Annotated in this window: 101 protein-coding genes, 1 tRNA gene and 1 riboswitch (1 of these 103 only partly in view); of the genes, 57 read left to right on the plus strand and 45 right to left on the minus strand. The window is 68.9% G+C overall.

Going from position 1 to position 115,343, the window contains the following annotated elements; all coding sequences use genetic code 11:
* Positions 1-669 carry the 5' portion of a helical backbone metal receptor gene (locus E7T09_RS05095; protein ID WP_136388015.1) on the minus strand. It extends 81 nt beyond the left edge of the window, so 669 of the gene's 750 nt are visible here — the first part of the coding sequence; it begins with the start codon at positions 667-669; its stop codon lies beyond the left edge, outside the window.
* Positions 670-751: 82 nt separating this feature from the next.
* Here E7T09_RS05095 and E7T09_RS05100 point away from each other — a divergent pair, with 82 nt between their 5' ends.
* The gene (locus tag E7T09_RS05100; RefSeq protein ID WP_240741619.1) at positions 752-1,354 is read left to right on the plus strand and encodes a c-type cytochrome; all 603 of its coding nucleotides are present in this window, start codon (positions 752-754) and stop codon (positions 1,352-1,354) included.
* 109 nt (positions 1,355-1,463) lie between these two features.
* On the plus strand, positions 1,464-3,077 hold the full coding sequence (locus E7T09_RS05105) for a S49 family peptidase (RefSeq protein ID WP_136388016.1): 1,614 nt from the start codon (positions 1,464-1,466) through the stop codon (positions 3,075-3,077).
* A gap of 13 nt (positions 3,078-3,090) precedes the next feature.
* Here E7T09_RS05105 and E7T09_RS05110 read toward each other — a convergent pair whose 3' ends face one another.
* Positions 3,091-4,881: a M3 family oligoendopeptidase gene (locus E7T09_RS05110; protein ID WP_136388017.1), complete on the minus strand. Its 1,791-nt coding sequence runs from the start codon at positions 4,879-4,881 to the stop codon at positions 3,091-3,093.
* Positions 4,882-4,947: 66 nt separating this feature from the next.
* Positions 4,948-5,523, minus strand: a complete 576-nt coding sequence (locus E7T09_RS05115; protein WP_136388018.1) for a PhoU domain-containing protein — start codon at positions 5,521-5,523, stop codon at positions 4,948-4,950.
* 125 nt (positions 5,524-5,648) lie between these two features.
* On the opposite strand from E7T09_RS05115, the gene E7T09_RS05120 reads away from it, so the two are divergent.
* From E7T09_RS05120 to E7T09_RS05130, 3 genes are read left to right on the plus strand one after another with little or no spacing between them, the layout of a single operon-like run.
* A complete protein-coding gene (locus E7T09_RS05120; RefSeq protein WP_205746941.1) occupies positions 5,649-7,205 on the plus strand; it encodes an ABC transporter ATP-binding protein in 1,557 nt (518 codons plus the stop codon).
* Entirely contained in the window at positions 7,205-8,260 is a 1,056-nt protein-coding gene (locus tag E7T09_RS05125) for an ABC transporter permease (protein ID WP_136388488.1), read from the plus strand. The genes E7T09_RS05120 and E7T09_RS05125 overlap by 1 nt, the downstream gene beginning before the upstream one ends.
* A 22-nt stretch (positions 8,261-8,282) precedes the next feature.
* A complete protein-coding gene (locus E7T09_RS05130) occupies positions 8,283-9,176 on the plus strand; it encodes an ABC transporter permease (protein ID WP_136388020.1) in 894 nt (297 codons plus the stop codon).
* 119 nt (positions 9,177-9,295) lie between these two features.
* On the opposite strand, the gene msrQ is transcribed toward E7T09_RS05130, so the two are convergent.
* A complete protein-coding gene (msrQ, locus tag E7T09_RS05135; protein WP_136388021.1) occupies positions 9,296-9,961 on the minus strand; it encodes a protein-methionine-sulfoxide reductase heme-binding subunit MsrQ in 666 nt (221 codons plus the stop codon).
* On the minus strand, positions 9,961-10,917 hold the full coding sequence (gene msrP, locus E7T09_RS05140) for a protein-methionine-sulfoxide reductase catalytic subunit MsrP (RefSeq protein WP_136388022.1): 957 nt from the start codon (positions 10,915-10,917) through the stop codon (positions 9,961-9,963). Before msrP ends, msrQ begins: the two co-directional genes overlap by 1 nt.
* A 243-nt stretch (positions 10,918-11,160) precedes the next feature.
* Between msrP and E7T09_RS05145 the strand changes: the two genes are divergently transcribed.
* Positions 11,161-11,724, plus strand: a complete 564-nt coding sequence (locus E7T09_RS05145) for a peroxidase-related enzyme (RefSeq protein WP_136388023.1) — start codon at positions 11,161-11,163, stop codon at positions 11,722-11,724.
* A gap of 19 nt (positions 11,725-11,743) precedes the next feature.
* On the opposite strand, the gene E7T09_RS05150 is transcribed toward E7T09_RS05145, so the two are convergent.
* The 3 genes from E7T09_RS05150 to dxr all read right to left on the minus strand — a co-directional run bounded on the left by E7T09_RS05150 (position 11,744) and on the right by dxr (position 14,933).
* Positions 11,744-12,589, minus strand: a complete 846-nt coding sequence (locus E7T09_RS05150; RefSeq protein WP_136388024.1) for a hypothetical protein — start codon at positions 12,587-12,589, stop codon at positions 11,744-11,746.
* Between the two features lie 68 nt (positions 12,590-12,657).
* Positions 12,658-13,776: an RIP metalloprotease gene (locus E7T09_RS05155; RefSeq protein WP_136388025.1), complete on the minus strand. Its 1,119-nt coding sequence runs from the start codon at positions 13,774-13,776 to the stop codon at positions 12,658-12,660.
* On the minus strand, positions 13,773-14,933 hold the full coding sequence (gene dxr, locus E7T09_RS05160) for a 1-deoxy-D-xylulose-5-phosphate reductoisomerase (protein ID WP_136388026.1): 1,161 nt from the start codon (positions 14,931-14,933) through the stop codon (positions 13,773-13,775). Before dxr ends, E7T09_RS05155 begins: the two co-directional genes overlap by 4 nt.
* Before the next feature lie 220 nt (positions 14,934-15,153).
* Here dxr and E7T09_RS05165 point away from each other — a divergent pair, with 220 nt between their 5' ends.
* Positions 15,154-15,921 carry a hypothetical protein gene (locus tag E7T09_RS05165; protein ID WP_136388027.1) on the plus strand — a complete coding sequence of 256 codons (768 nt, stop codon included), beginning with the start codon at positions 15,154-15,156 and terminating at the stop codon, positions 15,919-15,921.
* 58 nt (positions 15,922-15,979) lie between these two features.
* On the opposite strand, the gene E7T09_RS05170 is transcribed toward E7T09_RS05165, so the two are convergent.
* The 6 genes from E7T09_RS05170 to E7T09_RS05195 form a co-directional block, all read right to left on the minus strand.
* Positions 15,980-16,813 carry a phosphatidate cytidylyltransferase gene (locus E7T09_RS05170; RefSeq protein ID WP_136388028.1) on the minus strand — a complete coding sequence of 278 codons (834 nt, stop codon included), beginning with the start codon at positions 16,811-16,813 and terminating at the stop codon, positions 15,980-15,982.
* Positions 16,814-16,904: 91 nt separating this feature from the next.
* Entirely contained in the window at positions 16,905-17,456 is a 552-nt protein-coding gene (gene frr / locus E7T09_RS05175; protein WP_136388029.1) for a ribosome recycling factor, read from the minus strand.
* Between the two features lie 72 nt (positions 17,457-17,528).
* Entirely contained in the window at positions 17,529-18,236 is a 708-nt protein-coding gene (gene pyrH / locus E7T09_RS05180; protein ID WP_136388030.1) for a UMP kinase, read from the minus strand.
* 131 nt (positions 18,237-18,367) lie between these two features.
* Positions 18,368-19,162: a translation elongation factor Ts gene (tsf, locus tag E7T09_RS05185; protein WP_136388031.1), complete on the minus strand. Its 795-nt coding sequence runs from the start codon at positions 19,160-19,162 to the stop codon at positions 18,368-18,370.
* Between the two features lie 133 nt (positions 19,163-19,295).
* Complete coding sequence (rpsB, locus tag E7T09_RS05190; protein WP_136388032.1) at positions 19,296-20,048, minus strand: 30S ribosomal protein S2; 753 nt, start codon at positions 20,046-20,048, stop codon at positions 19,296-19,298.
* Positions 20,049-20,187: 139 nt separating this feature from the next.
* Positions 20,188-20,997 (minus strand): aminoglycoside phosphotransferase family protein, encoded by an 810-nt coding sequence (locus E7T09_RS05195; protein WP_240741620.1) that lies wholly within the window; start codon positions 20,995-20,997, stop codon positions 20,188-20,190.
* 65 nt (positions 20,998-21,062) lie between these two features.
* Here E7T09_RS05195 and E7T09_RS05200 point away from each other — a divergent pair, with 65 nt between their 5' ends.
* The 5 genes from E7T09_RS05200 (at position 21,063) to E7T09_RS05220 (ending at position 25,061) form a co-directional block, all read left to right on the plus strand.
* Positions 21,063-21,899, plus strand: a complete 837-nt coding sequence (locus tag E7T09_RS05200; protein WP_136388033.1) for an undecaprenyl-diphosphate phosphatase — start codon at positions 21,063-21,065, stop codon at positions 21,897-21,899.
* Between the two features lie 70 nt (positions 21,900-21,969).
* Positions 21,970-22,962, plus strand: a complete 993-nt coding sequence (locus E7T09_RS05205) for a heme-dependent oxidative N-demethylase subunit alpha family protein (protein WP_136388034.1) — start codon at positions 21,970-21,972, stop codon at positions 22,960-22,962.
* Positions 22,963-22,967: 5 nt separating this feature from the next.
* Positions 22,968-23,426 (plus strand): ribonuclease domain-containing protein, encoded by a 459-nt coding sequence (locus E7T09_RS05210; RefSeq protein WP_370293719.1) that lies wholly within the window; start codon positions 22,968-22,970, stop codon positions 23,424-23,426.
* Positions 23,423-23,821 (plus strand): barstar family protein, encoded by a 399-nt coding sequence (locus E7T09_RS05215; protein WP_136388035.1) that lies wholly within the window; start codon positions 23,423-23,425, stop codon positions 23,819-23,821. The genes E7T09_RS05210 and E7T09_RS05215 overlap by 4 nt, the downstream gene beginning before the upstream one ends.
* A gap of 235 nt (positions 23,822-24,056) precedes the next feature.
* Positions 24,057-25,061, plus strand: coding sequence for a hypothetical protein (locus E7T09_RS05220; RefSeq protein WP_136388036.1), 1,005 nt, complete (start codon positions 24,057-24,059; stop codon positions 25,059-25,061).
* A 72-nt stretch (positions 25,062-25,133) separates the two neighbouring features.
* Here E7T09_RS05220 and E7T09_RS05225 read toward each other — a convergent pair.
* The 3 genes from E7T09_RS05225 to E7T09_RS05235 all read right to left on the minus strand — a co-directional run bounded on the left by E7T09_RS05225 (position 25,134) and on the right by E7T09_RS05235 (position 27,165).
* Positions 25,134-25,209, minus strand: a tRNA-Lys gene (locus E7T09_RS05225).
* A 69-nt stretch (positions 25,210-25,278) separates the two neighbouring features.
* Positions 25,279-26,616, minus strand: a complete 1,338-nt coding sequence (ffh, locus tag E7T09_RS05230) for a signal recognition particle protein (RefSeq protein WP_136388037.1) — start codon at positions 26,614-26,616, stop codon at positions 25,279-25,281.
* Between the two features lie 165 nt (positions 26,617-26,781).
* Complete coding sequence (locus E7T09_RS05235) at positions 26,782-27,165, minus strand: hypothetical protein (RefSeq protein WP_136388038.1); 384 nt, start codon at positions 27,163-27,165, stop codon at positions 26,782-26,784.
* Between the two features lie 125 nt (positions 27,166-27,290).
* Between E7T09_RS05235 and E7T09_RS05240 the strand changes: the two genes are divergently transcribed.
* The 6 genes from E7T09_RS05240 to E7T09_RS05265 all read left to right on the plus strand — a co-directional run bounded on the left by E7T09_RS05240 (position 27,291) and on the right by E7T09_RS05265 (position 31,616).
* Positions 27,291-28,472, plus strand: coding sequence for an acetyl-CoA C-acetyltransferase (locus E7T09_RS05240; protein WP_136388039.1), 1,182 nt, complete (start codon positions 27,291-27,293; stop codon positions 28,470-28,472).
* A gap of 4 nt (positions 28,473-28,476) precedes the next feature.
* Entirely contained in the window at positions 28,477-28,791 is a 315-nt protein-coding gene (locus E7T09_RS05245; RefSeq protein ID WP_136388040.1) for a YciI family protein, read from the plus strand.
* Position 28,792: 1 nt separating this feature from the next.
* The gene (locus E7T09_RS05250; RefSeq protein WP_136388041.1) at positions 28,793-29,233 is read left to right on the plus strand and encodes a hypothetical protein; all 441 of its coding nucleotides are present in this window, start codon (positions 28,793-28,795) and stop codon (positions 29,231-29,233) included.
* A gap of 19 nt (positions 29,234-29,252) precedes the next feature.
* Positions 29,253-30,089: a 3-hydroxyacyl-CoA dehydrogenase family protein gene (locus E7T09_RS05255; protein ID WP_136388042.1), complete on the plus strand. Its 837-nt coding sequence runs from the start codon at positions 29,253-29,255 to the stop codon at positions 30,087-30,089.
* Between the two features lie 117 nt (positions 30,090-30,206).
* Positions 30,207-30,458: a hypothetical protein gene (locus tag E7T09_RS05260; protein WP_136388043.1), complete on the plus strand. Its 252-nt coding sequence runs from the start codon at positions 30,207-30,209 to the stop codon at positions 30,456-30,458.
* Between the two features lie 102 nt (positions 30,459-30,560).
* On the plus strand, positions 30,561-31,616 hold the full coding sequence (locus E7T09_RS05265) for a hypothetical protein (protein WP_136388044.1): 1,056 nt from the start codon (positions 30,561-30,563) through the stop codon (positions 31,614-31,616).
* 3 nt (positions 31,617-31,619) lie between these two features.
* Here the strand turns inward: E7T09_RS05265 and E7T09_RS05270 are convergent, their stop codons facing one another.
* Positions 31,620-32,507, minus strand: a complete 888-nt coding sequence (locus E7T09_RS05270; protein WP_136388045.1) for a rhodanese-related sulfurtransferase — start codon at positions 32,505-32,507, stop codon at positions 31,620-31,622.
* A gap of 100 nt (positions 32,508-32,607) precedes the next feature.
* On the opposite strand from E7T09_RS05270, the gene E7T09_RS05275 reads away from it, so the two are divergent.
* Together E7T09_RS05275 and E7T09_RS05280 are read left to right on the plus strand one after the other, a co-directional pair.
* Positions 32,608-34,674, plus strand: a complete 2,067-nt coding sequence (locus E7T09_RS05275; protein WP_136388046.1) for an ABC-F family ATP-binding cassette domain-containing protein — start codon at positions 32,608-32,610, stop codon at positions 34,672-34,674.
* Positions 34,675-34,739: 65 nt separating this feature from the next.
* The gene (locus E7T09_RS05280) at positions 34,740-35,195 is read left to right on the plus strand and encodes a hypothetical protein (protein ID WP_168734704.1); all 456 of its coding nucleotides are present in this window, start codon (positions 34,740-34,742) and stop codon (positions 35,193-35,195) included.
* A gap of 56 nt (positions 35,196-35,251) precedes the next feature.
* On the opposite strand, the gene E7T09_RS05285 is transcribed toward E7T09_RS05280, so the two are convergent.
* A complete protein-coding gene (locus E7T09_RS05285) occupies positions 35,252-45,064 on the minus strand; it encodes a translocation/assembly module TamB domain-containing protein (RefSeq protein WP_240741621.1) in 9,813 nt (3,270 codons plus the stop codon).
* 148 nt (positions 45,065-45,212) lie between these two features.
* On the opposite strand from E7T09_RS05285, the gene E7T09_RS05290 reads away from it, so the two are divergent.
* Complete coding sequence (locus E7T09_RS05290) at positions 45,213-45,476, plus strand: acylphosphatase (RefSeq protein WP_136388048.1); 264 nt, start codon at positions 45,213-45,215, stop codon at positions 45,474-45,476.
* A gap of 13 nt (positions 45,477-45,489) precedes the next feature.
* Here the strand turns inward: E7T09_RS05290 and E7T09_RS05295 are convergent, their stop codons facing one another.
* Positions 45,490-46,044 (minus strand): hypothetical protein, encoded by a 555-nt coding sequence (locus E7T09_RS05295; protein WP_240741622.1) that lies wholly within the window; start codon positions 46,042-46,044, stop codon positions 45,490-45,492.
* 90 nt (positions 46,045-46,134) lie between these two features.
* Positions 46,135-46,572, minus strand: coding sequence for an OsmC family protein (locus E7T09_RS05300; RefSeq protein ID WP_136388049.1), 438 nt, complete (start codon positions 46,570-46,572; stop codon positions 46,135-46,137).
* Positions 46,573-46,664: 92 nt separating this feature from the next.
* Between E7T09_RS05300 and E7T09_RS05305 the strand changes: the two genes are divergently transcribed.
* On the plus strand, positions 46,665-47,495 hold the full coding sequence (locus E7T09_RS05305; RefSeq protein ID WP_136388050.1) for an alpha/beta hydrolase: 831 nt from the start codon (positions 46,665-46,667) through the stop codon (positions 47,493-47,495).
* 1 nt (position 47,496) lies between these two features.
* Here the strand turns inward: E7T09_RS05305 and crtI are convergent, their stop codons facing one another.
* From crtI to E7T09_RS05320, 3 genes are all read right to left on the minus strand, one after another.
* Entirely contained in the window at positions 47,497-49,164 is a 1,668-nt protein-coding gene (crtI, locus tag E7T09_RS05310; RefSeq protein ID WP_136388051.1) for a phytoene desaturase family protein, read from the minus strand.
* 70 nt (positions 49,165-49,234) lie between these two features.
* A complete protein-coding gene (locus E7T09_RS05315; protein WP_240741666.1) occupies positions 49,235-50,122 on the minus strand; it encodes a phytoene/squalene synthase family protein in 888 nt (295 codons plus the stop codon).
* A gap of 66 nt (positions 50,123-50,188) precedes the next feature.
* The gene (locus E7T09_RS05320; RefSeq protein ID WP_370293721.1) at positions 50,189-50,869 is read right to left on the minus strand and encodes a class I SAM-dependent methyltransferase; all 681 of its coding nucleotides are present in this window, start codon (positions 50,867-50,869) and stop codon (positions 50,189-50,191) included.
* A 79-nt stretch (positions 50,870-50,948) separates the two neighbouring features.
* Between E7T09_RS05320 and E7T09_RS05325 the strand changes: the two genes are divergently transcribed.
* The 8 genes from E7T09_RS05325 to E7T09_RS05360 all read left to right on the plus strand — a co-directional run bounded on the left by E7T09_RS05325 (position 50,949) and on the right by E7T09_RS05360 (position 61,547).
* Positions 50,949-51,692, plus strand: a complete 744-nt coding sequence (locus tag E7T09_RS05325; protein WP_136388052.1) for a phage holin family protein — start codon at positions 50,949-50,951, stop codon at positions 51,690-51,692.
* The gene (locus E7T09_RS05330) at positions 51,689-52,348 is read left to right on the plus strand and encodes a hypothetical protein (RefSeq protein ID WP_240741623.1); all 660 of its coding nucleotides are present in this window, start codon (positions 51,689-51,691) and stop codon (positions 52,346-52,348) included. Before E7T09_RS05325 ends, E7T09_RS05330 begins: the two co-directional genes overlap by 4 nt.
* A gap of 79 nt (positions 52,349-52,427) precedes the next feature.
* Positions 52,428-52,814 (plus strand): Fur family transcriptional regulator, encoded by a 387-nt coding sequence (locus E7T09_RS05335; protein ID WP_136388053.1) that lies wholly within the window; start codon positions 52,428-52,430, stop codon positions 52,812-52,814.
* Between the two features lie 130 nt (positions 52,815-52,944).
* Positions 52,945-53,053, plus strand: a riboswitch (SAM riboswitch).
* 128 nt (positions 53,054-53,181) lie between these two features.
* Positions 53,182-54,522 (plus strand): O-acetylhomoserine aminocarboxypropyltransferase/cysteine synthase family protein, encoded by a 1,341-nt coding sequence (locus E7T09_RS05340; protein ID WP_136388054.1) that lies wholly within the window; start codon positions 53,182-53,184, stop codon positions 54,520-54,522.
* A complete protein-coding gene (locus E7T09_RS05345; RefSeq protein ID WP_136388055.1) occupies positions 54,519-55,517 on the plus strand; it encodes an alpha/beta fold hydrolase family protein in 999 nt (332 codons plus the stop codon). The genes E7T09_RS05340 and E7T09_RS05345 overlap by 4 nt, the downstream gene beginning before the upstream one ends.
* A 218-nt stretch (positions 55,518-55,735) precedes the next feature.
* Entirely contained in the window at positions 55,736-56,491 is a 756-nt protein-coding gene (locus E7T09_RS05350) for a DUF1175 family protein (protein ID WP_168734705.1), read from the plus strand.
* A 56-nt stretch (positions 56,492-56,547) separates the two neighbouring features.
* A complete protein-coding gene (locus E7T09_RS05355; protein ID WP_136388057.1) occupies positions 56,548-60,933 on the plus strand; it encodes an alpha-2-macroglobulin in 4,386 nt (1,461 codons plus the stop codon).
* Positions 60,934-60,947: 14 nt separating this feature from the next.
* Positions 60,948-61,547, plus strand: coding sequence for a hypothetical protein (locus E7T09_RS05360; RefSeq protein ID WP_136388058.1), 600 nt, complete (start codon positions 60,948-60,950; stop codon positions 61,545-61,547).
* Between the two features lie 29 nt (positions 61,548-61,576).
* Here the strand turns inward: E7T09_RS05360 and E7T09_RS05365 are convergent, their stop codons facing one another.
* The 3 genes from E7T09_RS05365 to E7T09_RS05375 form a co-directional block, all read right to left on the minus strand.
* A complete protein-coding gene (locus E7T09_RS05365) occupies positions 61,577-63,400 on the minus strand; it encodes a glycoside hydrolase family 13 protein (RefSeq protein ID WP_136388059.1) in 1,824 nt (607 codons plus the stop codon).
* 135 nt (positions 63,401-63,535) lie between these two features.
* Positions 63,536-64,054: a hypothetical protein gene (locus E7T09_RS05370; protein ID WP_136388060.1), complete on the minus strand. Its 519-nt coding sequence runs from the start codon at positions 64,052-64,054 to the stop codon at positions 63,536-63,538.
* A gap of 316 nt (positions 64,055-64,370) precedes the next feature.
* A complete protein-coding gene (locus E7T09_RS05375; protein WP_136388061.1) occupies positions 64,371-67,499 on the minus strand; it encodes a DEAD/DEAH box helicase in 3,129 nt (1,042 codons plus the stop codon).
* A 260-nt stretch (positions 67,500-67,759) separates the two neighbouring features.
* On the opposite strand from E7T09_RS05375, the gene E7T09_RS05380 reads away from it, so the two are divergent.
* Positions 67,760-68,416 carry a DUF1345 domain-containing protein gene (locus E7T09_RS05380; RefSeq protein ID WP_136388062.1) on the plus strand — a complete coding sequence of 219 codons (657 nt, stop codon included), beginning with the start codon at positions 67,760-67,762 and terminating at the stop codon, positions 68,414-68,416.
* 73 nt (positions 68,417-68,489) lie between these two features.
* Here the strand turns inward: E7T09_RS05380 and E7T09_RS05385 are convergent, their stop codons facing one another.
* The 11 genes from E7T09_RS05385 to E7T09_RS05435 form a co-directional block, all read right to left on the minus strand.
* Complete coding sequence (locus tag E7T09_RS05385; protein WP_136388063.1) at positions 68,490-69,284, minus strand: xanthine dehydrogenase family protein subunit M; 795 nt, start codon at positions 69,282-69,284, stop codon at positions 68,490-68,492.
* A gap of 82 nt (positions 69,285-69,366) precedes the next feature.
* Positions 69,367-71,757: a xanthine dehydrogenase family protein molybdopterin-binding subunit gene (locus tag E7T09_RS05390; protein WP_136388064.1), complete on the minus strand. Its 2,391-nt coding sequence runs from the start codon at positions 71,755-71,757 to the stop codon at positions 69,367-69,369.
* 60 nt (positions 71,758-71,817) lie between these two features.
* Positions 71,818-72,306, minus strand: coding sequence for a (2Fe-2S)-binding protein (locus E7T09_RS05395; protein ID WP_136388065.1), 489 nt, complete (start codon positions 72,304-72,306; stop codon positions 71,818-71,820).
* Positions 72,307-72,418: 112 nt separating this feature from the next.
* On the minus strand, positions 72,419-76,369 hold the full coding sequence (locus tag E7T09_RS05400; protein WP_136388066.1) for a VWA domain-containing protein: 3,951 nt from the start codon (positions 76,367-76,369) through the stop codon (positions 72,419-72,421).
* 10 nt (positions 76,370-76,379) lie between these two features.
* The gene (locus E7T09_RS05405) at positions 76,380-77,255 is read right to left on the minus strand and encodes a DUF58 domain-containing protein (protein ID WP_136388067.1); all 876 of its coding nucleotides are present in this window, start codon (positions 77,253-77,255) and stop codon (positions 76,380-76,382) included.
* 137 nt (positions 77,256-77,392) lie between these two features.
* On the minus strand, positions 77,393-78,409 hold the full coding sequence (locus tag E7T09_RS05410) for a MoxR family ATPase (RefSeq protein ID WP_136388068.1): 1,017 nt from the start codon (positions 78,407-78,409) through the stop codon (positions 77,393-77,395).
* Entirely contained in the window at positions 78,406-79,875 is a 1,470-nt protein-coding gene (locus tag E7T09_RS05415) for a hypothetical protein (RefSeq protein WP_136388069.1), read from the minus strand. Before E7T09_RS05415 ends, E7T09_RS05410 begins: the two co-directional genes overlap by 4 nt.
* Complete coding sequence (locus E7T09_RS05420) at positions 79,872-80,447, minus strand: hypothetical protein (protein ID WP_136388070.1); 576 nt, start codon at positions 80,445-80,447, stop codon at positions 79,872-79,874. The genes E7T09_RS05415 and E7T09_RS05420 overlap by 4 nt, the downstream gene beginning before the upstream one ends.
* Positions 80,444-81,214: an ABC transporter ATP-binding protein gene (locus E7T09_RS05425; RefSeq protein WP_136388071.1), complete on the minus strand. Its 771-nt coding sequence runs from the start codon at positions 81,212-81,214 to the stop codon at positions 80,444-80,446. The genes E7T09_RS05420 and E7T09_RS05425 overlap by 4 nt, the downstream gene beginning before the upstream one ends.
* Positions 81,211-82,035 (minus strand): ABC transporter permease, encoded by an 825-nt coding sequence (locus E7T09_RS05430; protein ID WP_136388072.1) that lies wholly within the window; start codon positions 82,033-82,035, stop codon positions 81,211-81,213. Before E7T09_RS05430 ends, E7T09_RS05425 begins: the two co-directional genes overlap by 4 nt.
* A gap of 27 nt (positions 82,036-82,062) precedes the next feature.
* Positions 82,063-83,037, minus strand: coding sequence for an ABC transporter substrate-binding protein (locus E7T09_RS05435; protein WP_136388073.1), 975 nt, complete (start codon positions 83,035-83,037; stop codon positions 82,063-82,065).
* A 299-nt stretch (positions 83,038-83,336) separates the two neighbouring features.
* Between E7T09_RS05435 and E7T09_RS05440 the strand changes: the two genes are divergently transcribed.
* The 11 genes from E7T09_RS05440 (at position 83,337) to E7T09_RS05485 (ending at position 95,007) form a co-directional block, all read left to right on the plus strand.
* Positions 83,337-84,587: a helix-turn-helix domain-containing protein gene (locus tag E7T09_RS05440; RefSeq protein WP_136388074.1), complete on the plus strand. Its 1,251-nt coding sequence runs from the start codon at positions 83,337-83,339 to the stop codon at positions 84,585-84,587.
* A gap of 26 nt (positions 84,588-84,613) precedes the next feature.
* Positions 84,614-85,810 carry an MFS transporter gene (locus E7T09_RS05445; protein WP_136388075.1) on the plus strand — a complete coding sequence of 399 codons (1,197 nt, stop codon included), beginning with the start codon at positions 84,614-84,616 and terminating at the stop codon, positions 85,808-85,810.
* Between the two features lie 296 nt (positions 85,811-86,106).
* A complete protein-coding gene (locus E7T09_RS05450) occupies positions 86,107-86,676 on the plus strand; it encodes a ubiquinol-cytochrome c reductase iron-sulfur subunit (RefSeq protein ID WP_136388496.1) in 570 nt (189 codons plus the stop codon).
* Between the two features lie 108 nt (positions 86,677-86,784).
* A complete protein-coding gene (locus E7T09_RS05455; protein WP_168734706.1) occupies positions 86,785-88,455 on the plus strand; it encodes a PQQ-dependent dehydrogenase, methanol/ethanol family in 1,671 nt (556 codons plus the stop codon).
* A 95-nt stretch (positions 88,456-88,550) separates the two neighbouring features.
* Positions 88,551-89,426 carry an ABC transporter substrate-binding protein gene (locus E7T09_RS21835; protein ID WP_168734707.1) on the plus strand — a complete coding sequence of 292 codons (876 nt, stop codon included), beginning with the start codon at positions 88,551-88,553 and terminating at the stop codon, positions 89,424-89,426.
* A 2-nt stretch (positions 89,427-89,428) separates the two neighbouring features.
* A complete protein-coding gene (locus tag E7T09_RS22050) occupies positions 89,429-90,415 on the plus strand; it encodes an ABC transporter ATP-binding protein (protein ID WP_205746942.1) in 987 nt (328 codons plus the stop codon).
* Positions 90,412-91,245 (plus strand): ABC transporter permease, encoded by an 834-nt coding sequence (locus E7T09_RS22055; RefSeq protein WP_205746943.1) that lies wholly within the window; start codon positions 90,412-90,414, stop codon positions 91,243-91,245. Before E7T09_RS22050 ends, E7T09_RS22055 begins: the two co-directional genes overlap by 4 nt.
* Positions 91,242-92,003, plus strand: a complete 762-nt coding sequence (locus E7T09_RS05470) for a transporter substrate-binding domain-containing protein (protein WP_168734708.1) — start codon at positions 91,242-91,244, stop codon at positions 92,001-92,003. The genes E7T09_RS22055 and E7T09_RS05470 overlap by 4 nt, the downstream gene beginning before the upstream one ends.
* 173 nt (positions 92,004-92,176) lie before the next feature.
* Positions 92,177-93,316 carry an NAD(P)/FAD-dependent oxidoreductase gene (locus E7T09_RS05475; protein WP_136388080.1) on the plus strand — a complete coding sequence of 380 codons (1,140 nt, stop codon included), beginning with the start codon at positions 92,177-92,179 and terminating at the stop codon, positions 93,314-93,316.
* A gap of 201 nt (positions 93,317-93,517) precedes the next feature.
* The gene (locus tag E7T09_RS05480) at positions 93,518-93,847 is read left to right on the plus strand and encodes a PadR family transcriptional regulator (RefSeq protein WP_136388081.1); all 330 of its coding nucleotides are present in this window, start codon (positions 93,518-93,520) and stop codon (positions 93,845-93,847) included.
* Entirely contained in the window at positions 93,844-95,007 is a 1,164-nt protein-coding gene (locus E7T09_RS05485) for a permease prefix domain 1-containing protein (RefSeq protein ID WP_136388082.1), read from the plus strand. Before E7T09_RS05480 ends, E7T09_RS05485 begins: the two co-directional genes overlap by 4 nt.
* Here E7T09_RS05485 and E7T09_RS05490 read toward each other — a convergent pair.
* Positions 95,004-95,339, minus strand: a complete 336-nt coding sequence (locus E7T09_RS05490; protein ID WP_370293724.1) for a TlpA family protein disulfide reductase — start codon at positions 95,337-95,339, stop codon at positions 95,004-95,006. The two genes, E7T09_RS05485 and E7T09_RS05490, sit on opposite strands and share 4 nt — an antisense overlap.
* Before the next feature lie 153 nt (positions 95,340-95,492).
* On the opposite strand from E7T09_RS05490, the gene E7T09_RS05495 reads away from it, so the two are divergent.
* The 3 genes from E7T09_RS05495 to E7T09_RS05505 are packed head-to-tail and all read left to right on the plus strand — an operon-like array spanning position 95,493 to position 97,261.
* Complete coding sequence (locus E7T09_RS05495) at positions 95,493-96,254, plus strand: ABC transporter substrate-binding protein (RefSeq protein ID WP_136388083.1); 762 nt, start codon at positions 95,493-95,495, stop codon at positions 96,252-96,254.
* A gap of 10 nt (positions 96,255-96,264) precedes the next feature.
* Complete coding sequence (locus tag E7T09_RS05500; RefSeq protein ID WP_136388084.1) at positions 96,265-96,534, plus strand: hypothetical protein; 270 nt, start codon at positions 96,265-96,267, stop codon at positions 96,532-96,534.
* Positions 96,535-96,565: 31 nt separating this feature from the next.
* Positions 96,566-97,261, plus strand: coding sequence for an amino acid ABC transporter permease (locus E7T09_RS05505; RefSeq protein WP_136388085.1), 696 nt, complete (start codon positions 96,566-96,568; stop codon positions 97,259-97,261).
* 5 nt (positions 97,262-97,266) lie between these two features.
* On the opposite strand, the gene E7T09_RS05510 is transcribed toward E7T09_RS05505, so the two are convergent.
* The gene (locus tag E7T09_RS05510; protein ID WP_136388086.1) at positions 97,267-98,067 is read right to left on the minus strand and encodes a MerR family transcriptional regulator; all 801 of its coding nucleotides are present in this window, start codon (positions 98,065-98,067) and stop codon (positions 97,267-97,269) included.
* 60 nt (positions 98,068-98,127) lie between these two features.
* Between E7T09_RS05510 and E7T09_RS05515 the strand changes: the two genes are divergently transcribed.
* The 5 genes from E7T09_RS05515 to E7T09_RS05535 are packed head-to-tail and all read left to right on the plus strand — an operon-like array spanning position 98,128 to position 102,987.
* Positions 98,128-98,964 (plus strand): AraC family transcriptional regulator, encoded by an 837-nt coding sequence (locus E7T09_RS05515; RefSeq protein WP_168734709.1) that lies wholly within the window; start codon positions 98,128-98,130, stop codon positions 98,962-98,964.
* Between the two features lie 51 nt (positions 98,965-99,015).
* Positions 99,016-99,720 carry an AzlC family ABC transporter permease gene (locus E7T09_RS05520; RefSeq protein WP_136388088.1) on the plus strand — a complete coding sequence of 235 codons (705 nt, stop codon included), beginning with the start codon at positions 99,016-99,018 and terminating at the stop codon, positions 99,718-99,720.
* Positions 99,717-100,013 (plus strand): AzlD domain-containing protein, encoded by a 297-nt coding sequence (locus E7T09_RS05525; RefSeq protein ID WP_136388089.1) that lies wholly within the window; start codon positions 99,717-99,719, stop codon positions 100,011-100,013. Before E7T09_RS05520 ends, E7T09_RS05525 begins: the two co-directional genes overlap by 4 nt.
* A 51-nt stretch (positions 100,014-100,064) precedes the next feature.
* Complete coding sequence (locus E7T09_RS05530; protein WP_136388090.1) at positions 100,065-101,831, plus strand: PASTA domain-containing protein; 1,767 nt, start codon at positions 100,065-100,067, stop codon at positions 101,829-101,831.
* Between the two features lie 22 nt (positions 101,832-101,853).
* Positions 101,854-102,987, plus strand: coding sequence for a cysteine desulfurase family protein (locus tag E7T09_RS05535; protein WP_136388091.1), 1,134 nt, complete (start codon positions 101,854-101,856; stop codon positions 102,985-102,987).
* An 18-nt stretch (positions 102,988-103,005) separates the two neighbouring features.
* Here the strand turns inward: E7T09_RS05535 and E7T09_RS05540 are convergent, their stop codons facing one another.
* The 5 genes from E7T09_RS05540 to E7T09_RS05560 all read right to left on the minus strand — a co-directional run bounded on the left by E7T09_RS05540 (position 103,006) and on the right by E7T09_RS05560 (position 108,406).
* Complete coding sequence (locus tag E7T09_RS05540) at positions 103,006-103,506, minus strand: AAA family ATPase (protein WP_136388092.1); 501 nt, start codon at positions 103,504-103,506, stop codon at positions 103,006-103,008.
* A 59-nt stretch (positions 103,507-103,565) separates the two neighbouring features.
* A complete protein-coding gene (locus tag E7T09_RS05545) occupies positions 103,566-106,343 on the minus strand; it encodes a valine--tRNA ligase (RefSeq protein WP_136388093.1) in 2,778 nt (925 codons plus the stop codon).
* Entirely contained in the window at positions 106,340-106,612 is a 273-nt protein-coding gene (locus E7T09_RS05550) for a hypothetical protein (protein ID WP_136388094.1), read from the minus strand. Before E7T09_RS05550 ends, E7T09_RS05545 begins: the two co-directional genes overlap by 4 nt.
* A gap of 362 nt (positions 106,613-106,974) precedes the next feature.
* Positions 106,975-107,709: a hypothetical protein gene (locus E7T09_RS05555; protein WP_240741624.1), complete on the minus strand. Its 735-nt coding sequence runs from the start codon at positions 107,707-107,709 to the stop codon at positions 106,975-106,977.
* A gap of 175 nt (positions 107,710-107,884) precedes the next feature.
* Positions 107,885-108,406 carry a DUF4388 domain-containing protein gene (locus E7T09_RS05560; protein WP_136388095.1) on the minus strand — a complete coding sequence of 174 codons (522 nt, stop codon included), beginning with the start codon at positions 108,404-108,406 and terminating at the stop codon, positions 107,885-107,887.
* 231 nt (positions 108,407-108,637) lie between these two features.
* Between E7T09_RS05560 and E7T09_RS05565 the strand changes: the two genes are divergently transcribed.
* The 7 genes from E7T09_RS05565 (at position 108,638) to E7T09_RS05595 (ending at position 115,299) form a co-directional block, all read left to right on the plus strand.
* Positions 108,638-109,642 (plus strand): ADP-ribosylglycohydrolase family protein, encoded by a 1,005-nt coding sequence (locus E7T09_RS05565; protein ID WP_136388096.1) that lies wholly within the window; start codon positions 108,638-108,640, stop codon positions 109,640-109,642.
* Entirely contained in the window at positions 109,639-110,205 is a 567-nt protein-coding gene (locus E7T09_RS05570; RefSeq protein ID WP_136388097.1) for a nucleotidyltransferase family protein, read from the plus strand. Before E7T09_RS05565 ends, E7T09_RS05570 begins: the two co-directional genes overlap by 4 nt.
* A gap of 82 nt (positions 110,206-110,287) precedes the next feature.
* The gene (gene rpmE / locus E7T09_RS05575; protein WP_136388098.1) at positions 110,288-110,506 is read left to right on the plus strand and encodes a 50S ribosomal protein L31; all 219 of its coding nucleotides are present in this window, start codon (positions 110,288-110,290) and stop codon (positions 110,504-110,506) included.
* A 91-nt stretch (positions 110,507-110,597) separates the two neighbouring features.
* The gene (locus tag E7T09_RS05580; RefSeq protein ID WP_136388099.1) at positions 110,598-111,215 is read left to right on the plus strand and encodes a thymidine kinase; all 618 of its coding nucleotides are present in this window, start codon (positions 110,598-110,600) and stop codon (positions 111,213-111,215) included.
* 210 nt (positions 111,216-111,425) lie between these two features.
* Positions 111,426-112,451, plus strand: a complete 1,026-nt coding sequence (locus E7T09_RS05585) for a diguanylate cyclase (protein ID WP_136388100.1) — start codon at positions 111,426-111,428, stop codon at positions 112,449-112,451.
* 66 nt (positions 112,452-112,517) lie between these two features.
* Positions 112,518-112,895 carry a PleD family two-component system response regulator gene (locus tag E7T09_RS05590; RefSeq protein WP_136388101.1) on the plus strand — a complete coding sequence of 126 codons (378 nt, stop codon included), beginning with the start codon at positions 112,518-112,520 and terminating at the stop codon, positions 112,893-112,895.
* A gap of 31 nt (positions 112,896-112,926) precedes the next feature.
* Positions 112,927-115,299, plus strand: a complete 2,373-nt coding sequence (locus E7T09_RS05595) for a transglycosylase domain-containing protein (RefSeq protein ID WP_168734710.1) — start codon at positions 112,927-112,929, stop codon at positions 115,297-115,299.
* The last annotated feature ends 44 nt before the right edge of the window (positions 115,300-115,343 follow it).

Consider the following 115,343-nt stretch of genomic DNA (forward strand, 5'->3'; position numbering starts at 1 on the left):
GCTCTCGTGAATGGCGACGACCGGCACACCCAGGCCCCGAGCCTCGATCAATTCCGGCCGCAGGCGCTTCGCGCCGCACCACGAGCACACGATCAGGTCGGGTCGCGCGGCCCGCACCTCCTCGAGGGTCAGCGGCGAGCTGCGGCCAGCCCGCTCCGCGAGGGCATTCACCGCGCCTAGGCGGGAGAGCAGATCCGTGACCCACGAATCGCGCGTCGCCGCGATGATCGGCCGGGGCCACCATTCGACCAGCACGCGCGGCGGCACCGGAAAGATCCGATGCAGGGCGTCCAGCGCGGTCGTCAATTCCACGATGACGTCCGCCGCCTGGGCTGACCGGCCGATGGCATGACCGATCGAGTCGATGTCGGCCAGCGTGTCGGTCACGCTGAGCGGGTCAAGAACCATCACGTTCAACCCAGCTGCCTGCACACGCTGCACCACGCGTTCCTGGCCGGGGACGCTCAGGCTGGCGAGCACCAGATCGGGCCGGGTGGCGGCCAGGGCGGCCACGTCGATGTCCAGATCGAGCCCGACCCGGACGGCGGCCTCCAGTCCGGGCGCATCGCTGTGGTGGTCGACCGCGACGACCCAGGACGCGGCCCCCAGGGCGGCCAGGATGTCGGAATTGCTGGCGACCAGCGAGGCCAGGCGGAGCGGGTGGGACATGGCCGCAGTCTACGGCCACGTGCAGGCGCGGAGCGCGTGCAGGCCGGTCATTTGCCCCCAGACGCTATGGTAGGCTCGGCCCATGAAGAACACGTTCGCCGTCACCATGACGCTGCTGCTGGCCCTGACCCTGGGCGGCTCTCTCGCCGGGTACCGGATGGCCACCGCGGAGCGGGAGGAACCGGCGAAATCCGGTGAGGCGGCCACGGCGGGCGAATCGTCGCCCAGTCCGTCGGCCTCCACGACGGGCTCCGCCGGGCCGTCGACCGCGCAGGGAGACACGGCGGCCAGCCAGGGCGGCACGCAGGCCGGAGAGAACGGGGCCGTGATCGCCGCCGGGGGCGAGCAGGGTTCGACCGGCAGCACGGCTGAACCCCAAGCGGACGGTGCGGCCATGCCCGCCGACTCCAGTGCCACGGCCGCCGGTGATGCGAAGGCGGGGGCGACGGTGTTCGCCAGCAACTGCGCGGGCTGTCACGGCGCCGCAGCCAAGGGTGGCGTCGGTGCCAACCTCACCACTGCCGACGGCCCCAAGGCCTGGACCGACGCCCAGATGATCACCGCCCTGCGCGAGGGCAAGACTCCCCAGAAGACCCTGAATACCATCATGCCGCGCTTCACGGCCGCGCAGGTCAGCGACACCGACATCGCCAACATTCACGCCTGGATCAAGTCCCTCAACTGAGGGGCGCGTCCAGCAGGGCCTGCCCACGCGGGGCAGGCCCTCTGTGTTTCCGTAGTCGAAACGTGACGTTCGGGGAACGCTTCTCAGGTGCGGCGCGTACCGTACGCATATGCCCCTGTTTACCCTGCCTTTCCTGAACAAGTCCTCGGGCGGCCTGCCGGGCGGCGTGTCGCGGCCCACCTGGGTCGTGCTGGACATCACCGGCCCGTACCCGGAACGTCAGCCGTCCAGCCCCCTCCAGGCCCTGCTGAACCGTACGGACACACTCGAGGCCCTGGAGGCCCGCATCGAGAAGCTGCGCGGCGCAGACTGGCTGCACGGCGTGCTGGTGAAGATCAGCGAGTTCACAGCCGCGCCGGCGACCGCCCACGCCATCCGCAGCCTGCTGGCGTACCTGGGCGAGCACAAGCGCGTGGTGGCGTACGTGCCACAGCTGACCATGACGAGCCTGATCGCGGCCAGCGGCGCGAAGGAGATCGCCGCGCCGGAATCGGCCGACGTGATGCTGGGCGGCTTTGCGGTCGAACCTACCTTCCTGGGCGCATTCCTGAAGAAGCACGGCATCGAGTTCGAGAACCTGCGTATCCGCGAGTACAAGGCCGCCCTGACCCGCTTCTCGCAGGAACACATGGACGACGCGAACCGCGAGCAGCTCCAGGCGTACCTGGACGGCCTGGAGGGCGCGTGGGTTCAGGACATGGCCCAGGCACGCGGCGTGGACGCCGGGGTGGTGGCCGGCTGGCTGTCCGGCACGATCACCAGCGCACAGGGCGCTCTGGACGCCGGTCTCATTACCCGAGTGGCGTACGAGGACGAGCTGGTCGGCCCAGCCACCCTGCCGCTGCTGGGCATCGTGGACTGGCTCACGCCGGGGAAACCCAGCAACGCGAAGGCGGGTCGGGTGGCGGTCGTGCCCGTGGTCGGCACCATCGTGACCGGGAAGAGCAAGAACAATCCGCTGCCCCTGCCGCTGCTGGGCGGCCCGCAGGCCGGATCGGACACCGTGGTGGCCGCCCTGAAGCGCGCCGAGCAGGACAAGGCGACCAAGGCCATCGTGCTGTATGTGAATTCCGGTGGGGGCAGCGCCCTGGCCTCCGACCTGATGTGGCGCGAGGTGCAGCGCAGCGAGAAGCCCGTCGTGGTCGTGATGGGCGAGTATGCCGCGAGCGGCGGGTACTATGTCGCCACCCACGCGAAGCACATCGTGGCCAGTCCGTACACCCTGACCGGGAGCATCGGCGTGGTGACCGGCAAACCGGTCATGACGGACTTCAACGACCGCCATGGCCTGCACCCCGAACGCGTCGGCCGGGACAGCGCTCTGCTCTACTCCAGCAGCCGCAGGTACACCGACGAGGAGCGTGGACATGTCGAGCGGAGCATCGAGGAGGTCTACGACCGCTTCACCTCGCGCGTCGCGGACGGCCGGAAGCTGAGCAAAGAGCGCGTGAATGAACTGGGACGCGGCCGCATCTGGAGCGGCGCGGACGCCCTGGAGCGCGGTCTGGTCGATGAACTCGGCGACCTGCGCCTGGGCCTGCAGCGCGCGCGTGAACTGGCGGGCCTGCCCCACGACGCCCCCAGCTGGAACGCCACGCCGAAATCCCGTGGCCCCCTCCCGGAATTCGTGCAGGAGGCCGCCCACGCCGCCAGCGTGCAGGTCTGGCCGTTCGGCCGCGAGCGCGTGTTGACGTGGTTCGATCAGGACATCAGGGTGCGCTGACCAGCCGGGGCGGTCAGGCGGTCAGTTCCACGTAGGCCGCGATCTGGCGGCGGATGACGTCCAGGCTGCCCTCCCAGAAGTCCGGGGCCCGCAGGTCGATTCCGAACCCCTGGGCAAGGTCTAGCGGCGTGGCCTGCCCCGTCCGGGAAAGCAGGGTGTCGTAGCGGCGCTGGAAGTCCCGTACCGCCTCGTCGCCCTGTGTGCGGGCCGTCTGGTACTGGGCATACAGGCCCAGGCCGAACAGCAGGCCGAAGGTGTACGGGTAGTTGTAGAACGGCAGGCCATAGTAGTGGCCCTTCACGGCCCACATGTAGGGGTGCAGGGTGCCCAGCGCATCACCGTGGGTTTCCCGTTGCGCCCACGTCATCAGGTCGCACAGTTCCTGAGGAACCAGGTCGCGCTCGGCCCGGCGCTCGTACACGGCCTGCTCGAACAGGAAACGGCTGTGGATGTCCACGACCACCTGGGCGTGCCCGAGGAGCTGCGTTTCGAGGGCGTACAGGCGTTCCTCGCCGGTGGCCTGCTCCAGCGCCGCGTTCTGGATGATCGTTTCGCAGAAGATGCTGGCCGTCTCCGCGAGGGTCATGGGCGTCTCGCGTTGCAGGGGCGGCAGGTGCGCGAGCTGGAGGTTGTGGTACGCGTGTCCGAGTTCGTGCGCGAGGGTACTCACGCTGTCGAGGCTGGGATCGTGGTTCATCAGGACCCGGCTCTGGTCGCCCTCCCAGCGCATACAGAAGGCCCCGCTGCGTTTGCCGTCGCGCGGGCCGGCATCGACCCAGTCTTCCCGGAAGGCGCGGGCGGCGAAGTCGCCCAGGGCCGGGCTGTAGGCGCGGAACTGCCGCTCCACGAAGCGGGTTCCGGCGTCGTACGTCCAGGGGGTGGCGCTGTGCCCCACGGGCGCGAACAGGTCCCACCAGTCCAGGCTGGACTTGCCCAGCGCGTGGGCCTTGGCCCGGAAATACCGGTGGAACTCGGGCAGGGAGCGCGCCACGGCTCCCTGCATGGCGTCCAGCGTCTGCGCGTCGATGCCGTGTGTCAGCAGGCTCGGCCCGACGGGACTCGTGAAGCCGCGCCGGGTGGCCAGCGTTCCTTCCTCCCCTTTCACGCCGTTCAGGCATGCGGCCATGACCACGTCCACCGTCTTCCACGCGGCGATCTCGGCATCGAAGGCTTCCTTGCGGACTGCCTCGTCGGGATCGGTCGCCAGGGCACGCAGGGCCGTCACGGGCAGGGTCTGCTCCCGGAAGGTGCCGGTCAGGACGGAGCTGACGTTCCCGTGCAGTTTGGCCCAGCCGCCCGCTCCGCTGGGACGCAGGCGCGCGGCGAGGTCTTCTTCAGCGGGGCCCATCTGGTGGCGCGCGAGGGCCACGGCGCGGCGGATCAGGTGCGCATGGGCCTCCAGCTCCGGAGTTCCGGCCGTCAGCGCCTCAATGGCGACCTCGTCCAGTTCGCCGAACCACGCGGTCAGGCGGGAGCGCAGAGGGCCCAGCGGAAGCGTCGTGGTCGTGAACCTCGACATCAACTGCTGCGCCACCGCGTCGCGGCTGTCGGTGGAGGTGAAGGCGTTGAGGTACGAGCGCAGGGTCGCGGCCCGGCTGGTCACGCGGTTGGTGGCGTCCAGCACCCGCTCCAGCGCTGGCACGGTGACGACGTTGCCGTGCTCGTGGATGTTCAGCTCGTCGTACAGGGCACCGAGCGTGCCCACATCGTCGGCCAGCGCGCTCAGGGCAGAGGCGAGGGCCGGGTCGTCCAGACCGGCATACAGGTCAGTCGTCCGCCAGCGCGGCAGGTCTGTGATGGTCATACCTGCACTGTATCGCCACTCGCACCAGCGGCACATCGCACCCAGGTGTGGGCTCGCCGGACATCCTCAGTGGAGGGCCCGTTCCGGGCACAGCACCAATGTCTCCAGCCGCTCGGCCACATTCACGAGGTGATCGCCCAGGCGTTCGAGGTGGCGGGCCATCCGCCCGGCCGTCAGCGCGACCTCGGTGTCTTCGGGGCGTTCCAGCAGGCGGGTCAGGCTGGCGCGCTGCATCTGCTCGTACAGCGCGTCGACCTGCTCGAAATCCAGGCGCATGACCGCGTGTGCGGCGTTCAAGTCGCGCTCCGCGAAAGCGTACGAGAGGTGCTCGACCATCTGCGACAACAGCCGGACGATGGGCATGGCGTCCTGCAGGGTGGCGGAGCGCACGCGGGGCGCGAAGGTCTCCAGGTCACGGGCGACCGTGAAGGCGTGCAGGCAGGCGTCCTCGATCTCGCGTTCCAGGGCGTCCGTCTCGCGTTCCAAAATCTTGGCATGGGCGGTCAGGCCGGCGAATTCGGCGCGGGTGTCGGCGTCACGCACGGCGCCCAACTGCTCGAGCACGATGCTGAGCATCCTCAGGAAGCGGGCAGTGACCAGCGCGGTACTGGCCTGGCCTGCCGGGGTGATGCCGGACGTCATGCGGGCAGTATGGGGCGCGCCTGTGATGATCCGGTCAAGGCCCGTTCACCATGTCTTGACGGGCTGGGGTTCGCGCCGGACGGCTGGCCTGTGCGCGGAGGGAAAGTGCTGTCAGGATGAAGGGCATGACTGTGGCCCCCCCAGCAGTGTTGCAACTGAGAGGTATCACCAAACGCTTTCCGGGGGTCGTGGCGAACGACGGCGTCGATCTGACCCTCCAGCGTGGCGAGGTGCTCGCCCTGCTCGGAGAGAACGGTGCGGGCAAGAGCACGCTGATCTCCATTCTGTACGGCCTGTACCAGCCGGACGAGGGCCACGTGGAACTGGCCGGGAAGGCGGTGCGGATCGGCAGTCCGGCGCAGGCGCGGGCTCTCGGGATCGGGCTCGTGCCCCAACACCCGCTGCTGGTCGCGCGGCACTCAGTCGCGGAAAACCTGGCACTGGGGGGCGGCAGCGTCCTGTTCCCGGCGCGGGGGATCGCGGGCCGCATCCGGGAGCTGTCCGGGAAGTACGGTCTGGAGGTCGATCCGTCGGCGCGCGTGGCCGACCTGTCGCCCGGCGAGAAACAGCGCGTAGAGATCATCCGGGCGCTGCTGGGCGGCGCACAGGTTCTGATCCTCGACGAGCCTACGTCGGTGCTCACGCCGCAGGAGGCGCAGGGCCTGTTCCGCGTGATGCGCGAACTGCGTGCCGATGGCCGCTCCCTGATCTTCATCTCGCACAAGCTGGACGAGGTGCTGGATATCGCAGACCGCGTGACCGTGCTGCGGCGCGGCCGGGTGGTGGGCGGCGTGCCCACGGCCGGCGCGACCCGAGAATCTCTGGCGGAACTGATGGTCGGGCGCTCGGTAGACTTCACCCGCAAACGTGGCGCGGGGCCGACCACACCCGACACGTTACTCACGGTGCGTGACCTCAGCGCGACCGGATCGCGCGGATTACCCGCGTTACGCGGCGTGTCCTTCGACCTTGCGCGCGGCGAGGTGATGGGTGTGGCGGGCATTGCCGGGAATGGCCAGAGCGAACTGGTCGAGGTTCTCGCGGGCCTGCACGCGGCCACCGGGGCGGTGACGCTGGACGGACAGCCCCTGAGCGGTGGAGCGCAGGCGCGGTTCCGAACCGGCGTGGCGCACATTCCCGAGGACCGTATCCACTCGGGCACCGTTCCCAGCATGACGGTGGCCGAGAACGTCGCCCTGCGCGCCTACGACCAGCCGCCGCTGGCGCGCGGCCTGGCCCGCGACCTGAATCAGGTGGACGACCTGGCGCGGCGCGAGGTTCAGGCCTACGATGTGGCCACGCCGGGGATTCACACGCCCAGCCGCCTGCTGAGCGGCGGCAACATCCAGAAGCTGATCCTGGCGCGAGAACTGGCGGGCTCACCGAAACTGATCCTAGCGGTGCATCCCACCTACGGCCTGGATATCGGCGCGACGGATCAGGTGCACCGGGTGCTGCTGGAGCGCACGCAGGGCGGCGCGGGCGTGCTGCTGGTCAGCGAAGACCTGGACGAGCTGCTGAGCCTGTCGGACCGGATCGGGGTGATGGTCGGTGGGGCTCTGCTGGGGCCTTTCCCGGCGGCCGAGGTCACGCGCGAGTCGCTGGGGCTGCTGATGGGCGGCGCCCACCCCCACTCCGTGCCGGGCGCGGAACAGGGCGTGGTCGGCGGAGGCGCGGCGTGATGCGCTTCGTGGCCCTGCCCGCCCCGAGCACAGCCCGGTCGGCACTGGTGACGCTGGCCGCCGTCGTGGTGGCGCTGCTCATCTGCGCGCTGATCTTCGTGGTGTACGGCGTGTCGCCGCTCGCCGTGTACAGCTCGATGCTCAGCGGCACCCTCGGGGCAAGCACCGGGCTGGCCGAGGTGGGTCGCCGGACCATTCCGCTGCTGCTGATCGGCTCGGGCCTGGCACTGGCGTTCCGGGCGCAGTTCTTCAACATCGGTGCGGAGGGGCAACTGCTGCTGGGCGCGGTGTTTGCGGCGGGCGTGGCGCTGTTCGTGCCACTGCCCGGCCCACTGGTCGCGCCGGCCATGTACGTCATGGGCGCGCTGGGCGGGGGCCTGTGGGCTGGGCTGGCCGCGTGGCTGCGCCGCCTGAACGTGAACGAGATCCTGTCCACGCTGATGCTCAACTACGTGGCCGTGGCCGTCGTGACCTACCTGATCGCGGGGCCGTGGAAGGGGAAAGACGTGCGTGGGTACATCTACACCGACAACATCCCCGCCAGCGGTTACCTGCCGGTCGTTCCGGGAACGCAGGTGCACTGGCCCACGCTGCTGCTGGGCATCGCGGTCGCGCTGGGCCTGCAATGGCTGCTGACGCGCTCGACCTTCGGCTACGCGCTGCGGGTGGTGGGCGAGAATCCCGGCGCGGCCCGTTACGCAGGGTTGAATGCGGTCGGCATTGCCACAGCTGTCGCCCTGATCACCGGCGGGGCGGCCGGTCTGGCCGGAGCAGGCGAGGTCGCGGGCATCCACCACCGCCTGCTGGAGGCCGGGCAGATCTCTCTCGGTTACGGCTTCACGGCCGTGATCGTGGCGTGGCTGGCGCGCGGCAATCCGGCGTTGTGCCTGGTGACGGCCCCGCTGATGGGCGTGATCCTGGCGGGCGGAGACCTGCTGAAGATCGACCTGAACATGCCGTTCCGGGTGGTGGACGTGTTCTCTGGCGTGATCCTGCTGTGCCTGATCGCCTCGGAGGTCTTCGTTCGCCACCGGGTCGTGTGGGGCCGCGCGTGAGGGTGGCAAATCGGAGGGACGTATGACGGACATCATCATCCAGGCGCTGGTGCGGGCGCTGGCGGTGGGCACACCGCTGCTGCTCGCCAGTCTGGGCGCCATCGTGAACGAGCGGGCGGGCGTCGTGAACCTGGGCATGGAGGGCGTCATGGCGGTCGGGGCCCTCGCGGCCTTCGCCGTGGCGGCCAGCGCGCCCGACGCGAACCTGTGGGTGGCCGTGATCGCGTCCATGCTGGCGGGCGCGGCCCTGTGCGCCCTGCACGCCCTGGCCACGGTCATGCTGCGCGCCAACCAGTTCGTGAGCGGGCTGGCCCTGGCCCTGCTCGGCACCGGCGCGGCGGGCCTGCTCGGCAAGCGGTTCGAGGGGGCTCCCCTGTTCAACAAGGTGCCGGACTGGACGCTGGGCAGCCTGACCATCAGCCCCTTCACGGTGGTGGCCCTGCTTCTGGCCGGGGTGCTGGCCTTCGTGCTGAGCGCCACCCGGTTCGGCCTGACGCTGCGGTCGGTGGGCGAGAACCCGGCCGCGGCCGACGTGCTGGGTGTCAACGTCGGGCTGGTGAGGGTGCTGGCCGTCATGGGCGGGGGCGCCCTCGGCGGCCTGGCGGGCGCGTTCCTGTCGCTCTCGTACCGCTCCGCATGGTCCGACAACATGGCCGGCGGCCTGGGCTGGATCGCGGTGGCCCTAGTGATCTTCGTGGCGTGGCAACCACTACGGGCGGTGGCGGGCGCCCTGTTCTTCGGGTTCCTGTACTACTTGCAGTTCCGCTTGCAGGGCAACAGCCCCATTCCCACCGAGGTCTTCAGCGCCATGCCCTTCGTGCTGGTGCTCGTGGTGCTGGCCCTCGCGGGACGACGTGGGCAGGCCGGGTCTGCTCCGGCCGGACTGGGCCGCGCCTACGTGCGCGGTGAGCGCTAGGAGAGCACAGCACCATCTCTGTTCACACTGCCGTCGAACCCAGTATTGGGCTGGTCAGTCTGGCTGCATACCACACATGGCAGAGATCGTGGACGGCGTCGCGTGGGCCGTCCCCAGGGTCAGGCCACCCTCGCTCCCCTGGTGACCGGACGCAGGCGGGGCCACAGCCAGCGAATCAGGAACAACGCGGCGATCACGCCCGCGTAGATCAGCGGCGGGGTGTGATCCTTCTTGACCCCCCAGTAGTAGTGCAGCGCGCCCAGGCTGACCGCCACATACACAAGCTGATGAATTCGCGTCCAGCGCTGGAATCCCAGGCGTTTCACGGAATCCTTGCGGCTGGTCAGGGCCAGCGGCACCAGCAGCAGCAGGGCCGTGAAGCCCGCGGTCACGAAGGGCCGCTTCACGACATCGTCGGTCATCACGCCCAGCGAGAACCCGTGGTCGAACAGGTAGATCAGGAAGTGCAGGGTGGCGTACCCGAAGGCCAGGAGTCCCAGGCTCTTGCGGATCCGGGCGGGCCACGTCCAGCGGGTCAGCAGGCGCAGGGGCGTGCAGGCCAGTGACAGTACCAGCAGCAGCAGCGTCAGCTGGCCGGTCTGGAGGGTGGCCCGCTGGATCGGATTCGCACCCAGCAGGCCGGTCAGGGCGTCCTGGATCAGGATGGCGACCGGAATCAGGCCGCCCACCGTGACCGCCGGCACCAGCCAGCCCAGCGGGCGCGCACCCGCGCGGGGCCGGGCCGGGCTCGCGGTGGTCCGTGTGGCAGAAACCGGCCGTTCCATCAGAAGTTCTTCCGCAGATCCATACCCTTGTACAGCCCCGCGACCTGATCCACATACCCGTTGAAGGGCAGCGTCGGACGGCGGCTCAGTTCACCGATGCGCCGCTCGGTCGCCTGACTCCAGCGGGGGTGCGGCACGGCCGGGTTCACGTTCGCGTAGAAGCCGTATTCGTCTGGCGCGGCGAGCGCCCAGGTGGTCTTGGGCTGCTGTGCGGTCAGGGTGATCTTCACGATGCTCTTGATGTTCTTGAAGCCGTACTTCCACGGCACGACCAGCCGCAGCGGCGCCCCGTTCTGGCCCGGCAGCACCTTGCCGTCCAGGCCGACCGCCATGAAGGCCAGCGGGTGCATCGCCTCGTCCAGCCGCAGGCCCTCCACATACGGCCAGTCGAGGACATTGCCGCGCTGACCGGGGAACTGCTTCGGATCGTAGAGGGCCGTGAACTGCACATACTTGGCCTTACTCGTGGGTTCGATGCGCCGGATCAGGGAGGCCAGCGAGAAGCCCAGCCAGGGCATGACCATGCTCCAGCCCTCCACGCAGCGCATGCGGTAGATGCGGTCTTCCAGCGGGAACCAGCCCTGCAGGGTGTCGATGTCCACTGTCTGGGGTTTCTTCACCTCGCCGTCGATCTTCACAGTCCACGGGCGGGGCTTCAGACTGGCCGCCAGGCGGGCCGGGTCGCCCTTGTCGGTGCCGAACTCATAGAAGTTGTTGTAGGTCGTCGCCTGATCCCAAGGCGTGACGGCCTCGTTCGTGTCGTAAGGCCCGAGGGGTCGGGCAGGGCGCACGAAGGCTGTGCCCTGCGCCTCGGCGCTGCCTGCACCGGGGCGGCGGGTCAGGGCCTCCAGCCCACCGGCCAGTCCGGCAGCGGTCACGGTGAACAGGCCGGCGTTCTTGAGAAAGTCCCGGCGGCCCGTGCGGCTGGTGTCCTGCGGATCCTTGGAATCTGGCATGTGAAGCCTCCTTACCACTGATACGGAGTCTGACGGGAAATGGATCAATCAACCGTCGCTAGACGCACCGAACGCCCACGCCCAACAGCGCGCCATATCCGCCCATGACGGCTGTACACGGCCTGTGACCGATGGCAGTTGGCTCACTCCTTCGACCGGATGGGCCACCCTTGACTGACGGTGCTGGTGCGAGCACCCTCGGCGGTCAGTGCTCACCCGCTCCTGGCGTAAGCTGCGGGGATCATGACGACTATTTCCTGGCTGGCCGTGCCGGACGATGCGTCCGCGCCCGAGGGCGTCCGCAAACTGTGGCAGAAGTCCGGGGCGAACCTGGGCTTCGTGCCGAACGTCTTCCGGGCGCAGGCCCTGAACGGTGACCAGTTCCTGGCATGGTGGGCGTACTTCAACCTGCTCGTGAACAAGGACGGGTTCCTGAGTCCGGCCGACCGGGAGATGCTGGCCGTGGTTGTCAGCGGCGCCAACCGCTGCGTGTACTGCGAGGTATCGCATGGAGCGGCTCTGCGCGGCCTGCTGGCCGATCCGGTGCTGGCAGACGTGGTCGCCGTGAACTGGCGGCATGCCCGCCTGGGAGCGCGCGAGGCGGCGATGTGCGCGTACGCGGAAAAACTGACCCTGTCCCCGGCCGAGATGACCGAGGCTGACCTGACGCCCCTCAGGGACGCCGGGCTCAGCGATAACGCCATTCTGGAACTGGTGCAGGTGGTGGGCATGTTCAACCTCACCAACCGCGTGAGCAGTGCGCTGGGCTTCGTGCCGAACGCGGAGTACCACGCCCAGCACCGCTGACCAGGCCGGGCGTGGGGGTTCAGCTGCGGGTATAGCCGGTGGCCTTCCAGCCGCACCCGTCGCGCACGAGGCTGATCGTGCCGCCGTAGGTGCCGCTCACCCGCTGCCCGCTGGAGCGCTGGGTGGCACTCACCTTGACCCGCCCGCCGACCCTGGCGCTGTTCCCGTCGATGGCCACGCCGGTGATCTGGATGGAATAGGAAACGTCGCTGTAGGCCGCCCGCACGGAATTCGCGGCGGCCGACAGGCCGTCGTTGGCCGCTGCCGTCGCCGCCCCGCGTGCCGCGCCGATGTCTTGTTCCTGGGTCAGCTTGCACTCGGCCGGGGCGGAGCCAGAGTACGTGGTGGTCGGGGTGCCGTCGTCGAGTGTCAGGGGGGCGGGAATGCTGCCCTGCGCATCGCCCACGTTCATGCGGTACGTGATCCCCACGGCCAGCCTCGGCCCGATCACCGGCCCGAGTGCCGTGCTGGTGCGCTGAACGCCGCCCTCCAGGTACGCCTCGACAGGCACCAGCGCAATGCCGTAGCGCAGACCGAGGTCGCCGTGCAGCACGGTATTGCCACCCTGAACGTCCCCACCGACCAGGGCGTAGGTCGTCACGTTCGACGTCGTGAAGAGGTCGACGCTCAGCCCACCCCCGAAGGAGACGCTGCCGCCCTGTCCCTGCACGTTGCTGGAGCAGTACCCGACCTGGGCATAGGCCCCGATGCGGTCGACCTGGAGGCCGAACCGCCCGGCCACGATGGGGCACCCCAGGCCGACCGAGGAGTTCAGGCCCAGTTTGACGTCGGTGGCCCCGGCGCCGCTGGTGGCCACGAGGGCCAGAGGAACGAGGGTGGTCAGCAGTCGGCGCAGGATGGACATCAGGGCCATTTGTAACACACCCTTGCGGGAACTTGCGATGCGCTCTCATGAGCGACGGGGGCACCGTCTCAGAAAAAGCGGCTCACGTCGCGCACCACGACGAACACCATCAGCAGCATGACGAAGGCGAAACCCGCCAGATTGATGGCCTGCTCCTGGTTGAAGCTCAGGGGCCGACCCCGCACCGCGCCGACCAGCACCAGCAGGATGCGCCCCCCGTCGAGTCCCGGAATGGGGATCAGGTTGAAGAAGGCCAGGGACAGGTTCAGCAACGTGGCCACCTGCACGAGCGCCCACGGACTTACGCGGGCCGCCTGACTGACGATCTCGGCCGTGCCGATGGGGCCGCTAACATTCTGATCCTGCGAGATGTCCAGCGTCAGGAAACGCTTGAACAGGCCCGCGAAGGACTGCATGACCTGCGGCACCGCCTGCGCCGTGACCCGCCAGGACGTGGCGAAGGCCACCGGCAGGCTGGCCGGGTCGACGTCCGGGCCGTAGCGGATGCCGAGCAGGTGCCGCCGACCGTTCACGGTGGGTGTCCAGTCGAAGCTCAGATTGAGGGTCTGCGTGCCGCGCTGCACGGTGAAGACGTGGGTTCCGGCGCGGGTGAGGGTGTCCCGGACGCTCTCCCACCCAGCGGCCTCCCGGCCCTGGAGGCTCACGCTGTCGGGGATGTCCGTGCCGTCAATGGAGGTGATCACGTCACCCGCCATCAGGCCGAGCTTCTGCGCGGGCGAGTCGGCCACGACCGACTCGATACGCGCCCGATCCGGAGCGGGAACGCCCTGGGCGGTGAAGGTCATGGTCATCAGGCCGATGGCCAGCAGCAGGTTCATGAGCGGCCCTGCCAGCAGGATGGCAATCTTGCCCCACGCGGGCAAGAGGGCGAAGCCGTGCTGCGGTGGACGGGCGCCACCGTCCAGGCCGGGTTCCGGGGCCATGCCGTCAATCTCGACGTACCCGCCGATGGGCAGCAGGCTCAGGCGCCACTGTGTGCCCCGCCACTCCCGCCGGAGGATGACCGGCCCCATCCCGACGCTGAAGGAGTTCACGGCTACCCCCTGCCAGCGGGCCAGAGCGTAATGCGCCAGTTCGTGCAGGAACGTGGCGATCCCGATGATGATGATCGTCCACAGCAGTCCCGCAGGGGTGAGGACGGCCGCGAGACTCTGGAAGAAGGTCACGCGGTCACCCCGGTCAGTTCACGGGTGCGCGCCCGAGCCCAGCGATCCGTGTCACGCAGCGTGTCCCAGGTGAGGTCGCCGCCCGGCGTCTCATCCAGCACCTGTTCAATCACGCGGGGAATATCCAGATACCCGATCTGCCCGGCCAGGAAGGCGTCCACGGCGACCTCGTCGGCCGCATTGAGCGCCACCGGCAGCAGGCCCGCCGCCTCGCCCGCCCGGTAGGCGAGCGCCAGGCAGGGAAAACGCTCCAGATCGGGCTCCCGGAACTCCCACTCGCCACGCAGCGGCCAGCCCAGATGACCGGCGACCTCCGGGCCGCGCCGCGCGCCCCGCACGTCGCCGGGACGGGTCATGCCGGTCGGGGCCGCGTCGATGGCGTAGGCGATGGGCAGGCGCATGTCGGTCGGCCCGAACTGCGCCTTCAGGCTGCCGTCCCGGAAGCGCACGGCGGCATGCACGAGGCTCTGCGGGTGAATGACGACGCCCACCTGGGCCATCGGCAGGCCGTACAGACTGGCGCACTCCATGACCTCCAGGCCCTTGTTCATCAGGGTGGAGGAATCGATAGTGATCTTCGGCCCCATCGCCCATGAGGGATGCTTCAGGGCCTGCTCCGGGGTCACGCCACGCAGGTCGGGCGGGCCGTCCCGGAACGGTCCGCCAGACGCGGTGAGGATCACCTCGGCCACGTCCTCCATGTGCTCGCCGGTCAGGCACTGGTACACGCCCGTGTGCTCGGAATCCACAGGCACGACCCGGCCCCCGCCCTGCGCGGCCGCGTCCCAGATCAGGTGGGCGGCGGTGACCATGGCTTCCTTGGTGGCCAGCGCCACCGCCCGCCCGGCCAGCAGGGCCGCGCGGGTGGGTTCCAGCCCGATCAGACCGCTCATGGCGTTCACGACGACGTCCGCTGGCCGAGACGCCGCCTCGGCCACGTCTGCAATCACGGTGTGATGCGGAAACAGAGCGCGGGCCGCAACGTATACGCTGGCGTCCACACTCACGACTTCCGGCGTAAAGGTGCGGATCTGTTCGGCGAGCAGGTCGAGATTCCGCCCGGCGGCGAGCGTGCCCACGCTCCAGCCACGTTCATGCGCCACGGCCAACGTCTGCGTGCCAATACTGCCGGTCGAACCGAGAACCGTGAGCCTCATCGCCAGAAGTGTAGAGCAGTCGCGCACCCACACGCAGGCCGAACACGACACTTCGGGCCTCCGGACGGTTGGGTGTCGAGCTGGGCGGTTCCCAGACTCCACCTGTCGGGGGCAGATACCGGCGGACGGCCCCGTTCTAGAGTGGGGAATGCCAGTCCTCGCCCTCCGACGCGCCCGTTGGAGCTCCAGTCGACCCAGGTTCCTTCCGCTCCTGACGCTCATGGGCCTGGGGCTAGCGTGGGGCTGGGCAGCGGCCACCCCCTTCCAGATCGAGGTGCGGATGCTCGGCAGACCGCTCACGTCTTCGCAGCGCAAGACGGTGGACGAGGCGATGACGCGGGTGTCGTCGCTGATCACGTCCTCGTTCGTGCCGGTTCAGGTGGACGAGGACGCCAGGGCCTGCGACCGGGCGCTCCCGGCCGTGCACGAGCTTGCGCGGCATCTGATCATTTATGTGAATGTCACCAGACTGGGGCGGGATCTGTATGCCGATTCCACCCCCTGCGATCTGCACGACGGCACCTACCTGCCGATCTACGCCCTGATCGACCTGAACAGCACCGGCCTGAACGACCTGAGCCACGCCGACCTGCTGGACACCATGATCCATGAGACGCTGCACGCGCTGGGCGTGGGGACCCTATGGACGAGCGACACGCGGGTCTCGATCAGCGGCGATCAGGACGACACCAGGTTCATCCGCAAGGTCGGAAGGACGTATTACTACACCGCGCCGCGTGGCCTGGCCGCATACCGCGCGCTGGGCGGCCAGGCCACGCCCGGCATTCCCCTCGACCCGGACGCCGGACACTGGGCCGGGAACGCGGTCTGCTCGGAGATTCTGTCGGGCACGGCGGGCGACTACACTGGGCGGGTCAATCCGATCAGCGTACTGACCCTGGCCGCCCTGCAGGATCTGGGGTACGGCGTGAACCTCGCGGCGGCCAGCGCCTTCAGGCTCCCCCGGCATGCGTGTCCGGTGGACTGAGGCCATCGGTCTGGACGGGCCATACCCGGACAGCCCCGACGCCACGGCCCACAACGGGTCAGCGCGAGAAGACGCTGATGTGCAGGAACAGGTAGGTGGCGGGCACCGCGAACAGCAGCGAGTCCAGCCGGTCGAGGAAACCCCCGTGGCCCGGCAGGCTGTTCCCGGAGTCCTTGGTGCGCAGCGCCCGCTTGATCAGGCTCTCCGAGAGGTCGCCGAGCTGCGAGGCGCTGGCCACCAGAATCGAGTACAGCAGGCTCTCCAGCGGCGACCAGATGTGGGTGAGGGAACTGATCAGCAGCACCGTCAGGAAGCTCAGCGCCAGGCCGCCGACGGCCCCCTCGACGGTCTTGCCGGGGCTGACCTCGGGCGCCAGCTTGCGCCGCCCGAAGTAGAATCCGCCGAAGAAACCACCGATGTCGGCCGCGAATGTTGCCAGCAGGGGAAGCGCGAAGTACAGCAGGCCGTCACCCGCGTCCGGGCTGTAGCGCAGCAGCAGGAAATACCCCAGAAGCCACGGGATGTACAGCAGGCCGAACAGCGAGTACACCACGCGCTCCAGGGGCCGCTCGCCGGGCCGCATGACCTCCATGACCAGCAGGTACCCCAGGGCCACGGTGAGCACCACTTCGCGCCAGGATCCGCCCGCCCAGGGGGGCGTCGCCTGGATGCCGGGCAGACTGGCCACGATGAGGGCCGTGCCGAAGACGGCCAGGGAAATCCGCCGCACGTCGATGTCGTTGCGGTCGAGCATGCGGATGTACTCGTAGAGGCACATCACGGACACGAAGACCAGGGCGGGCAACATGGCGTACGCCCCCAGCCACACGAGCACGCTGATGACCGTGAAGGCCACCACCGACGTCAGTACGCGGGTGCTCAGGCTTTCCACGCGTCACCCGGTCGCCAAAACGGCGCGTGGAGTGGAGCGCGGCCGTCCGGTTCGCGCTGTGCACTCCACCCGCCGCGTTTCCTGAGGAGCGTCACCCGAGGATTTCCTGCTCCTTCTTCTGCACGATCTGATCGACTTTGGCAATGTACTCGTCGGTGATCTTCTGCACGTCGCCCTCACCGCGCTTGATCTCGTCGTCGCCGAGGCCCTCGATCTTCTTGACCTCATCCAGCGCGTGCTTGCGCAGGTTCCGCACGGCGATGCGGGCGTCCTCGGCGTAGCCCTTGGCGTTCTTGACCATCTCCTTGCGGCGTTCCTCGGTCAGCATGGGCACCGTGATGAAGATGGTATCGCCCTTGTTGTTCGGGTTCAGGCCCAGGTCGCTGTCGCGGATGGCCTTCTCGATGGGGTTCAGGGCGCCCCGATCCCACGGCGTGATGACCAGCGTGCGCGCGTCGGGCGTGGTCACGCTGGCGACCTGGTCGAGCGGCATGGTGGAGCCGTAGTACTCCACGACGATCTTCTTCAGGATGCCGGGGTTCGCCCGGCCGGTGCGGAGAATGCCGAGGTTGCTGTCCAGGGATTCGAGGGCCTTGCCCATACGCTCGCGGGTCTCGGCCTGGATGGATTTCATGTCAGCCATGAGGTGGCCTCCTGGTGAAGTGAAGGGTGGGGACTGGTGGAATTGTAACGCCGCGCTCCGTGAAGGCGCGACTCAGCTCTGGATCAACGTGCCGACCCGCTCGCCGGCGAACAGGCGGCTGAGGTTGTCGCCCTTGAACAGGTCGAACACCACGATGGGCAGGCCCTTGTCCATGCAAAGCGTCAGCGCGGTCGCGTCCATGACTTCCAAGCGCCGTTCCACGACCTCCAGGTGCGTGGCCTGCTCAATGAACTTCGCGTCCGGGTTCTTGCGCGGATCGCTGTCGTACACGCCATCCACCTTGTTCTTGGCCATCAGCACGACGTCCGCGCCGATTTCCATGGCGCGCAGGGTGCTGGTCGTGTCGGTCGTGAAGAACGGCGCACCGTTCCCCCCGCCGAAGATCACGACCCGGCCCTTTTCGAGGTGCCGGATGGCGCGGCGGCGGATGTAGGGTTCGGCCACAGCGGCCATGGGAATGGCGCTCATGACGCGGGTCGGAGATCCGGCCGTCTCCATGGCGTCCTGCAACGCCATGGCGTTCATGACCGTCCCCAGCATGCCGATGTAATCTGCGGTCGCCGGATCCATGCCCTGGCCGTTGCGCGCGCCGCGCCACAGGTTGCCGCCGCCGATCACGATGGCGAGCTGCACATCCGTTCCCTGTACGGCGCTGGTGATCCGCCGGGCCAGCTGGGCAGTCGTATCCGGGCTGATGCCAAAGCCGTTCTCGTTGGCGAGGAACTCCCCAGAAAGTTTGAGCAGGACGCGTTTGAACATGGGCACCTCGGGTGCAGGAGTGGGAACAGCGCCCGGTGGACGTGGGCCGCCGGGCGCTGTGGGTCGGTGCGGCCAGAACTGTCCGTACAGTACTGTTCGTGAAAAAGGGCGGCCAGGCCGCCCCTTGAAGTTTACGCGCCGATCTCGAACCGCACGAACTTCTTCACCTGCGCGTCGCCGAGGTACTTCGCGACGCTGAGCGAGTTGTCCTTTACGAAAGCCTGCTCGGGGAGCACCTTCTCGGAGTAGAACTTGCCGATCTGCCCCTCGACGATCTTCTCGACGATCTGCGCGGGCTTGCCCTCGTTGATCGCCTTGTTCGTGAGGATCTCGCGTTCCTTGTCGATGTCGCCGCTGTTCACTTCGTCGCGCGAGAGGTACTGGGGGCGCTCGGCAGCCACGTGCAGGGCCACGTCCTTGGCCTTCTGGGAGTCGCCGCCCGCAAGATCCACGAGCACGCCGATCTTGCCGTTGCTGTGCACGTAGCCGGCCACGTTGTCGCCTTCCACGTAGGCGACCCGGTTCAGCACCAGGTTCTCGCCGATCTTGCCGGCGGCGGCGGCCACGACGTTCCCGACCGTGTCGCCGTCCAGCGCGGAGGCGCGGAAGGCCTCGACGTCGCTGGTCTTGGCGTCCAGTGCGGCCTGCGCGAGCTTCTCGACCAGGGCCTGGAAGTCAGCGTTGCGGGCCACGAAGTCCGTCTCGCTGTTCACTTCGACGATGGCGGCGCGGTGGCCGTCCACGACGAAGCGCACCAGGCCCTCGCGGGCTTCACGGTCGGCCTTCTTGGCGGCCTTCACGATGCCGCGCTCGCGCAGCAGCGCCACGGCCTTGTCTTCGTCGTTCCCGGCATCGGACAGGGCCTTCTTGACGTCCATCATGCCCGCGCCGGTCAGTTCACGCAGCTTCTTGATCGATTCCATCATGGGAGTGACCTCCTGGGTCGTGAATTATGGGTGTGGGGACAGCAGGGCTTACGCCGTCAGGAACTGCACCGGTGGAGAACGGGGGAAGTCCGCGACACGCGCCGGACTTCCCCCCAATTCCGGCTGCCCTGCTTTAGTTGCTGGCTTCCGCGAGGTCGGCGTCCTCGGTCTCATCGACCGGGGCGTCCGCCGTGACGTCCTCGCCACCGCCGCGCGCCTCGACGAGCAGGTCGCCGATGCGGTGCGTGATGAGCTGGATGCTGCGGATCGCGTCGTCGTTGCCGGGCACGATGTAGTCGATGACGTCCGGATCGCTGTCCGTGTCGGCCAGGGCGATCACGGGAATCCCCAGGCGGTTGGCTTCCTGAACGGCGATGACTTCCTTGGTCGGATCGACCACGAAGATCGCGTCCGGCAGGCGGTTCATCTTGCGGATGCCGCCCACGAAGCGCAGCAGACGCTCACGCTGGTTGCCGAGTTCGATGCGCTCGGCCTTGGGGCGGTCGTTGATGCGGCCAGACTCGAACAGGTCATCAAGCTCGTTCAGGCGATCCACGCGGGTGCGGATGGTCTTGAAGTTCGTGAGCATCCCGCCCAGCCAGCGGCTGGTGACAAAGGGCATGCCGGTCCGGCGAGCTTCCAGTTCCACGATCTCCTGCGCCTGCTTCTTGGTGCCGACGAACAGGATGACGCCGCCACGCTCGGCGAGTTCCTTGATGAAGTCGAAGCTGCGATCCACCTGCTTGAGGGTCTTCTGCAGGTCGATGATGAAGATGCCGTTGCGCTCGGCGAAGATGAAGCGCTTGAACTTGGGGTTCCAGCGTTTGGTTTCGTGACCGAAGTGGACTCCGGCTTCCAGCAGCTGCTTCATGGAGATATACGACATGCGGACTCCTGAACGTTGAAGTGGGAAGAAGTCTGCCGTCCTTGTGCCAGCCCCGCGTCAGGGACGCGTTTCGGGCCAGGCCGGGCGCGACGTTCGAGCACGCACGGCGGGTCACAGGGGCACCCAAACGTGGAGTATATCAGTTGCCGGCGCTGGCGAGGAGCCCTGCGGCCCGTCGCGACAGTTCCAGCGTTCGTGCCGCGTGGACGGGGTCGCCGGACTCCAGCGACCACGCGGCCGACAGGGCGGAATAGGCCTGCACCCACGCGAGCAGCCGGGAACGTTCGGAGCCGCCCGCTCTCACGACGACGTCCACCTGTCGTTCCAGCCGACCCGGGTGGAGGGCGACCTCCAGCGACGGATTGCACAGCATGTTCGCGTAGTCATAGCCGGTCTCCCCGATCAGACCCTTGGGGTCGATGACCCGCCAGTCGCCTGCCGGCGAGGTCATCACGTTGCCATGGTGGACGTCGCCATGCAGCGGCCGGACATCGCGGGAAGTCTCCAGCAGGCTCTGCGCCACCTCCCAGGCAGTGGCATAGTCTCCCCCACCCGCTGCGGCGGCCTCCAGCGACCGGAACCACGCCCGGAGGTCGGGCAGGGCGGGCCAGGTGCCCGGGCGATCCTGGTGCACGGCATGGGCGGCCCCCACGAGAATCCGGGTCGCATCGTCGTCCTTCCCGTCGGCCACCATCTGGGGGAGCGAAGGGCTTCCATTCAGACGCTCCATCAGCAGAGCGGCACCCTGGTGCCGGTAGACGCGTGCCGCGCCGTGGCCTCCGAGCCAGGTCATCAGGGTGTGTCCGCGCAGTTCCTCGTCATGCCGTGCGATTTTCAGCATGGCGGGCTGCTCCCCCCACCTCACCGCGTACACCTCGCTCGAGAAGGTACGGATGACGTCGCCATCGAGTTCGAGCTGCCATGCGGTCATCAGGTCGGTCACGTTCACCCGTCCATCCTGCCCCTTTCGGAGGACGCCGGGGGCTGACAACACAATGTTAAGCTCGGCCCTGCATGGACGCTCTTTACTCGATCATCCTGGGCATCGTCGAGGGAATCACGGAATTCCTTCCGGTCAGCTCCACGGGCCACCTCATCGTCGCGGGCGACCTGCTGCGGAGCAGTCTGGCTCCCACCTGGACGAAGGAGATGCGGGACGCCTTCGAGGTCATCATCCAGGGCGGCGCGATCCTGTCGGTGCTGGTGTATTACTGGAAGGATTTCCTGAAGATCCGCACCATTCCCACCGACTCCACGCAGCGCCAGCTCTGGACGAGCGTGCTGATCGGCTGCATCCCGGCCGTGATCCTGGGCGCCCTGTTCGGCTCGAAGATCAAGCACTTCCTGTTCACGCCCAGCGTGGTCGCGTGGGCACTGATCGTGGGCGGCGTGCTGATCTGGCTGGTCGAGAGCCGCCGGGTCACGCCCACCGTGCACGCGGTCGAGGAAATCCGCCCCCTCAAGGCGCTCGGGATCGGGGCCATTCAGTGCCTGGCGCTGCTGTGGCCGGGCTTTTCCCGCTCGGCCAGCTCGATCCTGGGCGGTATGCTGCTGGGCCTGGATCGGCCCGCCGCCACGCAGTTCAGCTTCTACCTGGGCTTCATCACGCTCGGCGGGGCGTCGCTGCTCGACCTGATCAAGAGCCGGCACGTGCTGGGGGAGATCGGTGCGCTGAACATGGTGCTCGGCATCGGCGTGAGCTTCGTCGTGGCGTACGCGTCCATCGGGTGGCTGCTGCGCTTCGTCTCCACGAACAATTTCAAGCCCTTCGCGATCTACCGGGTCATCGTGGGCGCGCTCATCCTGGCACTGATCGCGGCGGGCGTCCTGAGCAACGCCAGCCTCGCGTAGCGGCGCAGCTTGACGTATGGGCACGTGAAGACTCTTTTCCCCACCTTCCCCGCTCTGCCACAATCACTCCATGCGTCCCCCGACCGTCTACCGGCCTTTCATGGGCGGCCAGTACGAGGTGGCGGCGGGGCTGTTCCGCCTGGGCACGCAGCCGATCCCGTGGCGTGAGGACGGCGCGCCGGAAGCGCACACCTTCGCGTTCGATGACACGTACCCGGCCTTCCTGGCCAGCAAGGCGGCGTCCCATCGACGCGCCCTTCACGAGTACGCGGGCGAAGCGAACCTCAGCACGACGTTGCGCGAGGCAGCCCTGTCATTCCTGGCGACGACGATGGCCGCCGAGAGCGACGGTGTGATCACGTGGGATGGAGTCTCCCTGCACAATGCCCAGCTGGGCTGGACGGCTCACCTCGACCTCCGGCGTGGCAGCGTGGAGGGCCTGACCCGAACCCGCGCTCCCCTGTCCGGCGTCATTGCCGACATCGAGCCGATTCATGCCCTCGACTTCCTCGGGCTGAATGTGCAGGAGGATCTGGCGGTCATCGCCCGTGGCCCGGCCGGGGACTGGCTGGCGGCCACGCACGTCCTGAATCCGCAGCACTGGGATCCACGGGATAAACTCGGGCGGGATTTCGTGGCCGTCCATGCCCCGGTGGCGGGGAGCGGCCCCATGAACGCCACCGCCCCCCGGCTGGTGGACGCCGTGATCACGCGCGGCCCCTTCGTGCGCTTCGCGTGGGGACTGGCCATGACCGATCGTCTGGATCACCATCCGGCCGGGCCACCCGATGACGACCGGCACAGTCAGACCCGCTTCGACCCGGAGCGGGCGTTCCTGCGGGTGGAACGCCAGACGCTCACAGGCTTTCCCCACGCGGACGGTGCGCTGTTCACCATCCGGCCCTACACCTCTGCCCTGACGATGGCTGTGATGACCCCGGAACAGGCCGCCGCGCTGGCACGGGCACTGCGATCCATGACTCCGGCCCAGGTGGCGTACAAGGGCCTCACCGCCCTGCTGCCGGATCTGCTGCTGTGGCTGGAGGCCCGCGCACTATCCTGAGCGGCGTGCGCCGCCTGCCGTCCCTGATCGCCCTGCTGCTTGCCACTCTGTGTGCCTGCACTGCCCCGGTGAAGCAGACGGGAGCGGCCTCCGCTGCCCCCACCCAGGCGGACACGCGTCAGTCCGGGGGCAGTGCCGTTCCGTCCACCCGTCCTGGCCGGGATCCGACCAGCGGCCTGCGGTGGATCGCCGCCCGCGATCTGCCCCGGGAAGCCGGGCCGGTGCTCGACCGGATCGCGCAGGGCGGCCCGTTCCGCTCTGCACGGGATGGCGTGACCTTCGCCAACCGCGAGCACGTCCTGCCGGGCGCTCCACGCGGCACGTACCGCGAGTACACCGTGCCCACGCCCGGATCGAGTGACCGGGGCGCCCGACGGATCGTCTGCGCCGGGGCTCCCCGATCCACGGCCGAGTGCTACTACACCGCCGATCACTACGCGACCTTCCGGAGAATCCAGCCATGACCCAGATCTTCGACGACGAGCCCTCCGGCCTGCAGGCCGCGCCGCGCGATCCGCGCATCATGGCGGCCGGCCATCAGGTCGGCGTGCGGGAAGTGAACTTCGGCGCCGTGCACGACAAGGACACGCTGATGCTCGCATTCCTCAGCGGCCTGGCCCTCGCGCACTCGTTCGGGCGCAACTGGGACGCGCTGTACGACCTCCTGAGTGACCCGACGCTGTGGCCCGGAAAGTTTGCGCTGCTGCTGTGTGACTACGCGAGGTTTCGCGCCCGGCACCCTCACCTGAGCGCCGAGCTCGAACGGGTGCTGATCGATGCCCAGGCCGAGGCCACCACACAGTCCCGGAAACTCTGGCTGCTGATCGAGGAACTGGAGAGCGACCCGGACGCCCGGTAACTGCGGTGTCGCTATCCTCAGACATGGTGCATTTGAGACACTGGAGGCACCTGGGTGTGTCGGGTGTCCCCCACCGAGTACGACCGTGGAAGCGATTCAGAAACGCCTGATGCTTGAGAACGTTCTCACGTCCGTGGGAGCCAGCCGTCAGGCGGGTTCACTACAGTGCGACGCGAGAGCCCACCCGACGCCGGGGGGACGTTCGGGGCCATGGCCCGCGAGAAGGAGTGGGGCAATGACCGCAGACAAGACCCGCTGGACAGGCCGTCGACCTCTAGAACGCATGGGAGCCATGCTGCTCACAGTGGCCCTGATGAGCTGCACCCAGGCCACGACCGAGCCCACGCCGACCCCGACGCCCACCCCCACGCCGTCACCGGTGGCGGTGCTGGCCCGGCCCGACGCACTAATCTTCAGCACCGCCGTGGGACAGGCCAGCGCCACCCAGACCGTGGTGCTCCAGAACCCGAGCACGGAAACCGTCAGCGTCACGTCCCTGACCGTCCCGAGCGGCGAGTTCCAGCTGGTGAACCCACCGACCCTCCCAGTCACGCTGGCTCCAGGGGCGGCCTTGACCCTCTCCGTGCAGTTGACGTCATCGGGCAGCATCGGCGTGGTGCGCGGCACCCTCATGTCACAGGGTGGGGCAGCGTCTGTGGCCCTGGCGGGACTCCGTGCAAAGGGCTTGGAAGGATCGAACGAGCCGGCCATGAGTCAGATCGTGGAGGCTCTGGGCTACAAGCTCAATCCGGGATGGACGACCCTCGAATCCGACACGTCCGCCTTCCCCCTCGGGGACGAGGTGATCGCGCCGCTGTTCGTGAAAGCGGGCACCGGCGCGGTCACGGTGACGCCCGTGGCCCGGTACTCGCCAGACGGCGCAACCCCGTTCGGCTATTTCACGTTGACCGGCAGCACGCCCGCCCGCCACGTCGTGGGCACCCTCCTGGCCGGGCAGTACCAGACACTGAACCCGGGCCTGTCCGGGAACACGTCCTTCGATCCGGCAACGTCCGCGTTCGGGATATACATCGATCCTGCGGCGTACTCGTACCCGCTGACCTATTCGAAGGATTCCCTGAACACCGGTCGCACGGCCCACGCGGTTCGCGTCTATCCACTCAAAGACAGTGCCGGAGTGGCGGTCACGGGTGCCTACCTGCTGGCCTTCGAGCCGAGCGTCAACGGCGATTACCAAGACGCCGTATTCGTGATCAGGAACGTGAAGCCCGCGCCCTGAGCCGCGCCGCCAACTGGCCCGTTAACAAGCACCGCCTCCCATCATCTGGAGGCGGTGCTCTATGTACTGCTGTGGTGGGACGTGTAGGACTTGAACCTACAACCCGCTGATTAAAAGTCAGCTGCTCTACCGATTGAGCTAACGTCCCGCTCCGCACGCTCAGGCGCTCACTGGCGTCTGGCAGCGGGAATGAGTATACGGACGATGCCCAGACCTGTCAACGCTTGAAGGTCGGCGGGGTGTTCGGCAGCCGGGGCATCCTTCCGCCGGGCTTGCCGCCCTGCATGCGCCCCAGCATCTTCATCATGTCCTTCATCTGCTCGTGCATCTTCAGGAGCTTGTTGATGTCCTGCACAGTGTGGCCACTGCCCTCTGCGATCCGCTTGCGCCGGCGGCCGTCGATGATCTTCGGATTGCGGCGCTCCTTCACGGTCATGCTGCTGATCATCGCGTCGACCCGCTGGATCTGCGCCTCATCGACATTGAAGCCCTCGGGCAGCGCCTTGCTCATGCCGGGAATGAGTTTCAGCAGGTCACCCAACGGCCCCATCTTGCGGATCTGCCGGAGCTGGGTGAGCAGATCCTCCAGGTCGAAGTCGCCGGGCTTCTTGACCTCCATGGCCTTCAGGTCGGCCTGCTGGGCGCGCTCGATCAGGCCCAGCACGTCGCCCATGCCCAGGATGCGGCCCGCCACGCGATCCGGGTAGAAGGGCTCCAGGCCGCTGATCTTCTCACTCGTGCCCGCGAAGTAGATGGGCTTGCCGGTCACGCTGCGCGCCGAGAGGGCCGCACCTCCCCGGGCGTCGCCGTCCATCTTGGTGATGATTAGGCCGGTGACCTTGACGCGCTGGTCGAAGGTCTGCGCCACGTTCAGCGCCTCCTGGCCGGTCATGGCGTCCACGACCAGCAGGCTCTCGGTGGGGTTCATGGCGGCCTGGAGGTCAGCCAGCTGATCCATCAGGGCTTCATCGATCTGAAGGCGGCCTGCCGTGTCCACAATCACCAGATCGCGGAAATCGGTCTTCAGGTGCTCGTCCACGCGGCGTTTGGTCTCGGCGGGCGTCTCGCCGTCCGCGACCTTCAGCACGGGCACGCCCACCTGCTTCGCCAGCACTTCGAGCTGGTCGCGCGCGGCGGGGCGCTGCGTATCGGCAGCCACCAGCAGAACCCGCCGCCCCTTGCTCTTGTACAGGGAGGCGAGCTTCCCAGTGCTGGTCGTCTTGCCGGCCCCCTGGAGGCCTACCATGAACCAGACGTTGCCCTCGGTCTTCAGTTCCGGCTGCGCGGCCTTGCCACCCAGCGTCTCGATGAGTTCGTCGTGCACCAATTTTACGACGGTCTGCCCGGCACTCAGGCTGCCCTCCACAGACTGCCCAACCGCCTTCTCGGTGACGGTTGCCACGAAGTCCTTGGCGACGCCGAAGTTCACGTCCGCTTCCAGCAGGGCCATGCGGATCTCGCGCATCGCAGCCTTGACCTGCGTTTCGGTCAGCTGGCGTTCCTTCCCGACCCGGTCGAGGATGTCCTGCAACTTGTTGCCCAGCGACTCAAACATAGGATGGAGGCTACCACGCGCGGCAAAACGCGTCTGTTAGCGAGACCGTATTGCAGTGGGAAACTACGTCCAAGGCAATATTCCGGGACGATCCATGTGAGGCTCACCGAACGCCAGAGGGTGTTTTCACACGACATGAACTGGGCGTAGTTCGGCACCTCGCACTTAGGTATCACCACCAATATACCGAAAGTAATCCTGCGCCGGCTCATACATATAAAGAGCACATACTGCAGTTAAATTGGCTACAACGAGAACAAAGGTAAACATGCCATATCCCAAAGCTCCATAGGTGAGCGCCGCAATAAGATCGATCATATGGTAGAAAAGTTGCAGCACGGTCAGAAGAACAAGGACATGCCTGGCCCACATCCGTCCAGCGTAAATGTTCCAACACACAAACGCCGTGGCGACACACCAGAAGAGCGTCGCTACATCTGCCGTGCCCTTGCGAAAGCCGACAAATAGTGTAAGAAGCTGTAGTCCGACGAGGAGGATCATGAATGCGCTGACAAAGCGAAACCCTCTCTTAACCGACTCCTGGGTCATGGAACTATCATAAATGAACGGTTTTCACTCGGTTCCTTATTTGCGCCTCTGGCAGGGAATACCCAACGAGGCCTTGCGCTAGCCTAACCTAACGCCCGTTAGGGACGCCGCGCTATCCTGCGCACATGTCGAGAGCAGTGATCGTCGCGGCGTCGCGGACGCCGACCGGAAAGTTCCTGGGCGCGTTGGAAAGCGTGCCGGCTGTGGAGCTGGGCTCCATCACCTTAAAAGAAACGCTGGCACGCAGCGGCGTCCCAGCTGAACTGATCGAGGAAGTCATCATGGGCCAGGTCGTGCAGGCTGGGTGCGGGCAGAATCCCGCCCGGCAAGCCGCCCTGCGCGCCGGCCTGAGCAGCGAGGTCGGGGCCCTGACCATCAACAAGGTGTGCGGCAGCGGCCTGAAAGCCGTGATCCTGGCCGCGCAGAGCATCCGTGCGGGCGATCAACAGGCCGTGCTGGCGGGCGGCATGGAAAGCATGAGCAATGCACCCCACCTGCTCCCCGGCGCGCGCAAGGGCTACCGCCTGGGCCACGCCCAGGTACTCGATGCGAACACCCAGGACGGCCTGTGGTGCTCGATCAACGAGGAAGGCATGGGCCTGACCGGCGAGCGCGTGGCCGACAGGTACGGCATTGGCCGCGACGAGCAGGATGCCTACGCCACCGACAGCCACCGGAAAGCCATCGCCGCCCAGCAGGCCGGCCGCTTCAGTGACGAGATCGTGCCCGTGACGGTGAAGGGTCGTAAGGGCGACGTGGTCGTCGACTCCGACGAAGGGCCGCGTGCCGACACCAGCCCCGAGACCCTGGCCCGCCTCAAACCTGCCTTCAAGCCGGACGGCACCGTCACTGCCGGAAACGCCCCCGGCCTGAACGACGCCGCCGCGAGCCTCCTGATCATGTCCGAGGAGGCCGCCAAGGCGCATGGCCTGACCCCGCTTGCCGAGATCATCGACTACGCCACCGGCGGCCTGGCTCCCGAATGGGTCATGATGACGCCCGTTCCCGCCACCAACAAACTCCTCTCGAAACTCGGCTGGACTGTCAACGACGTCGATCTGTGGGAACTGAACGAAGCGTTTAGTGTACAGAGCCTCGCCGTGAACCGCGAACTCGGCCTCGACCCCACCCGCGTGAACGTGAACGGCGGCGCGGTCGCCCTTGGACACCCCATCGGCGCGAGCGGCGCCCGCATCCTAGTCACGCTGCTGCACGCGCTGAACCAGCAGGACAAGGAAACCGGCATCGCCACGCTGTGCATGGGCGGCGGCAACGGCCTCGCGCTGGCCATCAAGCGGGTAGGCTAGACCCATGGACACCCCGACCCTGTGGATCATCCAGAGCACGTACCTGAAACCCAAATCCGAGATCGCCGAGGTCACTCCCCGCCACCGTGAATGGCTCGACCAGCACTACCGCTCCGGCACCTTTCTCGTGTCGGGCCGCATGGTGAGTGGCCAGGGCGGCGTGATCGTCGCGCGTGCTAACACGCAGGCCGAACTGGAAGCCATCTTCGCCACGGATCCGTTCGTGGTCGAAAACTGTTCCGAGTACAGCTATCTTCCCTTCTCGCCCGTCAAACGTGGTAAGGCACTGGATCTGGACGGTATCCCGCTGGTGGAGTGACGTGACCTTCCTCAAGTCCAGAACCATCATCGTGTGGGGCTACGCGGCGGTGTTGACGGCTGCCCTGTCGGGACTGCTGATCACGGGCACCGCGACTTCCCCCGACGCCCTGCCGGTCTTCGGGGTGCTGGCCGTCATGGGAATGCTGGTGGCGACGCTCAGCCGCTTAGGGGCGGCCGTGCAGGGCGGCACGCTCAGTGTGTGGCTCGGGCCGTCTCTGTTCCGTCAGGTCTATCCGCTGGCGGCCATCGCGAAAGTGAATGTCGTCAAGGTGGAGTCCCCCTTCGCTGTCGGCCTGCGGCTGCTGCCGGACGGCTGGCTGTACTCGCTGGGCGGGCAGGACTTCACGGAAGTGCGCCTCGTGGGCGGTCGCCGCGTGCTGATCGGCTTCGGCGAGGAATCCGGTCTGCCGGACGCCCTGCGCCGAGCACTGCGCCGTTGACAATCATCAGGAGGCAACCATGAAATTCGGAGTCATTGGTGCAGGGCAGATGGGCGGCGGCATCGCGCAGGTCGCCGCCCAGAGTGGATTCGATGTGGTGGTGCAGGATGTTCAGCAGGCCTTCCTGGATCGTGGGAAGGCTGTGATCGAGAAGTCGCTGGCCAAACTCCATGACAAAGGCAAACTCACGGACACGCCGGACGTCATCCTGGGCCGTATCCGCTTTACCACGCAGTTGGAGGACTTCGCAGACTGTGATCTGGTCGTGGAGGCCATCGTCGAGAACGAACAGGTGAAGGCTGACCTGTTCAGGACGCTTGGGGAGATCGTGAAGCCTTCGGGCATCCTGGCGAGCAACACCAGCTCCATTCCGATCACGGCGCTGGCATCGGCGTCGGGCCGCCCGGAGCTCTTTATCGGGATGCACTTCATGAACCCGGTGCCGCTGATGCAGCTCGTGGAAGTCATCAGGGGCTATTCGACGAGCGACGAGACCGCGCGGATCGTGACCGACACGGCCTCAACGATGGGGAAGACCGCACTCTCGTGCAACGACTTCCCCGGATTCGTGAGCAACCGCATTCTGATGCCCATGCTGAACGAGGCCATTCAGTGCGTCATGGATGGGGTGGCCGAACCGGAGGCCATCGACGGCATCATGAAACTGGGCATGAACCACCCGATGGGCCCACTGACGCTGGCGGATTTCATTGGGCTGGACACCTGCCTGAGCATCATGGAGGTGCTGCACCGGGGCCTGGGGGATGACAAGTACCGGCCGAGTCCGCTGCTGAGAAAGATGGTGCAGGCGGGCCTCCTGGGTCGGAAGAGCGGCCAGGGCTTTTACACCTACTGACACGAGGTAGTCAGAACGGGATCGCAGGGTTCTGTCGTGACCGTAGCTCAAGACATCCTTAAGACGTCGTCAATTTGGTGGATTCAAGCGTCATCTTGTGTGGTCTATGCTGCCCTCATGAACGTCACCCGCCACTACAGCGATACGCGGACGGCACAGGGCCGCGTGCGGTTCCTGATCCACGCCGGCCGTGTGAGCCTGAAAGCGGAGGGGCCCGGCTGGCACCATGACTCGACGCACGCCACCCTGGACGAGGCGGCGATCTTCCTGGCCGCCGTGGATCAGGTGCCCGGCGACCTCTACCGGCAGGCGCTGGACGAGCTGGATCGTCAGGTGCAGTTCGACCAGACGTACAGCGGCGCCGCCTGACCGCCCAACCAACACACATCTGACGCCCCTGGATCATGCCCGATCCAGGGGCTTGGCCTTGGATGCGCGGTGTGGCGGCCAGTCTGCGGCCTACACTGACGCATGACCACGCTGCCTGATCCGGCCGGCGTCCACCCGGACACGGGCCGTCCACTCACCGACCCGTACCGCGCCACCACGCGCGAGAACCTGCTGACCATGTTGCTGGGCCTGTGGCTGATCGGCGGCCTGTTCCTGGACGGCTGGGCGCACAACCAGCGGGGCGACACCATCGAGAGCTTCTTCACGCCGTGGCACGCCGTGTTCTACAGCGGCTTCGCGGCGGTGGCCGCGTGGTGCCTGTACCTCGCGTCGCGTGGGTGGAAGCTGGGGCGGCGCGGCCTGGCCGCCTTCCCGGACGGCTATGCGCTGGCGGGCCTGGGCGTCCCGCTGTTCGCGGTGGCCGGCGCAGGCGACCTGATCTGGCACACGCTGCTGGGCATCGAGGTGGGAATCGAGGCCCTCCTCTCGCCCACCCACCTGGGGCTCTTTACTGGAGCCATGTTGATCCTGGCCGCCCCGTTGAACGCCGCGTGGCGCTCGCCCGTGGGCCGCACCGCTCCCAGCGCAGTGCGGTGGGTCGCGGCCCTCTCGGTCACGTCCATGCTGGCGGCCACGGCCTTCATGCACATGTACATGTGGGGTCTGCTGATGGTGCCGCAGGGGCTCGGCTGGGTGCAGACGCGCGGTGAATTGAGCGCCGTGCTGCTGACGGCCCTGATCATGACCGCGCCGGTGCTGCTGCTACTGCGCCGGTTCACACTGCCGTTCGGCGCGATCACGGTGATGTACGCAGTGACGAACCTGGGGCTGGCGCTCATGCTGCAACCCGGCGACTTCCGCGTGCCTGTGCTGGCGCTGGCCTGCGGGCTGCTGGCCGATGTCTTGCACGCGGTCATGCAGCCGTCACCCCGGCGTCTTCACCACCTGCGGGCCTTCTCGTTCCTGCTGCCACTGTGCGTGTGGGTGCCGTACCTGGGCGGCGCCGTCCGGCTCGGCCTGAGCAACCTGAGCCTGGAGTTGTGGCTGGGCGTGGCGGTCATGGCGGGCCTGGGTGGCCTGGGCCTCAGCGCCCTGCTGTTTCCCCCCGCGCTGCCGCCGGAAGCATCGGGCGACTGAAGTTCAGAGCAGACCGGCATCGAACTGCCGCTGCCGATCGCGGAACGCGGCCTTCTGGGCGTCCGGCGTCCGGGCGTGGCAGTGGGCGCAGCTCACGCCTTCCTCGTACCGCGCGTCGTCCAGCTCCCGGGCATCGAGCGGCCAGCCGCAGGAATGGCACATGACCGCGCTCCCCTCCTTCACCCCGTGGCCCACGGTCACGCGGCCATCGAAGACGAAGCACTCGCCGTCCCACCGGCTGGCCTCCTGGGGCACCTCCTCCAGGTACCGCAGGATTCCGCCCTGCAAGTGAAACACGTCCGTGAATCCGCGCTGAAGCAGCAGGCTGGTGCTCTTCTCGCACCGGATGCCACCCGTGCAGTACATGGCCACCCGCCTGCCGTCCAGCTCCCCGGCGTGCTCGTCCAGCCACGTGGGAAATTCACGGAATGAATCGATCTGCGGATTCACCGCCCCACGGAAAGCTCCGGCCTTGACCTCGTAGCGGTTGCGGGTGTCGATCACGATCACGTCCGGGTCGGCCAGCAGGGCATTCCACTCGGCCGCGCGGACATATGTGCCCACCTGCTCGCGCGGAGCGACCGGCACGCCAAAGGTCACGATCTCCGCCTTCAGCCGCACCTTGAACCGCCGGAATGGCTGGACGGACGCCGTGGATTCCTTGAACTCCAGGTTGCCGAATCCCAGCTCGACCAGCACAGCCTTCACCGCGTCGATGCCCTCGCGCGACCCGGCCACGGTGCCATTGATGCCCTCGGGCGCCACGATCAGCGTGCCGCACAGGGCATGCGCGCGGCCTAGGGCAAGAAGGCGTTCACGCAGCGCGGCGGGATCGAGGACCTCGTGGAACTGGTAGAGCGCGGCGACGATGAAGGGGGCAGACTCGGCCATCGGTGAGGATCATAGCCGATGAACAGCGTTGCGGGGCTCACGTGCCCACTGCGCCATCCGGCCCATTCCCTCTCCCCTGCCCTCTGCTAGCCTCCGCTGTGTGAGCACGCTTCTGGTGGCCGAAGCCGTATCCGTGGTGTACGGAGAGCGGGCGGTGCTGGATGGCGTGTCGCTGAGTGTGGCGGAGGGCGAGCGGGTGGCGCTGCTGGGCCGCAACGGAGCCGGTAAGACGACGCTGCTGCGGGTGCTGACCGGAGAGGTCGTGCCGGACGAGGGCAGCGTGTGGCGGGCGGATGGGCTGCGGGTGGCGGTGCTGGCGCAGCATCATGCGCATCCGGCGGGCGTCAGGGTGGACGACCTGGTGGACGCGGCGCACCCGTACCGGGAGCTGGAGGCGGAGTTGCTGGCGCTGGAGGCCGACCTGGGGAACCCGTCGGTGCTGGAGGCGTGGACGGCGTTGCACGTCCTCCTGGACGCCGCGCAGGCGTATGCGTGGCCCACACGGGTGCGGCGCATCCTGGGGATGCTCGACCTGACGCGCTTCCTGGAGCGGGAGGCGGCGACCCTGTCGGGCGGCGAGCGCACGCGACTGGCGCTGGCCCTGGCGCTGGCGCGCGAGCCGGATCTGCTGGTGCTGGACGAGCCAACGAACCACCTGGACGTGCGGATGCGCGAGTGGCTGGAGGGCTGGCTGCGGGACTTCCGGGGGGGCGTCCTGCTGACCAGCCACGACCGTGATTTTCTGGACGCGGTGGCGGGGCGCTCGCTGTGGCTGGAGGGAGGTGAGGGCACCGAATATCCGGGCGGGTACTCGCGCGCCCGGGCGCAGCGGGAACTGGAGCGCCGCACGCAGTCCCGCGCGGCGCGGCTGGGCGAGCGAGAAGCGGCGCGGCTCTCAGGGAGCGTGGAGCAGCTGGATCGGTGGGGGCGGCGGTCGCGGGCCATGAAATCGAGGGCGAGCCGCGTGGCCGTGCCGGAGGCGCCCCTGCCCGAGCGGCAGCTCCGGATGCGCCTGCTGGCGGGCACATCGCAGGCCCGGCTGGTGGCGTGGGGTGACCACCTCGGGAAGTCGTATGCGGGGCGGCCGGTGCTGTCGGACGTGGCCTTCCGGCTGCGCCAGGGCGACCGGGTGGCCCTGATGGGCGCGAACGGCACCGGCAAGACGACCCTGATGCGCCTGCTGTCGGGTGAGACGGCCCCGGATCCCGGTTCGCCAGAACCTGCGCTGCGGCTGGGCGGTGGGGTGAGCGTCGCCAGTCTGGATCAGACCTGGCATGGCCTGCTGCCCGGCGTGGGATTGCACGCGCAGTTCGAGCGGCGCTTCGGGCGTGGGGCGAACGCGGTGCTGGGCCGCGCAGGCTTCACCGCAGACGACTGGGCCAAGACGCCGGAGGTGCTGTCCGGCGGCGAGCGGGCGCGGGCGGGGCTGGCCCTGGTGAGCGCCCTGCGGGCCGACCTGCTGCTGCTGGACGAACCCACCAACCACCTGGACGTGGAGGCGCTGCACGCGCTGGAGGAGGCCATTCACGCGTATGCGGGCGCGGTCGTGATTGTCACCCATGACCGGCGCTTTGCGCGGGAGGTCGCCAACCGCCTGTGGATGGTGGAGGACGGCACGCTGCGGGAACCCCTCGGCTGGGGCAGCCGCGAGTACCGTGATCCCGCCGCGACGCTCAAGGGGGATCCACCGCCACCCCCCCCGACGCCGACCCCCCGGCAACGGCTGGTGCCGGTCGAGAACCAGCTCTTGGACATCCGCGCGCAGCTCGATCAGCCGGGGAAGCTGACCGGACGCGAGGAGGCCCGCCTGCGCTCGCAGGCTCACGCCCTGCAGGAGCACCTATACGACCTGTACGCGGCGGCCTTCGACGCCCCGCAGTATGACGACCACGTGCGCGAGCCGGGCCTCACCATCCGGGCGCAACGGTTCGGGGCGCATGGCGGCATGTTCTGGGCGGCGCAGGACGAGACCTGCCCGCACCTCGCGTGGGACGGTCTGACCATGCGCTGGAACGGCGATCCGCCGGGCTGGTATGGGGGAATCCTGCTGGGCGGGGCCCTGCGCATTCTGTTCGAACGCTGGAACGTGGGCCGGGTGCAGCTGGGGGAGGACGGCCCACAGCTCACCCGCCGCGTGTGGTTCGAGCGTACGGGCGTGATCCGCTGATGCCCTGATCTCCCACAGAGGGGTCTGGGTCACACCTCATGCGGGCCACCGCTATACTTCCGCGCATGGACGACCTCATCAAAGGACGCCTCGGGGGCGAGAGCGGATACGACATCCGCTGCGTCATCGACGGCGATACGATCAAGGGCCGCGCGGGCGGCAAGCTGCACGGCAAGGACATCGACCTCGAAATCACCGAACGCGGCGTGCAGGGTTCCGTGGGCGCGGACAGCGTGAAGATCGAACTGACCGACGGCGAGCTCAAGGGCAACGTGGGCAGCCAGAAACTCGTGCTGCGCGGCGTGGATCGCGTGACCGGCTTCATGGGTGAACCCATCGTCGGGTGGAACGTGGTGGCGCAGCAGAGCGGCGAGAAGCTGGTCGGTCAGCTGGGCAGCACGGTGCTGGGCCGCCCCTTCGAGCTGGAACTGGGCAGCGCGCCCGGCTGGGTGGGCACCCTGGTGGCCATCGTGGCCTTCTACGCGCTGGAGCCCCGCGCGAGCGTGACCGTCAGCCACTGAGCCGGGATTCCCAGGGGCCGCGTCCAGGAGTCTGGGGCGCGGCCCTTCTATGATTCTCAGTTGCCGAAGCGGTACGTGACCCCGAACCGAACCTGGGTGGTCTCGGTGGTGTTCTTCACGCCGATACTCACGCTGGTGCGCGGATTGATGTTGTACGCGGTGCTGAAGCTGGGTCGCAGCGACTGCAGGTTCAGGCCAGTCAGGGGGGTGCTGACGCTGAAGGTGAAGCGGTTGTCCGGCGTGCTGTACGTCGCGTCGATCAGACCCTTGCCGTTCAGATCCACCTGATATTGCAGGTACAGGTTGCGGGTGAGGTACGAGCCGAGCGTGATGGTGGCCCCCAGGGAACCGTCCGCGTTCGTGAGCTGCGGCGTGAAGCGGAAGACGTCCAAGCCGAAGGCGCGGGCGATGGTGCGCTCGACTTCGCCCAGCACGAAGACGTTCAGGGCCGTCTGCAGGGCGCTGGTGCCGAGCGAACTCAGGTTCTCCGGCAGGGCGGTCAGGTTCGGCACGCCCGTCGCGACCAGGGCGTACAGTTCCGGCTCGCTGTAGGCGATCCCGGTGGTCGGGTCTGTGCACACCGATCCCTGGGTGGGGCAGGTGAGGGTGGTGGTGAGATCCAGGCTGGTGTCGCCGCTGGTGCGCGTCACGAACTGCCCGGTCAGGTGGATGCTGACCGGCACGCTCTGCCCGGTGGTGGAGGACGGCACGGTGCCCTGCGCGGTGATGTCGAACTTCGGAAACAGGCTGCTGCCGTCGAAGGTGACCGTGGACGCCTGGAGCGTGAATTCGTTCTCTCGCAGGTAGATGAACCCCCGCTGGGACACGATAGTGCCCGCCAGCAGCGGCCGCGCCCCCGTCCCCGAAAGCATCAGGTTGCCGCTAAATTCCGCCCGAACGAGGTTCTCGTCGACGCGGATGCCGCCCGGCGCGCGGATGGGAATGTCTTCGAACACCAGGCGCTCCAGGAAGGGCCGGGCGGGCGCGGCGGCCGTGTCCTGCGCGGGTTTGGGGAAGGTCGTGTACTGCTCGGGCAGCGGACTGGCGTAGTTGTCGGTGGTGCGCCCGGTGGTGCTGGTGGTCGTGCTCTGCCCCGGCGACGGAATGGTCGTGGGGGCGTTCACGCGCCCGAGGATCAGCCGCAGGAAGTCGGCCGCGCCGGTCACGTGGATCACCGTGCCGTCGTCGATGGCGCTCAGGTCGGCGTTGAGGGCACTCTCGCGACCATACACGATGCCCAGGGGCAGGTTGTAGTTGCGGGCGATCAGGCTCAGGTTCCAGCGCGGCGCGAGGTCTCCGCTGAGAGTCAGCGTCCCCGCGCCCGTGGTGGTGTTGGTGCTGAGGCTCTGCACGTTCACGGTCCAGCGGGTGTCGGTCTCCTGTTTCAGCGTGGCGGTGGTGTTCGGCAGGGCCCCCAGCACCTGCGGGGCGAGCAGGCCCTTGAAGGTGGCCACCACGCCGCTCAGGCGGCCCTGCGTGAGCTGTCCCTTCACACTGACCGCGCCGTCGGTGGCCACCGTGCCGCCCGTGAGCACCTGCCCACCCGCCGTGAAGGCCCCGCTGTCCGGCAGGTCGCCCGCGAGGCGCGGCACCTGGACGCTCAGGCCCGCGACGGTGCCGCTCAGGTTGGTGACCCGCACGGCGGCGCGCGGCTGCGCGTACGTTCCCGCCGCGCTCAGGACGACGGTGCCCTTGAAGTTCGCGCCCAGGTCGGCCAGCGACGGCACGAGCTGCAGCACCGGGGTGAAGGTCGTATTCGCGAACTGCGCGGTCAGGTCGACCTTGTCGTGGGTGTACTGACCGTGCACGTCCCAGGTGCCAGCCCCGGCCAGCTGGATGTTCACGGACCGCAGCTCCCGGTTCGCGAAGTTCAGGGAACCGCTGCCGATCAGCGTGTCGGTCATGGGCTTGCCGTCCAGAGTGGACGTCGCACTCACCCGGATGCGTTCCGCGACGACGGTCGCGGTGCCCGCCAGCGGATCGCCGAGCGGGAACCGGAAGCGGATCACGCCCGTCAGGACACCCTCTCCGGGCGTGGTGCCGGCCACCGCACCGATCACGGCGCCCAGCGGCAATGCCCGCAGGCTGCCCTGACCGAAGACCTCGCCGCTGCTCAGGCCCGCCGTGAATTCCGATTCGCCCAGGAACCCCCGGATGCGCCAGTCACCGGCGACCTGCGTGCCCTCGATGCGGGCGGGCAGGGTCTTGCCGCCGATGGTGAGGGGATCGGCCCGCACGACGAAGGTGCCGCCCCCGTCCCGGAGGTTCGCTTCCCCGCTGAGGGGACCGGACAGGCCGGGGGCGAGCTTCAGGTCGCGGACTTCCAGGCTGTCGAGCACGGCCCGGACGGCGTAGCCCTGATCCGTGGCGTGCACCGCCACGATCGACGAGGCGGCAGGCAGCACGTCGGCGATACCGCCCGACGCGTCCACGCTGGCTGACCCGGCCCCGCTGGCGGCGGTGAGGGCGGCCGTGAAGGTCTGCCCACCCAGGGCGAGCGTGCCGCCGAGCGTGAGGTTCTGCCCGGCCGCATTGACGGGGTAATCGGCGAGCGTCACCGTGCCGTTGAGCCCACTGGTGTCGGCCCCGACCTTCAGGTCGATGGTGCCCTGCTGGTGGGTGAGGTGCCCGGTCAGCTGGCCCGTCCAGCGGCGTTCCCCCTGGGCAGCGTTCAGGGTCAGGGTGCCCGCCGGGAGCGTGGCCACCGCCTTCACGCTGGGTTTCCCGCCGCTTAGGGTCACGTCGGCGGTGACGTCTCCGGCCAGGGTGACCCCCAGGTAAGGAATGGTGATCGGGGTGGTGACGTCCGTGACCTGCACGGCCAGCGCGCCCGCCTGACCGTCCGAACGAACCTGTCCCGTGGCCGTGACGGTGCCCTCGTAGCCCGGGAGATCCAGGCGGGAGAGCTGCAGTCCGGGCAGGTTCGCTGCGATCTGCGTGCCGTCCCACGCCACCTGGCCGTCCCGCTCGCCGTCGCTCACGGTCAGGCTCGCCGCGTGCAGGCTGGCGGTGCCGGCGGCGCGCCACTGGCCCCGGCGTACACTGAGCAGCAGGGTCGGGTTGGCCAGCGGGCCGGACGGAGTGACGCTGAACCCGAGTTCCGGACGGGTCAGGCTGGCCGCACCACTCCACGCCCACGCGCCCGCTTGATCGGGCCGGAGTTCCAGCACCCCGCTGGCGGTCGCCGCCGGGCCGTCCACCAGCCGGAGCTGCACGTACCGGGCGGTGGCCACCACGCGCGCGCCGGCCCCGAGAACGCCCGCCTCGCCGCCCAGGCGTGGGTACGCCAGGGGGCCGGTCACGGTCAGGGCGGCCGGGCCGGTCAGGATGCCGGCGGGGCCGCCCGAGACCTGCGCCGTGCCGTGCCAGCCGGTAAGCGGATCAAGGTGCAGGTCGAGCGCCGCGTTCAGGTTCTGCGGGCCGGTGATCTGGCCGGTCACGCCCAGCGAACGGGCCCCATACGTGGCGCGCAGCGTGCCCCCCACCGTGCCACTTGCCGCCACGGTTACGTCGGCGGTGCCGTTCAGGGCGGCGGTGCCGCTGAGCTTCACCGTGCTCCCCGCCGCCGTCAGGGCGAAGCCGCTGAGTTTGACGCTGCCGCCGCTGACGCTGGCCACGGTCGAGCCTGCCTGGGTGAGCATCCCCGTCAGCGAGGACAGCGTGCCGGTGAAGGTTCCCGTCGTGTCGGCGAGGGTGACGCCGGAGGCCGTGGCGCCACTGGTGCTGAGCTGGGCAGCGAGGGTCGGAGCGGCGAGGGTGCCACCCACGGTCGCGTCCAGGGTCGCGTCGCCCGTTCCCCCGACCAGCGGAAGCGGCCGGAGGCTCAGGGTTCCGGTCAGGGCGGGCAGGAAGCCGGTCAGGCGGCCCAGCGTCAGGGTGCCGCCGCCGAGGGTGCCCGCGTCCAGCCGGTAGGTGCCGAGCCCATCGCCGGTCAGGGACAGAGGTTCGGCCACACCAGCGACCGTGGCGTTCACCGCACCCGCGAGCTTCGGCCAGGTTCCGGCGAGATCCACCTTCGCGGTGGTGCCGCCGCTGGCAACCGTGCCGTACACACGTGCATCAACGCGGCCCTGGGAGAGGTTCAGGTTCTTGACATCGGCATACAGGGTGCCGCGGGCCGCCCCGAGCAGCGCGGCACGGACCGTGGCATGGGGGTCGGTAACCCGGCCCGCCAGGGTGATGCGCGCGTCCACGGCGTCCGTCCGGGCGGACACGGTTCCCTCGACGGTGGGGTCGGCCGCCCGGCCGCGCACCGTCAGGTCGGCCCCTAGCGTGCCGCGCCCCAGCGACACCGCGCGGACATACTGGGTCGCCAGATCACTGACGGTGACATGCACGCCATCGGGCAGGCTGCCCTGTGCGCGCAGGACGCCGCCGCGCAAGCTGCCGCTCAGGGCCGCGTCGATCTGGCGGGGGGTGTAGGTGGCGCTGCCGTACAGGCTGAACGGTCCCGCCTGCTCCTGTTCCCCCCGGATGGCGAGCGTGCGCAATCGGAGGTAGTGCGGCCCGCCCGCGAGCGTGCCCTGCGCCGTCACGCTTCCGGCGAGATCCAGCGTCCGCACGTTCAGACCGGAAGGCAGCAGCCGGGCCACCTGGATGGGATCGGTTCGCAGCGTCAGGTCGTAGCGGCCCGAGGTGAGGGCGCCGCCGCCCGCGACCTTCGGCCCGGCCAGCCGCACGCTGACGTCACCGGCACGGTACGTGGCGCCCAGGTCACCGCTCAGGTCGCCGGCCGTGTCGAGCACCGCGCCCTTGAAGCCCGCTTCGGGTGCGCTCCACGTCCGGCCGCCCAGCGTGGCCGTGCCGCTCAGACTGAGCTGGTCGGCACGGCCCCACAGCGCGCCCGCGTCGAAGGCAGCCAGGGTCACGGTGCCGCCCGGACGGAAGGGCAGGCTGGCCGGCAGGGTGCCGGTCACGCGGGCCTGCCGGGGGGGCAGGCCGATCATGGCTGCGAGCTTCAGCTCGCCCTGCCCGTCGATCACGGCGTCCAGCGGGCCGCCGGGCACGGTGCCGGTGGCACGCAGGGTGCCGCTCCAGCCCGTGCGGGCGTTCCAGCCGGGCGTACCCCGCAGATCCACGCGGGTCGTGCCCGACAAGTACGCCGTGTCGAGCTTCAGCCGGGCATTCTGCAGACCGCCAAGGGCGTTCGCACCGAGCTGGCCGCGCAGAGTACCGGCCACGCTAGCGCCGCTGACGCTGGCCCGCCAGTCCTGGCCGAGCAGGTGGGCGCTCAGGCGCGACCCGGCCGCCTGGAGTCCGGCCACGCCGGAGCTGAGGGTGCCCTGCGCGCTGACGTCGGGCCGGGTGAACGATCCACCCACCTGCGCCGTGTACGTGCCGGGCAGGCCCGACGTGAGCGTGGCCTTCGCACTGATTCCGAGGGCGGGCAGCAGGGTGCCGCTGGCCCGCACCTGTCCGAGGCCCAGGGTCGCGGTGGCTCCCTGCACCCTCAGCACGGAGCCCCGGTAGCTCAGCGGCGCGGCGAACCGCACTCCGGCCGCCATGCCGCTGGCCGTGACGCGCAGATCGGCCAGCGTGCCACCCACGGTCGCCTGTAGATTCCCGGCCGCACCGGTCAACGGTTTCAGGTCGCTGAGGGTCACGGCCCCCGTCGTGTGCCAGCCGGAAAGACCGTTTCCAGCCCCCCTATTCACCGTGAGGGCGAGGTCGGCACCGGCGGCGCTTCCGTTGATCCGCAGGGCGGGCACGCGCCCGGTCAGTCCCGTCGCCACAGCCGTGAGGTTCACCGCCTGCTTCTGATAAATGCCCTTCACTCCCAGGGTGAGGGCCGTGTCGGCCGCGCCCCGCAGCGTTCCAGTGAGCCCCTGGTAGCCCAGGGTCGCGTCCGCCGTGGGGTACAGCGGGCCGCTGATCCGCACGGGCACGCCACCCAGGGTGCTGGTCAGGTCGGCCGAGACCTGCCCGCGCGTCAGGCGGACGAGCCCGGCGGCCCGCTGCCCCTGCGCGGCGATGTTGATCCTCGCGCGCCCGGTCGCCTGCGCGAAGTTGAGCTTCGGTACCTGCACGTCCAGCGTGGCGCTGCCCTGGGCACCGGGCAGCAGGGGCCGCAGCGTGCGGGCGTCGAGCACGGCGCCGTCGATCACCAGCGACTGGCCGTCGTAGCGCACGGGAAGGCGCGTGCCGGGGTGCGTCAGGGTGCCGGAGGCGCGCAGTCCGCCCTGCCATGACACGCGAGCGTCGAGGCCCAGCGGGTCGCCCAGGTACCGCGTGCCGCTCAGGGCCAGCGTGGCCGAGGTCGGCGCGAGGTTCACGGTGACCTGTCCAGGCGTGATCTCGGGTCGCAGCACTGTGGGCAACAGGCCGGTGAACGGGGCCAGGGAGGTGCTGAAGGTTCCGCCCAAGGTGGGCAGGACGGCGACCCGGCCAGTGATCGGCCCTGCCGGAACAGCGTCCAGACCGGTGCCGGTTCCTTCCACGCTTAGGGTGCCGGGGGCACCGGCCAGCGCATACCGCGCCCGCAGCGCGCCGCTCCACGTGCCGGCGCGGAAGGTCAGGCCACCGACCGTGGCCCGGGCTCCGGTCAACGAGGCGCGGAGTGGGAAGGTCTGGCGGGGCACGCTCACGCGAGCAGGCACCGTGCCGTAGGCCATGGCCTTGAGCGTGACGGTGCCGTGCAGATCGGCCACGCCGCCCCGGGCATCCGCGTCCACATATGGGCCGCGCACGCGCACGGTGAGGTCAGAGACGGTCGCGGGCAGGGTGAGGTGGCCGCTGGCAATCACGTCGTGCCCGGCGAAGGTGCCGGTCGCGCGGATCGAGCCGTCGGCGGCCGTGACCAGCAGCGGCCCGGCGTTCAGGGTGCCGCTCAGCAGGTTGTTCCGGGCGGTCAGAGTGCCCGTGAGCGTCTGTCCGGCCAGCGTGAGTCCCTGCGCCCGCACGTCGAAGTCTGAGAACCCGCGCAGATCGACCGTCGCCTTCCCGCCGCCCGCATCGGTGACCGTGACCAGCCCACGCGGTTCGGTGCCGCGGCCCTCGATGTGCCCGTCGACGTACAGGCCGCCCAGGCCGGTCTGGCTGGCGATCGGCCCGCGCACGTTCACCGAGTACCGGCCGTCTGGCAGCGACGCCGTGCCGCGCGCCTGGAGCCCCTCGGCGTCGGTGACGAGCAGGTTCAGCGCGTTCCAGGGGCCAGTGGCCGTCACGGTGTACTGGTCGAGCACGCCGCGCGCCTCGACCGCGCCACGCCACGCGGTGCGGCCCGCCCGTGGCGGCCCCCAGGTGGCGCGGCCCTGCACGCGGCCCACCTGTCCGAAGGCGGTGAGCGCTTGCTGACCGGTGACGCGGGCCAGTCCGGTCGTGGCGTCGTAGGTGGCGGTGAGGTCGCCCCACGTGCCGCTGACGGCGAGGCGGGGAGTCAGGGTGCCGCGCAGGTTCACGGCCTGCGCGGGGATGGTCACGCCTCCGAAGGCGAGGTCGCCGGTGCGACCGGTTGCGCTGGCCTGCAGGTTGCCGTAGGGGCCACTGACGCTCGCGGTCAGGGTCTGGCCCTGGGCGGTCACGCTGCCGCCGACCTGGACATCCGGGTAGATGCGGCCCGCGAGCTGGGCACTTGCACCGCCAGCGCTGGCCGTCACACGGGCCGTAACCGCGCCCGCCGCGCGGGCCAGGGTGCCGACCACACCCACGCCGGATGCGGAGGCCCGGATCGTCGCCGTCCCCCCGGTGCCCGATAGGTTCAGGTCGAGGGTGCCCGCCAGATCCGCGACCTTCACCAGCGGCCGCAGTGCGGCGAGGTTCACGCGGCCGGTGGCGGTGATGGCCTGTCCGTCGATCACGCCGCGCGCGGTCTCCCCCTGCGTGGTCAGGTCGAAGCGCACACCGTTGTCGATGCTGAGGGTGCCCTGGATGTCGGCCCCGCGCACGCGGGCGGTGGTGCGGTAGGGCGCGCTGAGGGCCGTGTCGGCGAGGACGGTGATGCCACCCGCCGTGCCGCTCACGCTGGCGCGGGTGCCGTGCCCGGTGGCGGTGAGGTTGTAGCCGTTGCCCCGCGCGGTCAGGGTGCCGAAAGCCTTCAGGGTCGTGGTGACGGTCGCGTTGCCGTTCACGACGATGCCCCCGGCGGCACGCAGGCCATGCAGGCTGACCCGGAAGGAATCCTGCGCCCACCGCGCGAGCTGCCCGCCCGGCGCGAAGGTGCCCTGCTGGCGCACGTAATTCAGGTTAAGCGGCCCTCGCAGGGTGTCGGTCAGCCCCGGCACCTGCGCGGCCAGCGTACCGGTCACGTCGCCACCGGTCAGATCGATGCGTCCGGCGCCGTCCAGCGTGAGGCCCGCGCCCCTGAGGTTGCGGGCCGTCCACGTTCCCCGGAAGGCCCGGTCGAGGTTCAGGGTGGCGGTTCCCAGATCCGCCCGCACCCCGGCCTTGTCGAGGACGGCCGTGCCCGCCAGCGCGAAGGGCCCCGCCACTCCATCGGTGATGACCGCCCGCAGGTTCGTGGGCACACCGCTGAGGGCCACGTGTGCCCTGGCCGCGCCGTAGGTGGGATTCAGAGCCGCGTCCAGCGCCAGCCCCTTCAGCTCCAGGGTGCCGCGCAGGGGGCCACCCAGTCCGCTCCCCACGAAGCTCAGGCGGTTGTGCGCGTCGATGGTCGCCTGCACGTCCAGCGGCTTCTGCCCAAAGGAGCCGACGACAGTGGCCTGCCCCAAGCGGCCCAGCGCCCAGGTGCCTTCGAGGTGCTGGGGCGCGCCGGCCAGGTGGGTATCGGCGCTGAAGGCCAGGTCGTTGGTGAGCCCGCCCTTGTGGCCGGGTTCGCTCAGGAAGGTGTACTGCGCGTTCGCATCGGTAAATCTCACGCCGGCCAGCGTGCCGGCCCCGGTGGCGTAGCCCTTCACGCGCACGGTCGTCCAGCCCCCGGCCGTCACGCGCAGCTTGAGGTCGCCGGTGCCAGCGGTGCCGAGCGCCGTGGCCAGCCCAGCCACGGTGGGCGCCGCGTCGGCGGTGACCGTCCAGTTCTTCGCGCTCAGATCGACGCCACCGGTCGCGGTGACCGGCCCGTTCCAGCCGAGACCGGCGATCTTGAAGCTGATGTCGTTGCCCTGGTGCGTAGCGCCGCCCGTGATTCCGGTCACGGTCACGAACTTCGCCTCTGGCACGCGGATGGCCCCGCCCGTCAGGTGGACGTCACCCCGCACGGGGCCGTCGCCGACCACGTACTGCCCGCTGAGCTGCCCCGCGGTGATCCCGGGCCAGAACTGGTTCACCAGACGGGCATCGGCATCGAAGTGGATGGTAAAGATGTTCCCACTGGCGCCCTGAGTGATCCTGACGTCGGCCTGCGCCGGGCCGTGGCTCGTGTTGCCGCGAATCGCCAGCGTGCCATCGGCTCCTGTCTGTACGCTGAAATTCCCATCCGGGAGGTTCACGCCCGTTCCGTCCACGTTCACGCGGGTGTTGCGCACGTCCACCTGCCCCAACCGCACCGTCCAGCCGCTTCCCGTACCCGCCGTGCCCGGCTTGCCGGACAGCAGCTGTTTCAGGCGGAGATCCACCACGGCGTCGGACGCCTGTACGGCCAACGTCACGGCCTTCCCGGCCAGATCCAGGTGATCGATGGTCACGCCGACCGTTCCGGCCGTCGCCTCGACGCCGGGCAGCTTCACGGTCACGTCGTTCAGGCGGGGGGCCCACAGCGGCCCGCTGACCCGCCCGGCCGTGACGCCCGCCGGGCCACCGTACTGCCGCACCAGTAGGCCGCCGAACAGGGTGGGCAGGAAGGCGACGACCAGCGCCAGCACGGCCAGGACAGCCAGGAGTACCCACGGCCAGATCCGGCGGCGGCGGGACGGCGGGGGAGCGTCGGGAACCGGCGGAGTGGGGTCGGCGGGGAGCGGACGGGGCTCGTCCGTCACGCGCCCACCCGCTCCCAGTTCATCCGTCCACCGCACCGCATTCCTCGCATTCTACGCACGGCGACGTGAGGGGCGCACCTGCGCGGAACTCACCGAACCGTCAGCCCCGTCGCACCGCGCCGCGCCCTGGGCCGCTAGCATGCCCGGCATGCGCCTGACCGCTCTCGTTTCCGGCACCGTCCAGGGCGTCGGCTACCGCCAGTACGTGCAACGCCGCGCCCGCGACCTGAAGCTCACCGGCTACGCCGAGAACCTCCTCGACGGCCGCGTGGAGGTCGTTGCCGAGGGATTTGAAGACGACCTGACTCGCCTCCTGCACTGGATCGGTCGAGGCCCCCCGCACGCCCGCGTGACCGAGGTGCAGACGCAATACGCCGAGGCGACCGGCCTGCGGGACTTCCATATCTACTGAGGGGGCCGGCACCTCAGAACAGCGCTCCGGCGTGCGAGACGATCAGCAGCGCGGCGTCCGACGGCTCCACCTGCGAGGTATCGATGCGGATGGCGTCCGGTGGAGCGCTCAGGTTCCCGCGCCGGATCAGCAGGTCACGCAGCTGCACCGGATCGCGCAGTTTCAGCCTCTCCTGCCGCTCGGGCCGGACCACGCGCTGGGCCAGTTGATCCACTGGGCATGACAACCACACCGGCACGAACACCGCGCCACGGTCGGCAGCGATGCCCCGCAGCTGCTCGACGGCCCCCGCCGCGCCCGGCGAGTCTGAGAGGTAGTTGGTCAGGACGTGCGAATGACCCCGCGGCGCCATAATCAGAGCCTTCAGACTGAGCTGCCGCACCGCCTCGGCCAGTTCGAAAACCTGGGCGGGAAGCGGACTGATCCCGTCGGCGCCGTAGGCCCGGAAAATGGGGTCGTTCCACAGGTGGTTGTCGAGCAGGGCCGCGCCCGTGAGCGCCGAGAGGGCCTTGCCCACCGTCCGTTTGCCGCTGGCGGGTGGCCCGGCCAGATAGTACAGATGGCCCATCCCACCAGTCTGACGGTCTCCCGCGCGACCGTCATCCCTGAACTGGCGCGGCGCCCCGGCCGCAGGGCCAGGGCGCCGGCTCAGCGGAGCTTATTCCAGAATCGCTTCGTGGACGATCTCGACGTTGCCCTTCATGACGTTGCTCAGGGGGCACATGTCGGCCGCCTGCTTCACGTGCTCCTCGAAGTCGGCCTGATCGCTGCCCGTGACCTTCCCGCGCACGCTGAGGCGCATGGTGCTCACCTTGAAGCCCGCGCCGTCTCGCACCATCTCGCAGGTGGCCTGGGTGTCCAGGGACTCGACGGTATGCCCGTGGTTGGCAAGCAGGGCGGACAGCTGCATGGTGAAGCAGCCGGCGTGCGCGCTGGCCAGAAGTTCCTCGGGGTTGGTGCCCACGCCACTCTCAAAGCGGGTTTTGAAGCTGTACTGCGCGTCCTTCAGGGTGCCGCTCTCGGTGCTGACGGTGCCGGTGCCGCTCCGCAGGTCGCCTTCCCAGTGGGCCGATGCCTTCCTCGCAATGTCTGCCATGTCCCGAGTCTGCCCTGACCCGCCCGCGCGTGCCTTTACCTGGGGTTGAGGTGCCCATCATGCACGCGGGCCGAGCGGTCTACACTCGCTCCATGCAACCTCAGCAGTGGATGGTGCCGGGCGCGCCCGTCAGCGGCTTTTCGTGGATCGCGCCGAGCCCGTGCGGCAATGTGCTGCTCTCGCATGGCGTCGGCGAGTACGCGGGCCGCTACGTGGAGCGCTACCACGCGCTGATTCCCACGCTGGTGAACGCCGGATTCAGCGTGTACGCCTACGACCAGCGCGGGCACGGCACGTCGGGCGGACAGCGGGCAGTGGTGGACATGGCCGTGCTGGTCGAGGATCACCTGAAGGCGCGCGAGGCCTTGCGGGCCGAGACCGGCCCGCTGTTCCTGTTCGGTCATTCGATGGGCGGCCTGATCACGGCGGCCAGCGCCGCCCGCGACCCGCGTGGCGTGAGCGGTGTGGTGCTGTCCAGTCCCGCGCTGCTGGTCGGCGAGAACGAGCCTGCCTTGGTCAAGCGTCTTGCTCCGCTGCTGGCCCGGATTGCCCCCGGGCTGCCTATGACAGATCTCGGCACCGCGGGCCTGTCCCGCCTGGCCGACGAGGTCGCCGCCTATGAGGCCGACGAGAGCGTCTATCACGGCAAGGTGCCTGCCCTGACCGGCGCGAGCATGCTGGGCCTGAGCGCTTCCCTGTGGCCGCTCTACGCGAAATGGACGCTGTCCACCCTGGTCATCCACGGCACTGCCGACCGGCTCACCGATCCGCAGGGCAGCCGGCGGTTCGTGGACACGATCCAGTCCGGTGACAAGACGCTGGTGCTGGAGGAGGGCGGCTACCACGAACTCCTGAACGACGAGCCCCGTGAGAAGATCCGGGGACTGATCGTGGACTGGCTGCGGGCACACACGGGCGGCTGAGTCAGTCCGCTCCACCCGGCACGCCATCCCGCACGTCGGGGTGAAGGCCGAAATCCTCGGCGATCAGGCGCGCGGTCATCTTGGCGGACATCATGACGCTGGGCGTGCCGCCACCAGGCTGCGCACCCGCGCCGACCAGATAGAGGTTGCGCACGTCCTCGCTGCGGTTGTGCGGGCGGAAGAAGGCGCTCTGGATCAGCACCGGCTCCGGGCCGAAGGCGTTTCCGAGGTAGGAATCCAGCGCGCCCTCGAAGTAGTCGGGCGTGATGAACTCGCTGTGCGTCAGGCGCCCACGCAGGTTCGGAATGTACCCGCGTTCCTCCAGCAGGTCGTAGACGCGCTCGACCAGTTTCGGGCCTTCCACCGTCCAGTCCAGGCCGCTGGCGTTGTGCGGCACTGGCACCAGCGTGTAGGCCGCGTGGTGTCCCTCGGGGGCGAGGCTGGGATCGGTCAGGGTCGGCACGTGCAGGTACTGGCTGAAGTCCTGGCCCAGCACCTTCTTCCCAAAGATCTCGGTCAGCAGTTCCTCGTAGCGCGGCCCCAGGATGATGTTGTGGTGGCGCAGGTTGAGATCTGAAGCGTCCTTGCGGAACCCGAAGTAGATGACCAGCAGGCTCATGCTCTGCCGGGCGGCCTTCACGCGCAGGTCACTGTTCACGAGCCGGGCAGCGGTGGGCACGCGCCGGAGGTAGGTGTTCGCCCAGTCGCCGTTGCTGACGACGATGTCGGCGTGTCGTTCCGCGCCAGTCTCCAGCCGGACGCCGCGCGCCACCCGCTTCCCCAGAGGATGGCGGACGGGCTGGCCCCGGCCGTCCGTGACGAGGATCTCGTCCACACCCTGCCCGTACTCGATGTGCCCGCCGAGCTCCTCGAACTTCCGCACGAACGCGCGCACCAGGGCGCCGGTGCCGCCCATGGCGTAGTGGATGCCCCAGGTCTTCTCGACGAAGTGGATCATGGCGTAGATGGCGGGCACGCTCAGGGGATTGCCGCCCACCAGAAGGGTCTCGAAGGAGAACACCTGCCGCATCTTCGGGTTGCTGAAGTATTTGCGGGTGAAGCCGAACAGGGTCCGCACAGCGTCCAGCCGCAGCAGATCCGGCACGACCCGCAGCATGCTGCCCACATCCCCGAAGTGCGTATAACCGAGCTCAAGGAAACCGCGCTCAAAGATGGCCTTCGCGTCGGCATGAAAGCGTTCGTAGCCGGCCAGGTCTTCCGGGGCCAGCTCGCCGATCTGGCGGCGGGTGCTGGCCGGATCGCCGTCGTAGTCGAAGTACGTGCCGTCGTCGAACCAAATGCGGTAGAAGGGCAGGATCGGCACCAGGGTCACGTACTCGCGGGTGCGGGGGCCGCCGCTCTCCCCCGTCCGCACGCGGGCTTCACTGTCCAGCACATGCGGCGGGTAGTCGGGCTCCCCCAGCCCGCCCGCGCCACGCTCCAGGGTGAACAGTTCCTCGATGAAGTGCGGGACGGTGATCACGGTCGGCCCCATATCGAACACGTAGCCGTCCGGCGTGCGCTTCTGGTAGGCCCGGCCGCCCGGCTGGTCGAGCCGTTCGAGGATGGTCGTGTCGAAGCCCAGGGCTTGCAGGCGGATGCCCAGGCTCAGGCCACCGATGCCGGAACCGATGATCAGGGCCGACTTGCGGCGGGGTGTAGGGGTCATGCGTGAGGTACCTCCCGCCGACCGGGAGGCGCGGCGTGAACGTGAAGTCGGGAGTCAGGGCAGAGGGCGCTCAGGGCAGGGGCGGGCTGCGGAGTTCCCACCACACGCGCGGCACCATCAGCAGTTTGCGCGGGCCGCTCACATAGGCGCGGCGGCCGAAGTTGTCGAAGTCGTTGCGGGCCAGGTCGTCCAGGATGCCCTCGTAGGCGCGGGCGGCGGTTGCCACGGCCAGCCGGGCGCTGCCGTGCAGTAGCGGAATGCCCCGGCGGCCCTGCGCGTACCACTCGCGGGCCAGCGCCGTGAGGTCGAGCATCATCGCGCGGTACTCGGGCGTGACCGTTCCGGCCTCCAGGGTGGTACGCGTGACGCCGTGGCGCTTCATCTCACTGAGCGGCAGGTACACGCGGCCACGCGCGAGGTCCTCGCCGACATCCCGCAGGATGTTCGTGAGCTGCATGGCCTGCCCGAGCTTCAGGGCATAGTCCAGCGTGCGCGGCCCGCCGTGGTAGCCGCTGATCGGGGCGATCATGAAGCCCACGACTCCCGCCACGCGGCGGCAGTACAGGGTCAGGTCGTCCATGTCCTCGAAGGTGTGCCCGCACACGTCCATCAGCAGGCCGTCGTGCAGTTCCTCGAAGGCCGCCAGGGGGATGTCGTAGGTCTGGGCTGCCCACGCGAGCGCCATCTCGACCGGGTGGGGGCCGGGGGGGCCGTGAAAGGCGCGCTGCGTCCTGGCCCACCAGTCGGCCAGGGCCACCTGCGCGTGCTCCCCACTGAGTTCGTCGGCGATGTCGTCGCCGTCCCGGCAGGCCGCGTACACGGCCCACACGGCCTGCCGCTGGCGGGACGGGAAGAACCGCGACCCGAGGTAGAAGGTCTTGGAGTGCGCCCGCGTCACGTCCCGGCAGTGCGCCACCGCCTCCTGAAGGGTGGCGGGCGCGGCGGGGGCAGGGTTCACGTCAGTCACAGGGATGTCCTTGCCGCGAGTGTATGCGGAACGCGGGGCGGGAAACGTCTCATTTTCTTACAGACTGGCCACGGGGGGTCTCAGATACCGCTCGAACCGCACCGCACCGAGGGTCAGGCCATGCACCAGCGTGCATCCGGGCAGATCCGCGCTCACCCACGCTGGATCTGGAAAGTGCAGGCCGCCCAGCGTCGGCACCGACAGCACGCTCTGCACCGGGCCGGCCGTGCGGAGCAGGTACATCATCCACAATTGACCGCCCGGCCGGAGCACGCGGGCCGCTCCCTGCAGGAAGCGCGCCGGGTCGTGGGTCTCGTTCAGGGTGGCGCCAACCGTCACGCCGTCGAAGCGGCCTTCGGGCAGGTCATTCGACTCGACGTTCATGACCGCCCAGTCGATGTGGTCATGCGGCTGCTGCCGGGCGGCCTCGCGCAGCATGGCCGGGCTGAGATCCACGGCGAGCACGCGGCATCCCGCGCGGGCCAGCAGCCCGGCGTAGAACCCGGTGCTGGTGCCCGCATCCAGCCACCACTCGCCGGGCTGGGGGCGGCACTGGCCCAGGAACAGGGCGGTCTCCTGTGCTAGAGAGAACGGTCGCCCGGCCAGCAGTCCCAGTGAACGCCGCCGCCACGCGGTGTACGTCCGGGCCGTGAGGGGCGCGAAGTTGCTCCGCTGGGCGGCCGTCAGGCTGGGTGGGCCGGAGTTCAGGTTTTCTTTGCGCTGGCCCGAAGCGTCCATGCAAGTCATTATGCTGGTGGAGTTCAGTCGGTCTGTATCGCCCCGCGCGGTCAGGGGGCGGACGGGAGTGGAGGGCTGCATGGAAGAACGTAAGAGTATGGGGAGCGCACTGGTCGATGTGTTCGACGCAGGCGTGACCCTCGTGAAATCGGAGATCAATGGTGTGGCGCGCAAGGCCGGAGACATCGCCAAGGCCAAGGGCCTGGGGGTGGTGCTGCTGCTGGCCTCGGCTGGTCCGCTGGTCATGGCCCTGATCTTCCTGATCCTGGCGGTCTTCTACGGCCTGATCCGCCTGGGAGCCGGCCCATGGTTCGCGGCGCTGCTGATCGCCCTGTTCAGTTTCGCCCTGACCGGAGCGCTGGTGTTCCTGGGCATGCAGCGCCTAGGCGCGGAAGTGAAGACGGAAGAACCCCTGGTTAGGAGGCCCGCCATGAGCGACGACACGCACGACCAGTCCACGCCCAGCACGCCCGCTCCGGCTGGCCCGGCCAGCGCCCCGGACGACAAGACGCCCCAGGGCCGTAAGGTGGAACTGCGCCGCGACGCGCAGGATCACGCGGCAGCCGAAAACCGCGTGGTCGCCGAGCGGCCAGGGCAGGCGACCGTCCGCGTCGAGGGCGGCACGACCACCGTGCCCGTCTACGAGAGCCAGCCAGATGGCACTCCCTCCAACTACGGCAGCGGCCTGAACGAGAAGATCGCGGGCAAGGAACATGGCAGCCCCTCGCAGGGTGAGCCCGCCGCAAAACGCGACGTGCCCGGCATTCCCGTCAGCACCGATCCCACCTACCAGGACGACATGCGCAAGGGGCAGGAATCGTGACCGGGATCGACCGCGCGGGCATGACCGAGCGTGAGGCCGCCCGTGAGCAGCTCCGCGCGAGTATCGACGCCCTGAGCGAGCAGGCCAACTTGCACGTGCAGATGCAGAAAGAACCCCTGAAGATGCTGGGCGGCGCCTCTGCCGTCGGTGCCCTGATCGGGATCGTGGTCGGGCGTCAGTTCCGCCGCAGCCGCAGGATTTATGTGGATGCCGAGAGCCCGGTGAAGCACCAGAAGGCGCTGATCAAGGCCCAGAAATCCCAGTCCGGCGGTGGAGGGATCGGAGGCGCCCTGGTCGCCACGCTGGGTACGCTGGCGGTGAAGACTCTGACCGACCGGATCATCACGCCGCGCCTCGAAGGCCTCGCGGAGAGCCTGCTGGACAGGTCGGGCACGGCACCGACACCGTCCACGGGCATCCGTGCCATTCCCCCGCGCGCTGCCCAGACCAATGCCACGCCGGCCCGTCCGACCGCCGTGGGTGCTCCACCCTCCGTCCCAGCGGCGGGCCCGTCTGTTCAGGCAACCCCGCCTGCCGCCACAGCGCCCACACCGGTTCATCCCGGCGTGCTGCCCCATCCGCCCAGCGTGGTCGAGGCCAAAGCACAGGGCAGCGTGATCGGGGCCGACGAGCTGGCCAACCCCAACCGCCGCTGAACCGGAGCATCCGGCCGCCCACTGCTTCATGGTGGGCGGCCGATCTATGCCCTGAGAACGGGCCTGCTACCCTGGAGTGATGACCGCCCCGCGCAGCACCCGCCAGCGTGACGTGATCGCCCGTGTGCTGGAGACAGCGGAAGGGCCGCTGGCTGTGGCAGACATCCTGGTGCGCACGCAAGCCGATGTTCCCAGCGTGGGCCTTGCGACCGTGTACCGCACCCTGAAACTGCTGAGCGACCAAGGCCATGTCCACCCGGTCACGCTGGACGGCGAGACCCTGTACGAGGCGAGCGGCCGCGGGCATCACCACCACTTCTTGTGTACGGTCTGCGGCCGGGTGTTCACGCTGCACGCCTGCCCGGTCTCGATCCCGGCGGGCACGGTGTACGCGGGCGGCTTCGTGGTCGAGGCACATGAGGTCACGCTGTACGGCCGCTGCCCGACCTGTGCGTCCGGCCGCTGAGTGCGGTCGCGGGATCAGCGGTTGAACTCCGGTCGACGAAGGCGCCTCCTCCTGTCCTGACCTGAAGGCGAGGCTTGCCTTTCCCCGCTCCGCGGCGGTACCCTGCGTTCGTGCTTCCCGCGTGGAGGCCACCCTATCGAGAGCGCCCGAGAGACCTGGCTCGTTGACGGCGCGGCAACCGGATCCCATTGCGTCACGGTGCCAAGGCCAGCCCCCTGTGACCCGGTCAACGATGACCACCAGGCGGGATCGATCGGGAAGGTCACGCGTGAAATCGTTCCACGCCCCTTCTCGTGCCACCGAGAGGGGGTCTGCCTTTGAATGGCCGGCCCTCCCAGACCCCCCAGTCCTGCGAGGAGAGCCCGCCATGCCCCAGAAATTCGAGACCCTGCAAGTCCACGCCGGCCAGAAGCCGGATCCGACCACCGGGGCGCAACAGGTACCGATCTATCCCACCAACAGCTACGTGTTCGAGTCGCCGGAGCACGCCGCCGACCTGTTCGGCCTGCGGGCCTTCGGGAACATCTACAGCCGCATCATGAATCCCACGAACGCCGTGCTGGAGGAGCGTATGGCGGCCCTGGAGGGCGGCGTGATGGCGCTGGCCGTGGCGAGCGGACACGCGGCGCAGTTCCTGGCGATCACCACGTTGGCCCAGGCGGGCGACAACATCGTGTCCACGCCGAACCTGTACGGCGGCACGGTGAACCAGTTCCGCGTGACTCTGCGGAGATTGGGCATCGAGGTGCGCTTCACCAGCAAGAACGAGAAACCCGAAGAATTCGCCGCGCTGATCGACGACAAGACCCGCGTTGTGTACCTGGAGACCATCGGGAACCCGGCGCTGAACATCCCGGACTTCGAGGCGATCGCCGCCGCCGCGCATGAGCAGGGCGTGGCCGTGATGGTCGACAACACCTTCGGCGCGGGTGGCTACTACTGCCAGCCGCTGAAACACGGCGCGAACATCGTGGTGCACTCGGCCAGCAAATGGATCGGCGGGCACGGCAACGGCATCGGCGGGATCATCGTGGACGGTGGGAACTTCGACTGGGGGAATGGCCGCTATCCGCTGATGACCGAGCCCAGCCCCAGTTATCACGGCCTGGATTTCTGGGCGACCTTCGGCGAGGGCAACCCCCTGGGCCTGCCGAACGTGGCCTTTGCCATCCGCGCCCGCACCGAGGGCCTGCGCGACCTGGGGCCGACCCTCGCGCCGCAGCAGGCATGGCAGTTCCTGCAGGGCCTGGAAACGCTGAGCCTGCGCGCCGAACGGCACGCGCAGAACACCTCTGCCCTGGCGTCCTGGCTGGCCACGCACCCGGACGTCCGGAAGGTCACGTACCCCGGCCTGAGCAACCATCCGCACTACGACCGCGCGCAGCATTACCTGCCGCGCGGCGCCGGGGCCGTCCTGACCTTTGAACTCAAGGGCGGACGCCCGGCCGGCGAGGCCTTCATCCGCTCGGTGAAACTCGCGCAGCACGTCGCGAACGTGGGCGACACCCGGACCCTGGTGATCCACCCGGCCAGCACCACGCACTCGCAGCTCGACGAGGTCACGCAGAAGGCCGCCGGAGTCACGCCGGGCCTGGTGCGGGTGTCGGTCGGCATCGAGCACATCGACGACATCAAGGACGATTTCGCGCAGGCACTGGCCGCCGCCCTGGAACTCTCCGAGACGGAACTGGCCGAGGGCGGAGCATGACTGCCCTTCCCCACCCCGCTCCGGAGGCGCTGTACCCGCACCCAGACGACGTGACCGACGACCGATGTCCACTGCGCCACGTCACCCTGTTCCATGACCAGCCCCTGCTGCTCGACTGCGGACAGGTGCTGAGCGACGTCAGCGTCGCGTACCACACGTATGGCAAGGCCCGTGAGGACGCCACCCTGGTGCTGCACGCCCTGACCGGCACCAGCGCCGTGCACGACTGGTGGCCGGAGTTCCTGGGACACGGCAAGCCGCTGGATCCCACGCAGGATTTCATCGTGTGCGCGAACGTCCTGGGCGGCTGTGCCGGAACCACCGGCGCCTCGGAACTGGGCGACATCTCCATCAGCCTGCCGGACATGGCCCGCGTGGGCCGTGCCCTGCTCGACCATCTGGGAGTGCGGCGCGTCCGCGTGATCGGGAGCAGCATGGGCGGCCTGCTGGCGTACGCGTGGCTGCTCGAATGCCCGGATCTGGTGGAGCGGGCCGTCATCATCGGCGCGCCCGCCCGGCACTCTCCGTGGGCCATCGGGCTGAACAGCGCCGCCCGCAGCGCCATCCGTGCCGCGCCCGGCGGCGAGGGCCTGAAGGTCGCGCGGCAGATCGCCATGCTCTCGTACCGCAGTCCCCAGAGCTTTGCCCTGACGCAGACCGGCCAGCGCACGCGCGGCGTGCCCGCCATCACGTCATACCTGGAACACCAGGGCGAGAAGCTGCTGGCCCGCTTCTGCGAGAAGACCTACGTGACCCTCACGCGGGCCATGGACGCCTTCCAGCCGACGGACGCCGAGCTGCGTTCCATCCAGGCGCCGGTGCTGGCCGTGGGGATTTCGAGCGACGTCCTGTACCCCGCCGCCGAAGTGCGTGAGCAGGCGGCCCTGCTGCCTCGCAGCACGTACTGGGAGCTGGATTCGATCCACGGGCACGACGCGTTCCTGATGGACGCGCAGGCCCTGCCTGACGTGGTGCGCGACTTCCTGCACGGCTGACCGCCCGCTTCGTCCCGCACGGCCACTCCCGATCCCAGAACGACGGTTCCGCCCTCCCAGACGGCATCCGTCACGGTGGTTTGGTGCCACCGTGCTCCGATTTGTTACCGCCCCTTCGGGGAGCATCGTGGCCCTACATCCTTTGGATGAAGGACGCAGCGCCGGACTTTCTACACTGTGATGGAAGGTTGCGCTCTGGCCTCGGGGAGGGGGCTGACATGGCAGGATTCGCGGTACGGCTGGCCTTTCGGAACACCCTCACGTTGCTGGCCTGCGCCGCACTGCTTCAGGGCGCCATCGCCCTCCCTGCCACCACTCCCACCCAGGTTCCGGACGTCGATTCCAACCGCCTCGGCTACCCGGACAGCGCCCGGCTGGTCGGCCAGGATCGCGACCGGTTCGCCGACTGGTTCGCCAGTATCGCCGAGAGCCAGTACTACGCCATGAACGCCGACTGGACCGACCGAGACTGCTCGGGGCTGGTACGCTACGCCTTCGTGAATGCGCTCATGCCGCACGATCCGGCGTGGTACGCCAAGTTCGAATACCTGCCACGGCCCAGCCTGCCACCGGTGGAGAACCTCAGCTATCCGCTGCCCGTCATCGGCCGCTCAGTCTTCCGGGTGGCGCCCGGCGCGTACCGCAGGGACGACATCCAGCAGGGGCGGCTGGTGGGCCGCACGGGCGCGCAGTACCTCGCGAACTACTCGATGACGCGGGTCTCGCGTGACCCGGCGCAGGCGAAGCGCGGCGACGTGCTGTTCTTTCTGCGGCCACAGTTGCACTCGTACCACAGCATGGTGTACCTGGGCGGCGGAATGGTCGTGTACCACACGGGCGCCAGTCCGGCCGAGGGGGGGCGGGTGCGCCTGATCTCGGTGGCGACGCTGCTGAAGTTCCGGGACGCGGCCTTTCACCCGCTGGCATCCAATCCAGACTTCCTGGGCGTGTACCGGTGGAGGATCATGCATTAGCGCTCTGCCCGGCCTGCATGTCTTCCTCCACCCCTTCACACCCCACAAGGACCACCATGAAACGACCCTGGCTGGCGGGCACCCTGATCACCGGACTGCTGCTCTCGAACATCGCACCGGCCCAGAACATCTCGATTTACGGCGGGCGGGATTCGACTGCCGAGCCCCTGAAGGTCGAAGTCTACGCACCGGCCGGCACGCTGTTCACCCTCGACCGGGTGCTCGATCCGGGCGCCATGTTCACCGCCGACCAGGACGCCCACAGCCCGGTGCTGCCGGCAAGCGGGCGGACGCAGCGGGTGCGGTCGGTGCGCCTGGGCCGCAGCAGCCAGCTGGACTTCGGACGGGTGCCCAGCGGCGTGTACGTGGTGCGGGCTGGAAAGACCAGTCAGGTCGTGATCGTGTCGAACCTGGGGCTGGTGGTGAAACGCGACGCCACCACGACCCTGGTGTATGCCGCCGACAAGCAGAGCGGGCGGCCCCGCCCGGCGCGGATCTGGCCGCTGGGGCACACGGGGGTCGTGGCCGATGCCCAGGGCCTGGCGCGCTGGAAGGGCACGCTGGGCAAGGAACAGGTCTTCCTGGCGCAGTACGGCGACCAGTGGGCGATCACGGATTCCGGCTGGAACGGCTACGCGGCCCCCAGGGTGCGCGGGTACATGTACACGGATCGCCCGGTGTACCGGCCCGGTCAACACGTGGAGTTCAAGGGCGTGCTGCGCCGGGCAGGCACCCTGACCCCGCTCGCCGCCACGCCGGTCTCGGTCAAGGTGCTCAACGAGAACGAGGAGGAGATCTACCGGGGCACGCTGACCAGCGACGCGCTCGGCGGCGTGCACGCGGGCTTCGACCTGTCGGCCGGAGCGAAGCTCGGGGCGTACCGGTTCGTGGTGACCTCCGCGAAGTTCGACTCGGACGAGCTGAGCGTGGACGGATCGTTCCAGGTGGAGGCGTACCAGAAACCCGAATACCAGGTGACGGTCACGCCGGATAGTAGGGCAGCCGTGCAGGGCGACAAGGTCAGCGTGCGGATCTCGGCGAAGTACCTGTTCGGCGGCAGCTTGTCGGGCGCGAAGGTGAACTACTCGGTGACGCGCGCGCCGTACTACCCGCCCGGTTTCGACAGCGACTCTCTGCCGCCGGACAGCGGCGGCCCGGACTACGGCTCCGATCTGGTGGTGCAGGAGGAAACGCGCCTGAACCCCAGCGGTGAACTGGTACTGGAGCTGCCGCTGGAGAAGGACTCACAGGGCCAGACGGTCAGCTACCGGGTGGAGGCCGACGTTGAGGACGAGTCCCGCAAGACTGTGAGCGGGCAGGCCCAGGTGATCGCCTTCCCGGCGGCCCTGAACGTACAGGCCGACACCGACAGCTTCGTGTACGACGCGGGCAAGGCCATACACGTGAGCCTGGACACGCGTGACCTGCAGGACGCGGGCCGCGCCGCACAGGTCACGCTGGACCTCGTCCGGCAGGACTGGCAGAACGTGAAGGGCAAGTGGGTGATGACCGAGCAGCGTCTGGCCCGCACGCAAACCCGCACGGGGGCGACGGGCGTGGGCAGCGCCACCCTGCGTGCGCCCCGTGGCGGAGGGTACGTGCTGCGCTCGACCGTGCAGGACGCCCAGGGCCGCCGGAGCACCAGCGAGAACTGGCTGTGGATCACGAAGCCCGGCGAGGACTGGGGCTGGAATTACCGCGAGATGTCCCTGACCCTCGACCGCAAGACGTACCGGGCGGGCGACACCGCCACCGTACTGGTGGGCAATCCCACGCCGGGCTCCCCGGTGCTGCTGACGCTGGAAGGCCAGACGCTCCGCCAGTGGACGGTGTTGCGCAGTCAGGGCGCGACCCTGAGCTACTCGTTCAAGGTCACGGCCGACATGACCCCGAACATCTACGTGGCGGCGGCCTCGCTGGGTGACGGCAGTTTCCATGCCGCCGAGAAGCGCGTGAAGGTGCCGCGCGTGGGAGCTGACCTGAGCGTGAGCGTGAAGTCCGACAAGGCCCGCTACGCGCCCGGCGAGGCCGCCCGGCTGAACGTGCAGGTGCACGACGCGGCCGGCAAGGGCGTCCGCGCCGAACTCGCGCTGGGCGTGGTGGATCAGGCCATCTACCTGATCGAGCCCGACCAGAGCCCCGCCCTCCTGCAGGTCTTCGACGCTCCGCAGGACAATGCCGTGGGCACGCAGTCCAGCCTGGACTTCACCTTCCAGCAGACCGGCCCGGTGGCCTCCCGACCCGCCGCGCCCATGACCGAGGCGGCCTTCGCCCAGAGCAAAGAGGCCGCCCGTGCCACCCCCGCCCAGGCGGAGGTCACGCCACGCCAGGATTTCCGCGACACGCTGCTGTGGGTGCCCAACCTGCTGACCGACGCGCAGGGCAACGCCAGCGTGGACTTCAAGTACCCGGACAACCTGACCACCTGGATCACGACGGTACGCGCCCAGACCACCTCGCCACGCTTCGGGCAGACGACGGCCAGCACCCTGGTCACGAAGGACGTGATCGCCCGCCTGAGCCTGCCGCCCTTCCTGGTGCGCGGCGATCAGGTCACCCTTTCGGGCGTCGTGAACAACACCCTGGGCCAGGGGGTGGACGGCCGCGCGACCCTGGCGGTCAGCGGCCTGACGGGCGTGAGCGGCGCGGCCCTCACGCCGGGCGGGGCGAGCTTCCATGCCGACGCGACCGGACGCACCCGGCTGGACACGGTGGTGCGCGCCACGCAGGCGGGCACGGCCAGCGTGACCTTCACCGCCCGCACGCCCGCCGGAAACGACGCCCTGAAACTGCCGCTGCCCGTCAAGGCCCGTGGGTACGAGGAGACGAGGGCCTTCACCGGCAGCGCGGGCACGCCTATGACCTTCACGGTGCCGCGTGACGCCGCCGCGCAGACCGTAGGGCTGAACCTGAGCCTGACGCCCTCGCTGCTGTCGGCGGTCTCTCCTGCCCTGGAGTATCTGGTCGGCTATCCCTACGGCTGCACCGAACAGACCATGAGCCGATTCCTGCCCGCCCTGCTCGCCCGGCAGTCGCTGGGCGCCGACGTCGTGACCCAGAACGGCTGGGATCTCAAGGCCATCACCGAGGCCGGACTGGCCCGCCTGGCCGACTTCCAGCACGAGGACGGCGGCTGGAACTTCTGGAAGAACGACGCCAGCACCCTCGAGATGAGTGCGTACGTCGTCAGCGGCCTGATGCGCGCCAAGGCCGTGGGCGCGAAGGTGGACAACTCGGAACTCGACACCGGCCTGAAGTACCTTGCCGCCCACGTGGGCGATCCCGACGAACGGCAGGCGGATCGCGCCAGCGCCTACCGTGCCCTGGCCGACGCCGGACGGGTGAACGTGGCCCAGCTGAGCGCCTTCGCACGCCGCAAGGAACTCACGCCGTACAGCCTCGCGCAGCTCAGCCTCGCGCTGAACCGGGCCGGGCAGCGGCAGGCGGCGCTGGACACCCTGGCCCGCCTGAAGGCCGCCCGCCTGGGCACCACGCGGGGCGGCCTGGTGTACTGGGACACGGGCCGGTCGGCCGACGACTGGTGGTGGTACTGGGACGACAACAGGATCCAGGTGACGGCCACCGCCCTGGAAGCCCTGGCGAAACTCGAACCCGCCAGCCCGCTCATTCCCGGCGTGTCGCAGTGGTTGCTGCAGAACCGCCAGGGGCCGCGCTGGGTCAGCACGCAGGACACCACCAGCGTCATCATCGCCGCGCTGAGCCTGCCCAGAGCGGCCAGCCTCGCCCCGGCAGCGGTGGACGTGCAGGTGGACGGCAAGTCCCTTCAGACCGTGCAACTCGGCACGCCGGCTGGGGCCACGCTCGCCGTCCCGTCAGCGCAACTCAGTGCCGGAACCCACACCATCTCGCTGAAGGGAGCGCCGGCGGGCCTGACGTACTCGGGCCAGCTCCGCTACTCGCGCGAACCGGCCACGCTGAACGCCATCACCGGCCGCGGGATCACGCTGGGCCGCACCTACGAACGCCTCACGCCGCAGTGGGACGCCGAGAACAAACGCTACACGTACGCCCGCACGCCCCTCCTGAAGGGAGGGCAGTTCCAGCCGGTCACGGTGGGCGATCTCGTTCTGGTTACCCTGAGCGTCAAGCCCGACCAGACGGCGCGGTATCTGCTGGTCAGCGATCCGATTCCCGCGGGCATGAAGGCCCTGGACGAGCGCAGCCTGACCATCGCGGGCCTGAAGGAACGCGACGGGTACGACTGGGACACCTGGGACTACTGGTACGCCGGACGCGACCTGCTCGACGACCGCGTGGATCTGTACGCCGATTACCTGGAGGGCCGCCAGACCATGACCTACGTACTGCGCGCCCAGACACCCGGCACCTTCACCGCCCTGCCCGCCCACGCCTTCCTGATGTACGACCCCGGCGTGGAGGGCTACGGCCCCGCCGCGACTTTCACGGTTCGCGACCGCTGATGCTCCTGGGGCGCGTGCCCAGGTGGATCGCGGCCCTCGCCCTGGCCGCCAGCGTCATCGCCCAGGCCGCTCCGGTGACGGTCACGCACGGCACCCTGACCGTTACGTATGCCGACGGCCGCGACCGGGCACAGCTTCCGCTGGTGTTCCGCACCTGGGACAGGGCCGCCGCTGACCTGAATGCACTGGGCTTGACGGCAGGAGCTGTGAAGATCAACGTCGCCAGCAACGCCGCCGACTTCGCCCGGATGACCGGCGAGCCCGCCAGTATCGCCGCCAGCACGCGCGGGCAGACCATTACCATGCAGCGGCTGAGCGCCCTAGCCGCGCGGGGCATTCTGGCTTTCACCATCCGCCACGAGGGCTTCCACACCGCGCAGCCGCACGGTCTTCCCCGCTGGCTGGCCGAGGGCCTGGCCCGGCTGTTCAGCGGCGAGGCGGCGGGGGATTCGGCCGAACCGACCGGCCTGAGCGGCCTGAGTGAAGCACAACTCGATGCGAGGCTACTGGGACGTGCGCCTGGGGAAGCGGGCGAAGCGTACCGGGAGGCCACGCGTCGGGCGAGGACACGGGTGAGGACGTTGGGATGGAGGGCGATCCTGCACGGACGTTGACGCCGCGGCTCAGCCGAGTGCGGAGCCGATTACTCGACCGCCGCCAGTCGCCACAGGCCGAAGGCCGGGCCGTCGGCGGGCAGGGCCACGGTGCCATCTGCACCGGCCTCCACGTCGGGCGTGCCGGCGAGTCCGGTCAGGTGCGTGCCCACCACCCCCACCGGCAACCGCACTGGCTTGTAGGACGCGCGGGCGGCCTGCACCAGCACGGTCTCGCCGGGGGCCTCGCGCAGGAACACCAGCACGTCGTCGCCCACCCACAGCCAGCGCAGGCCGCCGCGCCGCAGGGCCTCGCTGGCGGCGCGGGCCTGGAACAGCGCACGGGTCGACTCCAGCCGGTGCGTATTCCAGCGCTCCGGGTGCGCCCACGGCATCGGAATCCGGGCGTACTCTGGCCCCATGGCCTCCAGGCCCAGTTCGTCGCCGGCATAGATCATGGGCACGCCGGGATACGCGGCGAGCATCCCGAAGGCGACGTCCACCAGCCGCGCATCGCCCAGCAGCGAGGCGATGCGGTGCGTGTCATGCGAGCCGATCAGGTTCATGGCGTGCAGCGTGGCCTGCCACGGCGTCACGCCCGAGACCGCGCGCATGGCGGCCACGACGGGGCCACCCGGCAGGTTGGGCAGCACGGGGTACTTGGTGTGCCGGTAGGGCTGCTCCTGCGGGGGCAGCAGCCACTGCCACAGCGGTCTTGTGAAGGCCGCGTAGTTCATGGTGCCCTGGTAGCCGTCGCCCAGCAGGTCGCGGCTGGCGTCGTGGTTGGATTCGGCCTGGAGGAAGTTCTCGGACGTGACCGAGGCCATCGTCTTACGGATGGTGGTGGCGACCAGATGGCTGAGGTTGATGTCCCCGTGGATGCCGGTCATGTTCGCCACGTCGATGCGCCACGCGGCCAGCGCCTGCGGCCCCAGCCAGCGCGCGACCACCGAGTCGGGGCCGTCGTACAGGCGGCGGCGCAGCTCGGCGCTGCGGTGGTCGAAGATCGGCATCTCCGGCATGCCCCACCACGCGTCGTAGGCGTGCGGGTGCTCGGTGTAGAAGAAAAAGCCCGCCTCGGCAGAATCGGGATCGGCCAGTCCGGCCTGGAACCACTCATGCGTGTTGCCGCAGTGGTTGGTGGTCAGGTCCCCCATGAGGTGCATGCCGCGCTCACGCGCCGCCGCCGACAGCCGGGCCATCGCTTCGTCGCCGCCCAGCAGGGGATCGACCTCGTTGAAGGTCGAGGCGTTGTAGCGGTGGTTCGACTCGGCCGGGAAAAACGGCGTGAGGTAGATGGTGCCGACGCCCAGCGACGCCAGATGGTCGAGGTGCGCCGCGACGCCGTCGAGGTCGCCGCCGTAGAACTGGCGCGGCGTGTCCGGTCCCTCCCCGATGACCGGGTCGTCCCAGTCCGCCGGCACCGCCCACGCTGGGGCCGACCGCTCCACCGCCCGGGCGAAGCGGTCGGGGAAAATCTGGTACATGGTGTCGGTCGCCCACGACGGCGGCGGCTCGAACACGCTGATGCGGAAATCGGCGGCATCAGGCACGTCATGCTGCTGCAGGCCGGAACCGTTGAGCCACTGGTAGCCGTAGGGGCCGCCGTCGAGCAGCCAGCGGTAGCTCACGACCGGGTTCACCACGGGCAGCCGGGCGCGCAGCCACGTATCACGGGCCGTGCGCCGGTCGAGCGAGGCGGCCACGAGTTCCGGCTCGCCGTCATTGATGACCCGAACCCAGGCACTCGTGACGTCACTGCCGTGGGGCACCCGCAGCAGCACGTCCACCGTGCCACCCAGCCGGGCGTGCGGCTCGGGCACATACGTTTCCGAGCCGTCGTGATGGGGGAAAAGCCAGTGCGCTCCGGACATATCAGGCTCCTCGTGAAGACGTGTTGCCGCATCTTCCCATAGAGCCAGCGGATCCGTCAGCCCGTCTTTAAGTCGCCGGAATGGACACCGGCTCTGCACCATCTCCACCGCGCGCCTGCCTATCCAGGCCAGATCTCACTTGCCCGTGAACAGCCGACCCACCGCCCGGATGAATTCGTCCCGCCGTTCCAGTTGCTCGGACGTGTAGCGCTCGCGCAGTCTGGCGTCTTTGAAGGCGGCCACATCCTGGCCAGGAGACAGCGCCCACGTTTCCAGCGGTATGCAGGCGATTCGCATGTCTGAACCCCACTCGTTGGCGGGCAACCCCGCCGCCCGAGCCGCCAGCGGCCACGTCGCGTCGATCAGGCGGTCGCCGCCGGGCTCATGCAGCACGAGGTAATTATGGATGTCGATGACCAGCTCACCGTTCCACGCCGCCAGTTCAGGCGCCGCGCCCTCGGGCAGCCGGATTTCCTGTGTGCAGGCGTAGATGGTGCTGGACAGGCCCAGTTCCGCGTACAGCGCCGCAAGCAGTTCATGCTTGGTCGAGCAGGTGCCACACCACTCGTCAATCACAGTTTCGGGCGCGTGCGTGCTGGCCCGCGCGTAGGGCATGTCGCGCACGAGTTCAAAGACCTCTCGTTCGTCAGGCAACGTGTCACCGGAACGCTGGCCCCGCCGCACAGCTTCGGCATGGAGGAGAGAAGCGAGGGCACGGGTCATAGATGGATCTGAATGGGCGGCGGCAGGACGGCATCAGCGACTCCGTCTCCGAAATGGAGTACCCGTAGAACTTTGTGGGGGCCACCAATTCCCTGGAGCGTCACCTCCTCTCCTACCCTTGGGATGACATAAAAGCCAAATCGTCCTACAGGCTGGCCGTTGTGAACCACGTCTACCGCAATCAAGTTCATGGTTGACCTCCGCCGACAGAATGGCCGAGTCCATGTGACCGCGCCGTGACCGGCTGTTAGCCGAAGTACCCCAGCAGGTCGATCAACGTCCGCGCATACTCATCGGGCTTGATCCCGCGCTTCTCGATTTTCACGCTAGGGGGGAAGGTCTGAACCTCAGTCTTATGCGGATACCGTTTTAGCCCGGCGGCGTCGTAATCCAGTGTCTTGTAGGCGAAGGTGACCTGAAGTTCCGTCATGGTGCCGCCGATGCTCAGCACGCGCTTGGCGGCGGCGGTGAGCCTCAGCTTAGCGAGGTCGATGAAGTTCTGGACTTCCGGCGTGGGCGGCCCGTATTTCTTGCGGAGGTCGCGCTCGACACGGGAAATGGCCTGAAGGGTGCGGCTGTCGCTCAGGCGACCATAGGTGGCGATGCGCGCTTCCTCGTCCTGCTCGAAGTATTCGGGACTGAGGCGGGCGTTGATCGGGAGGTCGATGCTGATGTTGACGGGGGCCTGCATCTTCTCGCCCTTGAGTTTAGCCACGGCCTCGGCCAGCATCTCGGTGTACACGTCGATGGACACGGCCTGAACGTGTCCGTGCTGCTCCTCGCCGAGGATGTTGCCGACGCCGCGGATCTCCATGTCCTTTTCGGCCAGCAGGTGGCCCGAGCCGAGGTCTTGCAGGTCGGCGATGGCCCACAGGCGGCGCTGGGCGTTCTCGGTCAGGCGCGGCGGGTAGAACAGGTACGCGTAGGCGCTGACGCTGCGGCGACCCACCCGGCCCCGGAGCTGGTAGAGCTGCGCCAGGCCCAGCCGGTCGGCGCGTTCGATCAGGATGGTGTTCGCCTCGGGGATATCCAGGCCGGTCTCGACGATGGTGGTGGACAGCAGCACGTCGAAGGCGCCCTGCTCGAAGCCCAGCATGATCTCCTCCAGCTCCTCCTCGTTCATGCGGCCGTGCGCGACGCCGATGCGCGCCTCGGGCACGAGCGTTCGGAGGTACAGGCTGCGGGCGGCGATGCTGGCAATCCGGTCGTGGATGTAGAAGACCTTCCCGCCACGCTCGATCTCGGACACGATGGCGTCGCGGACCGTGATCGGGTCGAAGGGCGTGAGTACCGTCTGAATGGGGCGGCGGCCCTTGGGAGGCGTCTGGATGCTGCTCATGTCGCGCAGGCCGACCATGCTCATGTACAGCGTGCGGGGAATGGGCGTGGCCGAGAGGGCCAGGGTGTCCACGGCCCGGATGCCCTCGGGAATCTCGATCTTCCCTTCCTTGGTGATGGGCGGCAGGCCGCGCAGGGCGCGCAGCTTTTCCTTCTGCGATACCCCGAAGCGGTGTTCCTCATCCACGATGATCAGGCCCAGATCCTTGAATTCGATGTCGCCGGACAGCAGGCGGTGCGTGCCGATCAGGATGTCGACCTTGCCGGCCTTCAGGTCGCTGAGGATCTGGCGGGCGTGCTGCGGGCTGGTGAAGCGTGACAGGCCCTCGACGCGCACGGGCAGGCCCTTGAAGCGCTCGATGAAGGTACTGGTGTGCTGCTCGGCCAGCAGGGTGGTGGGCACCAGGATGGCGACCTGTCGTCCGTGGCCGACGACGCGGTGCGCGGCGCGCAGGGCGACCTCGGTCTTGCCGAATCCCACGTCGCCCGAGATCAGGCGGTCGGCCGGGTTGGGTTTCTCCAGGTCGCGCATGGTGTCCTTCAGGGCCACGACCTGATCGGCGGTGAGGTCGAAGCTGAAATTCTTCGCGATCTGCTCGTCCCACTCGGGCTGCGGCGGAAAGGCATTGCCGGGCGTGACCTGCCGCGCGGCGTACTGCACGAGCAGTTTCCCCGCGACCTCCTCGGCGTTCTTGCGAGCCTTATCCTTGGCCCTGGCCCAGTCCTTCTTGTCGAAGCTGCTCAGCACGGGCGGATCGTCGGTGGTGCCGGGGTGACGGCGCAGCACCGGCAACTGTTCGATGGGCACGCGCAGGTGCGCGCCATTCCGGTATTCCAGATCGAGGTAATCGCGCGTGACGCCCAGCACCGTCAGCGTTTCCAGCCCCAGGAACTGCCCGATGCCGTGCTCCGGGTGGATCAGGTAATCTCCGACGTGCAGGCCCAGCGCGTCAGTGACGGGTTTGCCGCCCAGCCGCTTTCCGCGCAGGGCGCTGCCGCCCTGGAAGCCGTAGATCAGGTCTTCCGTCAGGATGACTGTGCGGTGCTCGGGAATGGCGAAGCCACCCTCGCCGGCCGCGCGCAGGAAGCCCACCTGCCCTTCCTCCACGCGCGGGATCTTCAACCAGGGAATCTCGTGCGTGTTCAGCAGTTTGTCGGCGAGGTAAGCGGCAGTGCGGTCATGGCGCACGAGGATCAACACGCGGTAGCCCGCCTGCCGCCACTCGGTCACGTCGCGTTCCAGGTCGTTCAGCCGGGCGCGGTAAAAGGGCAGGGCGGTCAGGCCGGTGTCGAGATCCGGCAGGCCCAGTGGCGCGCGGCCAAACGAAGTGACCTCCCGCGCCGCCAGCCTGGGCCACAGCGTGTCGGTCAGGATGCCCAGGCTGCTCGCGTAGAACTCGGGCGAATCCAGGAACACCCGGCCCGGCAGCAGTTCCAGGCGCGTGGCGTCCCACTTCACTTCCGTCAGGTACTCGGGCGTTGGCTCCAGGATGAAGAACTGCGCCTTCTCGCCGGTCAGTTCGCCGGGGGCCAGCAGCCGCAGGGTGTCGAGTTCATCGCCGAAGAACTCGGCGCGCACCCACAGACCGGCCTCGGCCTCGGCGGGCAGTCCCGCACCGGGCGCGAGGCGCAGTTCCAGCGTGTCGCCACGCAGCTCGTAGCCGGGTTCCTCTCCACGGTCGTACCCCAGCCGTTCCAGGCGCTCCAGCAGCGCTTCACGCGGGTAACTGCTTCCCACCCGCAAGTTCAGGGCGTGATCCTCCGGACGGGCCGGGAACAGGTCGAGGGCCGTGTTCACGTCCAGCACCACGTGCTCGTGCCGGGCGTCCCAGTCGCGTAGGCCGGGATTCACGGTCACCGGCGCCCCCAGGGCGCCCGCCGTGGCGTAACTGCCAAGGCGATCCGGCGTGGTCAGCAGCACGGCCGGCCCCGGAAACGCCGCGAACAGCGCCGCCCGCGCCACCTGCGGAAGCAGCAGCAGGTTTCCGGGCGGAGCGGCGGGCAGCAGTTTCGACAGGTTGGGCGCGGCGACAGTCACCTGAAGAGTTTACGCGCCGTGACCACAGCGAACCGAGAGCGAAAAGACTTAGGCAAGGTCAGCCGGGATGGGCACCCAGCCACCACTGCGCCAGCGCGAGCGCCCCCATCAGCAGAAAGGTGATGACAGGCAGCCACCGCCGCAGCCACGCACGAGTCCGGTCGTTCATCCCAGCAGCATGACACCTGCGCTGCGGGCAGGGAACACTACCCCACCGTCATGCCCGCCCATGGCAGCGTTCAGATCGCTATGCTCCACCCATGTCCCTGCCCAACCCGCCGCGTCGGCATGCTTTGAGGCGCATGCTGATCGCGCTCGTCATCGGAAGTGCAGCCGGCCTGCTCACCCCGCCCACCTGGACGCTCGATGCCCGCCTTCTCACCGGCTGGATCGTCGTGTGTACCGCCGTCATGGTTCAGCTGTGGCCCAAGATGATGCGGTCCGGCCCCGCCCGCACCCGAGAACTCGCCACCCTCGAAGACGATTCCCGCGCGCTGGCGGGAACCATCACCACCACCGCCGCCGTCGTCAGTCTCGTCGGCGTGGGTTTTCTCCTCTCGGATGCGCACAGCAGCAAGGGCGCCGCCGAATTCCTGTACACCGGTCTGGCGGTTCTGACGGTCGCCGCGTCGTGGCTGCTCGTGCAGACCGAGTACACCCTCCACTACGCCCGCAGGTACTACCGCGACGGCCGTGGCATCGTGTTTCCTCAGGGTGACGGTGAACTCGAGGAACCCACCTACTGGGATTTCGCGTACCTCGCCGTCACCATCGGCATGACGTATCAGGTCAGCGACACCGACCTCAACACCCGTGGCATGCGCCGCCTGCTGCTCGGCCACGCCATCCTCTCCTTCGTGTTCGGCACCGTGATCATCGCCGTCACCATCAACGGCATCGCGGGCCTCATCCAGTAGCGCCCGCCCAGCACCAGACGCGACAGCAACGAACACCCCCGGCCGGAGCCGGGGGCGCACCCATTCGACGGTTTTAGCCGAGGCGTTTGATCGCGCGGGCGGACAGCACGTCCACGAGATGAGCGCGGTAGTCGGCGCTGGCGAAGCGGTCACCGAGCAGGTCTCCGGCGTCCACGAGGCTAGTGGGGACGGCCGTCCCGTTCTTCACGGCGTCTTCCAGCTTCGTCAGGCGGTGGGCGCGTTCGGCCGCGCCGGTGTACGCGGCGCGCACCTCGCCGTCGGCATGGCGGGCCACGGCGACACCGACCACGGCGTAGTGGCTGGCGGGGTGCCGGAACTTCTCGTAGGCCGAGGCCTGGATGGTCGCGGGAATGCGGATGTGCGTGAGGAGTTCGCCCGGCTGGACGGCGCTCTCGAACATACCGGTGAACATGTCGTCGGCCTTCACCGTGCGCTCGCCATTCGGGCCACGGATGACGAATTCCACGCCGAGGGCGAGGGCGGCGGCGGGATAATCGGCGCTGGGATCGGCATGGGCGAGGCTGCCGCCGATGGTGCCCCGGTTGCGAACCATCGGGTCACCGACCCACCCGGCGACTTCGGGGAACAGCGGGAGGTCGCTGCGGAGCACGTCGGCGTGGGTGGTCATGGCGCCGACCACGAACCAGTCGCCGTCGCGGGTGATGCCCTTGAGTTCCTTCAGACCCCACACGTCGAGCAGGGCGGGCGGCTGGGCGAGGCGCAGTTTCATGGCGGGCAGCAGCGAGTGGCCGCCGGCGATGATCTTCAGGTCGGGATTGGCGGCGAGGGCCTGGATGGCCTGGTCGACACTTTCGGCTTTCTGGTAGTCGAAGTTCGCTGGGTACATGGATCCCTCCGGGACGGAGCCATGAGCTGTGGGCTCTGGTCGATGGGGCGGCGGCGCTGGGGCTCTGGACAGTCGGCCCGTCTCAGTCGTCGGCCGCCTGCGGCTGGCTGCCGCGAGCGTCGCGGATGGCCTTCCAGACTTTCTCGGCGGTGTACGGCATGTCGAGGTGCGTGATGCCACATTCCGTCCAGAGGGCGTCCATGACGGCGCTGGCCACGGCGGCGGTGCTGGCGATGGTGCCGGCCTCGCCGATGCCCTTCACGCCCAGGGGGTTGTGCGGGCTGGGGGTGACGGTGTGCCCGATCTGGAAGGTGGGCACGTCGTCGGCGCGGGGCATGGCGTATTCCATGTACGTTCCGGCCAGGAAGTTGCCCTCGTCGTCGTACGCGGCGTCTTCCAGCAGGGCCTGACCCATGCCCTGCGCGATGCCGCCGTGCACCTGCCCCTCGGCGATCAGGGGATTGATGAGCGGACCGCAGTCGTCCACGCAGCCGTAGTTGCGGAGCTTCACGTGGCCGGTGTCGGTGTCGATCTCGACGACGGCGATGTGGGTGCCGAAGGGGTAGACGAAGTTCTTGGGGTCGTAGAAGGCGGTGGCTTCCAGGCCCGGTTCGAGGTCCTCGGGGTAGTTGTGCGCGAGGTGGGCCATCAGGGCGATGTCGAAAAAGGTCTTGCTCTTCTCGGGCGCGCCCTTGATGCGGAACACGCCGCCCTCGTGCTCGACGTCGTCCACGCTGGCTTCCAGCAGGTGCGCGGCGATCCTCTTCATCTTGGTGGTGATCTTGCCCAGGGCCATCTTCAGGGCCGAACCGCCCACGGCGGCCGAGCGGCTGCCATAGGTGCCCCAGCCGTAGGGCATGCGGCCGGTGTCGCCGTGAATGAGGTCGATGTCCTCGATGGGAATCTGGAGTTCATCGGCGGCGATCTGAGGGAAGGCGGTCTCGTGACCCTGGCCGTGGCTGTGGCTGCCGGTGAACAGTTCAACCTTGCCGGTGGGGTGCACGCGCACCAGGCTCGATTCCCACTGTCCGGCCTGCGCGCCGAGCTGCCCGACGAGCGCGGAGGGCGCCAGTCCGCAGGCTTCGAGGAAGGAGATCAGGCCCACGCCCATGATCTTGTTGCTGCCCTTGCCGCGCTTCTGTTCCTCGCGCAGGCCGGCGTAGTTCATCATGTTCATGGCCTTGTCGAGGGCCGGCTCGTAGTTGCCGCTGTCGTACACCAGCGCCACCGGCGTCTGGTACGGGAACTCGTTCTCCTGGATGAAGTTCTTGCGGCGAAACTCGGCCGGATCCATGCCCAGCTCGTGGGCGGCCATGTCCACGATGCGCTCGATCAGGTACGTCGCCTCGGGGCGGCCCGCGCCACGGTAGGCGTCCACGGGCACGGTGTTCGTCATGACGCCCGTGACCTTGGCGTGAATGGCGGGCATCTTGTACACGCCGTTGAGCAACGTGCCGTACAGGTAGGTGGGCACGGCCGGGGCGAATAGGGTCTGGTACGCGCCGAGGTTCGCCAGGGTATTCACGCGGAAGCCGAGGATCTTGCCGTCGTCGCTCACGGCAAGCTGCGCGACCGTTTCGTGGTCGCGGCCCTGCACGTCACTTACGAAGGCCTCGCTGCGGCGGGCCGTCCACTTCACGGGGCGGCCCAGCAGGCGGGTGGCGAGCAGCACGATGACCTCTTCCTGGTACTGGAAGATCTTCGTGCCGAAGCCGCCGCCCACGTCGGGCGAGATCACGCGCAGCTTGTGCTCGGGGATGCTCATCACGAACGCCGCCAGGATCAGGCGGTGGATGTGCGGGTTCTGCGATGTGGTGTACAACAGGTATTCGCCGCTGGCGGGCGTGAACTGAGCGAGGCTGGAGCGCGGCTCGATGGGATTGGCGACCAGGCGGTGGTTCTTGAGCTGCACGCTGATCTTGCGGGGCGCGGCGTTGAAGGCCTCGGTGGTGGCGGCCTCGTCGCCGATCTCCCAGTGGAAGGCCACGTTGCCGGGCACGTCGTCGTGCACCAGCGGGGCGCCGTCCTTCACGGCGGCACCGGCCGTAGCCACGGCGGGCAGCGCGTGATAGTCCACTTCCAGGGCGGCGGCGGCGTCCTCGGCCTGGGCGCGCGTCTCGGCGATCACGACCGCGACGATGTCGCCCACGTGGTTCGCTTCATCCAGGGCGATGGCCGGGTGGGCCGGGGTCTTGAGCTCCGGCAGCAACCAGCCGACCGGAATGCTGCCCAGGCCGGCCTCCTTGACGTCCTGGCCAGTGAGGACACGCACCACGCCGGGCAGATCCTTCACGGAGTCCGTGTTGATGGCGACGATCTTCGCGTGCGGGTACGGGCTGCGCACCATGGCACAGTGCAGCGCGCCGGGAATGACGATGTCGTCGGTGTAGTTGCCGGTGCCGGTGATGAAGCGCGGATCTTCCTTGCGCTTCAGGGCCTGCCCGAAGTACTTCTCGCTTCTGCTGTCCGTCATGGGGTGGGGCCTCCCTGGGGGCGAGGGGATGTGCGGGGCCGGAAGTCAGGACAGGGAAGCTCAGTCGTCGGCGGCCTGCGTCTGCGCGCCCTGCATGGCCTTGGCAGCATGCTGCACGGCCCGGACGATGTTGTGGTAGCCGGTGCAGCGACAGTAGTTGCCTTCCAGGTGGTGCCGGATGACTTCTTCGCTGGGGTCGGGGTTGTGCTTGAGCAGTTCGGCCGAGGACATGATCATGCCGGGCGTGCAGAAGCCGCACTGCAGGCCGTGTTCCTCCCAGAAGCCGGTCTGGAGCGGGTGCAGGTCGGCGACCGTGCCGAGGCCCTCGATGGTCGTGACCTCCATGCCGTCGGCCTGGACGGCCAGGACGGTGCAGCTCTTCACGGCGTCGCCGTTGACGTGCACGGTGCACGCGCCGCACTGGCTGGTGTCGCAGCCCACGTGCGTGCCGGTCAGGGCGAGTTCTTCGCGGAGAAAGTGGACGAGGAGCGTTCTGGGCTCCACGTCGCGGGTATAGGTCTTGCCGTTCACCTGAAGCGTGACGTTCATGAGGTCCTCCCACGGAATCGGTGGTGGTGCTGAGAGCGGTTCCAAACAGATTTTCTGACCGTCCCCATTCAAACACATGAAGGTTGGAAAAGGGTGTTGCCCTTCATGCCATTCAGGACGGCGAGGACTGCCGCGCGGGCGTGGCGTCCTGCACCGGCCGTTCCGGCAGGTACCGCAGCGCCAGACCCGCCAGGAAGGCGGCCAGCGCGAGCAGGGCCAGCGCAGGCCAGGCGGACGTCCAGGCCCAGCCGGAGGTGGCGGCCGCGTCCCCCGGTGCATCCATGAGGCCCAGCGACCCCAGGTCACGGGTGATGGTGGGCAGACCGACGGCCGCGCCGGGAGCGCTGTACCCGCCAGGAAGTGGGGAGTACAGGCGGGTGACATACCGACCGTCGGCCGTGGGCTGGAGCGAGATGGGCCAGGGGCCGTCCGGGCCGTCCAGGGTGATCCGGGCCGTCGGGGCCGTGACGAGCAGATCGGCGCCAGCCCGGCGCAGCGTCGGTGCGCTCAGGGCCTGCCCACCGTCGAGAGGCGTCCCGCGCACCAGCGGGGCGAGCAGCGCCGGGAACTCCGGCCGGTCGCCCAGGGAACCGCTGGCTGCGGGATTCAGGGCCAGGGCCGTGACGCTCCCGAGGCCCACGCGCCACGTGGCGGCCAGCGGATCGGCGGTCGCGCCGGTGCCCACGAGCCCCAGGGCGGTCGCCCCTGGCTTGAGCGTGGTTCTCACGTACTGACGGAGCGTGAACGTGGGGCCACCGGGCCACTGCGCCGCGAACTGCCCCGTCTTGACGGCGCTCTCGCCCTGGCTGAGGGTGTCGCGGGCCATCAGGCTGGGCACGTCCCGCCAGTCCTGGGCCTGCGCGAAGCGGCCCTCGCCCCACTCGGCCATGCTGCGCATCAGGGGCACGTGCATGCCGCTCCCCACGCTGACGGTGCTCACGGTGATGCCGGTCGCGTGCATGCGGCGGATCAGGCGCCGGTACTCGTCCGGACTGAAGATGCCGCCGTCCACCCCGTCGGTCAGCAGGATCAGGTGCTTGCGTGACGCGCTGGATTTCAGCAGTTCCTTCAACGCGGCATCCAGCGCGCGCTTGACGACGGTGCCACCCTCGGCCTCGATGCGGCCGATCTGCGAGCGGATCAGGGCGGTGTTCGTCGCGCGCGTGAGGGGCACGGCGACCTTCGGGGAGGAGTCGAAGGCGATCACGGTCACGTCGCCCTGCGGTGAGAGCAGCAGCGCCGAGTTCAGCGCCGCCGACTTGATCAGGTCGAGTTTCGTGAGCCCGCCGCCCACGGTCTCGTTCATGGAGCCGGATTTGTCGAGCACCAGCGCGAGCGCCAGCCGGGGCAGGTCACGCGGCACCCGCCCGGACATCGGCGACAGGGTTTCCAGGCTGGTGCCGATATACCCGCCTGGTCCGAACGCCTGGGCAGACCCCGCGATCAGCAGATGGCCGCCGGCCTGCACGCGGTTCGTCAGGGCGGCGCGGATCGGGGGGGCGAGCGCGGCGGCGGGCGTGTCCAGCAGCACCGTGCGCGTGGCAGCTTGAACGTCGGCCGCTCCCAGGTCGCCCGGAAGGATCGGGTGGACGGCAAGTCCCTGCACCCTCAGCGCCTGCGCCAGTGCAGTGCGCGCTGGCCCGGCCTTCCCGATGACGAGGACGGGATCTGGGGGGCCCACTGCGGTGGCCGCCACCGCCTCGACGCCCGGCTGACCGGCCCGTTCCAGCGACAGGGTGTAGCCCACCAGTCCGGGCCCGGTCTCGCGCAGAGGCAGGGTCAAGCGGTTCAGGCCCGCCCTCACTGTCACCGGGCCGTCGAGCAGCGGCACGTCTCCCCGGCGCAGCCGCAGCCGCACCGTTCCAGCCGCGCGGGCCGTGATCAGAATCTGCGCCTCGAAAGGCTGTGCAGGCTGAACGGCGCTGGGCATCTCAAAGGCTGTGATGCTCAGGGAAGGGGTGGTGGTCGCTCCCACTGTCTGGAAGACATGGCCACGTGCCCTGAGCCGGGCCAGCACGTCCGGCAGCCGCGCCGAGACAGGCCACGCCCCGTCGGGAACACGGAGGTCGGCGTGGGCGCCGGGCGGTATGCGTGCAGCGGCGAGTTCGAGTGCGGTTGCCAGATCCTGACCTGGAGTTGGCGCGACGGTCACCGTGAGCGGCGGCGCGGCCGGGCCGGGCAGGTTCACGTTCAGCACGGCCAGCAGCAGCAGCGCGGCGCTCAGGGCGTGAAGTATCAGCAACCGCCGCTGCGGTCGGGTCAGGGCGGCCCAGCGGCGGCGGCGCAGGGCCGGTTCGGACCGGATCAGTACAGCCAGCTCCACCAGCAGTGCCAGCAGGGCGAGGCCCAGGAGCGGCCGCCACAGGGCGTTCAGGCGGCTTAGCCAGTCTCCGCCAACATTTCCTTCGATGACGTTCGCGGCCGTGCCGGTGGCCTGGAGATCGGCTTCCGCCCCCGCAAGACGGTTCACGGCCAGCGGCTGACCGTCCACCCGATACACGCCCGCCGTCCAGGGAATGAAGCTCTCCCCCACCAGCGGCTGAACGCGTCCATCCGGAAGCCGGAGATCAAGCGCTCCGGCAGCGAGGGCACACGGCAGGCCGACCAGACACGGAGGCACCACCTCCTGACCTGTGTCCGGCCGGGCCAGCGCGGCCAGTCGGGCGAATAGCACGGGGAAGGCCGGCGAGTCGACCCAGCCCCCCGCCGTGGTGGACATCGCGACGCGCACGGCAGTGTGGCCCTGGGTGCGCTGTACCTCGAGGAGTGGCCCATCAGCGCCCACCAGCAGCGGGGTCGCGCTGGCCCAGCGTGGCATGGTCGCGCGCGCCTGGCGGCCCAGATCTGCCCAGGCGACCCCACTTCCCAGGGGATCGCCGGGAGCCCAGCCGAGCACCGTATCGTCGCGAGTGGCCGTGCCGGGGCCGGTCAGCCAGACGCTGACCGGCGCGAGGTCGTGACGTGGCAGACCTGAGGAGGGGCCGGTCACGACGAGCAGGTCGGCGGTACCGGGTAGGGGGATAGAGGTCGTACGCGTCACGCGGGCGCCGGGAAGGGCGGCCAGCACGCGGCCGATGGGATCATCCACGCTCTCCGGCACCGCCGCGCCCACCACGGTCACGCGCAGGGGGGCGGGTGTGGGCCGGAGCACCACCTGTGCCACGTCGTCGGCTGGGAGCACGTCGGCGCTGTCCAGGCGGACGCTCAATACGCCTCCGGTGCCGGGTGTGAAGTGCACGCTGAAGGCCGTCTCGCCCCCTGGAGCCAGGACCAGCCGGCGCTCCGCCAGGGGCGTACCACCCAGCGCGATAGTGACAGCACGTGGCCCGGCTGCGCCGTACTGGTGTACGCGTCCGGCCACCTGCCAGGGAGAGCCCGCGCGGCCCGGGATGACTGTAAGCGCGGAGATCGCGGCATTCGGCTCGCTGCCTCCGATGACCCGGATGGCGGGGCGGAATTCCGCCAGGGCAAGCGCGGCGCGGGCCCGTTCGCCAGGGCTGGCGTACACGATGAGCGGCGGCTGCGCCTGAGTACCGGTCAGGGCGCGGATGAGCCGGGCCGCCGCCGTCCAGTCCGGGGTGCCGTCGCTCGCGCCGGTTCCGGTCACCTCATCGGTCAACTCGCGGCGCAGGGCCGCTGGGTCTGCTCTGGCGACGGCAATCGGTCGGGGCACGTCGGCCACCAGCAACACGGTGCTCCGGCCCTCCAGCCGTCCACTGGCCGCCGACACGGCGGCCGTGAACCGGTTCGGGCGGACATCGGTGGCCCGCATGGCCCGTCCGGCCTCGACCAGGATCACGACCTGACCGCCGCCGACCGGCGGCGATGCGGACGGTCGGGCGAGGGCCAGCGCGACGAGCAGCAGCACCAGCCCCTGGAGGAACAGGGCGGCGCTCAACCGTGCGCGGGGCCGGGCACGGCTGGAGGAGTGCAGGGCCAGCCGCCGCCACAGGTGCACATTGCCGACTTCCACGGCGCGGGCCGCGCGGCGCTGCCGGTGAAAGTACACCAGCAGGGCGGCCAGCATGACCAGCAGCAGCCACCACGGCTGGGTCAGGGTCACCGGAGTGGCCTCACCGGATCACGCCGCGCGCCAGGAACTCGCGGAGGATCAGATGCTGGACGGCCTGATCGGAACGCACCTGGATCAGGCGCCCCCCGTGCCGGGAGAGCTGGATCCGCAGAGCCGCGTTCCAGTCGTCCAGGGCACGGCGGTACGCACTCACCGTCGCGTCGTCCAGGAAGACACTCACGCTCGAACCCGTCTCAGGTTCCTCCAGGCGGGTGAGACCCCGGCCCAATGGCGTGGGGTCGAGTTCGTCCGGGGCGAGCACCTGCACGGCCAGCACCTCCTGCGCGCGACTGTGCGCGTGCCCAATGGCCTGCGGATCGCTGTCGGCCAGGAAGTCGCCCACCAGCACGACCAGCGCGCCGCGCGGGGCCGACGCCGCCGCGTGCGTGAGGGCCGCTTGGAGCGTCATGCGTCCGGCCGGCTGGGCCCGGCCCAGGAAGCCCAGGAGTTCGGTGGCCCGGTTCACGCCCTGCATCCGGCCGCTCGACCTGACCTCGTTCCCGAAGGTTACGGCCTGCACGCTGTCGCCACCGGCCAGTCCGGCGTAGGCGAGCGCGGCGGCCAGCTGCTGGGCCAGCGCGAACTTCGCGGGCGTGCCGGTGGCCATGCTGGTGCTGGCGTCCAGCACGACCGAGATCGGCAGCTGCTGGTGCACCACGTATTCCCGCACGACGGGCACGCCCAGCCGGGCGGTCACCTGGGCGTCGAGCGCGCGGATGTCGTCGCCGGGCGCGTAGGGGCGGTGATCCGCGAACTCCAGTCCGGACCCCTTGGCGCGCGAGGGCCGCTCGCCGGCTCCGCCCTGGGCGCGGGCGCGGCCGGTGCTGCTCAGGCGGCGGCGGGCCAGTTCCTGCTGCACGGCCGGGGGAAGCTGCATGTCCGGCCCCTATGCCGAACCAAAACGATTCCAATCCAGGCCGTGAACAGATCGGCCTAGATTTCCATCGTTCCAGTTCGGCATTCTGCTCATTCTCACTGCGCTCGGCCTCGCCTTCGACTCGGCGTAGTTCTGCATTACAGCCCCTGCGCGGCCAGCAGCTTCAGGAGCAGGGCGTCGCGGTCGATGCCGTCGGCGACGCCCTCGAAATTCAGTTGCAGGCGGTGGCGCAGGGCGGGGAGCAGCACGGCGCGGATGTCCTCCGGGGCGACGTGCGCGCGGCCGGTCAGCATCGCCTGTGCCTTGGCCGCCAGCACCAGCGTCTGTGCGCCGCGTGGTGACACGCCGAAGCGCACGTACCGGCGAACCTCCGGACCGCTTTCCGGGCGGGTCGGCTGGGTGGACACGATCAGGCGTGACACGGCCTGCACCACGTCGGGCGACGCGGGCAGGGCGCGGACGATCTGCTGTGCGTCCAGCAGATCGTCGGGGGTCAGGCACTGCGGAGCCCGTTCCTGGCGCAATCCGGTCGTCTGGGCGACGATCCGCTCCAGCGTCCCGGCATCCGGAAAGGGCACGTCGACCCTGAAGAAGAAGCGGTCCATCTGGGCCTCGGGCAGCAGGTACGTGCCCTCCTGCTCGATGGGATTCTGCGTGGCCAGCACGAAGAACGGCCGGGGCAGCCCTCGCACTGTCCCGGCGACGGTCACCGTCCCCTCCTGCATGGCCTCCAGCAGCGCGGACTGGGTTTTGGGCGTGGCCCGGTTCACCTCGTCGGCCAGCAGCAGTTGCGCGAAGATCGGGCCGGGCATGAACTGCAGCGTGTTCCCGCCGCGTTCGTCCGGGGCGAGCACCAGCGTGCCGGTGATGTCGGCGGGCATCAGATCCGGCGTGAACTGCACGCGGCCCAGGTTCAGGCCGAAGGCGTCGGCGATCGTGCGCACCAGCAGCGTCTTGCCCATGCCGGGCGCGCCCTCCAGCAGCACGTGCCCGCCGGAGAGCAGGGCGACCAGCACCTGTTCCACCACCCGCTCCTGTCCCACGACGACGGCCGCGGTGGCCTCGCGGGCGCGGTGAAGGGCTGCCAGCAGGGCGTCCAGGCGACCCAGACGGTCAGCTGGGGCAGGATCCAGGGCGGTGGGCAGGTCGGTCATGGCGCAGTCCTCGCAGGGGTCAGGCGGTCGAAATACGTGCGGACGGTCGCGCGCACGTCCGGGGGGATGTCGGTGGTGGAGGTTGGGAGCTCGGGCGCGGTCTGCCACGTGCCGGCACTTACCGGTGCATGGCCGCCCTGTGACATTCCCGCTCCGGCAGGCTCCGGCGCGGCGAGCACCTGGATGCGATCCCCCAGCACCCCACTGCCGCCCAGGTCGGTGGCCGTGGTACTCCGGATGGGAGTCAGGTGGCCGACCCCGAGGCCCACACCGCTGCTCGATCCGGCCGCGCCGCCGCCGGAATCGCTGGTGCCGCTGCGGGTCTCGCCACCCGGCGGTCTGGCCCTGCTGGTCGAGGGCGGCGCGCCCCGGTTCATGTCGTTGTTCGTGAGGCAGTCCTGCACACAGCGGTCGGCTCCCTCGCTCTCGATCCCGCGCCCGCCGGACGCCGCGCGCAGGGCCGATGTGCCCGGATCGGCCTTCTGCTGCATGGGCGTCGCGCCGGGAGCGCTGGCCGGATCGTAGGGGGCCGAGGCGAGGTTCTCGGCAGGCGTGACCGACTCGTTCTGGAACTGTCCGGCCTCGCGGGAGCCGAAGGGCGTGTCCCGCGTGCGGCTGGCCTGCGCCGCCGTATCGGCCGACGAATCGCGGGCCGTGCCGGGAGTGACGCCCTGCCGCGCCTCGCGCGGCCGCTGGCTGGCCGACCGGCCCGTCGCGGGTGTGACGGCACCCGCTGGCGCCAGAGCCGACTTTGCGCTGGAGGCGGTGCTGGTCGCCTGCCCACCGGCGACCGGCTGACCGCTTCCAGGGACGGGTAGATTGGACGTTTCCGGCTCTGGCGTGGGTTCGTTCACGACTGGGGCCGACGTGTCCGGGGAGGGAGCGATGGTCGCGGTTGCTGATGCTGCGGGTGACGGTTCCTCCACGGCGACCGCCGTTGGCAGAAGCCCAGCGGTGCGGTTCAGGGCCAGAGGAGCGGGCCACCACAGCGCCGCCGCAAGGATCACCAGCGCGGCGGGCCACAGCCACGAGCGCGCCACAGGCAGGGGCAACAGGGTCTCCGGATGAAGGATGGCAGCGGCCTCGCGCGCCTGGGCGTGAACGCGGGCGTGCAGGGCCTCTTCCCACGGTTGCGGCATGTGGCCCGGCAGGGTCAGGGCCGTGGTGAGCAGGCCCGCCAGGCCCGCGTGGCGGTCAGCGGTGCGGGCAACATCCAGCGGCGTGGGGGCCGGCTGGCGCCACCACCAGACGGCCGCGAGGATCACCCCGAGAACCACGGCAAGGGTGGCTGCCGGGGCCAGAGGTATGAGCAGCAGTCCCAGCAGCCGCGCTCCTCCCAGGCTGGGCAGGGTAACCGCCGCGATCCACAGCGCATGGCGGCCCGCCAGATGCAGGCGTACCAGCCGTTCGCGGCGCTGCACCGCATTGAGCGCATCCTCCAGGGTCAGCGGCAGGGCGAGGCTCATGGACTGCGCCCCAGGAAGGTGCGAGGGAGCAGGTGACCCAGCAGGCGGCCGACGGCGGCGAACCCGAGGGCCACCAGGGCGGCGAGCACCACGTAGAACAGCAGGTGGCTGTATTCGGTGTACAGCGCGAAGAAGCGGACCTTCGCGCCCAGGCCATCGGCACGCGACAGCAGCTCGGACGCGACGACGGCCACGAAGGCGTACCACAGGGCGCGCGACAGGTACGCGCTGCGGCGTTCCTCCAGTGTCCGTCGGCCCAATGCGAAGACCTGCACTCCGGACGACAGCGCCGCCACCGTGATAGCCGTGCCGCCCCGCACCCCCAGGCTGGGGATCAGGTTCATGGCGATCAGGATCAGCACCCAGGGAATGGCGAGCAGCGTGAGCAGCCACGGCGTCATCACCGCCTCGACACGCGGGGAGCGGCGCATCACTCCGGCCAGCAGAGCGCCGCCGCCCAGACCCAGGCCCAGCGACAGCAGCAGGCGGCCGAGCGTAATGACCAGCGCCTGCTGCGCGCCGGGCCACTCGGCGGGCAGCCAGGAGAAATCGAGGGCAGGAAGGACAGTCACGCGGAGGCTCCGGGGGAACCGTCGGCCCGGCGCAGTATGGCGCGTACCTCGCGCAGCAGCGGCAGCGTGGCCGGGTCGTCCGGATCGCGGGGGCGAGGCAGGTCGATGTCCTGCGTGCCAGCCACGCCCGTGGGTGTGCCGCCCAGGACGAGTACGCGGTCGGCGAGTTGCACGGCCTCGCCGGGATGGTGGGTGACGAGCAGGGTGGTGGCCGGTCGCCGCCGCAGCAGGTCACCGAGTTCCGCGCGCAGTTCCGCCGCCGTGAGTTCGTCGAGCGCGCCGCAGGGTTCGTCGAGCAGCAGCAGGTCGGGCCGCACGACCAGTGCCCGGGCCACCGCCGCCCGCTGCGCCATGCCCAGCGACAGCTGGCCGGGACGGTCGTGGTCACGGCCGGCGAGGCCGACCAGGGCCAGGGTGCCGGGAATGTCCGCGTGGAACTCGGGCGGGCAGACCAGCGCGAGGTTCTCGTGCAGGGTGAGCCAGGGCAGCAGCCGGGCATCCTGGAACACGTAGCCGGTGCGGGGCACGGCGCTCTGCACGATCCGCCCGGAGGTGGGCGCGAGCAGACCCGCCGCGAGGTTCAGCAGCGTGCTCTTGCCGCTGCCGCTGCGGCCCAGCAGGGCCAAGATGCCGCCCGGCGGGACGTGTGCACTCACGCCGGCCACCACCTGGCGGGAACCACCCGGTGTCGGGTAGGCCAGGCCCACGTCCTCCAGGCGCAGGTCGAGGCCGCTCGCCGTTCCTGACCGCACCGTTCCTCCGGTCACAGCTCCTCCGGCGGACGGGGCGGGTTGCCCTGCCACGCGGCAGCGCGGGTGCTGATCAGGGCGAGCAGGCCGTCGAGCGCGGAGAGGATCACGGTCATGACCAGGCCGTAGGCGAGGATGCCGCGCATCTCGAACTGCTGGAAGTAGAAGGAGATCATGTACCCCACGCCGCTGGTGCGGCCAAAGACCTCGCCGAACACCACCATCTTCCACGCCAGCGAGAGTGTCACGCGGGCCGTGCCGAGCAGCGTGGGCGTGAGCTGAGGCAGGGTCACGGCACGCAGCGTGGCCGCGCGCGATAGCTGGAAGGAGCGGGCCATCTGCGCGAGTCTCGGGTCGAGGCTGCGCACGCCTTCGCGCACCTGCACCGCCACGGTGGGCAGCAGGATCACCGTAATCGAGAGGATGATGGCCCGCTCGTTCAGGCCGATGATCAGGTACGCGGCCAGCAGGATCAGGATCCGCGGCAGGGTCAGGCCCACCGCCAGCCACGGCGCGGCGAAGGCCGCCACGGTCGGGAACCGGCCCAGCGCGATCCCGAGGGGAATGCCCGCCAGCAGGGCCAGCACGAAGGCCGCCAGCACCCGCCACAGCGTAATGCCCACGTGGCCCCAGATTGCGCCCCGGCGCACCTCGCGGCCCAGGAAGTCCAGCGTGGCCCCCACGCCGGGAAAGGTTTCCGGCCCGAGCGCCCACGACAGCAGTGCCCACGTGAGCAGCAGGGACACCGCGCCGAGGGTGGGCCACAGCCACCCTCGTCCGGCCAGGTGCAGCGGACGGAACCAGGAGCGGGCGGGCACGGCGGGGCGGACGTCGGTCAACGGGCAGCACCTCTGGGGAACGGGGCGTCAGGGCTGGTAGGACGTGTTGAAGGCGCGGGTGTCCAGGCGGGTCAGGCCAACCACGTCCGGCCCCGCCACGGCGATCATCTTGCGGGTCAGCAGCAGCGTGGCGTTCAGGTCGGCGGTCGTCCAGTGGGTGGGCAGTCCGGCCGCCCACTGCGTGCGCAGCGCTGGCAACTGGCCGCGATCCGGCAGGACGTACAGGTTCGCGTCGAGCATCGCGGGCCAGAAGCTGTCGTCGGCCTTCATGCGGTCTTCGGCCAGGCGCACGGCCTTCACGAACAGGCCCAGGGTGGTGGGGTCGGTGTCGGTGCGGGCGATCAGGTACAGCAGCGGGACGGTCTGCGGCAGCCCCAGCCCTTTGAGCAGGTCGCCGCTGGAGATCAGCTGGCGGAACGTTCCGCCGGCGACCATGCGGGCCGTGTGGTGCCAGAAGGGAATGCCCGCCTGGATTTCTCCCCTGTTCATGAACTGCTCCATCAGCGGACTGGACACGGACACGACCTTCGAGGCGTCCTGCACGTCGAACCCGGCGGTGGCCTTGGTGTAGGCGCGCAGGATCAGCAGGGTCTTGTCGGTCAGGCTGGTCGCGCCCAGGGTCTTGCCCTTCAGGTCGGCCACCGCCCGGATGTCGCTGCTCTGCGGCACGACGATGCCCCCGGCCAGTAGGCTGAAGGGGTACACGGCACTGACCGGGAAGTTCTTCTGGCGCAGCAGCGTGACCTCGATGAAGTCGTCCACGACGACCTGCGCGGCGCCGGATCGCAGGGCCACGCGGGTGGCGTCCTTGCTGGCGTAGGTGGTCGCGTTCAGGGTGAAGCCCAGCTGTTTGTCGATACCGTACCGCTGGATGGCGAAGGTCACCCAGGAGAGCGTGCCACCCGCCTGCAGGCCGACGTCGATGGTCTTCTCGGCGCGGGTCGCGCCGGACAGGGCGAGCAGGGCGATGAGGCCGGTCAGGGCCCGAACGGACTGGGACATGCAACTCCTTCTGGGCAGGCCTGGGCGGCCGGCGCGGGTGAACGGGTTGTGCAGGACGGCGGGTGCCCTGCCATGATGCCGCGCCCGTGGTTGCAAAAAGGTTGTGGGCCGGCCGGTCTGGACAGGTCGGCCCGAAACGGCGCCCTGCACGCCAAATACTTGGACATACAGCTCTTCAGACACATCCGGTGGGCGCTTCGGCCATGCTAGCCTGGATCACCAAACCTTAACGATTTGGCCATACGGACCGGAACGACAGGCCGTAGCGGCGGTTTCCTGTGAACGAGGTGCGGCGGGGGATGATGAACGAACGGCTGGCCCTGGAACGGCAGAAACTGGTGCGAGCGTGGTACCGCTACGTGACGCGCCAGGCGCCGGCACAGGCCCTGCCTGACGAACCCCAGGACGAGCCGGCCCGTTCCGAGGGGAATGTCGATCAGGAGGTGGCGGCCTCATGGGCCCGTTCGGCGCTGACCGTGCCGCCGGAACGCGTGAGCGCCCCAGTCATGAGCGAATCCGAGGTGAAGCACTCCTGGCAGGAATCCCCGCTGGAATATGGGGTGCGCGGCCTGATTCCGGAACTCCGCCGCCTCGCGGAGGAGGCGGACCTGATCGTGGGCATCGGCAACACGGACGGCACGCTGCTGTGGACGGAGGGCAGCGAGCGCATGGCCGATCTGGCGACCAGCATCAACTTCGTGCCGGGCGGGCAGTGGGGCGAGGGCAGCGTGGGCACCAATGCGCTGGCGCTGGCGCTGCGCACCCGGCAACCGGTGCGGGTGTTCAGCGCTGAGCACTACGTGCAGACCGTGCACGACTGGGTGTGTTACTCCAGCCCCATCCGGGACACGCAGACCGGGGCGCTGCTGGGCGTGCTGGATTTCAGCACCACCTGGGAGCACTCCACGCCCCTCGGGCTGGCGAGCGCGCAGCATTACGCGCAGCAGATCGAGCTGGCCCTGAACGGCCGGGTGGCGGCGCCGGTCGGCGACCTGAACCTGCGCTTCTGCGGACCACCCCAGGTGAACTACGGTGGTCGGCGGCTGCACCTGACGCCGCGCCAGCACGAGCTGCTGTGCGTGCTGGCGCTGCATCCCGGCGGCCTGACCCTGGACGCCCTGCACGCGCACGTGTACGGCGACCAGCCGATCAGCCTGAGCACCCTGAAATCCGAGGTGAGCACCCTGCGCTCACTGCTCGGCGGGCAGATCGCGTCGCGCCCGTACCGCCTGAGCGTCCCGGTGCAGCTGGACGTGCAGGACGTCGAGGAACGCCTGCTGGGCGGGCAGGTGAGCGCCGCCGCTGACCTGTACGACGGGCCGCTGCTGCCCCATTCGGCCTCACCGCTGCTCACGTACTGGCGCGAGTACCTCGACGCGGCCCTGCGCGAAGCGGTGTGCCGCTCGAAGGACGCGGACTTGCTGTGGCGCTACGCCTCGCGCTTCGACGACCCCGAGGTGCTGGAGGTGCTCGAACACCTGTTGCCGGAGGACGACCACCGACTGCCGATCGCCCGCGCCCGTCGCGCCGCGCTGGACGCCGCCTTCTGAGTCAGGCCGCCCACGCCCCCCCGGTCATGCGCCCCTGGACGGCCCTGGGCCTGCTGGGCGTGGCCGTGGTGCTGAGCATGGCGCCGTGGTTCTCGGCGGCGGCGGTTCTGCCGCAGCTGCGCGCCGAGTGGCACTTGAGTCCGCAGGCGGGCTCATGGCTGGCCCTGGCCGTGCAACTGGGCTTCGTGGTCGGGGCCGTGGGCAGCGCCCTGCTGAATCTTGCGGACCGCGTGCCCACCCGGCGGCTGATGCTGCTGGGTGCCGTGGCGGCGGGCGCGGCCAACGTGGCCCTGCTGGGGGTACACACGGGCAGCGTGGCCTTCGCGCTGCGCGCCCTGGTCGGCGTGGCGCTGGCGCTGGTGTACCCGCCCGCACTCCGGGCGATGTCCGCGTACTTCACACGCGGGCGCGGTCTGGCGCTGGGCGTCATGGTGGGTGCCCTCACGCTCGGCTCGGCCTCACCGCACCTCGTGAACAGCCTGGGCGGCGCGAACTGGCGGGCCGTGATCGCGGTCACGAGTGGGCTGGCCGTTCTGGGAGGCGTGGTGGCGTCCCTGGTCGGCCCCGGCCCGTACCGCGCGCCAGCCCCGCCCTTCCGGCCCGCGCAGGCGTGGCGGGTGCTGGGCACCCGTGGCCCCGCCCTGGCGACCCTGGGTTACCTGGGGCACATGTGGGAGCTGTACGCGATGTGGACGTGGTTCGCGCTCTATTTCACCGGCGTGCTTGGCGGCCCCAGCGTCGCGGGGGTCACGCAGCGCGCGGCCCTGGCGACCTTCGTCGTGGTGGGGGTGGGCACACTGGGCTGCGTGCTGGGTGGACTGCTGGGGGATCGCTGGGGCCGCACCCGCGTGACGGAACTGTCGATGTGGCTCTCGGGTGGGAGCGCCGCGCTGCTGGCGATCCTGGTGAACGCGCCGCCCGCCGTGGTGCTGGGCATCAGCGTGTTCTGGGGCTTCTGGATCATCGCGGACTCCGCGCAGTTCAGCACGATCGTCAGCGAGATCGCTGACCCGGCCTACGTGGGCACGGCCATGACCGCGCAGCTCGCCCTGGGTTTCACCCTGACTGCCGTCAGTATCGCCCTGGTGCCTGCCCTGGAGCCGCGTATCGGTTGGCGCGGCATCTTCTTGCTGTGGAGTGTGGGGCCGCTGGTCGGCGCGCTGGCCATGCGGGCGCTGCGGGCCACGCCGGACGCGGCGCGGATCGCGGGCGGACGCGGCTGAACGGAGTGGAGCCGACGTCCGGTTCAACGTCGCGCCGGGTGGCCCGGCGTCTCCCCCACCGCCTGATTTTGATGAGCTGAACGGGTGCCCGCACGGTGGGGTTCGGTGGCGAAGACCCATCTTCCGGCCACCTACGTATGCGATCCCCTTCCGAATTGACCCCTCCGTATGTGCCTCCGGGCGTCCAACCCACTCCCAACCCGGACTGCCTACAGTGAACTTCGATCTTACAAACGACCGTCCGGATTAAGGCCACACCGCCCTGCCGTGCGCAGGGGCATGTATGGAGTTCACCCATGACTGATGTCTACCCCACCCGCCGAACGTTCCTGAAACTCACGGCTGCGGCCGGCGCCGCCAGCGTCATCGCCGGGCCGGGCCGCGCGGGCGCCCAGACCGCCACTGACCCCGCCAAGGCCAGCGACCTGCTGCTGCACCAGGATGGACCGAACCAGGGCAAACCCGTCAAGGCCAGCGAACTCAAGGTCGGTACCGCCGTGTGGGCGGTGGCCGTCGATCCCAAGACCAAGAAGCCCCGCGACGCGACCAAGGGCGGCGTGGTGCTCGTGAAACTCGCCAGTGGCAAGATCCAGGCGAGCAGCAAGCCGAACGCGGCGGGCGACATCGTCGCGTACTCCAGCGTCTGCACCCACCAGGGCTGCCCGGCCAAGGAGATCGGCTCCATCGGGCAGGGCACCGGGAACATTATCTGCACCTGCCACGGCAGCATCTACGATCCGGCCGACAACGCCACGGTGCTGGGAGGTCCGGCGCCCAAGCGGCTGCCCGCCCTGCCCATCAAGCTTGACGGGGGCGGTCAGGTGGTCGCCAAGGCCGGCTTCACCGGCAGGATCGGCCCCAAGTAGGACTGAGCCCACCACGTCTCCGCCCGGGCTGTCCGGGACGCGCCAGTGCAGGGCCGGTTTCCGCCGGCAAAAGGGAGGAACATGAAGGGATCGCAGAATGTTGGGAAAATGGCCCGTCTTGGTGCGCTGCTCGCCGTCGGCGTGTCACTGCTGGGCCTGGCGTCCGCGCAGATGAGCGCGTATTCCAGCGTGACGGACGCCCGACTGGCCACGCCCGAAGCCGCGAACTGGCTGTCCACGCGCGGCAACGCGATGAACTGGGGCTACTCGGCGCTGGACAAGATCACCCCTGCGAACGTCGCGAAACTGTCCCCGGTGTGGGCGTACTCGACCGGGCAGACCGAGGGCCACGAGGCCGCGCCCATCGTGAACAACGGCGTCATGTTCGTGTCGGCGCCCATGAACAAACTGTTCGCGCTGGACGCCACGACCGGCACCCTGATCTGGAAGTACGAGCGTGAACTGCCGGACGACATCACCTCCTGCTGTGACGTGGTGAACCGCGGCGTGGCCGTGTACGGCGACATGGTGTTCATGGGCACCCTGGACGCCCACATGCTGGCTTTCAATGCGAAGACAGGCAAGATCGTCTGGGACCGCACCATTGAGGACTACAAGAAGCGCTACACGATCACGTCCGCGCCGCTGATGGCCAACGGGCACCTCGTGACCGGCGTGCACGGCGGCGAGTACGGCATCCGCGGCTTCCTGGAGGCCATGGATCCCAAGACCGGCAAGAGCATGTGGAAGTCCTACACCACCATGAAGGGCTCCTACCCGAACGGGGCCGAAGCGCAGGGGGGCGCGCCCACCTGGCTGACCGGCGCGTACGACGCGGGCAGCAAGACCATCTACTGGGGCACCGGCAACCCCAGTCCGTGGATGGATCCGCGCCGCAAGACCACCGACGACCTGAAGTGGAGTTCCTCGCTGCTGGCCGTGGACGCCGACACCGGCAAGATCAAGCAGGGCTTCCAGTACTCCCCGAACGACGCCTGGGATTACGACGGCGTGAACGAGCCCGTGCTGATCGACACCATGGTGAACGGCAAGAGCACCAAGAGCGTGGTGACCGCACACCGCAACGGGTACCTGTACCGCTTCGACCGCACGGGCGGCGGCGTGAAGTACCTGAACGCCGAGAAGTACGTGACCGTCACGGCCTACAAGGGCCTGGACGCGAGTGGCCGTCCGATCTGGGATCCGCAGCACCGGCCGGACATCGGCAAGCAGGTGAACTCCTGCCCGAGCTTCCTGGGCGGCAAGAACTGGCACCCGGTCGCGTACTCTCCCCAGACGAAACTGGTGTATATCCCGTCGAACGAGTGGTGCATGACCATCAAGGGCGCGCAGACGAAGTACGCCGCCGGGGAGGCCTACGTGGGCGCCGAGTTCGAGTTGAACGCCGTGCCGAACCTGAACTACGTGGGCAACCTGCAGGCCGTCGATCCCGCGACCGGCAAGCAGGTCTGGCACCAGACCTTCAAGGCCCCGCTGTGGGGCGGCGTGCTCACCACGGCCGGCGGCCTGGTGTTCACGGGCACCACGGCCGATCGCGATTTCGTCGCCTTCGACGCGAAGAACGGCAAGAAGCTGTGGTCGTTCAAGACGAACTCGGGCGTGATCGGGCAGCCGATCAGCTACTCCGTGAACGGCAAGCAGTACGTCGCGGTGTTCAGCGGCTACGGCGGCGCGATCCCGCTGTGGGCCGGCCCGATGGCGCAGCTGACCAAGGACGTGCCGCGCGGCGGCGTGCTGTGGGTCTTCGCGGTCAACTGAACCTGAGCGGCGCGATCTGAAGGCGTGCGCGGGTGGGGGCAACTCCACGTGCGCACGCCCCTTCCGTTCGAAACCGCTCCGACTCCTGGAGGAACATGAAACGCTTCATCACGGTCATCCTGACTCTGGCGCTGGCCAGCGTGGGCGGCGCGCAGGAGGATCCGAACTCTCCGACGAGTACCATCGGGCCGCTGCGCAGCGGCAGCGCCATGACCTTCTGCCTGGATCAGCAGAACCCCATCTGGAAGTTCGAGCAGGACCTGGCGGTCGCCGTGGCGCGCTCGCTGGGCCGCAAGGCGGAATTCTATGTGCACCGCACGCCGCTGCCGGATCTGGACACGGCGCCGCAACCGCTGGACCGCACCGAGCTGATGAGGCTGTTCGCGCACCGCTGCGACATCTACCCCGGGCTGGTGGGCAGCACCACGCCCGCCTTCGACTATCCGGCCGACGAGCAGATGTACGCCACGCGGCCGTACCTGAAGGTCAGCTACCTGTTCGTGAGCCACGATCCCAAGGTCGCCAACCTGGCGCAGCTGCCGAAGACCATGCCGATCAGCATGGAACGCAATGGGCTGCCCGCGTACTTCATGTACGCCACGCGGCGCGACCAGTTCACGGATCGGCCGGTGGAGACCGCCGCGCGGCTGGTCGATGACCTGAAGACCGGCAAGGCCAGGGTCGGGATGACCTTTGCCTCGCAGCTGTACCCGCGCGTGCCCGATCTGAAGAAGGTGGGCCTGAGTGCGCAGCCAGTGGTGGGGCTGCCGAACATGACGTGGTACATCATCTACGGCCTGCGGCGCGATCGGCCGAGCCTGCGCACACAGGTGGACGGCGCGATCACCCGCCTGATCCAGCGGGGCGAAGTGCAGAAGCTGCTGGTGAAGTACGGCCTGAACCGACCGGGCGTCGCGGTGGCCGGCGTGTCAGATGCCCGGCCGCAGTCCGAGAGTTTCAAGGACAACTGACCGTGACGACCACCGATCGGGCCGTGATCGACGTGCAGGGCGTGCAGTACGCCTACGGGGACGTGCAGGCGCTGCGTGGCGTGAGCTTCACGGTACCGCGCGGCAGTTTCTTTGCGCTGCTCGGCCCCAACGGCGCGGGCAAGAGCACCCTGGTCTCGCTGATGAGTACGCTGCTGCCCCTGCAGTCGGGCACGCTGGAGGTCGCGGGGCTGGACGTGCGGCGGCAGTCCTCGGCGGTGCGGCGGCGGCTGGGCCTGGTCTTTCAGGAACCCAGCCTGGACGAGCGGCTGACGGTGCTGGAGAACCTCGACTTTCACGGGCGCATCTACGGACTGCGCGGGCGGGAACGGCAGGAGCGGGCAGAACACGTGCTGGGCGTGGTCGAACTGACCGAATGGCAGAACGCCTCGGCGCGGATTCTGTCGCGCGGCATGAAACGCCGCCTAGAGATCGCGCGCGGCGTGATGCACGATCCGGATCTGCTGATCCTGGACGAGCCGACGACCGGGCTGGACGTGCAGAGCCGCCGCGCCGTGTGGTCCTACCTGCAGGCGTTGCGGCGCGACACCGGGCTGTCGCTGCTGCTGACCACCCACCAGATCGAGGAGGCCGAGGACGCCGATCTGGTCGCCATCATCGACCGGGGCGAGGTGCTGGCCTTCGGCACGCCGCAGTCCCTGCGCGAAAGTCTGGGCGGCATGGTCGTGACCCTGCGCGGCGTGCCGGACGACCTGCGCGCCGAGGTGCGGAGCGGCGTGCCCGGCGCGATGGTCGAGGAAACGGGCGACACCCTGCGGCTGCGCGTGGCCGATCCCGCGCCGATCCTTGCGCGCCTCGCCCCGGACCTGCCGCGCCTGACGGGCCTGAGCGTGCAGGCCGCCAGCCTGGAGGACGTGTTCTTGAACCTGACCGGGCGGGCGCTGCGGGAGGAACGCGCCGTGGTGGGCGCGACCCGCGTGTCGCCCACCGATGGCCGGGGGTTCCGTTGACCCGTCAGCAGCTGGGCGGGGCGACGACCGGCGGGCGCTACTACCTGGCGTGCCTGTACGCCATCTGGTCACGCGAGGTCAAGCGCAGCGTGCGCGAGAGCGGGCAACTGGTGGGCGCGTTCTCCAGGCCGCTGCTGTGGGTGATCATCTTCGGAGTAGGCCTCACGCCGTACTTCCGCACGGGCCTGCGCGAGACGACCTTCGTGGTGCCGTTCACGTACATGCAGTACATCTTCCCGGCGGTGGTGGTACTGAACATCCTGTACCCCAGCATCCAGTCGGCGGTGAGCCTGATCTACGACCGGCAGTTCGGCTTCTTCCGCGAGGTGTTCGCGTCGCCCGTACCGCGCAGCGCGGTGTTTTTCGGCAAGCTGCTGGGCGGCGCGACGGTCGCCACGTTGCAGGGCGGACTGGTGCTGCTGCTGGGGCCGTACGTGGACGTGCCCATGCCGCCCCAGGTGCTGCCGGGCGTCCTGGGCACCATGTTCCTGGTGTCGCTGTCGTTCACGGCGGTGGGCCTGCTGATCGCGTCGCGGCTGAAGTCCTTCGAGGGCTTCGGGGTGTTCAGCAACGCCCTGATCCTGCCGCTGTACTTCCTGGCCAGCAGCGTGTTCCCGCTCGATCCGAGCCTCAGCGTGCAGCAGCAGCAGCAGGTGTTTCCGCCGTGGCTGGTGCTGCTGGTGCGCGCCAATCCCCTGACGTACGCCATCGATCTGCTGCGGCACTTCATCATCGATTACCACGAGCACAACCTGGGCCTGGACGTGGGCGTGGTGCTCGTGCTGACGGCCCTGGCGTGTACCCTGTCGTTCCGGGAGTTCCGGCGGTGAGCCGCCCGCCCGCACCGCCCCCCGTGCGCCGGGCCTGGCGGCCAGCGGGCAGCACCGTGTTCATCGTGCTCGGGGTGCTGGCGTATCTCGCGCTGCGGCAGTTGCCGCCGGACAACTCGCTGGCGCGCGTGAAGGCGGCGGGCGTGCTGAACGTGTGCCTGCCCCCCAGCCTGCCGCCCTTCGTGAGCAGCGACGGAAACAGTGCCACCGGCCGTGAAGCCGCCATGATCGACCGCGTGGCGAAGCGGGTGGGCGTCCCGGTCGGCTGGAATGTGCAGCCGGCGTGGGGCACCTCGCCGGATCCGGTGGACTGGGGCGTGCGGCCGGAATCGTGCGACCTGCTGGCGGGCGGCATCATCGTGAATGCCGAGACGCAGGGGCTGATGCAGGTGCTCCCCTACGCGCGCACCGGCTGGGCACAGCTCACGACCGGTGCCGCGCCGAAGCATCTGGCAGTACTGACGAACCACTGGGGCCTGGCTGCCGATGACGCCTTTGCGTGGGCGGACGGACAAAGCCTGGACTTCCTGGCCTACCCGTCGGCGGTGGACGCCCTCGCGGCGCTGCGGTCGGGCGAGCGCGACAGCGTCCTGGCCCTCAGGGACGAGGTGACGTGGCTGCAAGGGCAGGTACCGGGCAGCTCGATCCATGAGATCGGCGGCCTCCCGGAGCAGACGCTCGCGCTGGGGATGTGGAAGAACAACATCACGCTCAAGCGCGAGGTGCTCTCCGTGATTCCGGCCCTGCCCCGGCCCTGAATCGGGAGGGCGAACCGGGCGACGGGTTCGTCTGGGCAAGACAGTTGTGGGTGCGACAGACGCCATTTATGGAGGGTGTACACTCGGTGAAAGCTGGGTTCCATCCCAGCGGATTTCTGCGGGCGGTGACCACCACCACCCCTGCTCGTGAATCTGTTCACAGGAGATATTGAATGAAGACCCTGATTCTTGGTGCCGGCTACGCGGGCCTCGCCGTGGCCACGAAACTCAAGCCCACGCCCGACATGGACAGCCTGCTCATCGAGCAGAACGCCTACCACACCTTCGAAACGCGCCTGCACGAGGCCGCGGCCCACAACACCCGCGTGACCCTGCCGCTCGCCCCGCTTCTCAAGGGCACCGGCGTGAACCTCGAACAGGCGCAGGTGGACAGCGTCGACCTCGACCACAAGGAAGTGAAGCTCAAGGATGGCCGCGTGCTCACCTACGACACGCTGGTCATCGGCCTGGGTTCCGTCACGAACTTCTACCGCATTCCCGGCCTGTCCGAGAACGCCACGGAACTCAAGCAGCTCAGCGACGCCGACGAGATCTTCAACTTCGTGAACCGCGCCTACAGCAGCGACTACAAGGGCAACCGCGACATCGTGGTCGGTGGCGCCGGCCTGACCGGCGTGGAACTCGTGACCGAGCTGGCCCAGCGGGCCGCGCTGCTCACCAAGGAACGCGGCCTGCCGCCCTTCAAAATCCACCTCGTCGAGGCTGGCCCCAAGATCCTGCCGGTGCTGGATGACGCGCTGCGCGGCAAGGCCATGCGCACCCTGGAGGAGTACGGCATCAACGTGCTCGTCGGCCACCGCCTCATGCAGGCCACCGCCGACAGCGTGACCGTGCAGCAGGCCGACGGCACCCAGACGGTCATTCCCGCCGGGAAGATCATCTGGACCGGCGGCATCCAGGCGCGCGACATCACCACGGGTGCAAATCTGGAGAAAGGCCCCGGCGGGCGCATCGTCGTGGATGAATTCCTGCGGGCCAAGGGGTACCCGGAAGTGTTCATCGTCGGGGACATGGGCCTGGGGCTGAACCAGGAAGGTAAGCCCGTTCCCACCACCGCGCAGCACGCGGGGCAGCAGGGCCGTCTGACCGGCAAGAACCTGATGCGCCAGTCACGCGGTGAGGAGCTGGAACCCTACGAGCCCACCACCCTGGGCGAATTCGTGAGCCTCGGCGGCCTGATGGCCGTCGGCTGGATGAAGCTCCCGTGGAACCAGAAGCTCGCCATGACCGGTGGTCTCGCACACGTCATGAAGCGCGCGTCCGAATGGCGCTGGCGCGTCAGCATCGACTGATTGGTCGTTCGGACTGAGGCTGGGGCCACGTGCTCCAGCCTTTGTCGTTGCCTCGGATAGTGTGTGGTGATACCCAGGCCGGCTGGGCTTGACAAGGCGGCTGCCCAGGCAGACTATGTAGACAGACATAGCTATGCAGGGGCGGCAACCACGCGGGACGCCACGCGGCCAAACCCCCACCCACGCCCACCCGGAGACTCCATGAATCCCGACTTGCTGCGCGGCAACCTCGATCTGATCCTGCTGACCATCCTGGAGCACCAGCCCCTGTACGGCTTCGCCATCATTCAAGAAGCCAGAGACCGCACCGGCGGGTACTTTGATTTCAAGGAGGGCAGCCTGTACCCTGCCCTGCACCGCCTGGAACACGACGGCCTGCTGGGCGCCCTGATCGGCGAGGCCGGGCGCAACGGCAAGCCGCGCAAGTACTACGCGATCACCGACCAGGGCCGGGCACTCCTCGAATCCAAACGGCAGGAATTCAACGCCTTTACCAGCGCCGTGCATCGGCTGTGTGGAACCGGCACGTGACCACCACAGTCGCCCAGCCCGATGCCCTGGGCGCCTATCTGCGCCGCGCCACCTGGGGCCTGCCCGAAGCCTGCCGACAGGAACTGTGGGACGAGCTGGAAGAACATGTCCTGACGCGCGCCGACCACCTCACCCTGACCGGCCTTGACCCCACTCAGGCCCTGGCCCAGGCGATCCGGGAACTCGGCCCGCCCGCCCGCGTGACCCTGGGCATGGCAAAGGTCTATACCACGCCGAAACTACTGATTGCCGCCGGAAGCCTCGCCTTCGTCGTCAGCACCGGCATCTATGCGCTGGCCGGAGGGGGTGAAAACGTTCCAACCATCGAACTCCCCGTTGTACTTGAGGTACCCGCCAAACCGCAATGCGTCCGTGGAACTAATCCCAGGGATCCCAACCTGCACATCATCAGCGAGAAAGACGGCGTCACCTGCTACCGATCTGGCCAGCCGTTGAAAGGCGTCTTCATGCGGCACACCGACCTCCAGAAGGTTGTTCAGGCACAGGGAGGCGAGACAACGATCCTCAAGGACGGCCGCCTGAAGGTCAGCTATCCGGGTGCAGGTTGGTTCACCACCGACACCTACTTCACGGTGAACCAGCAAAGGTACTACTACGCCTCTCCGTTGGCATCCTCGCTGATGACTTCAGCTCGTCCCAATGCCATCACACTCAGTGGATATAAGCAGCCCGTCCTGACTGTTGGTGGCCTCCGCATCAATTTCGGAAGTGGAAGCCAGCAGTTGGGACAGAATTTCTACAACGGACTTAGTTCGGAACTTGTCAACACCCTCATCGGCACACCACCAGCCGAGGGAACCAGCGTCACACTCAACAACTACAGTACCTGGGATGACACAGTTCCAGGCACCAAGCAACGCGTTCAGACCACCCTGAAACCCGATGAGGTCGTGATGGCCGTCCTCAAACGGACTGGAAACAACTACGTGACGTTGTTTTCGCCAGTCGCGCCAGACGGCACGGTGACGTTTGACCGTGCGCCTGACCATGTCCGTTTCGTGTCCAGCCTGGATCAGCTCGGCCCCTACCCCTCGGGCGGACGCATCAATGCCCTCCTCGTCCGCGTCACCAACCTCCCTGTGAGCGACCTCAGATCCGGCATTTTCGTCCCGGCCCAGGCCACGTCCGACGCCCGCTAATCCACGCCCTCACGGCGCCCAGTCCATTCCTCCAGCAGGTACTGGAGTCTGGTCTGGGCGTTGTCCTGACTGCCGTACACGCTGCGGATCAAGGCGCCGCCGGGCGCGAAAGCCAGCCAGTGCGGCGTGCCCTCGATCTGCCACGCGCGGGCGAGATCGCCCGAGACGTCAAGGGCGACAGGGCAAGGGAGCTTTGCATAGTCGCGGGCGAACTTCGTTAGGGTGGGCACCACGTCTTCCCTGGGCAGCAACCGGTGGCCATAGCTAGTGTGAACGGCCAAGAGCGTGACCGAGTCGCCGAATTCGGCGTGCAGGCGTTTGAGGAAGGCCACGTGAGACGCAGCCGGGGCATTCGAGGTTGAAGGTCATGAGCAGGCCAGGCCGTGTCCAGCTGGTCGGCGGAGGAACCGGGTCGCCTGAAATGAAGTCAGCGGGGGCAGGCCAGTCCATGCGGTTCAGGGTACCCGGGCTTTATCCTGGGCGGCATGAAGCGTTCCCTGATGATCCTGTCGGTGCTGGTGGTCTCGTCTGTCTCGCTCGCAGCGTCCGTGGCCGATGTGAAGAAGAAGGGCGTGCTGGTGCTGGGTACCGATCCGACCTTCGCGCCGTTCGAGTTCAAGGGGTCGGACGGGCAGATCCAGGGCTTCGATATCGACATCGCGCGGGCGGTGGCGAAGGATCTGGGCGTGAAACTGGAGATCCGCGCGGTGGGGTTCGGGGCGCTGATGCCGCAGTCGGTGACGTCCGGACGGGTGGACATGGCCATGAGTGGCATCACGATCACGGCGGAGCGGGGGAAGGTGGTGGGGTTCAGCGGGCCGTACTACCGCTCGGCGCAGGTCTTTATCGTGAAGGCCGGCAATCCTGGGAAGTTCGCGTGGCCGAGCGATGTGAAGGGCAAGGCGATCGGGGTGCAGGCGAACACCACCGGGCAGTTCACGGCGAACGACCTGCTCAAGCCCAAGGGCGCGACCCTGAAGGTGTACGACGACTTCGCTGCCGGGCTGGCCGACGTGCGCGCGGGCCGGATCGCGGCGTTGATCGGGGACGCGCCGACGGTGGACGACCTGAAAAAGCGCCTGCCGGGGCAGTTCGACAAGGCGGGAGCGGATCTGGCGGCCGAGGACTACGGCATGGTGTTTGCCAAGGGCAGCGATCTGGCGGCGGCGGCGAACAAGACCCTGGCGCGGTTGAAGGCGAACGGCGAGTATCAGGCCCTGCTGAACAAGTGGATCGTCCAGAAGTAAGGGTGGGCGGGTGCTGACGCTGCTGATGGTTCTAGGTGTGGCCCTGGCCGTGTACGGGGTGATGCGGGCCATCCGCGCGGGCGGCCCTTTGCCACTGATATACAGGCCGCTCTCGGGCGTGCAGGAGCGGCAGTGGGAAGAGCGCATCCTGCGCCTCACGCGCGGGAACAGGGGCGCGCTGGAGCGGGCAGTTACGGCCCGGCGCCGGCGATTCCCGCAGGCGTCGCGGCTGGACCTTCTGAAGCTGGTTCACGACGAGTATGTGAAAGACCGCGAGTGAGCTGCGCCGTGCAGCGTAGACTGACCGGCGCATGAGCGACCTGCTCACGGGATTCCGGACGATTCTTTCAGGCGATTACCCCCAGCTGCTGCTGTCGGGGCTGGGCCTTACGCTGGCCGTGAGCCTGTGTGCGCTGCTGGTGTCGGTGGTGGTCGGCACGGTTCTGGGCGTGGTGCGGGTGTTCCGGGTGCCGGTGCTCGGCCTCGTCGGGAACGGGTACGTGGAGGTCGTGCGCGGGATTCCGCTGATCGTCCTGCTGTCGGTCGTGTACTACGGCCTGCCCGCGCTGGGCGTCACACTGGATGGATTTCCGGCGGCCGTCCTGGCGCTGGGCCTGTACTCGGCGGCCTATACCAGCGAGATCGTGCGTGGCGGGCTGACCAGCGTGCCCAGCGGGCAGACGGAGGCGGCGCGCAGTCTGGGCCTGAGCCGCGTGCAGGCCCTGCGTTTCGTGGTGCTGCCGCAGGCGTGGCGGGTGGCGTTGCCCGCCCTCGGGAACGAGTTCGTGTCGCTGATCCTGGGCAGTTCCCTGGCCAGTGCCGTGACCCTGCAGGAACTGTTCGCGCAGGGCAAGAACATCACCAGCGTCACCTACCGGCAGTTCGAGGTGTACGCCGTGCTGGCCGTGGTGTACTTCCTGCTGACTTTCACCCTCACACGCGTGGTGCGGGCGCTGGAGCGCCGCCAGAGCCGGGGACAGGTGCTCCCGGATCGCCGCGTGATCTGAGCAGTTCAGGTCGCGTCCTGGGCATCGGCCCAGGCGATCACAGCGGCGCTCTGGTAGGCGGCCAGGCCTGCTCGGGCCGTGTCGATGTTCCGGGTGAAGCGCTCGTCCTGCACCCACATCTGCGCCAGGCCGCGCATCATGGCCGGTGGCGCGTCGTAGTAACGGCTGTGGATGTGCGCGTGGTGCCGGGCCGCGACCTGCTGGGCGGCGGGGCTGTCCGGCGGGGTACCCGCGTCGATCAGGGCCACATACGCGGCCGAGATGGCGTCCATCTCGGCCCGCACGGCCTCCCAGTCGGCCTTCGTGTAGCGGGCGGTGCGGGCCTTGCTCTGGCGGTAGGCGTCCGTGTCGCCCCAGCGCTGCTGAACCTCGGGCTCGTACTGCTCCGGGTCGAAATCCCCGAATACCTGTTTGATGTCGTCGTTGGTCATGAGCTGCACTCCTTCACCGCGTTCGGCGGATCGCAGAAAGGCCTGAACCTGCTCCAGGCGGATGCGCGTGCGGTCGAGCTGTTCCCGCAGTAGGGCGGCCTGGGTGCGCAGGGCCGCGACCTCGGCGTCTCCCGATGCGTTCAGCAGCCGGGAGATCTCGGCCAGCGGAAAGCCCAGGTCGCGGTAGGTGAGGATGCGGTAGAGCCGGGCCAGGTCGGCGGGGCCGTACAGCCGGTAGCCCGCGTCGGTGCGCTCCTGTGGGCACAGCAGGCCGATGTCGTCGTAATGGTGCAGAGTACGGATGCTGACGCGGGTGAGCACGGCGACCTCGCCCACAGTCCAGTGGGCGGTACTGAGGGTGGGGGTGGCCTCCATGCCCGGCAGCGTACGTCCTGACGCGGCGTGAGGGTCAAGGGGCCGCGTATGCTCGCTGACATGACCGCACCGCCCACTGACCTGGAGACCATGGCGCTGGCGGGGCGCGAACGGGCGGTCTTCACCCGGCCCCCAGGGCTGCGCGGCGTGGAGCTGCTGTCGGCGACCTTCGTCAGCCACCGCTACCTGCCGCACGCGCACGACACTGTGGCGCTGGCCCTGATCGAGCGGGGCGCCGAGCGGTACCGGTACCGGGGCGCGCAGGTGCGGGCCGGCGTGGGCGAGGTGGCGACCGTGCTGCCGGGCGAAATGCACACGGGGGAGGCGGTCACGCCCGACGGGTGGTCTTACCGCGTGCTGTACCTGCATCCAGACTGGCTGGTCGGCGCGGATGGGCGCCCCCTGGCCGGCTTCCGGAACGACGTCCTGGCCGACGCCGCCCTGAGCCGGGCGCTGAGGCGGGCGCACCGGGCGCTGCTGTCGGCCGACGCGACCACCCTCGCGCGCGAGACGGTATTGCACGGCGTGATCGACCACCTGTCTGTCCACGCCGACCACAGGATCGGCCGGGAGTTGCCCAGGGTTCCGGAGGCCGTATGGTCGGTGAAGGCCCGGCTGGACGCGACCCCGGAGGCCGCCGTCAGCTTGAGCGACCTGGCGGCGGGGGTGGGCCTGAGCGCCTCTCACCTGAGCCGGTCGTTCACGCAGAGCGTGGGCGCGCCCCCCCACGCGTACCAGATGGCGGCGCGCGTCCGGCTGGCCCGCGCCCTGCTCGACTCGGGCGAGAGTGTCGCCGGAGCGGCGCTCAGGGCAGGCTTCGCAGACCAGAGTCACCTGACCCGCGTGTTCCGGCGGGTAGTGGGACTCACGCCGGGCGTCTACCAGCGGTCTCTGTGAGGGCAGGATCGTACAAGACGCCGGGCGGCCCCGCCCGCTAGCCTGACCTCGATGAGCGAGTCGTTGTCCTTCTGGCCGACCTTCTGGCGCGGCTTCCGCGTGATGGTGCCCCTGTGGCCGGGCATGGTTCCGTTCGCGGTGGCCTACGCGGTCACCGCGCGCGGCGCGGGCCTGAGCGTGTGGGACACCCAGGCGATGAGCCTGACGGTGTTCGCCGGAGCCAGCCAGTTCGCAGCGGCGGGCCTGTTCGCATCCGGGGCGTCGGCGGTGGGGATCGTCCTCACGACGTTTCTGCTGAACGCCCGTCACGTCCTGTACGGCCTGAGTCTGGCCCAGATCCTGCCCCTGTCGCCCCGGCAACGGCTGGTGGCCGCGCAGTTCCTGACGGACGAGGCCTACGGCATGAGCACGGTTCACGGCCCGCGCGACCTGGGCGGTTTGAGTTTCGCCTTCCTGCTGGGCACGGAACTAAGCCTGTACAGCGTGTGGAATGCGTCCACGCTGCTCGGCGCCCTGGCCGGGCAGGTGCTGCCGGATCCGGCGGCGCTGGGGGTGGGCGTGATCTTCCCGCTGGCCTTCCTGATGCTGCTGGTGCCCCTGGTGGCCAGCCGCATGGCGCTGGTCGTGGCGTTGGGGTCCGGACTGGTCGCGTGGGGGCTTTCCCGCCTTCTGCCCGGCGGTCTGGTGATCCTGCTGACCGGGGTGGGCGGCGCGCTGCTGGGGGCGTGGCTGACCACCCGCCGGAGCGCTCCATGAGTCCACTGCTGGTGATCGTTGCGATGTGGGTGGTGACCTACCCGGTGCGCTGGCTGGGGCTGCGGCTGGGAGGGACGCGCTTGCCGCCCTTCTGGCTGGCCTTTCTGCGCTTCGTGCCGGTCAGCGTGTTCGCCGCATTGGTCGTCCCGGAGCTGCTCGGCACGCCGGAGTGGCCACGCCGCGTGGTGGGCGCGCTGGTGGGCGCGGCCCTGATGTGGCGCACGCGGAATCTGGCCCTGGGCATCCTGGGCGGCTTCGCCGCGTACTGGGTGGCCCGGCTGGCCGGCGCGTGATCCGGGCATACGGCGGGAGCGCTCACCTGGGCGCGCTATGCTGGGCGGCGCATGACGAGTCTCCCGCCCTCCCCCACCAGGATCGACGGAAAGTACGACGTGTTGCGCGAACTGTCGCGCCAGGGCAACGTCACCCTGTCCGAGGTGCGCGCCGCACAGGGCGTAACCCGGACGGTCGCATGGTTCGACGTGGCGACCCCCACCGCCCGCCAGGCGTTCCACAGTTACCGGTCCGTGCTCCGCGCCCTGAACCCCGCGGGCCTGACGGATGTGGTGGCGCGTCCCGGCGCGTACTACACGGTGTGGCAGGCCATCGCCGGCGCGCCCCTCTCAGCGTTCCTGGCCCAGAGTGTCCGACCCGCCGAGGCGGTCGAGGCCCTGCGTACTCTGGCCGCCCGGCTGGCCGAGCACGGGTACGCCCTGCCCGACGCGGACGTGGTCGTGGATGGACACGACGCCCGGATCGCGTTCCTGCATGCGCTGGACGCGCCGCGCTCCCCCGAGAACGTGGCGGCCCTGAACACGCAGACGCTCGCCTCGCTCAATGGAGGCCGGGTGCGGCGCCCGCGGCAGCCGGGGGCCTGGCTGGCCTTCGTGCCCGGCCTGCTGTTCCTGGGGGGCGCGGGGTACCTGGGCGCGCAGGCCGCGCAGACGTACCTGAATCCGCCGATACGTGAGGTCACGGACGTGACCGGCCAGGAGGCGCAGGCGGCCGCCCGCAAGCTGAGCGCCCTGGGCTTCCGGGTCGAGTACACGCAGGGCCAGACCGGTGGACGGGCCATCGGGTCGATCATCCGGCAGGATCCGCCCGCCGGAACCAATCTGCCCCTGGGCCGCTTGATCACGCTGACCGTGAACAACCCCCCGGCCACCGAGGTGCCCCGCCTGGAGGAGATGAACGTCTCACAGGCGAAGGATGCCCTGAAAGACCGGGCCATGGTGCTCGGCAAGGTCATCAAGGTCGACGGCACGCTCACGAACACCCCGGAGGGCCGGATCGTGAGCCAGTTGCCGGAACCCGGCTCGTCCGCGCAGCGTGGGCAGCAGGTGCAGGTCATGGTGAGCACCGGCGTGGCCGGCAAGGAAACATGGCTGCCGCTGCTCACGGGCCTCACGGTCGAGCAGGCCAAGCAGCATGCCCGCGCCGCCGGGCTGATCGTCACGCAGGTCAAGGAGCAGCCGAGCGAGAAGGACGCGGGCACGGTGCTCGGGCAGACGCCCGCCGCCTTCGTGCGCGTGGCCTCGGGCAGTCCGGTCGTGCTCACGGTGGCCGTCGCCCGCTACAGCGCGCCCAGCCGCCCGGCCGACAGCCTGCCGCTGCCGCCCGTGTACGTTCCACCGACCCCCGTTCAGCCCGAACCCGCGCAGCCGGAGGTGCCGGCCCAGCCGGAAGCGCCCGCACCGGATTCCACGACCACACCATCCACCACACCGACCGATGGCTCCACGGCGCCGGTCGTTCCCGTGACACCAGAGACCATTCCGGCCACACCCGGCACCTCGACCCCGGACACCACCGCCCCGACGACCGGCACGTCCAGCCCAACCCCGACCAGCCCCGACGCCACGCCCGCCGCAACCACGCCCGACACGGCCGCGCGCACGGTGACCTTCCGCTACACCTTCCCGGCGAACCTGCCCGACGGCTCGTACTCCGTGGTCGTGAAGGATGCAAACGGCGAGAGGCAGATCATGCCGGCCGCCGACGCCGGCGTGCTGCGCGGTCTGGCCGCCACCAGCGCGGAGGCGCCCGTGACCGGCGACGCCGTGTTCATCATCCGCAAGGACGGCGTGGATTTCGCCACCGTGACGCCCTGAGCGCCGTGATAGCCCTGAAGGCATGATCTACCTCGACTACGCTGCGACCCATCCGATGCGGCGGGAAGCGCTCGACGCCTACGCACGCGCGGCAGCCCTGCCGGGCAATCCGGCCAGCGTGCACGCGGCCGGTCAGGCGGCGCGTGAACGTCTGGAAGAGGGCCGGGCGCGGGTGGCCGCCGCGTTCGGCGTCGATCCGCGCACGCTGATCGCCAACAGTGGCGGCACCGAGGGTGACAATCACGTCCTGATCGGTACTGCGCGGTCGTGGCAGGACAGACACAGCCGCCCTGGCCACATGATCACCACGCCCACTGAGCACTCGGCGGTTCTGGCCCCCGCCCGCTGGTTGCAGGCGCAGGGCTGGGAGGTGACGTTCCTGACGCCGGATCGGCATGGCCGCTACGATCCGGTCGAACTCGCGGGCGCCCTGCGGGACGACACGGCCCTGGTGTCCGTCCACCACGCGAACAACGAGCTTGGCAGCGTGCAGGACACTGCGGCCCTCTGCGCCGTGGCCCGAGACCGCGGGGTGCCCTACCACACGGATGCCGTGCAGGCCCCCGGCGTCCTGCGGGTCGACCTGCCCGGCTGGGGCGTGGATTTCGCGACCTTCAGCGCGCACAAGTGGGGCGGGCCACGCGGCGTGGGATTCGTGTACATCCGACGCGGCACGGTGCTGGCTCCGGTCACGCTGGGTGGCGGGCAGGAGGGCGGCCTGCGCCCCGGCACGCAGGACACAGCGGGTGTCTCTGCGGCGGGCGTGGCCCTGACTGTGGCCGAGGCGGAACGCGAGGCGACCTTCGCCCACCTCCGTATCCTGCGCGAGCGGTTCGTGCAGGCCGTGTCGGACGTTCCCGGCGTGCTGTTCAACCACGCGCCAGACGGCAGTCCGAAGGTCGTGAACCTGACCATTCCCGGCACGGATGGCGAGGCCCTGCTGATGAACCTCGACATGCTTGGCATTGCCGCCAGTGCGGGCAGCGCGTGCAGCGCGGGAACCATGCAGCCCAGCCACGTCCTCACCGCCATCGGCCTGAGCGAAGCGGACGCCCGCTCGTCGCTGCGCTTCAGTTTCGGCGCAGCCACCACAGGGACAGAGGTGGACGAGGCGGCGAGGGCACTGGTTCAGGCGGCCAACTGGAGTCGCACGTAACGACCGCGTTCTGCCCGTTCAGTGGTCGACGATCCAAACCCGCGAGCTGAACGGCGGTGAGTCCGTGACAGCCAGCTCGTCTGCGCCCGGCACCTCGTACCATCCGGCCCACTCGTCCAGCTGTTCCCGCGTGACCGGAAACGTATCGGGCGGGCGCAGCTGGTTGCGGCGTTTCAGGCGATCCCACAACGTGTCGAGGGGCACGTCCAGCACATGCAGCTCGAAGTTCACCCCGAGGGCCGCCGACCGGGTGCGGAACAGGTCGCGTTCCTCCCGCGCCCAGCAGCCGTAATCGAGGATCACGTTCACGCCCAGACCCAGGGCACGGGCCGCCACACCCCACAGCAGGACGGATTCCAGCACCCAGCGTTTCTCGCCCGATTCTCCGGCCCCGAACAGGGGGGTCATCCACTCGTCCGGCGTCAGGCGCAGCGCGGCGTGTTCGACCTCCAGGCGTCGGGCCAGGGTCGTCTTGCCCGCACCGGGCAGACCGATCAGAAGGTACAGGCAGGCGGTCATGCCGCTCAGGGTAAAGGAGGCGGCCCGCTCCACGGTGGAGCGGGCCGCCGGGCAGTGGATCAGCTGAACTGCGCCAGCACCCCTTCCAGCCGCTCCTTCTGCGCGCCGAAGTCGGCCACGCGGCGTTTTTCTTCCTCGATGACCTCGGCCGGAGCGCGGGCCACGAAGCCCTCGTTGTTCAGCTTGCCCTGCGCCTGCTTGATCTGCTTGTCGAACTCGGCGAGGCGTTTTTTCTGCTTGCCGAGCCAGTCGGCAATGTCCACCGTGCCTTCCAGTGGCGCCCGCACCGTCACACCCTGCTCGACCAGGGTCAGCGTGCGGCCCTCCAGGCTGGGCACCAGGGTCACGCGGGCGATGGCCTCCACTACGGCAGCATTGTCATGCACGGTGCCGGCCAGGTCGCCCTCGACGAGGACATTCAGGCGATCCTGCGGGCTCATGCCCAGTTCGTTCTTCAGGCTGCGGGCGGCGGCCACGGCGGCGCGCAGCGCGGTAAACGCCTGGGTGGCCGCCGTGTCGTGCAGCTCAGCGTGCTGGATCGGCCAGGTATGCACGGCAAGCTGCTGCCGGTGCCCGAGCGAGGCGTAGATCTCGCTGGTCACGAAGGGCATGAAGGGGTGCAGGAGTTTCAGGATGTGCTCCAGCACGGCCTTCAGCGTGGCGAGGGTGCCGAGGTTGCCGGCGCTCAGGGCAGGTTTGGCCGCCTCGATGTACCAGTCGCAGAATTCGTCCCAGGTGAAGGCGTAGAGCACGCGGATCGCGGCCCCCAGGTCGAAGTCGTTCAGGTGCGCGGTGGCCTCGGCAGTCACGGAGTTCAGGCGGGAGATGATCCAGCGGTCGGCGAGGCTCAGTTCAGAGCGCTCCTTCAGGGCCGCAATGATGTCGCGGCTGCGTGGCATCGGCCCGGTCGGCGCTTCGGAGGCGGCGCGCACGTAGCGGGTCAGGTCGTCCGTGCCGGTCAGGGCGGCGGTGGCCTCACCCAGGCGCATGCGGGCGAAACGCGCAGCATTCCAGAGCTTGTTCACGAAGTTCCGGCCCTGCTCGAAGCGCCGGGGATCGTGCCGGATGTCCTGACCGCCGGTCGACAGGAACGCGAAGGCGAACCGGCAGGCGTCCACGCCGTACTGGTCGAACAGGTTCAGGGGATCGATGCCGTTGCCCTTGCTCTTGGACATCTTCTGGCCCTTCTCGTCCAGGTACAGGCCGTGCAGCATGACCGTGCTGAAGGGCGACTGGCCGGTCAGGCCATATCCGGCCATCTGCATGCGCGCCACCCAGAAGAACAGGATGTCGTAGCCGGTCACCAGCACCTGCGTGGGGTAGAACTTCCGGAAATCCTCGCTGTCCACGTCCGGCCAGCCGAGGGTGCTGAACGGCCACAGGTTGCTGGAGAACCACGTGTCGAACACGTCCGGATCGCGGGTCAGGGTCAGGTGAGCGTAGCGGGGATCCTGGTCGCAGTCCAGATCGGGATTCTCGGGATCCGGCACGTAGATCGTGCCCTGATCGTCGTACCACGCGGGAATCTGGTGGCCCCACCACAGCTGCCGGCTGATGTTCCAGTCGCGAATGTTCTCCAGCCAGTCACGGTTCACCTTGGCGTAGCGTTCGGGAGTGAGGTGGATCTCGCCCTTCTCCAGGCCGTCCAGCACCTGCTGCGCGAAGGGCTTCATGTGCACGAACCATTGCGTAGACACGATCGGCTCGACGGGTACCTTGGTGCGCTCGCTCAGGCCGATGGCCGTGTCGTGGTCTTCTTCCTCGATCAGGTCGCCGGATTCGGTCAGGGCCTTCACGACGGCCTTGCGCGCGGCGAAGCGTTCCATGCCCCGGAAGGCGTCAGGCACGAGGTCGCCGGTCAGGTTCCCGGTCAGGTCGATTACGCTGGGCCGGGCGAGCCCATGACGCTCCCCGATCTCGAAGTCGGTGGGATCGTGCGCGGGCGTGATCTTCAGGGCACCCACGCCGAACTCCATCTCCACGGCGTCGTCCGCGATGATCGGCACGTAGCGGTCGGTCAGGGGAATGCGGGCTTCGTGACCGATCAGATGCGCGAACCGCTCATCGGTGGGATGCACGGCGATGGCCTGATCCGCGAAGATCGTCTCCGGGCGCACCGTGGCAATGCGGATCTCGCCGGGCTCGCCGTTGCTGGACAGTGCCTGCGGATCGCGCAGTTTGTACGACAGGGTGGTCATCTTGCCCCGTCTCACCTCACGGTCGATCTCCAGTTCGCTCAGGGTGGTCTGCGCGGCCACGTCCCAGTTCACGATCCGCTCGCCCCGGTACGCGGCCCCGTCGTGATAGAGCTTCACGAACTGGTGGCGCACGGCGCGGCTCAGACCCTCGTCCATGGTGAAGCGCTCACGCGTCCAGTCCGCACTTACGCCCAGGCGCGACAGCTGGTTCAGGATCATGCCGCCAGATTCGGCCTTCCACTCCCACACGTTGTCCAGAAAGCGCTCACGGCCCAGGTCATGGCGGGACACGCCCTGCTCGCGCAGCTGCCGCTCCACCACCACCTGCGTGCTGATCCCGGCATGATCCATGCCCGGCAGGTACAGCGCCTCGAAGCCCGCCATGCGCTTGAACCGGATCAGGGTGTCGATCAGGGTGTTGTCCAGCGCGTGCCCCAGGTGCAGATTCCCCGTCACGTTCGGCGGCGGGATCACGATCGTGAACGGTTCCTTGCCGCTGGTGGCATCGGCCCGGAACGGCTCGCTGCGCCAGCGCTGCGCCCACTTCGGCTCGACGGTCTGCGGGTCGAAGGTCTTCGCCAGGGCGGAATCGGTGTCTGGGGCGGCATCGGCAGCCGAGATGGAAGTGGCGTCAGTCATGCGTGGTTCTCCTGAATTGGCGTGGGGAAGATCCTGAATTCGTGAATGGGCGACAGCCAGGGCCGGGCGGCATGGAGGGGGAACCAGCGGAAGGCGACCCGTTCCCCCACCATCGGCCGTTCGCAAGCGGAGGCCAGCGCTGGGGTTCTGCCGGGGACGACGTCGCCCGTTGGCAGCTGTACGCCCGCATCCAGCAGGGCACTTTCGCGCAGGCCACGCGCGACGCTATCCTCGCGGGCCGTGTACTGGCTTGGGTAGAACGTGACCATGCGTTGACCTCCCTCGCTGATCCGGCACCGCGAAACGCCCGTCCGCCGGAGTGCTCCGTGTGCGGACGAGACTCTTGTCCCGTGGTACCACCGCTGTTCCCCACTGCATGTGGGACACTCGTTTCACGCGGTAACGGGCGTACCCGGACGGCTCTACCTTCCTGGCGGAGTTCTGCCGTCATGCTCGCGGGTGACGTTCGCCGGTGGCGTTCCGGCCGGGGCTCTCAATCGCGGCCCTGGCTCCCTGTCGGTGCCCCCCGGGTACTCTTCCCGGTCACTGCGCCTGGAAGTATACGGTTCCGCCGCCCGGACTGCATGTGCCAATTGACGCACCCGGCTGCAGGGCAACGACCAGTGGAAGTCTAGTCACCAGTAGGTGGGTCGGCCAGCTCGTAGCGGTACAACAGGGGTTTTTTCAGGAGGCCGCGCGAAACGGCGATGGTGGCGTGCTGGTACGGTACGCCCGTGACGGTCACATTGCCCTCGAAGTCCTGAAGCTGAGTGCCCAGCCGCACGCCACGCTCCAGCACTTCCAGGGTGCCCTCGGCCCGGCTGAGCACGTCGTACGGATGTTCGATCAGGGTGGTGAGTTTCACCGGTTTGCCGCTCAGACTGCGCAATGGATTCGCGGCATTCCCGAACGTGGCGCGCACCTCGGCAGCAATGCGTTCGCAGGTGACTTTCACGCTCAGCGCGTATTCGCCGATGGGAAACTGCACCTCGCGGATCAGGGTCACGCCGTCACCCTCAGCCTCACGGAAGGCACTGAGCAGCGCCTCGCGGCGATTCCGTAGCAGCGTGACAGGAGCGGCGCTGGCCATGCCCTTGGCGCCCCGTTGCATGGGAAATTCACCACGGCTGATGAAGCGCTCAGCGTGCAGCAGGGTGTCCTCGCGAGACCTGAAGGTGCGGTGCAGCACGTTCTGGTGGGGCGCCCAGGTGTGACCCCGGCGCTCCAGCCAGTCCACCCACAGGTCATAGCGGTCATGGAAGCGCCAGCTGGGGTGCGGCGCCACGCCCGGTGCCGTGCGGGCTGGCTCGTCCCGTCCGGCCGTGGCCTCTTCCCTGCTGCTGGTGGGCCGTGTGATGGCGCTCATGCTTCCTCCGGGGGCACCTGTGGTGCTGATCGCGTTGCCGTGCTGCGCTCAGTCTACCAGGGGAAGGCGCGCAGGACAGGTCGAACAGCGTGGTGGCGAGAAATCGGCCACCTCCCTGCGACCTGTCATCGATACCGTGGCCAGCCGTGAAGGGCGCGACGAGCGGAAGCTGGGCTTAGACCTGTTCGATCAGGCCGGCCATCAGGAACGGGCGCAGGGTATCGAGGACGGCGCGGGGCGACTCGCCGCTGCGTTCGAGCATGACCTGGATGGTGGCGCTGCCTTCCAGCAGGCTCAGGGCACGGTACTGGGTGCGGCTGACGGGTTGCGCGTCTGTCCACTTGTCCGTGAAGCGCAGGCTCCGGCTCCAGTCGGGGAAGGTACGCAGCGCGGTCGTCCAGCCCTCGCTCTCCTCAAGCATGCGGTGCAGGGCCATGTCGCGGCGCAGGCTCAGGGTGCGCTCCGGCGGTTCCACATCCGGCTCGAAGGTGAACAGGCCGCCATCCAGACTGGACAGCAGCTGCAGCGCCGCCTCGCCCTTCAAGGCGTTCGTGCGGGCATGGATGACATCGCCCCGATCGAACCACAGCTGCCCGCCACGTGGATGATCCACGCTGAGACGCCCGGCCCGTCCACTGGTCAGCAGCATCTGCATGACGGACAGGAACGGGAAGACGGTCAGATCGCCGCGCACCATAGAGCCAGAGTGTAGTGTCTTCCACCTGACGAAAGCCTTTCTGCCCACAGACCTTACCGAGGGGCGGTGCTGACCCGATTGAGAGGGTCGCCCGGTGCGGCCGCGGGGCTGCCGGGTGCCAATCTGCCGCCGCGCCGTCGAGCCAGATGAAGTTGACCACGGTGTGGAGGCACCAGCCCTGTCGGGCAGGAATCGCCCCATGAGGCGCTTCGGCATGGCAGCATCTGCACCATGTCCGAGACTGCGCTGGCCACCCTGCTTTCCCTGAGCGCCGCCGACGCGCTTGGAGCGGCGACGGAATTCAAGACCCCGGACGCCATCCTCTCGCGCTATGGCGTGATCGACACTTACCAGCCGGGCAGCGTGTTCGGCTTCGCGCCGGGCGAGGCGACCGACGACTCGCAGATGGTGGTCGCCACCCTGTTCGGGTATGCGCGCCGCACCGGGCACCCGGGGGTACTGGGGGCGCTGCGGGAGTGGCTGGCGGCCGGCCCGCCGGACGTGGGCGCCCTCACGGGCAGTGCCCTTCAGCCGGGCTCGGGATCGACAGCCCGTCTGGACGGCGGCGTGCGGGCTTGGCAGGCGAGCGGGCATCAGAGCGCGGGCAACGGCGGCCTGATGCGGATCGCGGCGGTGTGGATCGCGGGCTTCCGGGGGGAGGCGCTGGCCCGCGAGTCGGCCGTCGTGACGGCTCTCACGCATGCCGATCCGCGCTGCGTGCACGCCTCCGTGTTCCTCACGGCCTTCCTGGAGGCGCTGGACTCCGGGCAGCGCTACGCGGAGGCCGCAGCGCACGGCCTGGCCGTCATGACGGCCCTGGATGCCCGGGCCGTGCTGCTGGATGCTGGCGTGCTGGGCATCGAGATGCGCGAGGCCTTCGCGGCCTTCTGGGCCCAGGATCGGGAAGCCCGCGCGCAGGTGCGGGCCAGGGTTCGCGCCGGGCTGGACGGGCACGTAACCTCGCAAAGTGGGTATGTGCTCGACACGCTGGAGGCGGCCATCGCGCACGCCCGGGCGGAAACGTGGCTGGAGGGCGTGCAGCCCGCCGTGATGCTGGGTGACGACAGCGATACGGTCGCGTGTGTGACGGGTGCACTCCTGGGTGCCCGTGGCCTGCCAACCCCCGAATACCTGCTGTCGGACCTGAGGCTGGGGCATTCCTGGCCAGGTTGGCAGCGCGAGTGGACGTGTGTGCCGCACTTCCCGGAATTGGTGAGCGCGGCGCAGCGGGCATGACAGAGGCAGAGTTCCTGAACACGGTTCGCGAGAACGCGGTGGTCGCGGCGCTCCTCGAGCGTCTGGGATCGCTCGGCACCGACCAGACCTATCTGGTGGCGGGAGCCCTGTTCCAGACGGTGTGGAATGTCCGCAGCGGGCAGCCGCCAGGGAAGCAGATTCTCGATTACGACCTCTTCAATTGGGACGAGGAACTCAGCTTCGAGGCGGAAGACCGAGTGATCCGCCGGGCCGCCCGGCTGTTCGCCGACCTGGGCGTGCAGGTGGAGGTTCGCAACCAGGCGCGGGTGCACATGTGGTTCCCGGAGCGTACCGGCCTGACCCGGCCCGCATTGACCAGCGTCCGGGACGGCATCGATCAGTTCCTGGTGACATGCACCTGCGTGGGCATCGACGAGTCCGGAGCGGTGTATGCCCCGTGCGGTCTGGCCGATCTGGCGGCCGGGCGCCTCCGTCTGAACACGCGGAACCACACCACGGAGCTGTTCACCGCGAAAGTCCAGTCCTACGTGGCGCGGTGGCCGTGGCTTCAGGTCGAGGGCGCACCCTCGCTTCCGCTTTGACCCGAACCTCGTGTATACTTCTTCGGTTGCCCGTGACGTACACCCGGCAGAGCCCGGCAAGACGTGACGGAGGAGGCACCGCATGAAGAAAGACATTCACCCGAAAGCCGTTCCCACCAAGATCATCTTCCAGGGCAAGGTCGTCATGGAGACCCTGAGCACGCGCCCCGAGATTCACGTGGACGTCTGGAGCGGCGTGCACCCCTTCTGGACCGGCGAGGAACGCTTCGTGGATACCGAAGGCCGCGTGGACAAGTTCAACAAGCGCTTCGGCGATTCGTACCGCACCAAGAAGAAGTAAGGTCATCCTTCCTGCAGCGCCCGGCTTTCCACGCCGGGCGCTGCGCTGTTCGGGGGAACCCGTTCCCTCCCGGTCTGGCATACTCGCGGGCGTGCTCAAGTCCCCCTATCACGGCGGTCACCTGGAAGTGATCGTCGGCCCCATGTTCAGCGGCAAGAGCGAGGAACTGATCCGGCGGGTGACGCGCGCCGTGATCGCCCGTCAGCACGTACAGGTGTACAAGCCCGCCCTGGACGACCGCTACCATGCGGCCGCGGTGGCCAGCCACGCGGGCCGCACAGTGGACGCCGTGGCGGTGAGGAGTGCGGCCGACATCCGCGCCCACCTGACCGGCGAGAACGCCCTGCTGGTGGGCGAGCTCCCGCCCCTCCCGGACGTGATCGGCATCGACGAGGTGCAGTTCCTGGACGCCGACGTGGTGGGCCTGGCGCTGGCGCTGGCGGATCAGGGCGTGCGGGTGATCCTGGCGGGTCTGGATCTGGATTTCCGCGCCGAGCCCTTCGGCTTTATGCCGGGGCTGCTGGCCCGTGCCGAGAGCGTCGAGAAGCTCACGGCGATCTGTACGGTGTGCGGTGCTCCGGCCACCCGGTCACAACGCCTGATCGGCGGTCAGCCCGCCCGGTTTGATGATCCGGTGGTGCTGGTGGGGGCCCAGGAGAGTTACGAGGCCCGCTGCCGGGTTCATCACGTGGTGCTAGACAGTGCGTGACTCACACCGCTAGGCCACTTGCCGTCTGAACGATTCTGTAAGCGGGCACACCGTGCGAATCCCCTGAATAGCTGAACGTGGAGCGATACACTTCTGGACGTCTACCCCGAGTCCCCCTCGACGGCCACCGTTGGAGTCCGCCTGCACAGCGTCCCCACAGCCACGCCCGAGCCACCGCAGTCCGCAGACTGGCACCTCAGCCAGCGGCGGATGTTCCTCATCCTGGTCGTGCTGGTGATTGTGGCCAGCGGTGCGGCGCTCGGCCTTCAGCGTCCGCACTACGACCGCCTGGACGTGTGGGCCCTGCCATCCTACGCGCTGGTCATGGTCGCCCTCCAGGCGCTGCTGGCCCTGCGCCGGATTCCCCTCACCACGGCCCTGCGCACCGCGTACCTGGGTGGGGCCATCTACGTGCTGCTGGCGCTCTACCACCAGTTCCAGGTGATGCCGACCACGTCCGTCACCCTGATGGAGAACACGTACTGGTTCGCGGTGATCTACGCCGCCGCGTTCCTGACCTTACCGTCCCGCGCGGCCACGCTGGTGACGAGCGGGGTGCTGCTGCTGGCCGCCGCGATCTGCGCGTGGCACGTGACCCGAACTGTGCCCGCCGCCACGCAGCTCCGGGTGGCGGGGTCGGCGGTGCAGTTCCTGCTGACCGGCGCGGTGCTGATCGTCCTGAACCGCACCATCGGGGTGCAGCACCACCGCCTGATGGCGTCGCGCGCCGCCGCGTTCACGGATGTCCTGACCGGGCTCGCCAACCGCCGCTCGGCCGAGGAACGGCTCGCGGAACTGGCCACGCTGGGAAGCGGCTTCACGCTGGTGATGTTCGACCTCGACCACTTCAAGCAGGTGAACGACACGCATGGGCACGCGACTGGGGATCTGGTGCTCCGGGGTGTGGCGGCCAGCGCCCGGGCCCGCGTACCGTCCGGCGGCCTGGCGGCCCGCTGGGGCGGAGAGGAATTCCTGCTGATCCTGCCCCCACAGCCGAAAGACGCTGTGCAGGCCATGTTGCAGGCGCTGCGCTCGGATCTGAAGGCGCAGCAGCACGGGCCGGTCAGTGGCGTTACGGCCTGCTTCGGCGTGGCCGATGCCCGGCCCGGTGAGCATCCGGATCACGTGCTCGCACGGGCAGACGCCGCCATGTACACCGCCAAGGCACAGGGCCGCAACGACATCCGCCGGTCGGACACCGTGATCCGGCCCGGTCAGCACGATCCGGCGAACTGAGCGCGCACGCTGACCCAGCCGGACTCTGTTTGACTGGAGTCAGAAACGCTGCACTATCATGCCCGCATGGCGTACACCATCCTCGTCGCGGACGATGAACCGGCCATCCGCACCATGCTGGAGGTCATCCTGTCGGCCGACGGGCATGACATCGTGGCAGTGTCGGACGGCAAGGCCGCGCTCGACTATCTCAGGGACCATACGCCGGACGTGATGCTGCTGGACATCAAGATGCCGCACATGGACGGCTTTGAAATCTGCTCCCGCGTGAAGCGCATCAAGCGCCTGCGAACCATTCCTGTGCTGCTTCTCACGGGCTTCGACGATGATCAGACACGCGACCATGCCAAACTCGTGGGCGCAGACGATATCGTGTACAAGCCGCTGTCCGGGAAGAACCTGCGCGGCCGCGTGAACCAGCTGGTGGAGGCGCGGCGGCGATAGACCGGGGGGCAGGCGGAACGGAGTCCCCACCTTGATCTTTGTCCTGCGCTTCTTCAAATTCCTGTTCTCGCTGCTGATCGCCGCCCTGGTGGCCGGGGTCGGCGTGGCCGCCACCTACGGCACCAAGTGGTTCCGCGAACTGCCGGACTACCGGCAACTCGACAACCTGACCCGGTCGCTCGGCTCGGAGACGAAGGTGTACGCGCGCGACAACACGCCGCTGGGCACCCTGATTCCGCGCATCGGGGATCAGGCGATTTCGCGTACCATCGTGACCCTCGACGAGATCAGTCCCTTCATGGAGGCGGCGCTGATCAGCAACGAGGATCGCCGGTTCTTCGAGCATTACGGCCTCGATCCCTACGGGTTGGGGCGGCAGTTCCAGCGTGTCGCGCGGGGCGAGACGGTGCAGGGGGGCAGCACCCTGACCAACCAGCTCGTGAAGAACACGCTGCTGCTCGCCGAGTACAACCAGGCCCGCACCCCGGACCGGAAGGTGAAGGAATGGCTGCTGAGCGTGCAGGTCGAGCGGTCGTTCACCAAGGAGGAGATCCTCCAGTCCTACCTGAACACGGTCTACTGGGGCGATGGCGGGCCGGTCGAACTGTACGGCATCTACGCAGCGGCGCAGGCGTATTTCCGCACCACGCCGAAAAAACTGACGCTGGCGCAGAGTGCGTACCTGACGGTGCTGGTTCCGAGCGCAGGGAGGTACTTCAATTACAAGGCCATGCGGCCGCTGATGAAAACGCTGTTCTCGCGTATGGTCGAGGACAAGTGGATCACCCAGGCGCAGGCCGATGCGGCGTGGCACGAGAACCTCCAGCCGCGCGGGTGGAAGGTCGTCTATGACGCCAACGGCAACGTCACGAGCGCGACGCTGGTCGACCGGACGGCCAAATTCCTGAAGTCGGTGGTAACCACCCGCGCGCCGCACTTCATGGGACAGGTCGAGCAGGAACTCGTGCGGCGCTTCGGGCGCGACAAGGTGTACGGCTCGGGCGGACTGCGCGTCTACACGACTCTCGACCCGAAACTCCAGACCGCCGCCGAGACTGCCAGCCGCGAGACCACCTACCTGCCGCCGGGAGCGACCCTGGCCGCCACGATCCTCGATCCGTACACCGGCGAGGTGCTCGCCATGATCGGCCAGAAACTCAGGGGCGACACGCCACCGGATGCGTGGAACAACGCCGCGCAGGGCCAGCGGCAGATCGGGTCGACCATCAAGCCGCTGCTGTACACCACGGCCCTGTCGACCGGCCTGTCGCAGGCGCACGAGGAAGACGACAAGCCCATCGAATACCCCTGCCCGACCTGCAAGGGAGGGGTGTACGCCCCGGGCGACTTCGAGGGCGCCATGCAGAACCGGCCCATGACGCTGCGCGAGGCGCTCGACCGTTCGCTGAACCTGGTCACGGTGCGGCTGGCCGACCGGATCGGCCTGCAGACCTTCTTCGGCAAACTGCGGGAACTGGGCATTCCCCCGAACGACGGCACCGGGCTGGCCGCGGCGCTGGGAGCCGTGGAGACCACGCCGATCAAGATGGCCGCCGCGTACGCGCCCTTCGTGAACGGCGGGCTGTACCGCGCGCCCCGCTACATCTCGCGCGTGACCACGGCGCGGGGAGAGGTGCTGTACGACGCCGCCAACGACCCCATGCGCCCCGCGCGCGTGTGGACGCCGCAGGTGGCGTTCCTGGGCCTGGACATGATCCGGGGCGTGGTGAACGACTGGACGGAGCGGCAGGGCGGGATCGCGTCCCGCTCTAAGTTCGGGGACTGGCCGGTGGCCGGGAAGACCGGCACGAGCAACGAGGTCAAGGACCTGTGGTTCGTGGGCACCACGCCGCTGTACACAGGAGCCGTGTGGGTGGGCAAGCAGCGTGGCGGCGGCAACGCGAGCACCTATTACTCCGGCTGGGTGGCCGCGCCCATCTGGCGGCGCATGATGGAACTGGCCCACCAGGGGCAGACCGTCCGGCAGTTCAGCGAGCCGCCCGGCATCCTGTACGCGGACTCGCCGGATCCCGCCCATCTGGGCGAGCAGGTCAAGATCGCGGTGCTGGATCCGCAGTACAAGGACGCCGCGAATACCGAGCTGCTGGCCGATGCTCCACCGCCCACCACCTACCGTGAGACCAGCTACGTGCGGCCGACGACCGATCCGCGCACGGTCGTGATCAGCGTGGATCGCACGACCAACCGGCAGGCCACGGAGTTCACCCCGCCGGAGAACATCGTGGAGCGCCGCGTGTACCTCGAGCAGCTTCCGGCGTATGCGCCGGATCCCAACCCTCAGCCCCTCCAGGACGAGAAGCCCGATCCGGAGGCCGTCAAGGGGACGCCGAAGGGAGGAACCGCTCCACAGACGGCACCGGCACCCACGCCCGCCGCGCCGTGAAGCCCTCTCACCGCGTCCCCACACGTGGTTCCGGCCCCCGGCGC

It is taken from the genome of Deinococcus sp. KSM4-11 (assembly GCF_004801415.1).
In the GTDB taxonomy this organism is placed as follows: Bacteria; Deinococcota; Deinococci; order Deinococcales; family Deinococcaceae; genus Deinococcus.

Bases quoted from the DNA above. Each gene is read 5' to 3' on its own strand.
- E7T09_RS05280 (WP_168734704.1), top strand. From the start codon at position 34,740: ATGGACGACCTCATCAAAGGACGCCTCGGGGGCGAGAGCGGATACGAC.
- E7T09_RS05450 (WP_136388496.1), top strand. From the start codon at position 86,107: ATGACTGATGTCTACCCCACCCGCCGAACGTTCCTGAAACTCACGGCT.
- E7T09_RS05415 (WP_136388069.1), bottom strand. From the start codon at position 79,875: ATGAGCCTCGCCCTGCCGCTGACCCTGGAGGATGCGCTCAATGCGGTG.
- dxr (WP_136388026.1), bottom strand. From the start codon at position 14,933: ATGAGGCTCACGGTTCTCGGTTCGACCGGCAGTATTGGCACGCAGACG.
- E7T09_RS05300 (WP_136388049.1), bottom strand. From the start codon at position 46,572: ATGGCAGACATTGCGAGGAAGGCATCGGCCCACTGGGAAGGCGACCTG.
- E7T09_RS05130 (WP_136388020.1), top strand. From the start codon at position 8,283: ATGACGGACATCATCATCCAGGCGCTGGTGCGGGCGCTGGCGGTGGGC.
- E7T09_RS05445 (WP_136388075.1), top strand. From the start codon at position 84,614: ATGCGCCCCTGGACGGCCCTGGGCCTGCTGGGCGTGGCCGTGGTGCTG.
- E7T09_RS05255 (WP_136388042.1), top strand. From the start codon at position 29,253: ATGAAATTCGGAGTCATTGGTGCAGGGCAGATGGGCGGCGGCATCGCG.
- E7T09_RS05570 (WP_136388097.1), top strand. From the start codon at position 109,639: ATGACAGAGGCAGAGTTCCTGAACACGGTTCGCGAGAACGCGGTGGTC.
- E7T09_RS05565 (WP_136388096.1), top strand. From the start codon at position 108,638: ATGTCCGAGACTGCGCTGGCCACCCTGCTTTCCCTGAGCGCCGCCGAC.
- E7T09_RS05290 (WP_136388048.1), top strand. From the start codon at position 45,213: ATGCGCCTGACCGCTCTCGTTTCCGGCACCGTCCAGGGCGTCGGCTAC.
- E7T09_RS05560 (WP_136388095.1), bottom strand. From the start codon at position 108,406: ATGGTGCGCGGCGATCTGACCGTCTTCCCGTTCCTGTCCGTCATGCAG.
- E7T09_RS05555 (WP_240741624.1), bottom strand. From the start codon at position 107,709: ATGAGCGCCATCACACGGCCCACCAGCAGCAGGGAAGAGGCCACGGCC.
- E7T09_RS05350 (WP_168734705.1), top strand. From the start codon at position 55,736: ATGGCAGGATTCGCGGTACGGCTGGCCTTTCGGAACACCCTCACGTTG.
- E7T09_RS05335 (WP_136388053.1), top strand. From the start codon at position 52,428: ATGACCGCCCCGCGCAGCACCCGCCAGCGTGACGTGATCGCCCGTGTG.
- E7T09_RS21835 (WP_168734707.1), top strand. From the start codon at position 88,551: ATGAAACGCTTCATCACGGTCATCCTGACTCTGGCGCTGGCCAGCGTG.
- E7T09_RS05270 (WP_136388045.1), bottom strand. From the start codon at position 32,507: ATGGCCGAGTCTGCCCCCTTCATCGTCGCCGCGCTCTACCAGTTCCAC.
- E7T09_RS05540 (WP_136388092.1), bottom strand. From the start codon at position 103,506: ATGACCGCCTGCCTGTACCTTCTGATCGGTCTGCCCGGTGCGGGCAAG.
- E7T09_RS05235 (WP_136388038.1), bottom strand. From the start codon at position 27,165: ATGACCCAGGAGTCGGTTAAGAGAGGGTTTCGCTTTGTCAGCGCATTC.
- E7T09_RS05550 (WP_136388094.1), bottom strand. From the start codon at position 106,612: ATGGTCACGTTCTACCCAAGCCAGTACACGGCCCGCGAGGATAGCGTC.
- E7T09_RS05305 (WP_136388050.1), top strand. From the start codon at position 46,665: ATGCAACCTCAGCAGTGGATGGTGCCGGGCGCGCCCGTCAGCGGCTTT.
- rpsB (WP_136388032.1), bottom strand. From the start codon at position 20,048: ATGTCGTATATCTCCATGAAGCAGCTGCTGGAAGCCGGAGTCCACTTC.
- E7T09_RS05505 (WP_136388085.1), top strand. From the start codon at position 96,566: ATGAGCGACCTGCTCACGGGATTCCGGACGATTCTTTCAGGCGATTAC.
- E7T09_RS05105 (WP_136388016.1), top strand. From the start codon at position 1,464: ATGCCCCTGTTTACCCTGCCTTTCCTGAACAAGTCCTCGGGCGGCCTG.
- E7T09_RS05240 (WP_136388039.1), top strand. From the start codon at position 27,291: ATGTCGAGAGCAGTGATCGTCGCGGCGTCGCGGACGCCGACCGGAAAG.
- E7T09_RS05325 (WP_136388052.1), top strand. From the start codon at position 50,949: ATGGAAGAACGTAAGAGTATGGGGAGCGCACTGGTCGATGTGTTCGAC.
- E7T09_RS05545 (WP_136388093.1), bottom strand. From the start codon at position 106,343: ATGACTGACGCCACTTCCATCTCGGCTGCCGATGCCGCCCCAGACACC.
- E7T09_RS05520 (WP_136388088.1), top strand. From the start codon at position 99,016: ATGAGCGAGTCGTTGTCCTTCTGGCCGACCTTCTGGCGCGGCTTCCGC.
- E7T09_RS05115 (WP_136388018.1), bottom strand. From the start codon at position 5,523: ATGACGTCCGGCATCACCCCGGCAGGCCAGGCCAGTACCGCGCTGGTC.
- E7T09_RS05265 (WP_136388044.1), top strand. From the start codon at position 30,561: ATGACCACGCTGCCTGATCCGGCCGGCGTCCACCCGGACACGGGCCGT.
- E7T09_RS05390 (WP_136388064.1), bottom strand. From the start codon at position 71,757: ATGACGGACAGCAGAAGCGAGAAGTACTTCGGGCAGGCCCTGAAGCGC.
- msrP (WP_136388022.1), bottom strand. From the start codon at position 10,917: ATGCCAGATTCCAAGGATCCGCAGGACACCAGCCGCACGGGCCGCCGG.
- E7T09_RS05435 (WP_136388073.1), bottom strand. From the start codon at position 83,037: ATGTCCCAGTCCGTTCGGGCCCTGACCGGCCTCATCGCCCTGCTCGCC.
- tsf (WP_136388031.1), bottom strand. From the start codon at position 19,162: ATGATGGAATCGATCAAGAAGCTGCGTGAACTGACCGGCGCGGGCATG.
- E7T09_RS05440 (WP_136388074.1), top strand. From the start codon at position 83,337: ATGATGAACGAACGGCTGGCCCTGGAACGGCAGAAACTGGTGCGAGCG.
- E7T09_RS05455 (WP_168734706.1), top strand. From the start codon at position 86,785: ATGGCCCGTCTTGGTGCGCTGCTCGCCGTCGGCGTGTCACTGCTGGGC.
- msrQ (WP_136388021.1), bottom strand. From the start codon at position 9,961: ATGGAACGGCCGGTTTCTGCCACACGGACCACCGCGAGCCCGGCCCGG.
- E7T09_RS05100 (WP_240741619.1), top strand. From the start codon at position 752: ATGAAGAACACGTTCGCCGTCACCATGACGCTGCTGCTGGCCCTGACC.
- E7T09_RS05220 (WP_136388036.1), top strand. From the start codon at position 24,057: ATGACCGCAGACAAGACCCGCTGGACAGGCCGTCGACCTCTAGAACGC.
- E7T09_RS05120 (WP_205746941.1), top strand. From the start codon at position 5,649: ATGACTGTGGCCCCCCCAGCAGTGTTGCAACTGAGAGGTATCACCAAA.
- E7T09_RS05295 (WP_240741622.1), bottom strand. From the start codon at position 46,044: ATGGGCCATCTGTACTATCTGGCCGGGCCACCCGCCAGCGGCAAACGG.
- E7T09_RS05530 (WP_136388090.1), top strand. From the start codon at position 100,065: ATGACGAGTCTCCCGCCCTCCCCCACCAGGATCGACGGAAAGTACGAC.
- E7T09_RS05150 (WP_136388024.1), bottom strand. From the start codon at position 12,589: ATGTCCATCCTGCGCCGACTGCTGACCACCCTCGTTCCTCTGGCCCTC.
- E7T09_RS05590 (WP_136388101.1), top strand. From the start codon at position 112,518: ATGGCGTACACCATCCTCGTCGCGGACGATGAACCGGCCATCCGCACC.
- E7T09_RS05405 (WP_136388067.1), bottom strand. From the start codon at position 77,255: ATGCAGCTTCCCCCGGCCGTGCAGCAGGAACTGGCCCGCCGCCGCCTG.
- E7T09_RS05385 (WP_136388063.1), bottom strand. From the start codon at position 69,284: ATGTACCCAGCGAACTTCGACTACCAGAAAGCCGAAAGTGTCGACCAG.
- E7T09_RS05200 (WP_136388033.1), top strand. From the start codon at position 21,063: ATGGACGCTCTTTACTCGATCATCCTGGGCATCGTCGAGGGAATCACG.
- crtI (WP_136388051.1), bottom strand. From the start codon at position 49,164: ATGACCCCTACACCCCGCCGCAAGTCGGCCCTGATCATCGGTTCCGGC.
- E7T09_RS05380 (WP_136388062.1), top strand. From the start codon at position 67,760: ATGTCCCTGCCCAACCCGCCGCGTCGGCATGCTTTGAGGCGCATGCTG.
- E7T09_RS05410 (WP_136388068.1), bottom strand. From the start codon at position 78,409: ATGACCGACCTGCCCACCGCCCTGGATCCTGCCCCAGCTGACCGTCTG.
- frr (WP_136388029.1), bottom strand. From the start codon at position 17,456: ATGGCTGACATGAAATCCATCCAGGCCGAGACCCGCGAGCGTATGGGC.
- E7T09_RS05510 (WP_136388086.1), bottom strand. From the start codon at position 98,067: ATGGAGGCCACCCCCACCCTCAGTACCGCCCACTGGACTGTGGGCGAG.
- E7T09_RS05245 (WP_136388040.1), top strand. From the start codon at position 28,477: ATGGACACCCCGACCCTGTGGATCATCCAGAGCACGTACCTGAAACCC.
- E7T09_RS05515 (WP_168734709.1), top strand. From the start codon at position 98,128: ATGACCGCACCGCCCACTGACCTGGAGACCATGGCGCTGGCGGGGCGC.
- E7T09_RS05475 (WP_136388080.1), top strand. From the start codon at position 92,177: ATGAAGACCCTGATTCTTGGTGCCGGCTACGCGGGCCTCGCCGTGGCC.
- rpmE (WP_136388098.1), top strand. From the start codon at position 110,288: ATGAAGAAAGACATTCACCCGAAAGCCGTTCCCACCAAGATCATCTTC.
- E7T09_RS05110 (WP_136388017.1), bottom strand. From the start codon at position 4,881: ATGACCATCACAGACCTGCCGCGCTGGCGGACGACTGACCTGTATGCC.
- E7T09_RS05535 (WP_136388091.1), top strand. From the start codon at position 101,854: ATGATCTACCTCGACTACGCTGCGACCCATCCGATGCGGCGGGAAGCG.
- E7T09_RS05345 (WP_136388055.1), top strand. From the start codon at position 54,519: ATGACTGCCCTTCCCCACCCCGCTCCGGAGGCGCTGTACCCGCACCCA.
- E7T09_RS05260 (WP_136388043.1), top strand. From the start codon at position 30,207: ATGAACGTCACCCGCCACTACAGCGATACGCGGACGGCACAGGGCCGC.
- E7T09_RS05205 (WP_136388034.1), top strand. From the start codon at position 21,970: ATGCGTCCCCCGACCGTCTACCGGCCTTTCATGGGCGGCCAGTACGAG.
- E7T09_RS05125 (WP_136388488.1), top strand. From the start codon at position 7,205: ATGCGCTTCGTGGCCCTGCCCGCCCCGAGCACAGCCCGGTCGGCACTG.
- E7T09_RS05320 (WP_370293721.1), bottom strand. From the start codon at position 50,869: ATGGACGCTTCGGGCCAGCGCAAAGAAAACCTGAACTCCGGCCCACCC.
- E7T09_RS05395 (WP_136388065.1), bottom strand. From the start codon at position 72,306: ATGAACGTCACGCTTCAGGTGAACGGCAAGACCTATACCCGCGACGTG.
- E7T09_RS05215 (WP_136388035.1), top strand. From the start codon at position 23,423: ATGACCCAGATCTTCGACGACGAGCCCTCCGGCCTGCAGGCCGCGCCG.
- E7T09_RS05340 (WP_136388054.1), top strand. From the start codon at position 53,182: ATGCCCCAGAAATTCGAGACCCTGCAAGTCCACGCCGGCCAGAAGCCG.
- E7T09_RS05165 (WP_136388027.1), top strand. From the start codon at position 15,154: ATGGGCCTGGGGCTAGCGTGGGGCTGGGCAGCGGCCACCCCCTTCCAG.
- pyrH (WP_136388030.1), bottom strand. From the start codon at position 18,236: ATGTTCAAACGCGTCCTGCTCAAACTTTCTGGGGAGTTCCTCGCCAAC.
- E7T09_RS05365 (WP_136388059.1), bottom strand. From the start codon at position 63,400: ATGTCCGGAGCGCACTGGCTTTTCCCCCATCACGACGGCTCGGAAACG.
- E7T09_RS05585 (WP_136388100.1), top strand. From the start codon at position 111,426: ATGTTCCTCATCCTGGTCGTGCTGGTGATTGTGGCCAGCGGTGCGGCG.
- E7T09_RS05355 (WP_136388057.1), top strand. From the start codon at position 56,548: ATGAAACGACCCTGGCTGGCGGGCACCCTGATCACCGGACTGCTGCTC.
- ffh (WP_136388037.1), bottom strand. From the start codon at position 26,616: ATGTTTGAGTCGCTGGGCAACAAGTTGCAGGACATCCTCGACCGGGTC.
- E7T09_RS05480 (WP_136388081.1), top strand. From the start codon at position 93,518: ATGAATCCCGACTTGCTGCGCGGCAACCTCGATCTGATCCTGCTGACC.
- E7T09_RS05145 (WP_136388023.1), top strand. From the start codon at position 11,161: ATGACGACTATTTCCTGGCTGGCCGTGCCGGACGATGCGTCCGCGCCC.
- E7T09_RS05525 (WP_136388089.1), top strand. From the start codon at position 99,717: ATGAGTCCACTGCTGGTGATCGTTGCGATGTGGGTGGTGACCTACCCG.
- E7T09_RS05495 (WP_136388083.1), top strand. From the start codon at position 95,493: ATGAAGCGTTCCCTGATGATCCTGTCGGTGCTGGTGGTCTCGTCTGTC.